This is a genomic window from Candidatus Eisenbacteria bacterium (assembly GCA_020847735.1).
Taxonomy (GTDB): domain Bacteria; phylum Eisenbacteria; class RBG-16-71-46; order RBG-16-71-46; family RBG-16-71-46; genus CAIXRL01.
The window spans coordinates 1-97612 of sequence record JADLBL010000025.1; the positions used below are offsets into that span (position 1 = coordinate 1).

The 97612-nt window shown below is 72.4% G+C and carries 85 protein-coding genes; 38 read left to right on the top strand and 47 right to left on the bottom strand.

Features of this window, described 5'->3' with window-relative positions; translation table 11 throughout:
* Positions 1-122 precede the first annotated feature (122 nt).
* The 9 genes from IT347_13815 to IT347_13855 all read right to left on the bottom strand — a co-directional run bounded on the left by IT347_13815 (position 123) and on the right by IT347_13855 (position 11920).
* The gene (locus tag IT347_13815) at positions 123-491 is read right to left on the bottom strand and encodes a cold shock domain-containing protein (protein ID MCC6350657.1); all 369 of its coding nucleotides are present in this window, start codon (positions 489-491) and stop codon (positions 123-125) included.
* 600 nt (positions 492-1091) lie between these two features.
* Positions 1092-1970: a ribonuclease H-like domain-containing protein gene (locus IT347_13820; GenBank protein ID MCC6350658.1), complete on the bottom strand. Its 879-nt coding sequence runs from the start codon at positions 1968-1970 to the stop codon at positions 1092-1094.
* Positions 1971-1972: 2 nt separating this feature from the next.
* On the bottom strand, positions 1973-2731 hold the full coding sequence (locus tag IT347_13825) for a class I SAM-dependent methyltransferase (protein MCC6350659.1): 759 nt from the start codon (positions 2729-2731) through the stop codon (positions 1973-1975).
* Between the two features lie 149 nt (positions 2732-2880).
* A complete protein-coding gene (locus IT347_13830) occupies positions 2881-3336 on the bottom strand; it encodes an SRPBCC domain-containing protein (GenBank protein MCC6350660.1) in 456 nt (151 codons plus the stop codon).
* A 19-nt stretch (positions 3337-3355) separates the two neighbouring features.
* Positions 3356-5764 carry a DEAD/DEAH box helicase gene (locus tag IT347_13835; GenBank protein ID MCC6350661.1) on the bottom strand — a complete coding sequence of 803 codons (2409 nt, stop codon included), beginning with the start codon at positions 5762-5764 and terminating at the stop codon, positions 3356-3358.
* 111 nt (positions 5765-5875) lie between these two features.
* Positions 5876-6952 carry a hypothetical protein gene (locus IT347_13840; protein MCC6350662.1) on the bottom strand — a complete coding sequence of 359 codons (1077 nt, stop codon included), beginning with the start codon at positions 6950-6952 and terminating at the stop codon, positions 5876-5878.
* Positions 6949-8178 (bottom strand): hypothetical protein, encoded by a 1230-nt coding sequence (locus tag IT347_13845; GenBank protein MCC6350663.1) that lies wholly within the window; start codon positions 8176-8178, stop codon positions 6949-6951. Before IT347_13845 ends, IT347_13840 begins: the two co-directional genes overlap by 4 nt.
* A 101-nt stretch (positions 8179-8279) precedes the next feature.
* On the bottom strand, positions 8280-9497 hold the full coding sequence (locus IT347_13850; protein MCC6350664.1) for an Ig-like domain-containing protein: 1218 nt from the start codon (positions 9495-9497) through the stop codon (positions 8280-8282).
* Positions 9494-11920, bottom strand: a complete 2427-nt coding sequence (locus tag IT347_13855; GenBank protein MCC6350665.1) for a hypothetical protein — start codon at positions 11918-11920, stop codon at positions 9494-9496. Before IT347_13855 ends, IT347_13850 begins: the two co-directional genes overlap by 4 nt.
* Before the next feature lie 318 nt (positions 11921-12238).
* Between IT347_13855 and IT347_13860 the strand changes: the two genes are divergently transcribed.
* The 4 genes from IT347_13860 to IT347_13875 all read left to right on the top strand — a co-directional run bounded on the left by IT347_13860 (position 12239) and on the right by IT347_13875 (position 15148).
* Entirely contained in the window at positions 12239-12427 is a 189-nt protein-coding gene (locus IT347_13860; GenBank protein ID MCC6350666.1) for a hypothetical protein, read from the top strand.
* 23 nt (positions 12428-12450) lie between these two features.
* Positions 12451-13149, top strand: coding sequence for an HAD-IA family hydrolase (locus tag IT347_13865; GenBank protein ID MCC6350667.1), 699 nt, complete (start codon positions 12451-12453; stop codon positions 13147-13149).
* Positions 13150-13166: 17 nt separating this feature from the next.
* Entirely contained in the window at positions 13167-13505 is a 339-nt protein-coding gene (locus IT347_13870) for a hypothetical protein (GenBank protein MCC6350668.1), read from the top strand.
* Positions 13506-13576: 71 nt separating this feature from the next.
* A complete protein-coding gene (locus IT347_13875) occupies positions 13577-15148 on the top strand; it encodes an NAD(P)H-hydrate dehydratase (GenBank protein ID MCC6350669.1) in 1572 nt (523 codons plus the stop codon).
* 175 nt (positions 15149-15323) lie between these two features.
* Here IT347_13875 and trxA read toward each other — a convergent pair whose 3' ends face one another.
* Entirely contained in the window at positions 15324-15647 is a 324-nt protein-coding gene (trxA, locus tag IT347_13880) for a thioredoxin (GenBank protein MCC6350670.1), read from the bottom strand.
* Positions 15648-15839: 192 nt separating this feature from the next.
* On the opposite strand from trxA, the gene IT347_13885 reads away from it, so the two are divergent.
* The 5 genes from IT347_13885 to IT347_13905 all read left to right on the top strand — a co-directional run bounded on the left by IT347_13885 (position 15840) and on the right by IT347_13905 (position 20400).
* The gene (locus IT347_13885; protein MCC6350671.1) at positions 15840-16544 is read left to right on the top strand and encodes a rhomboid family intramembrane serine protease; all 705 of its coding nucleotides are present in this window, start codon (positions 15840-15842) and stop codon (positions 16542-16544) included.
* Between the two features lie 185 nt (positions 16545-16729).
* Complete coding sequence (locus tag IT347_13890; protein MCC6350672.1) at positions 16730-17953, top strand: aminopeptidase P family protein; 1224 nt, start codon at positions 16730-16732, stop codon at positions 17951-17953.
* Positions 17950-19074 carry a GTPase HflX gene (gene hflX / locus IT347_13895; protein ID MCC6350673.1) on the top strand — a complete coding sequence of 375 codons (1125 nt, stop codon included), beginning with the start codon at positions 17950-17952 and terminating at the stop codon, positions 19072-19074. The genes IT347_13890 and hflX overlap by 4 nt, the downstream gene beginning before the upstream one ends.
* A gap of 31 nt (positions 19075-19105) precedes the next feature.
* On the top strand, positions 19106-19549 hold the full coding sequence (locus IT347_13900) for an SRPBCC domain-containing protein (protein MCC6350674.1): 444 nt from the start codon (positions 19106-19108) through the stop codon (positions 19547-19549).
* Complete coding sequence (locus IT347_13905) at positions 19546-20400, top strand: ABC transporter substrate-binding protein (protein ID MCC6350675.1); 855 nt, start codon at positions 19546-19548, stop codon at positions 20398-20400. Before IT347_13900 ends, IT347_13905 begins: the two co-directional genes overlap by 4 nt.
* Before the next feature lie 78 nt (positions 20401-20478).
* Here IT347_13905 and IT347_13910 read toward each other — a convergent pair whose 3' ends face one another.
* Positions 20479-23106 carry an ERAP1-like C-terminal domain-containing protein gene (locus tag IT347_13910; GenBank protein ID MCC6350676.1) on the bottom strand — a complete coding sequence of 876 codons (2628 nt, stop codon included), beginning with the start codon at positions 23104-23106 and terminating at the stop codon, positions 20479-20481.
* A gap of 234 nt (positions 23107-23340) precedes the next feature.
* Between IT347_13910 and IT347_13915 the strand changes: the two genes are divergently transcribed.
* Positions 23341-25065, top strand: coding sequence for a hypothetical protein (locus IT347_13915; protein MCC6350677.1), 1725 nt, complete (start codon positions 23341-23343; stop codon positions 25063-25065).
* A gap of 15 nt (positions 25066-25080) precedes the next feature.
* On the opposite strand, the gene IT347_13920 is transcribed toward IT347_13915, so the two are convergent.
* The 7 genes from IT347_13920 to IT347_13950 all read right to left on the bottom strand — a co-directional run bounded on the left by IT347_13920 (position 25081) and on the right by IT347_13950 (position 33399).
* Positions 25081-26721, bottom strand: a complete 1641-nt coding sequence (locus IT347_13920) for a PQQ-dependent sugar dehydrogenase (GenBank protein ID MCC6350678.1) — start codon at positions 26719-26721, stop codon at positions 25081-25083.
* A gap of 187 nt (positions 26722-26908) precedes the next feature.
* Positions 26909-28048 carry a CofH family radical SAM protein gene (locus tag IT347_13925; protein MCC6350679.1) on the bottom strand — a complete coding sequence of 380 codons (1140 nt, stop codon included), beginning with the start codon at positions 28046-28048 and terminating at the stop codon, positions 26909-26911.
* Between the two features lie 284 nt (positions 28049-28332).
* Entirely contained in the window at positions 28333-29136 is an 804-nt protein-coding gene (locus IT347_13930; GenBank protein MCC6350680.1) for a TIGR00266 family protein, read from the bottom strand.
* Between the two features lie 101 nt (positions 29137-29237).
* A complete protein-coding gene (locus IT347_13935) occupies positions 29238-30029 on the bottom strand; it encodes a menaquinone biosynthesis protein (protein ID MCC6350681.1) in 792 nt (263 codons plus the stop codon).
* A 110-nt stretch (positions 30030-30139) separates the two neighbouring features.
* Positions 30140-31807, bottom strand: coding sequence for an ATP-dependent DNA helicase RecQ (locus IT347_13940; GenBank protein ID MCC6350682.1), 1668 nt, complete (start codon positions 31805-31807; stop codon positions 30140-30142).
* Positions 31808-31840: 33 nt separating this feature from the next.
* On the bottom strand, positions 31841-32260 hold the full coding sequence (locus IT347_13945; GenBank protein ID MCC6350683.1) for a sulfurtransferase: 420 nt from the start codon (positions 32258-32260) through the stop codon (positions 31841-31843).
* A complete protein-coding gene (locus IT347_13950) occupies positions 32257-33399 on the bottom strand; it encodes a CofH family radical SAM protein (GenBank protein ID MCC6350684.1) in 1143 nt (380 codons plus the stop codon). The genes IT347_13945 and IT347_13950 overlap by 4 nt, the downstream gene beginning before the upstream one ends.
* Before the next feature lie 155 nt (positions 33400-33554).
* On the opposite strand from IT347_13950, the gene IT347_13955 reads away from it, so the two are divergent.
* The gene (locus tag IT347_13955; protein MCC6350685.1) at positions 33555-35483 is read left to right on the top strand and encodes an ABC transporter ATP-binding protein; all 1929 of its coding nucleotides are present in this window, start codon (positions 33555-33557) and stop codon (positions 35481-35483) included.
* A gap of 13 nt (positions 35484-35496) precedes the next feature.
* Here the strand turns inward: IT347_13955 and IT347_13960 are convergent, their stop codons facing one another.
* A complete protein-coding gene (locus tag IT347_13960; GenBank protein ID MCC6350686.1) occupies positions 35497-38160 on the bottom strand; it encodes a carbohydrate binding family 9 domain-containing protein in 2664 nt (887 codons plus the stop codon).
* A gap of 181 nt (positions 38161-38341) precedes the next feature.
* Between IT347_13960 and IT347_13965 the strand changes: the two genes are divergently transcribed.
* Positions 38342-38650 (top strand): transposase, encoded by a 309-nt coding sequence (locus tag IT347_13965; protein ID MCC6350687.1) that lies wholly within the window; start codon positions 38342-38344, stop codon positions 38648-38650.
* Between the two features lie 49 nt (positions 38651-38699).
* Here IT347_13965 and IT347_13970 read toward each other — a convergent pair whose 3' ends face one another.
* The 12 genes from IT347_13970 to IT347_14025 all read right to left on the bottom strand — a co-directional run bounded on the left by IT347_13970 (position 38700) and on the right by IT347_14025 (position 49235).
* Positions 38700-39401: a transcriptional regulator gene (locus tag IT347_13970; GenBank protein MCC6350688.1), complete on the bottom strand. Its 702-nt coding sequence runs from the start codon at positions 39399-39401 to the stop codon at positions 38700-38702.
* Positions 39402-39446: 45 nt separating this feature from the next.
* A complete protein-coding gene (locus IT347_13975; protein MCC6350689.1) occupies positions 39447-39704 on the bottom strand; it encodes a DUF2249 domain-containing protein in 258 nt (85 codons plus the stop codon).
* Complete coding sequence (locus IT347_13980) at positions 39676-40437, bottom strand: hypothetical protein (GenBank protein ID MCC6350690.1); 762 nt, start codon at positions 40435-40437, stop codon at positions 39676-39678. The genes IT347_13975 and IT347_13980 overlap by 29 nt, the downstream gene beginning before the upstream one ends.
* Positions 40434-41540 (bottom strand): DUF2249 domain-containing protein, encoded by a 1107-nt coding sequence (locus IT347_13985; GenBank protein ID MCC6350691.1) that lies wholly within the window; start codon positions 41538-41540, stop codon positions 40434-40436. Before IT347_13985 ends, IT347_13980 begins: the two co-directional genes overlap by 4 nt.
* A complete protein-coding gene (locus IT347_13990) occupies positions 41534-41845 on the bottom strand; it encodes a metal-sulfur cluster assembly factor (GenBank protein ID MCC6350692.1) in 312 nt (103 codons plus the stop codon). The genes IT347_13985 and IT347_13990 overlap by 7 nt, the downstream gene beginning before the upstream one ends.
* The gene (locus IT347_13995; protein MCC6350693.1) at positions 41842-43167 is read right to left on the bottom strand and encodes a hypothetical protein; all 1326 of its coding nucleotides are present in this window, start codon (positions 43165-43167) and stop codon (positions 41842-41844) included. Before IT347_13995 ends, IT347_13990 begins: the two co-directional genes overlap by 4 nt.
* The gene (locus IT347_14000) at positions 43164-44249 is read right to left on the bottom strand and encodes an Mrp/NBP35 family ATP-binding protein (protein ID MCC6350694.1); all 1086 of its coding nucleotides are present in this window, start codon (positions 44247-44249) and stop codon (positions 43164-43166) included. The genes IT347_13995 and IT347_14000 overlap by 4 nt, the downstream gene beginning before the upstream one ends.
* Positions 44249-45022 carry an iron-sulfur cluster repair di-iron protein gene (gene ric, locus IT347_14005; GenBank protein ID MCC6350695.1) on the bottom strand — a complete coding sequence of 258 codons (774 nt, stop codon included), beginning with the start codon at positions 45020-45022 and terminating at the stop codon, positions 44249-44251. Before ric ends, IT347_14000 begins: the two co-directional genes overlap by 1 nt.
* Before the next feature lie 182 nt (positions 45023-45204).
* On the bottom strand, positions 45205-46119 hold the full coding sequence (locus IT347_14010; protein MCC6350696.1) for a pseudouridine-5'-phosphate glycosidase: 915 nt from the start codon (positions 46117-46119) through the stop codon (positions 45205-45207).
* The gene (locus IT347_14015; GenBank protein MCC6350697.1) at positions 46116-47033 is read right to left on the bottom strand and encodes a hypothetical protein; all 918 of its coding nucleotides are present in this window, start codon (positions 47031-47033) and stop codon (positions 46116-46118) included. The genes IT347_14010 and IT347_14015 overlap by 4 nt, the downstream gene beginning before the upstream one ends.
* Before the next feature lie 88 nt (positions 47034-47121).
* Complete coding sequence (locus IT347_14020; protein ID MCC6350698.1) at positions 47122-47943, bottom strand: BtpA/SgcQ family protein; 822 nt, start codon at positions 47941-47943, stop codon at positions 47122-47124.
* 98 nt (positions 47944-48041) lie between these two features.
* On the bottom strand, positions 48042-49235 hold the full coding sequence (locus tag IT347_14025) for a dienelactone hydrolase family protein (protein ID MCC6350699.1): 1194 nt from the start codon (positions 49233-49235) through the stop codon (positions 48042-48044).
* A 173-nt stretch (positions 49236-49408) separates the two neighbouring features.
* On the opposite strand from IT347_14025, the gene IT347_14030 reads away from it, so the two are divergent.
* The gene (locus IT347_14030; GenBank protein ID MCC6350700.1) at positions 49409-50191 is read left to right on the top strand and encodes a dienelactone hydrolase family protein; all 783 of its coding nucleotides are present in this window, start codon (positions 49409-49411) and stop codon (positions 50189-50191) included.
* A 6-nt stretch (positions 50192-50197) separates the two neighbouring features.
* On the opposite strand, the gene IT347_14035 is transcribed toward IT347_14030, so the two are convergent.
* The 3 genes from IT347_14035 to IT347_14045 form a co-directional block, all read right to left on the bottom strand.
* Complete coding sequence (locus IT347_14035) at positions 50198-51985, bottom strand: UbiD family decarboxylase (protein MCC6350701.1); 1788 nt, start codon at positions 51983-51985, stop codon at positions 50198-50200.
* Complete coding sequence (locus IT347_14040) at positions 51982-52536, bottom strand: UbiX family flavin prenyltransferase (protein MCC6350702.1); 555 nt, start codon at positions 52534-52536, stop codon at positions 51982-51984. Before IT347_14040 ends, IT347_14035 begins: the two co-directional genes overlap by 4 nt.
* A 172-nt stretch (positions 52537-52708) precedes the next feature.
* Positions 52709-53614, bottom strand: coding sequence for a 4-hydroxybenzoate octaprenyltransferase (locus IT347_14045; protein MCC6350703.1), 906 nt, complete (start codon positions 53612-53614; stop codon positions 52709-52711).
* A gap of 204 nt (positions 53615-53818) precedes the next feature.
* Here IT347_14045 and IT347_14050 point away from each other — a divergent pair, with 204 nt between their 5' ends.
* The 4 genes from IT347_14050 (at position 53819) to tnpA (ending at position 58369) form a co-directional block, all read left to right on the top strand.
* The gene (locus IT347_14050) at positions 53819-54457 is read left to right on the top strand and encodes a hypothetical protein (GenBank protein MCC6350704.1); all 639 of its coding nucleotides are present in this window, start codon (positions 53819-53821) and stop codon (positions 54455-54457) included.
* A 90-nt stretch (positions 54458-54547) separates the two neighbouring features.
* Positions 54548-56602, top strand: a complete 2055-nt coding sequence (locus tag IT347_14055) for a TonB-dependent receptor (GenBank protein ID MCC6350705.1) — start codon at positions 54548-54550, stop codon at positions 56600-56602.
* A gap of 609 nt (positions 56603-57211) precedes the next feature.
* Entirely contained in the window at positions 57212-57811 is a 600-nt protein-coding gene (gene lexA / locus IT347_14060; protein MCC6350706.1) for a transcriptional repressor LexA, read from the top strand.
* Between the two features lie 84 nt (positions 57812-57895).
* On the top strand, positions 57896-58369 hold the full coding sequence (gene tnpA, locus IT347_14065; protein ID MCC6350707.1) for an IS200/IS605 family transposase: 474 nt from the start codon (positions 57896-57898) through the stop codon (positions 58367-58369).
* Positions 58370-58609: 240 nt separating this feature from the next.
* On the opposite strand, the gene IT347_14070 is transcribed toward tnpA, so the two are convergent.
* The 12 genes from IT347_14070 to rpmH form a co-directional block, all read right to left on the bottom strand.
* Positions 58610-59584: an EamA family transporter gene (locus IT347_14070; protein MCC6350708.1), complete on the bottom strand. Its 975-nt coding sequence runs from the start codon at positions 59582-59584 to the stop codon at positions 58610-58612.
* A gap of 101 nt (positions 59585-59685) precedes the next feature.
* A complete protein-coding gene (locus IT347_14075) occupies positions 59686-60069 on the bottom strand; it encodes a polymer-forming cytoskeletal protein (protein MCC6350709.1) in 384 nt (127 codons plus the stop codon).
* A gap of 30 nt (positions 60070-60099) precedes the next feature.
* On the bottom strand, positions 60100-60969 hold the full coding sequence (locus IT347_14080; GenBank protein MCC6350710.1) for a ParB/RepB/Spo0J family partition protein: 870 nt from the start codon (positions 60967-60969) through the stop codon (positions 60100-60102).
* Positions 60962-61723: a ParA family protein gene (locus tag IT347_14085; GenBank protein MCC6350711.1), complete on the bottom strand. Its 762-nt coding sequence runs from the start codon at positions 61721-61723 to the stop codon at positions 60962-60964. The genes IT347_14080 and IT347_14085 overlap by 8 nt, the downstream gene beginning before the upstream one ends.
* Before the next feature lie 201 nt (positions 61724-61924).
* The gene (gene rsmG, locus IT347_14090; GenBank protein ID MCC6350712.1) at positions 61925-62578 is read right to left on the bottom strand and encodes a 16S rRNA (guanine(527)-N(7))-methyltransferase RsmG; all 654 of its coding nucleotides are present in this window, start codon (positions 62576-62578) and stop codon (positions 61925-61927) included.
* 388 nt (positions 62579-62966) lie between these two features.
* Complete coding sequence (mnmG, locus tag IT347_14095) at positions 62967-64949, bottom strand: tRNA uridine-5-carboxymethylaminomethyl(34) synthesis enzyme MnmG (protein MCC6350713.1); 1983 nt, start codon at positions 64947-64949, stop codon at positions 62967-62969.
* Between the two features lie 8 nt (positions 64950-64957).
* On the bottom strand, positions 64958-66355 hold the full coding sequence (mnmE, locus tag IT347_14100) for a tRNA uridine-5-carboxymethylaminomethyl(34) synthesis GTPase MnmE (GenBank protein MCC6350714.1): 1398 nt from the start codon (positions 66353-66355) through the stop codon (positions 64958-64960).
* Between the two features lie 79 nt (positions 66356-66434).
* Complete coding sequence (locus IT347_14105; protein ID MCC6350715.1) at positions 66435-67892, bottom strand: Jag N-terminal domain-containing protein; 1458 nt, start codon at positions 67890-67892, stop codon at positions 66435-66437.
* A 240-nt stretch (positions 67893-68132) separates the two neighbouring features.
* Positions 68133-69968, bottom strand: a complete 1836-nt coding sequence (gene yidC / locus IT347_14110) for a membrane protein insertase YidC (GenBank protein ID MCC6350716.1) — start codon at positions 69966-69968, stop codon at positions 68133-68135.
* Between the two features lie 8 nt (positions 69969-69976).
* Positions 69977-70186 (bottom strand): membrane protein insertion efficiency factor YidD, encoded by a 210-nt coding sequence (yidD, locus tag IT347_14115; GenBank protein MCC6350717.1) that lies wholly within the window; start codon positions 70184-70186, stop codon positions 69977-69979.
* 2 nt (positions 70187-70188) lie between these two features.
* The gene (gene rnpA, locus IT347_14120; GenBank protein MCC6350718.1) at positions 70189-70527 is read right to left on the bottom strand and encodes a ribonuclease P protein component; all 339 of its coding nucleotides are present in this window, start codon (positions 70525-70527) and stop codon (positions 70189-70191) included.
* Positions 70528-70689: 162 nt separating this feature from the next.
* Positions 70690-70839, bottom strand: a complete 150-nt coding sequence (gene rpmH, locus IT347_14125; protein MCC6350719.1) for a 50S ribosomal protein L34 — start codon at positions 70837-70839, stop codon at positions 70690-70692.
* A 218-nt stretch (positions 70840-71057) separates the two neighbouring features.
* Between rpmH and IT347_14130 the strand changes: the two genes are divergently transcribed.
* Positions 71058-72710 carry a HEAT repeat domain-containing protein gene (locus tag IT347_14130; GenBank protein MCC6350720.1) on the top strand — a complete coding sequence of 551 codons (1653 nt, stop codon included), beginning with the start codon at positions 71058-71060 and terminating at the stop codon, positions 72708-72710.
* 11 nt (positions 72711-72721) lie between these two features.
* Positions 72722-74131, top strand: coding sequence for an HD domain-containing protein (locus IT347_14135; GenBank protein MCC6350721.1), 1410 nt, complete (start codon positions 72722-72724; stop codon positions 74129-74131).
* Between the two features lie 33 nt (positions 74132-74164).
* Here IT347_14135 and IT347_14140 read toward each other — a convergent pair whose 3' ends face one another.
* A complete protein-coding gene (locus IT347_14140; protein ID MCC6350722.1) occupies positions 74165-75751 on the bottom strand; it encodes a GAF domain-containing sensor histidine kinase in 1587 nt (528 codons plus the stop codon).
* A gap of 151 nt (positions 75752-75902) precedes the next feature.
* Between IT347_14140 and IT347_14145 the strand changes: the two genes are divergently transcribed.
* The 19 genes from IT347_14145 to IT347_14235 all read left to right on the top strand — a co-directional run bounded on the left by IT347_14145 (position 75903) and on the right by IT347_14235 (position 97525).
* Positions 75903-77930, top strand: a complete 2028-nt coding sequence (locus tag IT347_14145) for a hypothetical protein (protein ID MCC6350723.1) — start codon at positions 75903-75905, stop codon at positions 77928-77930.
* Complete coding sequence (locus tag IT347_14150) at positions 77927-78928, top strand: esterase (protein ID MCC6350724.1); 1002 nt, start codon at positions 77927-77929, stop codon at positions 78926-78928. The genes IT347_14145 and IT347_14150 overlap by 4 nt, the downstream gene beginning before the upstream one ends.
* Positions 78928-79674 (top strand): ABC transporter ATP-binding protein, encoded by a 747-nt coding sequence (locus tag IT347_14155; GenBank protein MCC6350725.1) that lies wholly within the window; start codon positions 78928-78930, stop codon positions 79672-79674. Before IT347_14150 ends, IT347_14155 begins: the two co-directional genes overlap by 1 nt.
* Positions 79671-81233 (top strand): hypothetical protein, encoded by a 1563-nt coding sequence (locus IT347_14160; GenBank protein ID MCC6350726.1) that lies wholly within the window; start codon positions 79671-79673, stop codon positions 81231-81233. Before IT347_14155 ends, IT347_14160 begins: the two co-directional genes overlap by 4 nt.
* 333 nt (positions 81234-81566) lie before the next feature.
* Complete coding sequence (locus IT347_14165) at positions 81567-82262, top strand: hypothetical protein (GenBank protein ID MCC6350727.1); 696 nt, start codon at positions 81567-81569, stop codon at positions 82260-82262.
* Between the two features lie 43 nt (positions 82263-82305).
* A complete protein-coding gene (locus IT347_14170) occupies positions 82306-83046 on the top strand; it encodes a hypothetical protein (protein MCC6350728.1) in 741 nt (246 codons plus the stop codon).
* Positions 83047-83174: 128 nt separating this feature from the next.
* The gene (locus IT347_14175) at positions 83175-83549 is read left to right on the top strand and encodes a hypothetical protein (protein ID MCC6350729.1); all 375 of its coding nucleotides are present in this window, start codon (positions 83175-83177) and stop codon (positions 83547-83549) included.
* Positions 83550-83682: 133 nt separating this feature from the next.
* Positions 83683-83850, top strand: coding sequence for a hypothetical protein (locus IT347_14180; protein MCC6350730.1), 168 nt, complete (start codon positions 83683-83685; stop codon positions 83848-83850).
* Positions 83851-83935: 85 nt separating this feature from the next.
* Complete coding sequence (locus tag IT347_14185) at positions 83936-84616, top strand: 7-carboxy-7-deazaguanine synthase QueE (GenBank protein MCC6350731.1); 681 nt, start codon at positions 83936-83938, stop codon at positions 84614-84616.
* The gene (gene queC, locus IT347_14190) at positions 84613-85311 is read left to right on the top strand and encodes a 7-cyano-7-deazaguanine synthase QueC (GenBank protein MCC6350732.1); all 699 of its coding nucleotides are present in this window, start codon (positions 84613-84615) and stop codon (positions 85309-85311) included. Before IT347_14185 ends, queC begins: the two co-directional genes overlap by 4 nt.
* Positions 85312-85314: 3 nt before the next feature.
* Positions 85315-85680 (top strand): 6-carboxytetrahydropterin synthase QueD, encoded by a 366-nt coding sequence (gene queD, locus IT347_14195; protein ID MCC6350733.1) that lies wholly within the window; start codon positions 85315-85317, stop codon positions 85678-85680.
* Between the two features lie 196 nt (positions 85681-85876).
* Entirely contained in the window at positions 85877-86797 is a 921-nt protein-coding gene (locus tag IT347_14200) for an NAD-dependent epimerase/dehydratase family protein (protein MCC6350734.1), read from the top strand.
* A 160-nt stretch (positions 86798-86957) separates the two neighbouring features.
* A complete protein-coding gene (locus tag IT347_14205) occupies positions 86958-88757 on the top strand; it encodes a transglycosylase domain-containing protein (GenBank protein ID MCC6350735.1) in 1800 nt (599 codons plus the stop codon).
* The gene (locus tag IT347_14210; protein ID MCC6350736.1) at positions 88754-90655 is read left to right on the top strand and encodes a hypothetical protein; all 1902 of its coding nucleotides are present in this window, start codon (positions 88754-88756) and stop codon (positions 90653-90655) included. Before IT347_14205 ends, IT347_14210 begins: the two co-directional genes overlap by 4 nt.
* 46 nt (positions 90656-90701) lie before the next feature.
* The gene (locus IT347_14215; GenBank protein MCC6350737.1) at positions 90702-91475 is read left to right on the top strand and encodes a class I SAM-dependent methyltransferase; all 774 of its coding nucleotides are present in this window, start codon (positions 90702-90704) and stop codon (positions 91473-91475) included.
* 142 nt (positions 91476-91617) lie between these two features.
* Positions 91618-95226: an alpha-amylase gene (locus IT347_14220; GenBank protein MCC6350738.1), complete on the top strand. Its 3609-nt coding sequence runs from the start codon at positions 91618-91620 to the stop codon at positions 95224-95226.
* Between the two features lie 92 nt (positions 95227-95318).
* Positions 95319-96092: a class I SAM-dependent methyltransferase gene (locus IT347_14225; protein ID MCC6350739.1), complete on the top strand. Its 774-nt coding sequence runs from the start codon at positions 95319-95321 to the stop codon at positions 96090-96092.
* A gap of 34 nt (positions 96093-96126) precedes the next feature.
* Complete coding sequence (locus IT347_14230) at positions 96127-96582, top strand: GNAT family N-acetyltransferase (protein ID MCC6350740.1); 456 nt, start codon at positions 96127-96129, stop codon at positions 96580-96582.
* Positions 96583-96601: 19 nt separating this feature from the next.
* Positions 96602-97525, top strand: coding sequence for a hypothetical protein (locus tag IT347_14235; protein MCC6350741.1), 924 nt, complete (start codon positions 96602-96604; stop codon positions 97523-97525).
* Positions 97526-97612: the final 87 nt, after the last annotated feature.

Sequence of the window (97612 nt, forward strand, 5' to 3'; positions counted from 1 at the left end):
CGTCGCAGGGCTGGCCAGCTTCCTCGACGTGTCACCGACACGACTGCGTCGCTGGCCAGCCCTGCTCCTTGCGCTTCACGGGCATCCGTCACTCTCGGCTCACGGTTCATGAATAGGTCGGGCTAGATGCGAATCAGGTTGGCGGCCTGCCGGCCCTTCGGTCCCGAAACGAGGTCGAACTCGACCCGGTCGCCCTCGGCCAGCGACTTGAAGCCGTCCCCCGAGATGGCCGAGAAATGCACGAACACGTCCTCGCCCGTGTCGCTGGCGATGAAGCCGAACCCCTTGGCGTCGTTGAACCACTTTACGGCGCCCTGCACGCGGCCTTCGCTCGGGCCCACCGGGGCCGACGAGCGCTGAGGCCTGCCGCCGCCCCTCGCGCCACCACCGCCGTAGCCGCCGCCACCACCACCACCGCCGCCACCCTTGGAGGCCTGGAAGCAGTCACGGCACAGCACCGGCCGTCCGCCCGTGGGCTGGAACGGCACCATCGTGTCCTGCCCGCAGTTCGAGCACACCGCGGGATACATCTGCTTCTCGCCGCCGCCGCCGCCACGGCCGTAGCCGCCCCCGCCCCCGTAGCCACCACCACCACCACCGCCGTAGCCGCCGCCGCCACCCCCGGCGGCGCCACGACTCGCCTTGCGGCGGTCGCGACAGCTCTTGCAGCGAGTCGGTTCGTTCGTCAGGCCTCGTTCGCGGTAGAAGGCCTGCTCGCTCGCGGTGAAGAGGAACTCCTCTCCACAGTCCACGCAGGTGATGCTCTTGTCTTCCCCGGTCGCCATGGTCTTCCGCTCGCCTCCTGGTGATGCTGGTGAAACGACGTGGGCCCTAACACGAATGCCTCAGCAGGCGGACCTGCTGAGGCGGACTCAGACGATGGAGCGAACGAGCGACGCGGCCAACGGCAACTCGGAGAGATTCGCAGCAACGGTCACTGGCGCACCAGACCCGGCACGGGACGGCCCACGGATGGACGAACTGCGCCGCAAGTATCCGGTGCCCTTTGAGCGCCCGTCAATGGCCGAGTTTCCGCCGTCGAGGCTGTCGGGGGGGGCGCCGGGCGGCCGTGGGGAACCCGCCCGTGGGGGTCACTCCTGGCGCGCCGGAGCGGTGGACCGCCTCGGTGGCCGCGGCCCGCGCCCGTCGCACAGGGCGAAGAGGATGTCGGCCATAGTGATGACGTCGAGCAGGTTGTGGTGAAAGACAGGCACCAGGCGCCAGGGGTCGCCGCGCTTCACGTAGTCGTGGTAGAGCCCCGGCACCTCGGAGCCCGGCACGTCGCCGGTGCGGCGGCGGCGGCAGACCCTCGATTCGAGCGTCTGCAGCCGGCAGTCGGGAAGCTCGAGCCGCCAGCGCCGGCGCGAGGCGTGCAGCAGGTCGAAGTGCGCGCGCGGCAGGGTCAGCGGAACGCCGTGCGTGAGCGCGCGCGAAGCCAGGAACGGAACGTCGAACGATTTGCCGTTGAACGTGACGAGCAGATCGAAGGCGCCCGCCTGCGCGCTCACCGCCGCCAGCAGCGCGGGCTCCTCGGCGTAGTCGCGCGCGAAGTACTGACGCAGGACGAAATCCGTTCCGTTCCAGTGCATCGTGCCGGCGAGAAAGACCGGCGCGGCGGCGAGCCCGCAGGTCTCGAGGTCCAGGAACAGGATGCGTTCGAGCCCCATCGCCGCGATCGCCGACAGTTCGGGCTCGCCCGTCGGCGGCTCGGGCAGTCGCGCCCAGTGCGGGCGCGGCTTTTCGATCTCGGAACGCAGCCGCTCGTGCACGAACACCGGCACGCCCTGCTCGTTCCGCCACTCGCCGCCGGGCAGGAAGGCCTCGACCCCCGTCGCGCGCGCCGCGGCGCTCCGTGCGCGCGCACCGCGCGCCGGCGGGACGCCCTTGCCGCCCGGCGTCCCGCCGGCGCCGCCGCGCCGGCTGCGCACCAACTCGCCGAGACGCGAGCGCAGCGCGTCGCCGGCCGCCACGCTCAGGCGCTCCGCTCCGAGACGAGCACCAGCCGGTGCGCCTCGGTGTCGTACGCGCGGCGGTCCGTGCCGCCGCAGACTTCCTTCACGAGCAGTCCGTGGCGGCGCAGCAGCGACGTCAGCTCGGCGCAGGTGTAGGCGCGCAGGAAGTACTCCTTCGTCACCTGCGACCCGCCGCGTCCGTCAATCAACCGCTGCCGCGCGACCACGCGAGAGGACGCCAGGTCAAGGATGGTCTCCTCCATGAACAGCGAGCCGTCCTCGCGCTGCGTCCAGGTCCGCTGCTCCGGGTGGGTCAGCAGCCAGTCGCGGTTCATCATGTCGAGCAGGAACCGCCCGCCGGGCCGCAGCGCCCGCGCCACCCCGGCCAGCACCTGTTCGTTCTCGTCGTCGCCGAAGTACCCGAACGAGGTGAAGAACGAATAAGCGCCGTCGAACTCGCGCTCGAACGGCAGCGCCCGCATGTCGCCCGTCCGCCAGGCGACCGTCGCGCCCGCGGCCTTCGCCTCCGCCTCGGCGATCGCGAGGTACTGCGGGTTGAAGTCCAGTCCGGTGACCCGGTAGCCGAGACCCGCCATGCCGATCGCGTGGCGGCCGTAGCCGCACGCGAGGTCCAGCAGCGCCGCGCCGCCGGGGGCGCCGAGCAGCGACTCGATGAAGGCGACCTCGGTGGCGGTGCGTTCGGCGGTGAAGGTCGGCCGGTAGATGCGCAGGTAGTCGTCGTCGAAAAACGCGACCGGCCACTCGGGGTGCTCGGACATGGGACTCCTCGGCGGGTCTTCGCAGGGGGGCCGCGCGGACTCCGTCGGCGTGCGCGGGGCGCACAGGATAGCCGTTCGCCGGACGCGGGCGAAGCGACCCGCGGCGCGGGCGTGGCCGGCGGCCCGCGCCGGGGGGAGTCGTGAACCGCTCAGGCGTCCGGCGTTTCGCAGAGCTCCTTCAGCCGGACCAGCGCCTTCGGCCACCGCTCCTGCATGTAATCCTCGAAGTCGGCGGTCACGTCCAGTTCGACCACGAGCTCGGTGGCGCCGTCCACCTCACGGAACGAGTAGTTCTCGAACACCGGCGCCCAGGCGCGCACGGCGTCGCTCGTGGTGTCCTCGATCCCGTCCTGGACGAAACCGAGGTGTTCGATGGAAAGGTACGCGGGCGGGCGGCTCGTCGCGATGCGCGCGACCATGCCCCGCCCGCCGGGCGTGAGGAAGCGGATCTTCCCGCCCTGGTCGAACGAGCCCTCGTAGTAGGAGCCCTCCTCGAACGAGGCGGTCCAGTCCCGGTAACTCCCGGGGCCCAGCATCGTGTTCCAGACCGCCTCGGGGCGCGCGCCGATGAGCGTGGTGAACTGGATCCTCTTCTTCGGGGTCATGTGCGTCCTCCGCGTCGGGTCATTTCAGCCAGCGCTCCAGCAGGGCCCTGACGGCATCCTTGCCGGGAATGTCGCGCACGTTCTTCATCGCGTCGAGATCCTGCTGCTGCGCCGGCCGGTAAATGGGGGTGCCGACGCAGGCCGGGCAGCCGTCGCCGCACGGGCAGCCGGCGAGATGCGCGAGCGCGGCCCCGGCCAGTTCGTCCAGCCGCGCGAAGCCCTGCTCCGCGAAGCCCAGTCCACCGTGGTAGCGGTCGAACACGAAGATCGTCGGCCGGCCGAGGTTCGACGAGTCGATCATGCCGCCCAGGTCCACGGGGTCACACATGGCCATCATCGGCAACAGCGTGACGAACAGGTTGCGCACGCCCGAGAGCGCCTCCCACGGGTTGTGGCCCGCGGCGGCGAGCGCCTTCCACGTCGCCTCCCCGGGCGCCAGCCAGAACCCGGCGGTCTCGAGCGTCAGGCGCGGAAGCTCGAGCGGGTGGTAGCCGATCGCGTCGAGCGAGCGGAAACGGATCTTCTTCATCGCGATGGTCTGCCACGAGTAGGTCAGCTCGCCGAACGTGACCTGCTCGCCGCCCCAGGCGCGCTTCTGCAGGTCGCCGCGCACGCGGATGTTCGTGTCGAGCACCGGCTGCGTGTAGTAGTCGGCTTCGCGCGGCTCGACGACCGCGACCTTCTGCTCGAGGTCGAGCGAGCGCACCCACCAGCTCCCGCCCTCGTGCAGGTAGATCGCGTCCGGGTACACGAGCTCGAGGCCGCTGATCGCGTCCACGTTGCCGATCGCGGCGTTGCCCCGCGTGCCGTCCACGATGGTGTAGGTGTCGTCGCTCATCGTGCGCAAGGACACCTTCGCGCCGGGGAACCCGCTGCTCGCCCAGTACGCGCGCCCGTCGATCGTCCGCGTCTCGCCCGCGTCCTCGAGCGCCGCCAGCACGTCGCGGGTCTGCGGGCCGAACGCGGCCTCGTCGCCGGGAGCGATCGGCAGTTCGTACGCCGCGCACGCCAGCTGCTGCGCGAGGATGTAGGGGTTGTGCGGATCAATGCACGCGGCCTCGGGCGAGCGGCCGAAGAAGTACTCGGGCCGCCGCATGAGGTACTGGTCCACGGTGTCGTTGTAGGCGACGAGCACGACCAGGCTGTCCGTCCCGCTGCGCCCGGCGCGGCCGGCCTGCTGCCAGATGCTGGCGAGCGTCGGCGCCGCGCCGATCAGCACCGCGGCGTCGAGTCCGCCGACGTCAATGCCGAGCTCGAGGGCGTTGGTGCTGATCACGCCCCGCAGCTCGCCCTCGAAGAGCGCCTTCTCGATCGCCCGGCGTTCCTCGGGCAGATAGCCGCCGCGATACGGCCGCAGCCGCTCGTGCAGCGGCGCCGGCCGCATCCCCGCGGGCGCGTCGCCCTCGCCGGGCAGCCGCGCGCCCGAGCGCTCGAGTTGTTCCTTCGTGTAGCGGTAGACGAGCTCGGCCGAGACCCGCGACTTGGTGAAGGCGATGACCTGCGCGCCGCGCTCGATGAGGCCGGACACGAGCCCGCACGCCTCGACGTTCGAGGAGCGGCGCTCGACGCGCGTCTCGTCGCGAAAGGGCGGGTTCCAGAACGCGAAGTGCTTCGCGCCGCGTGGCGCGCCGTCGTCGTCCACCACGACCACCTCGCGCCCGGTCAGCGCTTCCGCCAGCTCGCGCGGGTTGCGGATGGTCGCGCTGCACAGCACGTAACGGAAGTCCCCGCCGTAGTGGCGCACGAGCCGCTCGAGCCTTCGCAGCACGTTCCCGACGTGGCTGCCGAAGATGCCGCGGTAGGCGTGCGCCTCGTCCACCACGACGTAGCGCAGCGAGCGCAGGAAACGCGCCCACTTCGCGTGCTGCGGCAGGATGCCCGCGTGCAGCATGTCGGGGTTCGAGAGGATCACGTTGGCCTGCTCGCGCAGGCGGCGGCGGGTCGGCGCGGCGGTGTCGCCGTCGTGGACGCCGGCGAGCAGCGCCCCGGTCACCGCGAGGTCGCCGGCGGCGAGGCGCGTGAGGCTCCTGAGCTGGTCCTGGGCGAGCGCCTTGGTCGGAAACAGGTAGAGCGCGGTCGCCCCGGGTTCGAGCATCAGCGTTTCGAGCGCGGGCAGGTGGAAGCACAGGCTCTTGCCGCTCGCGGTGCCGGTGACCACGACCGTGTCGTGCCCGGCGCGCAGCGATTCGATCGCGCGCACCTGGTGCGTGTACAGCCGCTCGATGCCGCGCGCGCCGAGCGCCGCCGCGAGCGGCGCCGGCAGCGCGGGCAGCAGTTCGCCGAAGCGCGCCGGGCGCGCCGGCAGCGTGTGCCGGTGAACCAGCGCGCCGCGGTTGTCGCGGCGGTCCGCGTAGTCCTCCAGCCAGCGCGCGAGCGCGCCGCGCTCGCGGGATTCCTCGACGAGAAAGTGGGTCGGACGGGCCTGCATGGGACGGCGTTCCCCCGGAGCGGCGAACCGTGACTGCACGCATGGGCAGTATCCGGTCCGGACGCGCCGGAGTCCAGCGGGAAGTGCGCCGCGCCGGCGCGGCCGGGCGCGCTACTCGATCGGCGCCGTGGTGGGCTCGAAGCCGGCGACGACCCAGTCGCCGTCGCGCGGCTCGAACGCGACGCGGAAGGCCTCGCTGGCGCCGCGCAGGAACACCATCGAGGTCGTGCCGTCGGCGGTCCCGGGCGCGACGCGCCAGCGCCCGCGAGCCGACTGGTTCCACTCGTAGCGCCGCGCGAAGTCCACCAGCGACGGATCGGTCGCGAAGCGCGAGGCCAGGTCGCGGTCGTCGGCGACCAGCGCCGCGACGAACGAGGTGAACGCCACGTAGGGCGAAGGCACGATCTGGTCGTCGGTGCGCACGAATCCGGCGGGTCGCCAGGCGAATCGCCGTTCGTGGAAGACGTGAGGACAGGTCGGGCACTCGTCGAAGAACGGCGTCGGCCGGTAGGTGCGCGTGGTGAGCGCGAGGCTCGTGTCGGCGCCCGAGAACTCGCCGGTGCCGACGCCGCCGAGCGAGTCGGCGCCGAGCGTCTGGGCGAGATCCCAGCGGCCGCCCTTGGCGTGCCGCCAGACCATGAGCAGCGGCTGCTGGCCGGAACTCACCCGCCGGCCCCAGAGCACGGCGGCCCGCGCGGAGTCGCCGGCCTCGGCGCCGGAGTCGAAGCCGCGCGCGGTGACCGCCACCAGCCGCAGGTCCTGCGTTTCCAGCGGCTGCATGTGCGGGCCGCCGTCGCGCCAGAACAGGTACGGGTACGAAGCGTCGCCGCCGCTGGCGCGCGAGAACATGTTGACGACGACCAGGCGGTCGTCGCCGCTCACCTCGGCCGAGACGCCCAGCGAATCGAGCAGCGCCCGCGAGCGCTCGGGCCAGGGCGCGTTCGGCCGCAGGCGCAGCGCCTCGAGCACGACGCGCGCGCTGAGCGCGGAGCCCTGTTCGTCGTCGCCCGCGTCCCAGCGCGAGGCGGCCGCGCGCGCGAGGATCGCGAGCGTGTCGGGGTTCGCCCGGATGCTGTCGGCGCCCGCGGGGACCAGGCTCGGTGTGCGGTCGCACCCGGAGCCGGCCATCGCCAGCCCGAGCAGCGCCGCGATGGCGGCCGCGCCGCGCGCGCGGCGGGCCGCGCTCATCGGCGACCCGCCCGCGAGGTGTCCGCCGGCGCGCCGTGGCGCGGACCGGCCGGCGCGGCCGAAGGCGGCGCGCCGCGCGAGGCGCCGGGCGCCGGGTTCTCGACCACGGGCTTCCAGTCGCGGACCACCCAGCGGCCGTCCTCGATGTAGAAGCGGAAGATCCAGCGCTTCGCCCCGCCCGGCGAGGCGGTGCGGACCTCGAGCCACTCCGGCCACGCTTCGTCGGCCTCGCCGTACTCGACCGTCCAGGCGTCGCGCCCGCGCAGGCGCGTCCAGCCGTTCGCGAGAGCCTCCGGGTAGCGGTCCGGGTCACGCAGGAAGAACTTCGCCCGTTCGGGTTCGGGCGAGGCCAGGTGCATCGCGAACAGGCGCAGCGTCTCGACCGGACCCGGCACGGTGCGCGCGTCGTGCAGCACGAAACCCTCGGGTCGCTCGGTGTACAGGAACTCGTTGACGATCGGCGGCGCGCCCGAGCGGATGACGAAGAACGTGTCGTCCACCACCGGGTGGTACGACACGATCTCGGGCCGGCCGTCGAGATTGGCGTCCACGAACGAGAGCTGCGCCCGGTCGCCGAAGTCCGGGGCGTTGCCCTCGTACTGGACGAGGCTCCAGAAGCGGCCGTCCGCGCCCATGCGGAACAGCTTGAGCGACGCGCGCGGCGGCGAGCCGCGGGTGGTGAAGATCACGCACGCCTCGTACGGCGACGCCGGCCGCGAAGTGAACCAGGTCCGCAGTTGCACGTCGCGCGCGGGCGGGAAGCTGGCGCCCTGCATGCGCAGTTCGTCGCCGACGTTCCAGAAGAGGAAGCCGACGCCGTCCGAGGAGATCCTGAACGGGTTGCGCACCAGCAGCAGCACGACCCCGGGCAGCTTCGGATCCACCGACACCTCGGTGTCGAAGCCGAGCGAATCGAGGGTCGCCTCGATGGCGCGCGCCTGCAGGAAGTTCTGCCGCCCGATCGAGCGCAGGAACTTGCGGGCCAGCCGGCCGACGTCGTCGTAAGGCAGGTAGTTGTCGCCTCCCACCGAATCGCCCTGCTGGCGCATGAACCGCATGCGCGCCGTCGTGACGTCGCGCATCAGCGAGTCTCCCGGCGGCACCCATGGCTTGAGCAGCTGCGCGGAAGCCTGTCCCGCGCCGCTGACGGCGAGCAGGACGGCGGCGGCGAGGGCGAGGAGCGGGCGGGCGACGCGAAACGATCGCGGGTCTGGAGTGGCGCGCATGGTCGGGGAAGTTTTCGGTCCTCACGCGTCGCGCGGTCAAGCGCGTTTCGCGGGAAGGTCCCAGTCCTCACGTCCGCTTGTCATCTCCGGCGGCGGTCCGCTCAGTCGTAAACGGTGAGTTCGAGGACGGGCCGCGGCCAGAAGGTGGAGTTCGTGTTGATCCGCAGGGAGGTGGTGGACGAGTTGGTGAACATGAGTCCCGAGAAGTCCCCGCGCCGGAGCATGCCCTCGGCCCACGCGGCGAGCGCCACCGAACTCCAGTTCATCTCGCTCTGCGCCGACCCGAACGTCGCCGTCGCGAGCGCGCCGCTGGTGTCCTGGTACGGAGGCGCCGAGGACGAGAAGGCGCACGCGACCCAGGTGGGCGAGCACGCCCACGCGGACACGAAGGGCGTCACGCCGGCGTTGTTCTGCGCGTACATGACGAGCCGCGCGCTCTTCACCCGGTTGCCCTGGCGGGCCGGATCGAGGTCGAAGCGGACCGCGTTGCGGTAGATGGAGCCGGCGGGAATGTAGCTCTGCGTGCAGAACTGCGTGGCGCTTCCCAGCTGACTTCCGCCCCATTCGAGCGCCGGGACGTTCACGACGTGCGTCGGCAGGTCGTCCGGCACGACGTCGAAGCCGGCGACCGGCGAGTCGTACCGCTCGCCCGTGACGGAGTTGGTGGTCGTCAACGCCCAGAAGACGCGCCGGCCCGCCGGCCACTCGGTCCTCGGCAGCCAGAAGGCGTTGGGGCCGCGATACAGGAGCGGCGCCGTGCGGGCGAGCACGGCGAGCGAGTCGTCGCCCGCATGGACGTCGAAGACGAGCGTTCCGGGCACGGCGCTCTCGCTCGACCAGCTCAGCATCGCGACGCGGGTCGCGATCTCGCCCGGCACCGGATTCAGGTACACCGGGCGACGGATGCTCGAGGTCGAGAACTGCCAGAAGTAGTCCGCCGCCAGGGCCGCGCCGTCCTTGCCGACGATGCGCGTGGACAGGACGACCGTGTAGGTGGTGCCGAGCGCGAGCGGCGTGCGGGGCGCGATCACGATGCGCCGGCTGCCCGGCTCGTAGGCGACCGTGCACGGGATCCGTTTCGTGTCCTGCTTGAGGAAGACGGTCGTGGTGTCCACGGTTCCGGCGTCGAGGGCGCGATCGAAGCGCGCCCAGATCTGCCCGTCGTAGGCGTAGCCCGCCGATCGGGCGGGCGGCTGCACGGTGACGACCGCGGGCGCCACCGGCGGCGGCGGCGCGACGGCGTGCTTTCGGCTGCAGGCCGCGAGGGTCGCCACGAGGGCGATCGCGCCGAGCGCCAGGAATCCCCGCAGGCGTCTCATCGGATGACGACGAAGCGTCCGACCTGATGGCCGAGCGGCGAGTCCACGCTGAAGACGTAGATGCCCGATTCGACGTCCTGCCCGTTGCGCGAGATCAGATTCCACCGCACCTCGCCCGCGCCGGAACGTCCGTCGTGATCGGTCTCCCACACCAGGTCGCCCGAGACGGTGAAGACCTTGAGCCGGCTCGGCGCGCGCGGCATTCCCATGAAGTCGAGGTGCCGGCCGAAGGGGTCGCCCGCGATCGCCGGACGATCCCACGCGACGCCCGCGCGGTACGGGTTCGGGACGACCCACACGCCGCCGCCCGCCTGCGCCTCCGCGCGCGGAGAGACGAGCGAGTCCAGCGCGCTCACGATCGGGCTCTCGAAGCGCTGCGTCACCCGGAGCGTCGGTGTCAGCTGCACCGAGCGCTCGCCCACCGTGGTCACGACGTAGAGGTAGTCGAATCCGTTCAGCGCCCGGGTGTCGGTGAAGTGGTAGCGCCCGATCGGGTACTGCTTCGCCCCGAACGTGATCCGGCTCCAGTCCACGGTCGAATCCGTCGCCTGCGCGAGCGCCTGCTCGCCGTTGAGCGTGTCGAGCCCGAACGAGGCGATCAGCTGGAAGCTCTCGGGCCCGGGCAGCAGCTGCTTTCGGCGCCAGTCCGACAGCCGGTAGAGGTTGTAGCCCTTGAACGTCACCGGCGAGGACGTCACCCCGGGCGCCACCGGCGCCCGGACGAGCACCTCCGGCGAGTTGTCCCACTGCACGGTCACCGCGTGGTCGGCCGCCACCGCGCGGTAGGCGGGCGCCGGCGGCACCGAGGCCGGATCCGCCCAGTGGGCCTGCGTCTCGTTGCCGCCGAACCCGGTGCACTCGTCGCAGTCCGCGTCCACCCACAGGCAGCTGCCGTGCGGCATCACCGTTTCGAGAGCGTCGGTGATTTCGGCCGGCGGCTCCATGTACTGGCCGTGCTGCGGAAACTTCTGCCAGCAGTTGGGATCGAAGACGACCCGCACGCCCGGCGGCGCCTCGAAGCAGGTCTCGTGGCCCGTGAAGCCGCTCCGGCCCACCGCCATCTGGCCGACGAGCGACTGCGAGGTGTCCGGCTGGAGGTTCACCCAGTTGCCGCGCTCGAGCCTCACGGCGCGGGCGAAACCGCTCGCGACCGAATCGCGGTCGGGGCCGCAGACGAACGCCACGTCGAACGAGTACGACTGCCCCGGCGGCATCTTCGGGAACGGCCCGCACGAGATCATCACGCCCCAGTCGTGGGCGGCGTTCAGGTCGCGCGGGCCCGGCCAGCGGCCGGCCAGCAGCTCGTAGCGGTCGGGATCGAAGATCGGCGGCCCGCCTTCGCCCGGCGGCAGCTCCATCGCCACCAGCGAGTAGCGGAACGACAACGACCCGAGCCCGTTCACGTACGGGTCGTAGGTGAAATCGAGCAGGCCGGACTTTCGCAGCACACCCATCGGATCGAGGCTGTGCCGCAGCGGCAGCACGCCGAAGGCGGGCAGCGTCGGGTCCACGCCGTCGAACACCACCGGCCACTCGCCCGAGAGCGAGCCGATGCACGGCTTCGACCAGGGGATGTAGTCGCCGCCGTAGTAGCCGGCGTTGAAGCTGGGCACGGAGGAGACGCCGTCGTTGTAGAGCACCTCGTAGCGTTCGGTGCCGACGCGGTCGTTCAGGTGGCCGCCCGCCTGCCCCGGGCCGCGCGAGTCGAGATCGGCCAGCAGCCCGAGCCGCACCTCCTCCAGCGTCTCGACGCCGTGGTTCGTGACCGTGAACCGCACCCCGGCGATGCGGTCGTAGCCCGGGATGGACCAGGTGAACGCCTCCTGCTTCACGTCCAGGTGCATGGGCACGTGCGACTCGCCGCCCGGGTAGCCGTACGCCACCGCCTCCGGACGGTCGTCCACGTACTCGGCGTACAGATCCTGCGCCGCCGAAATGCCCAGGTCCTCGTCGCGCTCGCCGTCCCCGTCGTCGTCGCGACCGTTGAGAACCTCCTCGTCCACGCGGCCGTCGCCGTCGTCGTCCACGAACGGCTGCGCCCCGAACTGCCCGCCGAAGGCGGTGCGCACGCGGTCCTGCGGATCCAGCGTCGGCCGCCACTCCAGCAGCGGACCGCCCGAGACGCGGTAGGTCCCGAGCGACGGCACGCGCGCGCCGACCCACAGGTCGGCGTGCTTGAGGCCTTCGTTGCCGCTGCCGCGCGGGTACTCGAAGGACGGGTCGAACGACCGGCCCTGCTCGAAGAACGGATTGCCGAGGCTGCCGATGTTCGTCACCCGCATCGCGAAGGCGCCGGCCGACAGCGTCGGCCCGCGGTTCTCCACGTCCAGCACCGCGTGCGCCGGGGCGGCCCACGACAGGGCCGGCGCCGCGAGCACGAGGAACAGTCGAAATCGGAGGAACAGGACGCGCGCCTTCGCCAACGGGATGGACCTCGGAGCTCGGACCACGGGGGAAGTCGAGACAGGCGGCGACGAGTTTATCCCGCCACGCCACGGGCCGGCGAGCCCAAAGCGCCGCGTCGTGCCGCGTTCGTCGCAACGCAGGCCGTCTTCATCGCGGCGGGGCCTTTCCGCCGCGCTCGGGAGCCGGTGTCCGGAGCGAGCGGCGTTCGCCGATGCGAGCCGTCCTGCCGCATGCGGCGCCGCGTGCCGACAAAGCGCTGGACTCGATCCGGGGGGCGGCCGAAAATGCCGATGCGCGATCGCGCCCTGCGGTCGGCACGGGGAGGGGGGCATGGGATGAACGAGTTTCCGGCCTGCAGCAAGTGCGGCAAGGGCGTGCTGCTTCCGCTGTCGGACTACGGGCGTGACGGCGCGCCCATCACCTACAAGGCGTGGGTTTGCAGCAACCCGGGGTGCGGGTTCAACGTGCGCATCGACAATGGCGAGATCAGCCTGGGCCGGACGGTGGGCCAGTCCACCAAGTGAGCGGGGAGCGGGGCGCGAAACGCGTGATCCGGGCGATCGTCTTCGATCTCGACAACACCCTCACGGACTTCATGCGCATGAAGGAGGCGGCGATCACCGCGGCCATTGACGGCATGATCGACGCCGGTTTCCGCATTTCTCCGGCCGCCCTGCGCGAACGGGTCGCGTCCGTGTACGACGAGAAGGGCCTCGAGTTCCAGCGCGTCTTCGACGAGCTGCTCGAGCGCGAGTTCGGCGAGGTGGACCCCAAGATCCTCGCCTCCGGCATCGTCGCCTACCGCCGCGCGCGCGAGTCCGCGCTGGTGCCCTACCCGCACGCGCAGATGACGCTGCTCGAACTGGTGCGGCGCGGCATCAAGCTGGGCGTCGTGTCGGACGCGCCGCGGCTGCAGGTCTGGCTGCGGCTCTGCGGCCTCGGGCTGCAGCACGTCTTCGACGCGGTCGTCACGTTCGACGACACCGGCGAGCGCAAGCCCGCGCCCGCGCCGTTCCGCGAGGTGCTGCAGCGGCTCGGGATCGAGCCGCGCGAGGCGATGATGATCGGCGACTGGGCCGAGCGCGACGTGGTGGGCGCCAAGGGCCTCGGAATGAAGACCGTGTTCGCGCGCTACGGGGACACCTTCGACACGCAGGTTTCGGGCGCGGACTACGACATCAACGACCTGCTCGAGCTGGTGCGGATCGTGGATACGCTCAACGGGACCGCCTCCCCGGCGGCCTGAACGGGAAAGGAGAACGGATGTCGTCAGCGAAGGTGCGCGCGGCCCGCGTGAAGGTGTATCCGCCCCCGGACGGCGCGAAGGCGGACGAGAAGATCCACGTCTACGTCTACGACGTCTTCAACGAGCGCTTCCTGCCCGGCAAGTCGTTCGACAATCTCGAGCGCGCGAGCCAGTTCCAGCGGCACGAGCAGGAGCACATCTACACCATCCAGGAAGCCGAACCGGAGCTGTTCGACCTGCCGTTCCTGTCCTCCGACCCCGACCTGCTCGCGCGGGTCGAGCGCGACGCGGAGTACGCGCGGGTGCTGAAGCGCGACCTCGCGGGCGACGCCCGGGCGCGTGGCCGGCGGCACTGACGGCCGCCGGCGAAGGCGTCGCCGGGCGCTTCTCCGCCCGGGCCCGCCGAACCGGTCCCACGCGTGACCCCATGCTGCTGCTGACCGCCGCCGAGATGCGGGCGCTGGACGCCGCGACCATCGCCGGCGGCGTGCCCGGCGGGACGCTCATGGAGCGCGCCGGCCGCGGCGTCGCCGAGGCGCTGCGGCGCCGCTTCGGTTCGCCGCTCGCGCTGCGCGTGCTGGTGCTGTGCGGGCCGGGCAACAACGGCGGCGACGGCCTCGTGGCGGCGCGCCACCTGGCGGGCATGGGCGCGCGCGTCGGCGTCGGCGTGCTCGCGGCGCGCGAGGCGGTGCGCGGCGACGCGGCCGCGCATCTGGCAAAGCTCGAATCCGCCGGGCTGCGGCCGTGGTTCGTGGGCGACGACGCGGGGGTCGCGGACCTCGTGAGCGGCGCCGACCGCTGGGATTTCGCGCTCGATGCGCTGCTCGGAACGGGCGCCACCGGCGAGCCGCGCGGCGCCATCGCGACCGCGTGCGGGGCGCTGAACCTGCTGCGCCGAACCCGCACGCGCATCGTCGCCGTGGACCTGCCGACGGGCGTCTCGGCCGACACCGGAGCGGCGGCCGGAGCGGCGGTGCAGGCCGACCTGACGGTGACGTTCGGGCACGCCAAACGCGGACATTTCCTGTTCCCGGGCCGCTCGCACCGCGGCGAGCTCGAGGTCGTGGACATCGGCCTCCTCGCGCCCCGGGAAGCCGGCGTGCAGGGCGTCGAGCTGGCCGAAGCGGCGACCCTCGCGGGCCTCGGCCCGCACCGCGACCCGCGCGCGCACAAGGGCGCCGCCGGCCGCGTCCTGGTCGTGGGCGGCGCGCAGGGCATGATCGGCGCGCCGGTGCTGGCCGCTCGCGCCGCGAGCCGCGCGGGAGCCGGCTACGTGCGTGTCGCAGCGCCCGCGAGCCTGTGCGACGTGCTCGCCTCGCACCTCGTCGAGCAGATGCCCGTCGCGTGCGGCGAAGGCGTGCATCGCTCGCTCACCGCCACGGCGCTGCCGCGCATTCTCGCCGAAGCCTCGCGCTGCGACGCGGTCGCGGTCGGCCCGGGGCTCTCGCGCCACGGCGACGCGGTCCGGCTCGCGCACCTGCTGCTGCCGAAGCTCGAGCTGCCGGTCGTGCTCGACGCCGACGGACTCAACGCGTTCGCACCCCCCGACGGCGATCTCGCGGCGATGCTGCGCGGCTCGCGCGCGCCGCGCGTCCTGACGCCCCACCTCGGGGAGATGTCACGCCTCACCGGCGAATCCCCCGCGGCTCTCGAAGCGCGGCGCATCGACGCCGCCCGCGAGTGGGCGCGGCGCTGGGGGTGCGTGCTGGTGCTCAAGGGCGCTCCGACCGTGGTCGCCGACGCCGAAGGCGGAGCGTGCGTGAACCCGACGGGCAATCCGGGCATGGCGACCGCCGGCATGGGAGACGTGCTCACCGGCGCGATCGCGGCGCTGCTCGCGCAGAAGCTGCCGCCCTGGGACGCGGCGCGCCTCGCGGTCTTCGCGCACGGGCTTGCCGGCGATCTCGCCGCCGCCGACGTCGGCCCCGTCGGCCTTTCCGCCGGCGACGTGGCCGAACGGCTGCCGCGCGCCCTCGCCCTGGTCGCCGCGGCGGGCTGACCCGGGCCTTCCGCCCGGGAGAGCCGCGGTTCGCCGCCCGCACGGTCACTCCGGAAAACGACGGCCCGCGGGCTTCCCCGCGGGCCGGGTTCCCTTCGTGCGAGCGAAGGATCGCGTCCTGGAGACGTCCGGCGGCCCGGCGTCGCATTGCGATCGCCGGACCGCCGGGGACAGTCTACAGGTGGCGCGACACCATGGAGACGAGGTCCGCCTTCGAGCGGTTGCCGAGCACGCGCTCGACCATCTCGCCTCCCTTGAAGACCATGAGGGTCGGGATGGACGTGACCGAGTACTTCATCGCCACTTCTCCCGACTCGTCGGTGTTGAGCTTGACCACCTTCAGCTTGCCCGCGAACTCCTTCGAGATCGCGTCCACCGTCGGCGCGACGGCGCGGCACGGGGCGCACCACGGGGCCCAGAAATCCACCAGGACAGGCGTGCTCGACTTGAGCACTTCGGCGTCGAAATTCGTGTCGTTGACCGCAGGCGCGCTGGACATGGCAACTCCCGACAGGAAGGAAGGGGTTCGAAACCTCTCGTCGCCGGCAATTGATGCGGCGCGGCGCGCGGCGATTCAGAGGCGACCGTCAGCAGTGCCGCGAAGGATAGGAGCCTGTCCGGGGAGCGTCAACCGTGCGTGCGAAGCGCACGGTCGCGCGATGCGTCCGGTTCGCGGTACCTTGCCTCACCCATGATTCCGCTGCGCGACGACAATCCTTCGCAAAGCGTCCCGGTCGTGACGCGCACGCTGATCGCCGTCAACGTCGTCGCGTTCGTCTTCGAGCTTTCGCTCGGCGGAGCGCTCGGCGCGTTCGTGCAGTGGTGGGGCCTCGTGCCGCTGCGCTTCTCGTACGCGTTCGCGGGCGCGGAACCGCTCGCCCCGACCCTGGCGACGGCGTTCACCTCCATGTTCCTGCACGGCGGCTGGATTCACCTGCTCGGGAACCTCTGGTACCTGTGGATCTTCGGCGACAACGTCGAGGACAGCCTCGGCCACTGGAAGTTCCTGCTGTTCTACCTGGCGGGTGGCTTCACCGCGGCCGCGGTGCACCTGGTCTTCAACCTCGGCTCGCCCGTTCCCACCGTCGGCGCCAGCGGCGCGATCGCCGCGGTCCTCGGCGCCTACGGCGTGCTGTTTCCGCGCGCGCGAGTGGTGACGCTGGTGCCGATCTTCGTGTTCTTCCAGATCGTCGCGCTGCCCGCGCTGCTGGTGCTGGGACTGTGGTTCGTGATCCAGATCTTCACCGGCACGCTGTCCATCGGCGCCTCGGGCGGCGGCGTGGCCTGGTGGGCGCACATCGGCGGCTTCGTCTTCGGCATGGCCGTGGTCCTGATCGGCCGCCGCGTGGGCGGCGGCCGCAGGGGTGAGCGCTCGGAGGCGTGGGTACAGGAGTAGCGGGGGCGAAAGCGCGACTCCCCGCGGGCGCGAGAGGCGAGCCTTGCATCCGGACCGGCCCGGGCGTTCCTTGCCTTTCCCGCCCCCCGGCTCGTGGCCTACCATGTCCGGCCCGTCCCGTGCGCCGCGCCCCCCGGTCCGACCTGCTCCGGTCCCGCGACGCGCCCTGATTCGGAGGACTCCTCTTGCGCACCGATCTCGACCGCCTCATGCGCGAGCGCGGCCTCGCCGGCCTCGTCGTGCTGGCGCACGATCACCACAGCCCGGCGATGTACTGGTGCTCGGGTCAGAAGATCCATCACGGCCTCTACCTGCGCGCGGCCGATGGCCGCTCGCACCTGGTCGTGGACCCGATGGAGCGCGACCAGGCCGCGCTGTCGGGCGGCGACTGGTCCACTTATTCGCAGCACGGCTTCCTCGCCATGCTGAAGAGCGCCGACTCGCAGGCCGAGGCGTCCGCGAACATGATCGCCAAGCTCGCGGGTGAGATGCGGATCGAGGGCAGCGTCGCGTTCACCGGCGAGGCGCCGCTCGGCTTCGCGTGGTCCATGCTCTCGCACCTGCGCGGGCTCGCCCCGGCCATCGTCGTGGACGGCCGCCAGCCGGACGTGCTCGCCGAGGCGATGGCGACCAAGGACGACGGCGAACTCGAAACGATCCGCAGGTGTTCGCGCGGCGTGGTGGATGCCATGCAGCGGGTCGCGAAGTACCTGGGTTCGCTCAGGCCGAAGAACGGTCATCTGACCGACGGCGTCAACGACGTGGCCCGACTCGGACACGTGCGCGCGCTCATCCACCGGACGTTCGCCGAGCACCGGTTGGCCGAGGACGGCGAAAGCATCGTGGCGATGGGCCGCGACGCGGGCGTGCCGCACAATCGCGGCAACGACGGCGAGGCGATCCGGCGCGGGGAGACGATCATCGTGGACATCTTCCCGGGCGAGGCCGGCGGCGGCTACCACACCGACATGACCCGCACGTTCGTCGTCGGCAGGGCCCCCGACGCGGTGAAGAAGATGTACGCCGACTGCCGCGAGAACTTCGACAAGGTCATGGCCGCGATGAAGGCCGGCGAGCCGTGCCGCTCCTACCAGGAAATGACCTGCGACATCTTCGAGCGGCAGGGCCACGCCACCCTCCGCAAGGACGCGAGCACGACGGAAGGCTACGTGCACGGCCTCGGGCACGGCGTCGGGCTCGCGGTGCACGAAGGACCGCGCCTCGGCGGGCCGCCGAGCAACACGACGACGCTCCAGCCCGGCCACGTGGTGTCGGTCGAGCCGGGGCTTTACTACCCTTCGCGCGGCATGGGCTGCCGGATCGAGGACCTGGTCGCGGTGCGCGCAGACGGCACGCTCGAGAACCTGACGCCCTGCTCGTACGAGCTCGAGGTGGGGCCCCTCGATTGAAGGCGACTCCCTACGAGGTCCCGCGCCCGCCGCGCTGGGAGAAGGCGGTGCTGGTCGGGCACGCCGGACGCGACCGCGAGCACCTCGAGCGCTCGATGGAGGAGCTGGCGCTGCTCGCCGACACGGCGGGCGCGCGCGTGCTCGGCTCGCTCGTGCAGCGGCGCGGCGACCTGCATCCGGCCACGTTCATCGGCAAGGGCAAGCTCGAGGAGCTCAAGCAGCTCGTCGGCACGACCGGCGCCGAGATGGCGATCTTCGACGACGATCTGTCGCCGGCGCAGGTCCGCAATCTCGAGAAGGCGTCGCAGTGCAAGGTCATTGATCGCTCCGAGCTGATCCTCGACATCTTCGCGCGCCGCGCGCGCACGCGGGAATCGCGCCTGCAGGTCGAACTCGCTCAATTGGAGTACACGCTGCCGCGCCTCATGGGCATGTGGAAGCACCTCGAGCGGCAGGCCGGCGGAATCGGCACGCGCGGACCCGGCGAGACGCAGCTCGAGACCGACCGCCGGCTGGTGCGCGACCGCATCGCGAAGCTCAAGGAAGCGCTGCGCGCGGTCGAGAAGGAGCGCGAGACGCAGCGCCACCGCCGCCGCCGCGAGTTCCGCGTCGCGCTCGTCGGCTACACGAACGCCGGCAAGAGCACGCTGTTCAACGCCCTCACGCGCAGCGACGTGTTCGTCGAGAACCGGCTGTTCGCCACGCTCGACTCGACCACCCGCCAGATGGTGAGCCCCGAGCGGCAGGTGGTTCTGGTGACCGACACGGTCGGCTTCATCCGCAAGCTGCCGCATCATCTCGTCGCGTCGTTCCACAGCACGCTCGTCGAGGCGATCGAGGCCGACGTGCTGCTGCACGTGACCGACGCCGCCGACCCGGACTTCCGCCGCCACCTGACGGCGGTGGACGTGGTGCTCGACAAGATCCTCGACGAGCCACGCCCGCCGCGGATCATGGTGTTCAACAAGTGCGACCGGTTCGCTCCCGACGACGCGGCGGTGCTGCGGGTCGAGTTCCCCGACTGCCACGTCGTCTCGGCGGCGACCGGCGAAGGGCTCGGGGAGCTGCGGGCCGAACTCTTCCGCCGCGCCGGCGAGCGGCGGGCGGCGAGGGCCGGATGAACCGGTCCGCGGCCGCGCGCGCGGGGGTCCGATGAGCGCCAACATCGTGCTGGAGTTCGAAGCCGAGCTGGCCGCGCCGCCCGAACGCGTGTTCGCCGCCCTCACCGAAGGCCGTCACCTCGAGCGCTGGTTCTGCGACGCGTGCGAGAGCGAGCCGCACGAGGAAGGCCGCCTCACCATGCGCTGGCGGCGCGCGTACTCCTCGCCCTGGCCGTACGAGGCGACGTGGATCGCGATCGAGCCGCCGCACCGGGCCGCGTGCCGCGGGGGCCATCAGGGCTATCCCAACCGCGACGCCGGCACGATCACCTTCACGCTCGCCGCGGCCGCCGGCGTCACGAAACTGCGCGTGACCCACGAGATGGGCCACCCCGCGCTGTACGCGAACTTCGCGAAAGGCTACAGCGACGCCTGGCCGCGCGCGCTGCGCCGCCTCGGCGAGTACCTGTCCCCGAAGCCCCTGGAGAAGACATGACCGCACCCGCCCCGTCCGCCACGCGCACGATCCGCTTCGGCCACAGCCCCGACGCCGACGACGCGTACATGTTCTACGGCTTCCACACCGGCGAAGCCGTGATCGAGGGTTGCGCCGTCGAGCACGTGCTGCAGGACATCCAGTCGCTCAACGTGCGCGCGATCGAGCAGGCCGATCTGGAGATCACCGCCTGCTCGGCGCACGCCTACGCGCACCTCGCGGACCGCTACGCCGTCATGGCCTGCGGCGCGAGCTTCGGCTGGGGCTACGGACCGGTGCTGGTCGCGAAGACGAAACGCACGCCGGAATCGCTGCGCGGCCGCCGCGTCGCGATCCCGGGTCCGCTCACGACCGCGGCGCTGCTGCTGCGCACCGAGGTCCCCGGGGTCGAGACCGTCGAGGTCCTGTTCGACCGCATCCCCGAGGCCGTGCTGAGCGGCGAGGTCGAGGCCGGCGTGATCATCCACGAATCGCAGCTCACCTACGAGGCCGAGGGACTCGCCAAGGTCCTCGACTTCGGCGAGCTGTGGAAGGAACGTGACGGCCTGCCCGTGCCGCTCGGACTCGACGTCGTGCGCCGCGATCTCGGCCCGGCGCTGATGAAGGCGTGCAGCGACGGCTTCCGCCGCAGCATCGAGGTGGCGTTCGCGCACGAGGACGAGGCGATCCGCTACGCGCTCCAGTTCGGCCGCGGACTCGACGTGCCGCAGGGCAGGAAGTTCGTGCACATGTACGTCAACGACCTGACGCTCGACATGGGCGAACGCGGGCGCGCCGGGCTCGCGCTGCTCTACGAGCGCGCCGTGAAGGCGGGCGCGATCGCGAAGGCCCCGCAGTTCGCGGTGGTGTAGCCGGGCCGGTTCAAGACGAAGCCGCCGGACCCGGGTCCGGCGGCTTCGCGACTCGCGCACCCGACTTGGGTCGGCGCGCTACTTCGCTCCCAGGCTGCGCAGGTATCCGCCGACCGCCGCGCCTTCGCGATCGCGCAGCGAGATGCAGCCGTGGACCATGTCGGCGACGCGCTCGAGCGTCTTTTCGACTCCGGGGACCGCGTGCGCCGGCTCCCGGAAGAAGGCCTGAGTGGCCGCCAGCCGCTCCTGCGAACAGCCGCTGCCCATCATCGGCAGGAACCGCAGCGCCGGCGGGGGCAGACGCGAGGCGAGGCGGTCGTAGTTCGCCGTCATCCACTGGAACAGCCGCGCCCCCGCGGCCTCGTCCTTTCCACCGAAGCCGCGCATGATCATCATGCCTTCGGTCACCGGCACGGCGTCGCTGAGGATGTAGTCGAGCGCCCTGGCTTCGAGCGCCGGGTCCTCGAAGGCTCCGAGCGTGGCGAGGTACCTCCGCCTCAGCAGCGGCACGGTGGAGCTCTCATAGCGGTGCTGCAGCTCGGTGAACATCGCCGCGTCGCCCCGGCCGGCGGCCAGATCGAGCACCGCGTCCACGATGCCCGGATCCACGCTGCTCGAGTCGGCGAGATAGCGCTTCGCGGCGTCGAGGGCGAAGGCCTCGACCTTCCCGTCCTCGCCGGCGCGCGCGAGCATCGTGAGCAATTGCCCGCGCATCGTGCTGATCGCCTCGTCCTCCCCGGGCCGGCGCTCGGTGCCGAAGCGCGCGAGGGCGGGCTGCAGCACCTGTCGCACGTACGGCGCGAACGACGCTTTCAGCGAGTCGGGAATGAACGCGCGACGCACGCCGGCGAGCGAGGAAACGACGTTCGAGACGACCTCCGGCTCCGGATCGCCGCCGAACCGCGCCAGCGCGGCCAGATACGAGTCGCCGTGCACCTCGCCGGCTTCGAGCAGCAGGTCCAGATTGCCGAGGAACGAGACCCGTTCGGGCGCCGAAAGGTCGCGCGGCGCGTGGCTCGCGAGCTTTTCGATCATCGCGCCCGGCGCGCTCCAGGCGAAGTAGCCGTGCCCGCCGCCGTTCGGCATCACCCACTCGGGCTTCGCCGGCAGCTTCACGAGCTGCGACGTTTCGGCGAGCAGCACGCGGGTCGTGCGGATCTGCCGCCCGTCCGACCAGCGCAGGACCATCGGGATGCGCCAGGTGAGATCCGGCTGTTCGACGCCCCACGGAGTACAGCGGCTCTGCGTCAGGCGCACGCCTCCTTCGGCGGGCGTCACGCGCACGAGCGGAACGCCCGGCTGATCGGTGAAGGTCGCCATCGCCGCCGAGACGTTCTGGCCGCTCGCGCGGTCGAGCGCCGCCCACAGGTCGGCGGCCGTCGCGTTGCCCCAGGCGTGCTCCTTCAGGTACGCGCGCACGCCCTTCTGGAAGACCTCGGGACCCAGGTAGCCCTCGAACGTCGAGAGCACCGCGTTGCCCTTGTTGTAGACGAGCCCGACGTTCTGCAGGCCCGCGGCCGAGGAGGACGCCTTCGCGCGGATCGCGGTGGTCGAGGGCAGGGCGTCGCCGCTCATCGTCCGCTGGATGCCGGCCAGGTCGTCGAGGCCGTACTTGAACTCGGGGTACACCTCGTCGGTGATCTTGGCGGACATCCAGTCGGCGAACGACTCGTTCAGCCACAGGTCGTCCCACCACTGCATCGTGACGAGGTCGCCGAACCACATGTGCGCCAGCTCGTGGCAGTGGGTGCTGACGCTGCTGCGGCGCTGGTTGACGGTGGCGCTCGCCGGGTCGAGCAGCAGGACCGCGTCGCGGTAGGTGATGAGGCCGGGATTCTCCATCGCGCCGTAGGCGAACTCGGGCACCGCGACCAGGTCGAGCTTGGCGAACGGGTACGGCGTGCCGAACCAGCGTTCGAGCCCGGCGAGCAGCTTCGGCGTCGTCTCGACCGTGTAGCCGGTGAGACCCTTCTGCCCCTGCACGGTCACGACCCGCGCCGGGAAACGCAGCCCGGGGATCGGCGTGAACTCGAGCGGCCCGGTCGCGAGCGCGAGCAGGTAGCTGGGCAGCGGCGGCGTCTTCACGAAGCGAACCGTCTTCCAGCCGTCCTTCTCGGACTGCGACTCGACCGGGGTGTTGGTGATGGCCTCGTGCGCCGCCGGCACCTCGAGCGTGAACTGGTACGGGAACTTGAATCCCGGCTCGTCCCAGCAGGGGAACGCCTCGCGGGCGTCGTCGGCTTCGAACTGCGTGAACAGGTAGCCGTGTCCGCCCGTGTACACGCGGTACAGGCCGACGGCGCGCGTGCCGTAGGCGCGCGTGAAGTCGATCTCGAGCGACGCCGCGCCGGTCGCGAGCGGCCGGTCGGCGGTCAGGGTCACGAGACCGTGGTCTCCGCGCCCGACCGAAACGTGGATCGTATCGGCGCCCTGCCGCAGCGAGACGCGCTGGAAGTCCTGATCCTCGGCGTGCAGCCGGATGATGTTCGTCGCCTTCGCGACCCTGAGGTCCGTGTGGATCGCGCCGGAGTAGTTGCGCTGGTCCGCGTCGAGCTTCAGGCGGATGGACTGGAACGTCGGCACGACGTCGGTGCCGAGCCGCACGTCGGCCTGCTCCTCGGCACCGGCCGCAGCGGCGGGGACGAGCGCGGCGAACGCGAGCAGCACGAGTGCGGCGAACCTGGCGCGCGGGGCGGCGCGGAACATGGGGCCTCCGGGGAAGTCGTGGGCCACGCGGACAACGGGGGCAATTCGCGAGCGCCGGACTGTGCGCCCGGCCCGCGCCGCGGCGCAACCGCGACGGCTGCGAGCGCGGCAAATCCGGCGACGAAGAACGCGGCGCGGCGAAGGGCGCGCGCGGAAGCGGCGGCGCCCGGCCGCGCCGGACCGCCCCCGCGGCCGGTTTGAGGGGCGGGCGGCGGCCGCGTAACCTGCGCGCCCATGACGCGGACACGGATGTCCCCGGCCGAGCTGCTGCTGCTGACGCTGCTGCTCGTGGCGGGCACCGCGCTGTGGTTGCTGCACGCCCGCGCGTGGGATCTGGGCGGCCGATCGCCCGTCCTGAACTACGACACGGCGCAGTACGCGCTGGCCGCGCGCGAGCTCGCCTGGCACGGACGCCTCGCCACGCCCTACGCGCTGCCCATCGAGCTGGTGACGCAGGCGCATCCGCCCTGGCCGCTCGCCGTGCTTCAGCCCGGGCTGGTGCTGGTCGAAGCCCTCGTCTTCAAGCTGGTGCCCGCGCGCGGCGCCGTCGCCGGCTCCGATCCGCGCGCCTGGCTCACGCTCCTGCTGCCGTTCTGCAGCTTCCTGTTCCTTGGCGCGGCGCTGGCGCTGGCGTCGCGTTACCTGTTCGCCCGCTGGTGGCCCGACGCTCCGGCCGAGGTGCGGATCGGCGCCGCCTTCGTGCTCGGCCTTTCGTTCCTGCTCGACCCGGAGGCCCAGCATTTCGCGATCGGCGGCTTCACCGAGCTGCCGTTCACGGTCGGGCTGCTGTTCGCGCTGCTCGGGCTGGCGCTCGAGGTGCCCGGACGGCGGCCGTTCGCGTTCGGCCTCGTCCTCGGCGTGGCCGGGCTCTTCCGCGCGAACATGCTGTGGCTCGCGCCGCTGATCGCGCTCGCCGGCGCCTGGTCGGCGCCGGGGCGGCGCCGCGCGCGCACGCTGGTCCTGGTGCTCGCCGGCTTCGCCGCGCCGCTCGCGCCCTGGTGGTTCTACAAGTGGCGCACGTTCGGCTCGCCGGCCTGGGACCTGACCCGGTTCGTCGTCTGGGACGGCGTCGGCGGCCGAAGCTGGTTCTCGCTCTACCACCTGCCCGAGCTGCCGGAGCTTCCCTCGGGCGGCGAAGCGCGTGCGCTGATCGCGGCCAAGGTGATGAAGAACCTGCCCGACCTGGTCAACGCCATGCTGCTCGGCCCGCGCGGGCTGTGGCTCGGTGGGCTGGTCGGCTGGCTGGCGATCGTGCGTCCGCCCCGGCCGCTCGCCGCCGCCGGACTGGCGGCGCTGGCCGCGGGCGCGCTCGGCGTGCTGAGCGCCGCGGCGAGCATCCCGTGGCTGCGCTACCTGTTCCCGACCCGCATCCTGCTCGAGCCCGCCGGCGTGCTCGCGCTCGGCGCGCTGATCGTGCACCTTGCGCGCGGCTCGCTCGCGCCCCGCGCGCGCAACCTGGTGTTCGCCGCGATCGCGGCGCTCGCCATCGGCTGGGGCACCTGGTCTTCGCTGCGCGGCAACGCCGAAGCGCGCTCCGTCTCGCAGGAGCGAGGCGTGCCGTCCACGCCGTCCATCACCCGGCTGTCCATCCTGCTCAACTCGCGGCTCGCCACCGGCGAGCCGGTGATGAGCAACCTCGGCCCGGCGCTCGCGTGGGGCTCGCTGCACCCGGTGCTGCACCTCGCGCTCACGCCGGCCGACGTCGCGGCCTGCCGGCGGCGGCTCGAGTTCCGGCACGTCCTGCTGGTCTTTCGCACGGGACGGCGCGCGTGGCCCGGCTGGGACGAGCTGCTCGAGCAACCCGGTTTCGCCGCGACCGTGCCGGGCCTGGGCGTCGTGCGCGAGGACCGCTACCGCACGCGGGACGGCTTCACGGTCGTGTGGCTCGAGCTGGGGCCGCTCGCGCCGCAGGTGGCGGGACGCGGCGGACCGCCGCCCCCGGCGCTCGCCGCCCGCTGAGATGCGGCGCGGACGTCAGCGCAGCGCGATCACGCGCCGCGTCAGCGTTTCGCCGGCCGCGGTGACGCGCGCGAAGTAGAGCCCGGGCGGGACGCGCGCACCCCGCGAGTCGAGTCCATCCCACGACAGGCGCAGGCTTCCGGCCTCGCAGGTCGTCTCGGGTGCGTGCCGGATGCGCCGGCCCGAAGCGTCGAGCACGTCGAAGGCGACGCGCGAGACGCCGGGCAGCGTGAGCGTGAACGCCGTCCCGCCGTGCATCGGATTCGGCGAAGGCGGCGAAAGCGCGAGGCGTGGCGCGGCCGGCTCGATGCCGGCGACCGGCGCCCAGCGGATGCGGCGCACGTGGTCGTCAATGATGCACGCGACGTAGAGCCAGCCCGTCGCCGGCTCGATCGCGAAGTCCACCGGGCCGTTCATGCCGCTGGCGAGTAGCTCGCTGCCGACGAACTGGTCGCTCGCGTCGAACCGGGCCATCTCGATCCAGCCGCGGTAGAAGTCGCCGTAAACGAACCGGTCGCGCCACGCGGCCGGGAACTGCGTGTGCGTGTAGAAGGGGCCGCTCGCGATCGCGTTGCCCTTGAGCGGCACCGGCGCGCTCGAGTCGGCCCAGATGTGACTGAACGCCAGCACCGGATCGAGGGTCGGCCCGGCGGTCTCGCAGCCGCCGAACGACGGCGCGCAGGCGGGATACTCCGGCGTCTCCCGCGGGCCCTCGCGGCATGGCCAGCCGAGGTTCGCGCCGCCGCCCGTGACGACGCTCACTTCCTCCCAGCGCTGCCAGCCGACGTCGCCGACGTAGAGCGTGCCCGGGTTGCCGGCGGCGGGATCGGCCGAGCCCGTGCCGGGGCGCAGGCGGAAGCGGAATGGATTGCGCATGCCGTAGGTCCAGACTTTCGATCTCACCGAGTTCGGGTCGCCGTCCCAGAACGGATTGCTCGGCAGGCCGTGGCCGGTCGCGGGATCGAGGCGCAGGATCTTGCCGCCCGGACACTCGAGCATCTGCGCGCGGAACGCGCCGCGGTCCCACGCCGTCGGCGCGAAGCCGGGCGCGAACAGACCCGCCGACAGTCCGCCCGGGTCGCACAGGTCGTAGCGCGCGCCCTCGCCCGCCGACACCAGCAGCGTGCCGTCCTCCCCGAACTGCAGCGCGCCGATGCTGTGGGTGCCCGAGTAGTTGGGAACGCCGTCCGCCCAGCCGGTGCCGAGCAGGACCGTGCGCGTGGATTCGTCGATCCGGTTCGGGTCGGTCGCGCTCACCTGATAGCGCACGAGCCGTCCGAAGTGGACGCTGTCGTTGTCCACGCCGTTGCTGTCCGGGTCCACGGCGTAGAGCAGGTAGATGAGCCGGTTCGTGGCGAAGGCGGGGTCGAGGGCCATGCCGAGCAGGCCGCAGTCGCCGTTGATCTCGACTTCGTTCTCGTGCGCCCACATCGGCGTCGGCAGCTGCACGCCGTTCTCGATCACCCACACGCGCCCCGGCACGTCGGCGACGAGCAGGCGGCCGTCGGGCGTGAAGGCGAGCGCCACGGGCGCCTCGATGTGCGAGCCGGGGATCGCGTCCTCGACGACGAAGCCGGGCGCGACCGCGGGAGCCGCGAACGCGCGCGGCGCGGCGAGCGCGAGGAGCAGTGCGAACGCGAAGAAGTGTCGGTTCACGAGGGCCGTCCGGGTGACGGGCGGCGGCGGCGCGCCTCGCGGAGATGCGTGTGCGCCCGCCTTGAAGGGGAATGAAATTCTAGCGGCGCCCGCGGGCCGCCAACAAGGTCCGAGTGCCCGCGGGACGCGGGCGATTGCGCCCACGTGCGCGCCACTTTCGGGTCAATCCACCCGTCCGGCGCGGCGGTCAGCTCGGGTTGACAAGCGTCTCCGGCTCCTCGCCTTCGATCACCTCGGGGTACTCGGCCGGCAGCTCGCGCAGGTTTTCGACGAACAGCGGCACGTCCGCCGACAGGTTCGCCAGCGCCTCGGGTCCTTCGCCGGTGCGCAGGACGCGGTACTCGGTGTCGCGCTGCGCGGGCGTGAAGCCGGACTCGCGGATGAGCGTCTCGATCTCGGCGATGGTCGTCTTCGCCACGTGGCCGGTCGCGAGATGGACGTTTTCCTCGAACAGCGTTCCGCCGAAGTCGTCGGCCCCGAAGTGCAGCGCGATCTGCCCGGTCTTCTTGCCCTCGCTGAACCAGGTCGCCTGCACGTGGTCGAAGTTGTCCAGGTAGATCCGCGAGGCGGCCAGCACCCGGAAGTACATGGACGCCCCGGCGAGGTGCGGAACCTTCGCCTCCATCGGCGTGTTGCCGCGCTTGTAGGACCAGGGCACGAACGCGGTGAAGCCGTGCGTCTCGTCCTGCAGCGCGCGGACATGGTCGAAATGCTCGACGATCTCGGCCGGCGTCTCGATGTGGCCGTACATCATCGTCGCCGTCGAACGCATGCCGGCGCGGTGCGCCTCGCGGTGCACGTCGAGCCACGCCTCGGGACCGCCCTTCCTGATCGAGATGCGCCTGCGCACGCGGGCGGCGAGGATCTCGGCGCCGCCGCCGGGCAGCGTCCGCTGGCCCGCCTCGTACAGCGCGTCGAGGACGCCGCGGATCGGGAGCCCGGAGACCTCGACCATCTGGTGAATCTCGGGCGCCGAGAAGAAGTGCGGCGTGATGTCCGGGTAGCGCCGGCGCGCCTCGCGCACGATGGTCGTGTAGAAGGACCACGGGATCTCGGGGTTGAGGCCGCCCTGCAGCAGCACCGTGGTGGCGCCCAGCCGCTTCGCGTCCTCCATCATCTTCATCACGCCCTCGACGTCGTGCGTGTAGCCGTCGGCGGCTGGCCTGCCCGGCTTGCGGTAGAACGCGCAGAAGTGGCAGTCCACCGTGCACCAGTTCGTGTAGTTCGGATTGGTGTCAATGACGTAGGTGACGACCTTCGGGTCGGTCTTGCCCGCGCGCACCTCGTTCGCCAGCGCGCCCAGCTCGAGCAGCGGCGCCTCGGTCATCAGGTACACGCCCTCGGCCGTCGTCAGCCGCTCATTCCGCGAAACCTTCTGCTCGATCTCGGACCACACGGTGCATGCTCCTCGGACTGCCCGCGGCCGGAGCGGTCGCGAGCCCAGTTTCGTGAACGGACGGCGAGAATACAGGCCGCCGGCGCGGGGCGTCGAGCGGACCCGTGCGGCGGGCGGCGAAGTCGGCCGTGCCGCAGGCCAGGCGCACGGGTGCGGAACGGAAGCGGGGCCCGGCGCTCGCCGGACCCCGCTCGTGATCCGCCTTCAAGACGCGCCTACTGCCCGTCGCCGTCCAGCAGGTTGCCGAGTCCGCCGAGGATCGAACCCTGCTCGCGCCCGCCGCCGCCCGTCTGCGGTGCCGCGGCGTAGATGCGGCTCGCCAGGCGCGAGAACGGCAGCGACTGCAGCCACACCTTGCCCGGTCCGCGCAGCGTCGCGAGGAACAGTCCCTCGCCGCCGAACAGCATCGTCTTGATGCCGCCCGCGAGCTGGATGTCGTAGTCCACGCTCGGCTGCATCGCGACGATGCAGCCCGTGTCCACGCGCAGCGTCTGGCCCGGCGCCAGCGTGATCTCCTCGAGCGTTCCGCCGGCGTGGACGAAGCACCAGCCGTCGCCCTGCAGGCGCTGCAGGATGAAGCCTTCGCCGCCGAACAGGCCCGCGCCGAAGCGCCGCGTGAAGGCGATGCCGATCGAGACACCCTTGGCGGCGCACAGGAACGAGTCCTTCTGCGCGACCAGGTCGCCGCCGAGCTCCTTGAGGTGCAGCGGGACGATCTTGCCCGGGTAGGGCGCGGCGAACGCCGCCTTGCGCTTCTGCTGGCCCTGGTTCTGGAAAACGGTCATGAACAGCGACGCGCCGGTCAGCAACCGCTTGCCGGCGCCGAGCAGCGCGCCCATGAAGCCGCCGCCGCCCTGCTGCGAGCCGTCCCCGAAGATCGTCTGCATCTGGATGCCGTCCTCGAGGTACATCATCGCGCCGGCCTCGCCGACCACGGCCTCACCCGGATCCAGCTCGATCTTCACGAACTGCATTTCGCTGCCGAGAATCTCGTAGTCCACTTCGTGCATGGTCGGCATGTTCGCGTTCCCCCTGGGTTGGCGACCGTCCGCCGCACTCGGCGCGGTCCGGCGCGGCCTCGATTACGTCCATTCGCCGGCGGGTGTTGCGGCGCGGCGGCTCAGTCCAGATGCATCAGGCCGTGCTCGACGAGCAGCGACTCGAAACGTTCGAGCGCGCGCAGCTCCTCGGGCCCGAAGCGGTAGTTGAACCGGCGCAGGTAGCCCTCGACCTCGTCGGCGCTCCAGCCGGGGCCGGTCTCGCGCCGCGCGACGTCGGGCAGCGACGCCAGCCCGGCGGCGAGCGAGGCTTCGACGAACGAGCGCAGGTCGGCCTTGGTCGCGGGATCGAGCGCGGCGCGCACCGCCCAGACGGCGTACACGAACGGCAGCCCGGTCCACTCGAGCCAGTCCTCGCCCAGGTCGAGCACGTGCACGTAGCCCTCGGGCGGCCGCCTGCGGGTGCGCATCGCCTGATCGCCGATCAGGAGCAGGCCGTCGGCCTGTGACGGCTCGAGCCCGCGCAGCAGGCGCAGGTTCGTAAAGCCCCTGCGCACGCCGAGCAGCAGCCGCAGCAGCCGGATCGAGGTGGACGTCTCGGGCGTCACCGAGATGAGCGCGCCATCGAGCGCCGCGACGGGGCGGCGCGAGAACAGGAACACCGAGCCGACCGCGCCGCGCGCCGAAACGCCCAGCGGCGCCAGCAGCTCGAACCGCGGCCGCAGCCTCAGGTAGTCGCCCGCGGCCATGATGCCGAGGTCCACGCCGCCGCTCTCGGCCTCGCGGCCGAGTTCGCGCGGGACCAGGTTGCGGACCGCGAACGGCGCATCGCCCCACAGCGCGTAGAAGGGCGCGGCGTTCGCGTACGGGATCCGGGCGGCGACGGTGGTGGTGACGGGGCGCGAGGCGGTCATGGCGGCGGGTACGTTACACGCGTGTCGGGGGAGCGTCGAGCGGGGGCGGCGGCACGCGGCGCACGCCGGCGGGACGGACATCCGCCGCCCGGAACCTTCGCCTGCCCGGGCTAGCTTTCGCGTTTCAGCTCGTCGAGGAACGCCTGGCCGTAGCGGTCCCGCTTGGCGGGGCCGATGCCGGGGACCTCGAGGAGCTGCTCGAGCGTGGCCGGGCGGCGCGCCGCCATGGCGCGCAGGACGGCGTCGTTGAAGACGATGTAGGCGGGCACGCCCTCGGCGTCTGCGAGCCGCTTGCGCAGCGCGCGCAGGCGCTGGAAGAGCGTTTCCTCCTCGAGCCCGGCGTGGCCGAGCGCGGCGAGCCGGTCCGAGAGCGACTCGCGCGCCGCCGACTTCGCGCCGCGCGCGGGCGCGGGCGCGACCAGGTCGGCGACCGTGATGCCGCGGCAGACGTCGCACGAGCCGCCGCAGGGCGGCAGCGTTTCGTCGAAGTAGGCGCAGGCGGCCGAATGGCGGCAGCCGCCGCGGTCGAGCAGGCGGAACAGCTCGACCGTCCTGGCGCGGGTCTCGGTGCGCAGGCCCGCGTCGGCGAGGCCGTCGAGGAAACGGTCGTAGGCGATCACGTCCGCCCACGAGTAGAAGACGACGACGTCGCTCGGCAGCCCGTCGCGGCCGGCGCGGCCGATCTCCTGGTACCAGGCCTCGATGCTCTTCGGCATGTCGCGGTGGACGACGAGCCGCACGTCGCTCTTGTCAATGCCCATTCCGAACGCGACCGTGGCGACGATCACCCCGGCCTCGTCGCGCGCGAACGCCTCCTGGTGGCGGTGGCGCACCTCGTCGTCCAGCCCGGCGTGGTACGGCAGCGCGCCGACGCCGTGGCCGCGCAGGAACTCGCTCGTCTGCTCGACCGCGCGCCGGCTAATGCAGTAGACGATCGCGCTCTCGCCCGCGTGGCGGCGCAGCAGGCCGAGCAGGTCGCGGCGAAAGTCGCGCTTGCGGCCGTCGGCCTGCTCGCCCTTGCGGACGGCGGTGATGTGCAGGTTGGGCCGGAAGAACGAGCCCTTGAAGCCGTCGGGCTTGCGCATCCCGAGCTGCTGCAGGATGTCGCCGACGACCCGCCGCGTCGCCGTCGCGGTCAGCGCCAGGACGGGAATGTCGCCCAGCTCCTCCTTCAGGCCGCGCAGCTTGCGGTACGCGGGACGAAAATCGTGACCCCACTGGCTGATGCAGTGCGCCTCGTCCACGACCACGAGGCTCACGGGGCAGCCGGCGATGAGTCCGCGCAGCGAACCCTCCAGCGCCTCGGGCGCCAGGTAGAGCAGCTCCACCTCGCCGCGCCGCAGGGCCGCGAGCCGTTCGCGGCGCTCCTCGAACGTGATCGTCGAGTTGACCATGGTCGCGCGGAAGCCGAGCCGAACGAGCGCGTCCACCTGATCCTTCATCAGCGAAATGAGCGGCGAGAGCACCAGAACCGTGCCGGGCAGGATCCGCGCCGGTACCTGGAAGGTGAGCGACTTGCCCGCGCCGGTCGGCATCACGCCGATGCAGTCGCGGCCGGCGAGCACCGCGTCGATGATCCGGCGCTGCCCGGGGCGGAACTCGCGGAAGCCGAAGACGGACTCCAGCACGTGCTGCGGGTCGGTGAACTTCGCCGCGTGAAAGAGCGGGGCGCTGGACTCGAGCAAGTTCACTCCTTGGACGGGCGCGAGTGCGGGGTGCGGTGGGCGCCGGCGCGGCGCGCAGGCGCGTACTCTAAAGGAGTCCCGGCGGGACGGCATCCGCGGCCCGGCGGCGTCGCCCGCCGCGGCGCCTCAGCGCGCGTCGCCCTCGGGCACGACCGTGGGCAGGCCGCGCGAGATCCAGTCGCGCCAGCCGCCGTCGAGCGAGTAGACGTCGGTGTAGCCCATGCGCTGCAGGTTGTCGCAGGCCAGCACGCTGCGGTAGCCGCCGCCGCAGTAGCAGACGATCGGCGTGTCCTTGTCGGGAACCGCCGCTTCGATCTCGCGCTCGAGGACGCCCTTGCTCAGGTGATGCGCGCCGGGCAGGTGGCCGAGCCGCCACTCGTGGTCCTCGCGGTTGTCGAGCAGCACGAACTGGTCCCCGCGGTGCAGCCGCTCGAGGAACGCGTCGAGCGAGAACGTCCGCACGCGCGTGCGCGACTCGGCGACGAGCGCGAGGAAGCCGGCCCCGTGCCGGTGCCGCGCTTCGGCCTGCGGTTCCGTGGCGCTCACGCGAGCGCCCCCGCGGCCTGCGGGGCGGCGGACGCGGCTTCGCCGCGGCGCGGGTATTCGCGCACGACCCGGTAGAGCGCGTCGCGCTGCACCGGCTGCTTTCCCGCCTCCTGGATCATGCGCACCATGCCGTCCTCGGCCATGCCGACCGGGCTGCGGGCGAGCGCGGCGTGCGCGATCTTCTCCTGCCCGATCGTGCCGTCGAGATCCGACGCCCCGAAGTTGAGCGCCGCCGCGGCCGTGTCCTGGCCGAGCATGATCCAGTAGCCCTTGACGTGCGGCACGTTGTCGAACACGAGGCGCGAGATCGCGATGGTCTTGAGGTCCTCGATCGCCGAAGCCTGCCGGCGCACGAGGCCGGTCGTGCCCGGCTGGAACGCGAGCGGGATGAAGGCGAGGAAGCCGGGGGCGCGCCGCTCGAGCTCGCGCAGGTCAATCAGGTGCTGGACGCGCTCGGCCCGCGTCTCGATGTGCCCGTACAGCAGCGTCGCGTTGCTCGGGATGCCGAGCCCGTGCGCGATCTCGTGGATCTCGATCCAGCGCCGCGCGCCGATCTTCTGGTGGAAGAGTTCGCGGCGCACGCGCTCGCTGAACACTTCGGCGCCGCCGCCGGGCAGCGCGTCGAGGCCCGCGGACTTGAGCTCGCCGAGCACCCAGTCGGCGGGCTTCTTGGTGAGCCGGCAGAAGAAGTCGATCTCGACCGCCGTGTAGGCCTTCACGCTCAGGTCGGGCTTCTTCTCCTTCACCCAGCGGACGATCTGCACGTAGTCGTCGAAGCGCCACTTGTTGTGCAGGCCGCCGACGACGTGGATCTCGCGGATCTCGGGGTCCACGTGCGCGAGGATCTGCTCGCGGGTCATCGTGTACGCGCCGGGGGCGCCGGGCTTTTTCGCGTAGTCGCAGAACTTGCAGGCGAGCACGCAGACGTTGGTGGGGTTGAGCTGGCGGTTGACCGAGAAGTAGACGCGGTCGCCGTGGCGGTCGAGCGCGAGGGCGTTCGCGAGCCGGCCCAGCTCCACGACCGGGGCGTCGAACAGCCGGACGCCCTCTTCCTGATCCAGGGACTCGCCGGCCAGCAGCCGCTGCCGGGCGGCTTCGACGAGGGCGTTTCGCGGGCGCAGTTCGGAGACGAAGCTCAAGGGTGGTCCTTCCGGGGCGGCACGTGGGTCGAGAGGCCCGGCAGTATAGCGGGCGGCGCGCCGGGCAGAAAAACCGCTTCGCGGCCGCGGCTGGACGCATCGGGAGAGCGACCCTATCGTGCCCGGCTTCACCCTCACCCGGAGAAACCCCCTTGATGCGCGACTCACCGGTCGCATTCCGGCAGGCGGAACGCGCCCCGCGCGCGGGCCGCGCCTCGGAGTCCGCGAAGAAGCCCGTTTCGCTGCGCGCCGTGTGGCCGGAGGTTTCGGCGCTGGTCCGGCCGCGGCGCGGCAAGCTTTCGCTCGGTCTCGCGCTCGTGCTGGTGCGCAGCGTGACCGGCCTCGTCCTGCCCCTCTCGCCGATGTTCCTGATTGACCGCATCATCACGCCGAAGCGCCCCGACCTGCTGCCGCTGCTGGTGTTCGGCCTGCTCGGCGCGACCGCGCTGCAGGCGGTGACCTCGTACGTGCTGACGCAGCTGCTCTCCAAGGAGGGCCAGCGCGCGATCGCCGAGCTGCGCGCCAAGGTGCAGGCGCACGTCGGCCGGCTGTCGGTCTCGTTCTACGACGCCAACAAGACCGGCACGCTGGTCTCGCGGATCATGAGCGACGTCGAGGGCGTGCGGAACCTGGTCGGCACCGGGTTCGTCGAGTTCATCGGCGGGCTGGTCACCGCCGCCGTCTCGCTGGTCCTGCTGCTGCGCATCAACGCGACGATGACCGGCGTGACGGCCGCGGTGCTGGTCGGCTTCACGCTGATCCTGGGGCGCGCGTTCGGCGTGATGCGGCCCGTGTTCCGCGAGCGCGGGAAGATCCAGGCCGAGGTGACCGGCCGGCTCACCGAATCGCTCGGCGCGGTCCGCACCGTGAAGGGCTATCACGCCGAGGAACGCGAGCGCGGAGTGTTCGCGGCCGGGGTCCAGCGGCTGCTCGACAACGTCCTGCGCACGCTGACGGCGCAGTCCGTCATGCAGCTCTCGATGGCGCTGCTCATGGGCATCGTCGGCGCCGCCATCTCGTGGTACGGCGCGCGCCACATTCTGTCGGGCGGCATGACGCTCGGCCAGTACATGTCGTACAACATGCTGCTCGGCTTCCTCATCGCCCCCATCTTCCAGATCGTCAACATCGGCACGCAGCTCACCGAGGCTCTGGCCGGCCTCGAGCGGACGCGCGAGGTGCTCGCCGAGTCGCCCGAGGACCAGGATCCGCGGCGTTCGGTGGCGATGCCGGCGATTCGCGGCGACGTCGCGTTCGAGCACGTGGACTTCGCCTACGAAACGGGCAAGCCGGTCCTGCGCGACGTCTCGTTCGCCTCGCCCGCCGGCACGGTGACCGCGCTGGTCGGCTCCTCGGGTTCGGGCAAGAGCACGATCATCGGCCTGCTGTCGGCGTTCCACACGCCGCAGGCCGGCCGCATCACCGTGGACGGCGTGGACCTTTCGACCGTCCGGCTCTCGACCTTCCGCACGCAGCTCGGCGTCGTGCTGCAGGACACCTTCCTGTTCGCCGGCACGATTCGCGAGAACGTCGCCTTCTCGCGCCCCGGCGCGGGCGAGGAACAGGTTCGCGAGTCCTGCCGCATCGCGCGCGTGGACGAGTTCGCCGACCGCTTCCCCGAAGGGCTCGACACGGTGGTCGGCGAGCGCGGCGTCAAGCTCTCGGGCGGGCAGCGCCAGCGCGTGAGCATCGCGCGCGCGATCCTCGCCGATCCGCGCATCCTGATCCTCGACGAGGCCACCTCGAGCCTCGATTCCGAGAGCGAGGCGCTCATCCAGGAAGGCCTGTCGTACCTGATGAAGGGGCGCACGACGTTCGTGATCGCGCACCGGCTCTCGACCATCCGGCGCGCCGACCAGATCCTCGTGGTCGAGGACGGCCGGATCGTCGAGCGCGGCACCCACGCCGAACTGCACGCGGCGCAGGGCCGCTACCGCGAGCTCTACGACCGCCAGCACGGGCTGGAGCAGAACCTGTTCCTCGCGCCCGGCGAGGGCGACGACGCGCCCGACGGCGAGGACGGTCGCGCGCGGGGCGCGGCCGAACCCGGCGTGTTCGACCTGATCCAGGGGCGCACGCGATAGCGCGGACGGTTGATCAGAGCTCGAAGTGGTGCGAGAGCTTCACCATGAAGACGTTGTTCGCGGGGGTTCGCCCGAGGTCGCTCAGGCTGGGGCTCAGCCGGAACTCGCCGTCGCCCGTGAAGCCGGTGCGATCCTGCGTCCACACCAGGTAGGCGGTCGAGCCGGGCAGATACTCCCAACGGACGACCATGTTTCCGCGCACGGTGCGGAACGTGAAGTCGGGCCGGCCGAGGTTCACCGCCGGAGCCGGACCCGGTCCGTCCGGATCGGCGGTCCCGCCGGCGGGATCCATCGTCGAGCCGCCGTCGCGCCCGTAACGGAGGAACTCGTACGACCCCGGGCGCGCCAGCTCGCGATACTCCGAGTAGCGGCCCGACGAGATCAGCGGCTGCGCGTAGAGCTGGATGCTGAGCCCCGGCGAGAGCGACCAGTCCATGCGCACCTCGGCCCCGGCCGTCTTCTGATCGAGCCTGGCGAACACGTAGCGGCCGCCGTAGGTGGCGGTGGCGAGCGGGTCCGCCACCTGCGTCACGTACTGGGCGTCCTGCACGTTGGATTCGTAGGTGGGTCCGACGCTGAGCGACAGGCTCGCGCGGGGCTTCCAGGTCACGCCCGCGTCGTAGGTGAGCGTGAGGGAGTTCTCGACGTCGAAGTTCGGGCTGAAATCGGCCCAGAAGAAGAGCTTCGAGCGGCTGTTCGAGTCGAAGTGGAACCTCGTCCAGCCTCCCTGCGGGTTCAGCATCGCGGGACCGCCGCGCGTCGCCCGGTCACTCAGCGTCCGGCCGACGTAGCCGCCGTTGACGTTCCACGAGAGCCCGTTGTTCTGCTCGAGGTCCGACTCGAGGAAGAGCTGGCTCAGGGTGTGCTGCCCGCCGTAGTTCCAGCCCTGGACCAGCGCCCCCAGCACGAACCAGTGCTGCTTCCACGAGCTCTTCTTGTTCCAGTTGTATCCGCCGCCGACGTGCATGTTCACGACGTCGGAGCGCGAGCCGAACCCGAGATCGTTGTTCTCGAATCCCGGCGAGATGACTCCGACCGCCGAGTTGCTGAACCACGGGCCCCGCTCGCGGTTCAGCCACAGTCGCGCCACGTAGCCCGACAGGGAGGTCGCGTTCGGGTTCACGCCCAGGTCGTCCCGGTCGGGCCGCTGGTAGTAGCGGCGCGAGCTGCGCTGCAGCGACGTGACGCGCGCCGACGTACCGTCCACACGGCTGCCCGCGACGTAGCCGGAGACGACCCAGTCCTTCTTCGCGTCCAGCGCCGTCCAGCCGTCCACGGCGGTGACGAAGCCGTTGCGGTCGAACTGGTCTTCGAGCCCGGTGCCATCGAACGCGCGGGCGGTCTCGAGCGTCATGACGCCGAGTCCCTGCCGCTCCCGGTGGAACGACTTGAGGCCCCGCAGGACCCCGTAGTAGCTGAGCGGCTCGACCGACGCGCTGCCGCGCGTGCCGTCGCCGCGCTCGAAGGTGGCCATGGTCTTCTGGGTCACGGCGTGCAGGGTGCCGAAGTCGAATCCAGGCCGCGGCTGTCCGGTGACTTTGGCCGCGCCGAGGATGCGCGTCGCGACCGGAACGTCGGCGAACGCGGCGTCGTCGGGCAGCGCGCCTCCGGGCGCGCGCCCGATGCGGCGCGAGTAGAAGAACGTCGGCTCCGGCCAGTTGAAGTTCCAGTAGTCGCTCGCGCCGTTGTTGCCGCAGCGGAACGCGGAGCTTCCTTCGGTGAAGAACGGCCGCTTCTCGTCGAAGTAGGACTCGACGTCGGACAGGTTCACGACCGCCGGATCGATCTCGACCTGCCCGAAGTCCGGGTTCACGGACGCGTTGAGCGTCAGGTTCGAGCCCAGGCTCGTGCGCAGGTCGAGGCCGGCGGCGGGGCTGAAGTCGGAGCCGTCGTGGAACGGGTCGTTCGGCGCGTGCACGAGGTGTTCGGACTTGGCGGTCGTGTAGGGCAGCAGCTCGATCTTGCGCGCCGGACGAATGCCGTCGAGGCCGACGAGTTCGGGAAAGCGCGACACGAACCCGCTCTCGCCGCGCGGGGTGTAAACCAGCTTGTCCGACTCGAGCCGTCGCGAGATGTCTCGGTTGAAGTTGACGCCCCAGGGTTTGCCCGCTCCGCTCACGAACCGCATCTGCGAAAGCGGTATCCGCAACTCGGCCGTCCAGCCCTGCGCGTCGCGCCTGGCGCGGCCGCTCCAGACACCGTCCCAAGAGTCGTCGTCCCAGCCGTCGTTCATGAGCACGCCGTCGAGCAGCGTGCCGGCCGCCGTGATACCGAAGTAGTAGCCCGTGCGCCGGTCGCGGAACGTGTCCAGGAAGACCATGAACGCATCCGAGCCGCTGCCGGAATCCCTGCGCGCCAGGCGGGCGACGATCGAATCCGCCTGCGAGTCCCACAGCCGGGCGCCCACGTAGATCGCGTCGTCGTCGTAGGCGACGCGCACCTCGGTGCGCTGCGAAGGCGGATCGCCCTGATGCGGCGACTGCTGGGTGAAGGCCTCATAGGCGCCTTCGCCCTTCCAGACCGCCTCGTCGAGGACACCATCCACGACGAGGGGCGAAGTCGCGCGAACCGCCCGCACGGGCGGAAGCTCAGGGCGCGCCGGCGGCGGCGCCTGCGGCGCGGCCAGCGCGAGCGAGGCCGCGAGGCAGGCGGGAATACAGAGGAGGGCAAGGCGCATGCGGTGCTCCGGGGTGGGCGGGATCGGATGCCGTGGTCTTGGACGGTCCTGCACCGCCCCGAGGTTGAAACCCCTCCCGGCCGGGCGTCGTGTCGGACAGCCCGGCTACGCCGGGATCGGGAGGCGGGTTGCGCTTGCGCGGGGAACATGCCCGCCACGATGCCCGGCGCGACAGCGCCGCGTGACGAGCGCGGCCCGGTGCCGGATGGAGCCGCCCGAGGAGCGGACGGACGCGGAGTGCGATGACCGGCTGGTGTTGAACGGGATCCTCTGGATCCTGCGCACGGGGGCACACTGGCGCGATGTGCCCGAGTGGTACCCGTCCCCTGCGACCTGCCTCCGACGGCATCAAGGGTGGTCGCGCACTGGCGTCTTCAACCGCATCCTCACGGCGTCGGCGGAAGACCTGTGTCGCCGGACAGCGGTCCTCAACTACCTCGGGTTCGTGCCGCTCGGCTGCATCGTCATCCTGCTACGCCGGTGTTCGTGAGACCACTTCTGGAAACGGCCCGCGCCACCACCCCCCGGGGGACGACCCTTCAGTCGTTTCGCGCGGCGGGCTGATTCTTACGCGGGCGGGAAGTGCGCCAGGCGGCCCGCGGCATCATCAGCTCCTCTCGCACGGCGTACGAGCACGAGTGGGCTCCGGAGGGGATGTACGAGACGCGATCGAGCTCCTTTCCCAGGATCTCCCGGATGAATCGGAGCTCGGCCCGGCACGGGGCCTGCGTGGCGTCCACGATGGTACGCATCGGGCAATGGCAGAGGCGGAGCAGAGGGCGGCCCGAGTCATCCGTGGCCACTTCGGCCATGAACCCGTCCTCGGAGAGAATGCGGGCCACTTCCTCGATGCGCCGCGCACCGCTCAGGCCCTGCAGGCGCTCCCGGACCTCCGCGCGACGGCGCGCGAGGCGCTCGTCGAAGAACTTCCGGAGCAGGATCTCGTGGCCCTCGGTCTCGAGGAATGCCGCCAGGTCTCGCAGGAGCTGGCCTTCACCGCTCGGAAACAGCGTTCCCGCCGACTCCGTCAGACCGTAGAGGACTTCCGGGCGGCCGGGTCCACGCCGGTGGTGCCCCACACGCGCCACCAGTCCGGCGCCCTCGAGTGACCGCAGATGGCTCCGGATGGTTTCGACACTGAGGCCGAGCGCCTTCCCCATCGCCGGGATCGTGCCGGACGGGCGACGCTTGAGGAACTCCAGGATTCGGCCCTGGCTTTCACCCACTCGCATGGAGGTCATCGCCTCGCTCCCGCCCGATCTGGTCATTCCGCGGAACACGTCTCTTCACCCGCGAGGATCGGCCACTCGCGCTTCGATCTTCAGCACGTGCACCCGCCATATCTCTGGCCCTGACGAAAGATATTCGAAGCGGAACGCATCGTCACCGCGTGTCGCCTTGAGGGTGTAGTACATGCACTGCGGGTCATGGTCGACGGTCAGTTCGAGCGTGTCGCCCTCGGCCATTCGATCATACGAGCCCATGATCAGTTCGAACCGATGCCTGGGCTCGACCTCACGGACGTCGAGTTGAACAATGCCCATCGTTCCCTCCGGTTCGAGTCGCGAGGCGGCTCATGTCCACCAGGCGCGGTTCGGCGGTCCTGCTTCCACATCCCCAGCCACCTCCGCGGCCGAGCCAGGCCTGCCAGGCGGCCCGGTGGCGCTCGGAAGTCGGCGTCAACACGAACGTGCCTTCGTAGCCGGCCAGCGCGAGATATCCGGTCATCTCGCCGATGCCGAGGCCTTCCTGAAGCTGGGCCTCCGGCCCTCCACCATGAAGGCGCACGTGCGTCAGCCGGATGCCGAACTCGGCGACCAGCACTCGGGCGATGGTGCCCGGAGGCGCCGTCGCCGGTTCCGCGTCCCAGGCCAGGTCCAGTCCCGCCTCCACGGCGCGTCGCGCCTCAACCATCGGTTCGGGTCCGCGAACGACGAAGGCCACGGCGGCCCCCTCGGCCGCGGCCCAGGCGCCCCAGCGGAGCCGGACCTGCGACTCCCACGAGGCGTCGAGAAGCAGCGGTGCTTCGAGGAGCTTCGCCAGGGTCACGAGGCGATCGTCCTTCGGCGGCGAAGTCACGCGATAGCCGCCGATTTCCACTCCCTCGCGCCGGGCGCGCCCGGCCGCCGTCGCGGCGCCGGCGAGATCCTCCGGCGCCACGCCGTGGGCGTCACCCGCGCGCAGCTCGAGCCCCGAGAGTCCGCGGCGGCGCACCGCCATCAGCAGCTCTTCGAGGCCGGCCCCGGGTGCGACGGCCGAGCACAGTCCCAGCCTCATGAGCTCGCCGGCTTCCCGATCTCGACCCGCCACACCTGCGGACCTTCCTCCAGGTAGGTCCAGCGGAACTGGTCCTTGTGCTCGTACTCGAACTGATAGCGAAGCGGAAGCGGATCGTGGTCGTTCAGCAGGATGAACGCTTCCCCGGGTCCGAGGGCGGCGAAGGTCTGGAAGATCGTCGGATGCTTCTCGCGGGGCGGAATGATGCGCACGTCGAGCGTCTTGGTCGCGGACATGTTCGACTCCGTGATGGGTGGGGTGGGGTTGCCGGGGGCCTGGGCCGCGGCCCGCCGGATGAACACGCGCACGAGGTCGCGCGACTGCTCCCGGACCTCGTACGTGAAGCCGCGCTCGTCGAGCTGCGGCAGGAGGAAGCGCGGGATGCGCGAGTTGATCTGGACCAGCGTGCGGCCGTCCGGGAGCGTCTCGAGCGCCTCGAGCGTGCGCACCATGGGCTCGGGCGGCTCGAGTCCGCGAACGTCGAGGAAAACCACGTCCGCCGCCGGCTCCGTTTCGGCCCCGCCCGGGACGCGATCCGCCGGAGGGGCCGACGTCGCCGGCGCGGCCCGTTGCCCGGCGTCCGCTGGGTAGAACCACACCCGCCAGTCGTCCTCGGCGAGCCGCTCGGAGTGATGAGCGAAGCCCTGGCTCGCCATGACCGCGTAGAGCGGGACCGGTTCGAAGATGGCCCGGAGGCACAGCGCGCCCCCTTCGGGCACTTCGCGCCGCGCCGCCATGATCAGGCTGAAGGGCTCGCGGCCCGCCCGCAGTTCGTCACGCACGTCGAGCTGCCTGACCTTCGCTTCGGGGATCGCGGCCAGTGCGGAGGGCTGAGCGCTCCCCTCCGGCGTCGCCGCGGCGGCGGCCCCGTGGCCATCGCGCGTCTGGTGACCGGCATCGCCGTTCAGGCGCGCCAGCAGCGCGTCCGGTTCGAGCCCGGCCATCTGCGCGACCTGCTCCACCGTGAGCAGGCCGGCCATCACCTTTCGCATGCTCGGATTGCGCAGCTTCTCGAGGGTCGGCGAGAGGGGCGCCAGCACTTCGATCAGGCCCTCGTCGCGGCGGAGCAACTCGCGCACCGTATCGGTTCCTCGGATCACCATGCGCCCTCCTGGATCATTCCCGGATGCCAGCGGGGATCCCAGACCAGCTGGGGTTCGACCCGCTCGACGCCCGGCACCGCCGACACCGCGTTGAGGATGCCGTTCCGGATGTGCTCCTCCATCGGGCAGCCGGGCGTCGTCAGGGTATGGATTACGGTCACTTCACCGCCGCGCACCTGAAGGTCGTAGACCAATCCCATGGTCACGATGTCGAGCCCGACCTCGGGATCGATCACCGTGCGTAGCGCGTCCCAGACCACCGGGTCGAGGGTCCCGGCCGCGGGCGATTCGAGTTCTTCACTCATGCGGGTCTCCTGCGGGCGAGTCGGTACATCTGAGCCGTCTCGATCAGCACCCCGGCTCCGAACACCAGCGCCGCCGAGCGAACCACCAGGGCGGCGCCGAGAAGGATGCCCGCCGCGAGGCCCAGGACGCCGAACGCGAGCATGGCTCCGGCAGCGCTGGCGGTCGGCGCATGGAAGAGGTCGGCGACTTTCGGCACCGGTCGCCGGCCGGCGAGCGGGCCGAAGCGGTGGAACCAGACGAGAAAGGGAACGATCTTGTAGAAGAGCGCGGCCACGAACACGCTGATGCCGCCGACGAGCACGAGCACGTAGGCCGTCGCGAGCTGCGGGCCGGCCCACCCCGCGACCACCGGAACCGCGAGCACGAGCCCGAGCGCCAGGATCCCCAGCGCGATCGCCGCGAGCCGCATGCCCGGGTCGAGCGAGGGCCGGATCCGCTTTCGGTACTGGCGCGCGGCCTGGACGAGGAAGCAGGCCAGTCCTCCGCCCATCAGGAGCGCGGGCAGCCATCGCCCGAGAACGAGCGGGCCGTGATGGAACGCCACGAGGGCCGCCGCGCCGGCGGCGAGGAGCGCGGCGGCGGCGCCCGGCAGGACCTCGCCCGCGCCATGGCTCAGGAGGAACATCGGCAGGAGGTGGTCCGCGACGCCCACGATCACGAGCAGCACCCACCCGCCCAGCGCGACGTGGAGGTGCATGCCCACCGTGTCGAAGCGGGCCGCTCCCAGGTAGCCCCACCGCAGATCGCCCGCGAGCGTCACCCCGAGCACGAGCGTGACGGCGAGGAAGAACGCGGCGCCGCTCAGCGCCCACCAGGTCATTCCCCGCCGGCTCGCCGCGGCGAGCGAGGCGGCCAGGTTCCCGATGAAGATGAGGAGCGCCGCGGCCAGGCCGACGGCGCCGCTCATCAGCGCGCCCGTATGGCCCAGGAGCAGGCCGGCCACGAACAGCGGCAGGCCGATCACGTGGATCAGCAGGCTCGCGTAGGCGAGACGGACCGAGCGGATCGGCTGGCCGAGAGCGACGGGCAGGAACTGGTAGAGCGCGCCCATGATGGACGTCGTGATCCAGCCGAGCGTGAACAGGTGCGCCACCGCGATGACCCGGGGCGACGGAAACCCTCCGACCGCGAACTGGTCGGCGAAGCCCACGAGCCCTGCCGCGCCCAGCACGAGGAAGCCCAGCGCGGCGGTGAAGTGCGCGCCGGGAAGCAGGAACGGCGGCGCGGCGACGCCCGTCATTCCCATCGCCCCCGGCGTGGCGGCCCTGAAGGCCGCGCTCGCGGTGCCGCCGCCCAGGGCGCGCGCGGTTCCGCGCGTCACTGGACCGCCGCCGGCCTGGGCGCCGGCTCCTCATCGGTTCGAGTCAGCGCCTCCGCCACCCGGGCCGCGATGCCCCGAAAGGCTTCGGCCGTCGGCGTCGCTCGCGACGGCCGCACCGCGGGCTCGCCGCAGTCGCCATCGGTCACCGTCGCTTCCTCGAACGGCACCTCGCCGAGCAGCGGAACGCCGGCCTCGCGCGCCAGCTTCGCGCCGCCTCCCGCGCCGAACGGATGCGAACGCCGCCCGCACGAGCACGACGCGTACGCCATGTTCTCCACGACGCCGAGCAGCGGCACCCCGAGCTTACGGAACATCTCGATCGCCTTGGCGGCCTCGAGCACCGCCAGCCGCTGCGGCGTGGTCACCACGACCGCCCCGTCCACGACGATGGACTGGGCGAGCGAGAGCGGGACATCACCCGTGCCCGGCGGCAGGTCCACCACGAGCACGTCGAGCTCCGGCCACAGGACCCCGCGCGAGAGCTGCTTCATCGTCTTGGCGACGACCGGGCCGCGCCAGATCACCGGCGACTCGGCGCCCAGGAAGAAGCCGAACGAGACGACCCGGAGCCCGAGCGCCTCGAGCGGGATGATCAGCTTCTGTTCGCTGAGGCGGACCTGACGCGCCCCGTCCTCGAGTCCAACCAGGACGGGAACGGAGGGGCCATAGATGTCCGCATCGAGGATGCCGACGCGGAGGCCTTCCGACTGGAGGGCCATCGCCAGGTTCACGGCCACGGTGCTCTTGCCGACGCCACCCTTGCCGGCCCCCACCGCGACGACGCGCCGCACGTTGGGCAGGCGTCCGCGGTCGGCCCACGGGTCTCCGGCCAGCTTGCTCTGGCCGGGGGTGAGAATCTGCACTTCCGTCCCCAGGGAGCCCGCCTGCCGGAGCCGCTCGCGGATCGCCGTTCGCAGGAGCTCGGGCACGTCCGCGCGTGCCGTGGACAGGGCCAGCGAAACGTGGACCCGGTCGTTGTTCACCATGACCGCGCGGACGATCCCGAGCGCGACGATGTCGCGCCCGAGCCCCGGGTACGAAACCTCGGAGAGCGCGGCGCGAACCGCCGCCTCGGTCAGCATCAACCGCTCCGGGCACCCGTCCGGTCGTGCGCGGGCGCGCTCGACACGGCCGCCGCACCGCGGGCCCATCGGGCACGGGCCCTGGGAAAGAGAATGTTGTTCTCGAGGTGCACGTGCCGGTGCAGGTCTTCTTCGAACTCCTTGAGGAGCGCGAAGGTGGCCGTGTACGTGCTGCACGCATCCGAAGGAGGCACGTAGTGATCCGTGACCTCCCGGAGGCGCCGCGCCAGGGCGCCCGCGTGTGCGTGGTCGTCCTCCAGCGTCTCGATCAGCGCGCCGGGCCGGGCCCGCTGCGCGGCATCGCCGCCCGCCGGTTCGTCCAGCCGGGAGATCAGCGGGAAGAGGCGACTCTCTTCGTCGAGCATGTGCTTTTCCAGATCGTCCGCGAGATCCGACGCCAGTCGCTCGACCTCGTGCAACTCGGGGTGCCTCTGGCCGTGCACCCTGGAGATCGTCGCCGTCCACTGGCGAAGGTGCGGAATCATGCGGCGGACGTTGGCGTGATGCGTGGTCACGATGTGGTCGGTGAGCCGCCCGAGGCTCCACCCACGGGGATCGGGGCGCTGCGGATCCGACCTCCCCAGTGCGGCCAGCGCCTGGCCCACGGCCTCAGGCTGGACGCCGGCCTCCGCGCACGCGCGCGCGACCGAGCGGTCACCGCCGCAGCAGAAGTCGATTCCGAACTCCGCGAAGACCGCTGCCCGAGCGTAGTCCTCGGCGACCAGTTCGCCGACCGTGCGGTCGAAGGACACCGTTGTCCGTTCGCTTCCCATGTGTGTGCACTCCCGTCCGGCGGACGCCCGGGCGCTCGAACTCGTCGCGCGCGGGACCGCCCGCAACCACGGGGAAGATGGCGGCTTTAATCATTATTGTCAAGACAAAAACCATGATAATAGCCGAAGCGCCATCCCGCCGCTCGCGAGGGGTCGGAGCGCCCCGCCGGATGGGCGGGCTTCTACCGCGCGCGGCGCAGCGCCGCCGCGAGCCTCGCGGCGACGCGGGCGTTGTTGCGCAGCAGCGCGAGGTTCGCGCGCACGCTCTCGCCGCCAGTGATCGCGCGCATGCGATCGAGCAGGAACGGCGTCACGGCGCGGCCGCGGACGCCTTCGCGGGCCGCGGCGTCGAGGGCCTCGTGCAGGGCGCGCGTGTAGAGCTCGGCGGGCATCTGCTCGGCCTCGGGGATCGGGTTGGCGACCAGCACCCCGCCCGGCAGGCCGAGCGAGAAGTGTGTCCGCACGGCCTCGGCCAGCGCCTCGACCGACTCGAAGCTTTCGTCCACGGGCAGTCCGCTGTCGCGCCGGTAGAAGGCCGGGAACTCCCGCGTGCCCAGGCCCAGCACCGGCACGCCCAGCGTCTCGAGCATCTCCACCGTGCGGGGCAGATCGAGGATCGCCTTGGCGCCGGCGCACACGACCGCGACGGGCAGGCGCGAGAGCGCGGTCAGGTCGGCGCTCACGTCGCCGGTCTCGGCGGCATCGCGATGCACGCCGCCGATGCCGCCGGTGGCGAACACGGCGATGCCGGCGCGGTGCGCGGCGAACATCGTCGCCGCCACCGTGGTCGAACCGGGCCCGCCGGCGACGAGCACCGCGGCCAGGTTCGAGAGGTTGAGCTTGGCGACGCCGGGCGCGGCCGCGAGCCGCTCCAGCTCGGCGCGTGTGAGTCCGATGCGCACGCGGCCGTCGAGCACGCCGATCGTGGCGGGCACCGCACCGGCCCCGCGCACGTCGGCTTCCAGTTGCAACGCGGCCCTCATGCCGTCGGGGTGCGGCAGGCCGTGCGTCACCACGGTCGTCTCGAGCGCGACGACGGGTCGGTTGCCGGCGAGCGCCCGGGCCACCTGGTCCGAGAACGCGAGCCACTCGTTCATGCGTGCGCCTCCTGCCCGAACCACTCGCGCAACCGCGCGGCCGCGGCCGGCGGCGTGGCGGCGAGCAGGCCGTCGGGACCCCAGTCCTCGATCGCGAAGCTCGCGGTCACGACGCCGCGGCGCAGGCAATCCGCGAGCGGCAGGCCGCGCAGGTGGGCGAGCAGGAAACCGGCGGCGAACGCGTCGCCCGCCCCGGTCGGATCCACGACGCCGTGCGTGCGGGCGCCCCAGTCGTGAAGCCGGTCCTCGCGCACGTCGTAGAGCAGCCCGCCCTTCAGGCCGCGCTTGAACGCGACGAACCGCAGCCGCCCGAGGCCGCCGGCCAGCCGCCGCAGCGCGCGGTGCGGGTCGGTCTGCGCGTCCTCGAGCCGCAGCTCGTCCTCGCTCGGGAAGAACGCGTCCGCGTGCGCGAGCGTTTCGCGCCAGCGCGGCAGCGTGGACTCGGTCACGATCTCGTGCGGGTCCACCGAGACGAACGCGCCCCCGGCGCCCAGCCGCTCGGCGAGGTCCGACTGCCGGGCGATCGGCATGGGCGCGAGGTGGAACGCCTTCGCCGTCCGCCACGCTTGAGGCACGTCGTCGTACTCGGGCGAGACTTCCTCGTGCGAGGGCACGCCGAGGCGGTGAACGATCCGGCGCACGCGGCCTTCATAAAGGAGCCACGTCCGAACGCCTCCGCGGCCGAGGCGGCGGATCCCGTCGGTCGCGACGCCGCGCGCGCGTAGCCGTTCGAGCGCCTGCTCGGGGTAGTCGTCGCCCTGCAGGCTCACGCAGCCGGCGCGAGCGCCCCACAGCGATGCGCCGAGCGAAGCGTAGAGCATCGCGCCGCCCGCCTGTCCCATGCGCGTGCGGCCGTCGGGAAAGACGACGTCGTCCACCAGCAGGTTGCCGAGCAGGACCAGGTCCGGCGTCATGCGCGCGCGCTCCCGTGGGGTGCCGCGCGCCCCCGGCAATCGTTCACATCCGCGCGCCTCGGTGCGCGGCGGCCGATCCCGCCCCGCATCACGCGCCGGGCCCGAGCGCCACGAACGCGGCCGCCACCGCGCGAACCGCGTCGCGGTCGAGCGGGTTCGACCACACGCCACGCTGCTTCACCGACGAGCCGACGATGAAACCGTGCGCGGGCGTGTAGAGCGCGAGGTTCGCGGCGGTGAGCCCCGAGCCGACGAGCACGGGCGTGGTCACCGCGGCCGCGACGGCCGCGACGTCGCCCGGCTCCGCGGGTTCTCCGGTCGCCCCGCCCGTCACCACGACGCCGTCGGCGAGGAAGAACTCCGCGGCTTTCGCGGTCTCGGCGAGCGAGACGTCCGCGGTGAGCGCGTGCGAGGAGTGCTTCTTCTTGACGTCGGCGAAGACATTCACGCGCTCGGCGCCGATCGCGCGGCGGAAGCGCAGCAGCTCGCCCGCGTCGGCGGCGATCACGCCCTCGTCGGCGACGTGGGCGAACACGAAGCCTTCGACGCGTACGAACTCGGCGCCGCACGCGTGCGCGACCGCGATCGCCTGGCGGTTCGCGCCGGCCAGCACCTGAAACCCGAGCGGCAGCGGCACCTCGCGCTTCACCTCGCGGCCGATCGCGGTCAGCGCCGCGACGATCTCGGGGCCCGCGTCGCGCCTGAGGTACGGCCGGTCGTGCATGTTCTCGATCATGAGCGCCGTGAAGCCCGCTTCGCGATAGACGCGCGCCTCGGCGACCGCATCCTGCACGAGCTTGTCCACGCCGTGGTGCGCCGCGGGCGTGCCCGGCAGCGCGCCGACGTGAATCATCCCGATCAGCGCGCGCGGCGCGCCAAACGTCTGGCGGAAGGCGTCGAGGGTATTCATCGGCGGGAAGCTATCGCGGACCCTTCCTGAACCGCCAGCCGGTGGCGGCGGGCGGGCGCGCGCATTCGGCCGGGCATGTGGAAACGTCGGGGCGCTCGTCAGCGCGCGGACGGCACCAGGCGCGGCGGCGCGGGCGGCAGGCCGCTCTCGCGGCGCGCCCACGCGAACAGCGTGTCGAGCGCCGCGGGCGAAACGCGGGGGAAATCGAAGGGCTCGCCGCGCCGGGGCTTCAGCCGCAGGGCGTCGTCCGCGCGCGGAACGACTTCGATCCGCGCCGGCCGGCCGCCGCGGGCCAGCGCCTCGCGCACCCGGGCGGCGCCCTCGCGGGCCAGCACGTCGCCCCGCTCGCCGAAGAAGACCAGCGCGGGCGAGGCGATCGCCGCCCACGGCGCGGCAGGGTCGGCGTGCGCTTCCCGCTTCGCCCACTCCGGCACGCCGCGCCGGCCGTGGGCTTGCTCGAGGGGCACGCCCGGCGGCGAGACCGCGACCACGAACGCCGTTCGGACGCGCGCGGCGACGCGCGGCGCGAGCAGCGCCCCGCGCCCGATCCCGACGAGCCCGACGCGCTTCGCGTCCACACCAGGGCGGCGACGCAGGAACTCCATCGCCTCGACGGCGTCCAGTTCGAGGTCGGCGAGCGCGACGTTCGCGTCGCCCGCCGACGCGCCCTGCCCGCGCGAATCGAAGACGAGCGCGACGAAGCCGGCGCGCGCGAAGCGGTCCGCCAGTTCGAGACCATCGCCGCGCGTGCCGTGCTCGCCGCCGAGCACGAGGACCGCCGGGCTCACGAGCGAATCGCGCGGCGCGATCAGCGTGCCCGCGAGCGACACCGACCCACCGGCGAAACGCACCGTGTCCACCGCGAGGGTGTCCGGCCTCCTCGCGACGCGGCGCAGTCCGAGGCGCGGAAGCGTGTTGCGGTTGAGCGTGAAGGGCAGCGGACCTCCCGAGAGCACGCCCGAGAGGACGTCGCGGCGGAACCAGCCGTCGAAGAGCATGGTCCCACCGCCGACCGGCAGTCGGAAGCGTACCTTGGGCGAGCGGAACTCGAACGCCTCGACCGGTTGGTCGCGAACCAGCATCGCCGGCAGGCTGACGCGCGCGGCGGGCCGGCCGTCGCGCAGCTCGATGTCGAGGTCCACCGGCATCGTCTCGTCGCGGTAGGCGACGCTTCCCTCGTAGTGACCGGCCAGCGCCTCGGGCGTCTGCACGTCACGCGGTCCGCAGCCGGCGAGGAAGGCGAGAGCCGCCGCGAGCGGCAGCAGCTGGGCCAAGCGAAGACGCGCGGTCATGCCCGGCACTCTGCGGCGGGGCCGCACGGCCGCGCAAGCGGGCCAGGCGGGATCGTGACGCATCCGGGCGACCTCGACGCGGCTCCGCGCCGGCCGCGAAGGTGGCGCACCGGACATGCGGCGCGATAACTTCCGCACGAAGGCCGACCGCTCTCCACGAGGAGGAGTACGCCATGAGGAAGCTGCTGCCGCTGCTGCTCACGCTGACGATGGTGCCTGCTGTCGGAAGCGCGGCCGTGAAGACCGAACCCGTCGAATACCGCCAGGGCGACACCGTCCTGCAGGGCTGGCTCGCGTACGACGACGCGGTGAAGGAGAAGCGTCCCGGCGTGCTGCTCATTCACGACTGGATGGGCGTCACGGACCACCAGAAGTCCCAGGTCGAAAAGCTCGCGGCCCTCGGCTACGTGGCGCTCGCCGCCGACGTGTACGGCAAGGGCGTCCGGCCCGCGAATGCCACCGAGGCGGCCGCGGAGTCGGGCAGGCTCTACAAGAACCCCGTGCTGCTGCGCGCCCGCGCGCGCGCGGGGCTCGACTTCCTCGCCGGCCGTCCGCAGGTGGATGCGACGCGCCTGGCGGCGACCGGCTACTGCTTCGGCGGCTCCGGCGCGCTCGAACTGGCGCGCAGCGGAGCGCCGCTGCGCGCCGTCGTCACCTTCCATGGCACCCTCGACGCCCTGATGCCCGGCACGCCCGACGACCTCAAGGCCTCCGTGCTTACGCTGCACGGCGCCGACGATCCGTACGTGAAGCAGGAGGACGTCACGGCGTTCATGAACGAGATGCGCGCCGCGAAGGCGGACTGGGAGCTGATCCAGTACAGCGGCGCGGTGCACAGCTTCACCGACCCGCGCGCCGGCACCGACAACAGTAAAGGAGCGGCTTACAACGCGACCGCCGACCGCCGCTCGTGGGAGGCGATGAAGGATTTCCTCGCCGAGCGGCTCGCGAAGTAGGCGGCGCTACTCGCTGCTCCACCAGCCGTCCACGAGCGCGATCGTCTCGGGCGGGCTCGCGACCGGTTCCGGGTAGCCGTCCTTCCAGGTCGCGTCAATGCCGAGCGGCCCGCGGCAGGTGAGCCAGGCGCCGCGCGCCTCGACCGCCGCCGGCACGATGTCCCGCGCGCAGTCGAATCGGGTGAAGACGCCCCACAGCAGCATCTCGTCGTCGCCGAGCGGTACGTCGTCGCTGACCGCGACGACCAGCTTGCAGGCGGCGTACTCGGGGCGCCCCACCAGCGCCTCGACCACCGCGCGGCCTTCGCTTGCCACCTGCACGACGAGCAGCCCGCGGCTCACGAGCCGGTGGGCCTTCACGCGCGAATCGAACGCGCGCGGGTCGGGCACGCCGGCGAGCGGCGGTGACGGCGCGACGCCGGTGCCGGGAGAGTTGCCGGCCGAGCCGACCGGCCGCGCGTGGCTCTGCGCGTCGAACACCATCTTGCTCCCCAGGTTCATCACCCCGCTCGTGAAGTCGAGCGTGTCGAGCGGAACGCCGGGCACGAGCAGGAAATCCTCGGCCGGATCGAAGTTGCGCGCGAGCGCGTCGAACACCGCGCGGCGGTTGCGCGGGTTCACGTCGCCGTCCACGAGCACGACGACCTTGGTGAGCGACAGCTGTCCGGTGCCCAGCAGGCCGAGCGCGGTCTTCTTCGCCTCCTTCGCGAAGCGGTTCTCGACCGCGACGACGAGCAGGTTGTGGAAGCCGGCCTCGTAGTAGGCCCACAGGTCGGTGATCTCGGGATGGATCACCTTGAGCACGCCGGTGAACATCTCCTGCACGGCCTCGCCCATGTACCTGTCTTCCTGCGGCGGCTTGCCGACGACGCTCGCCTGGAAGATCGGCAGCGCGCGATGCGTGACGTCCCGGACGTGGAAGACGGGGAACGGCGCGGCGTGCGAGTAGTGGCCGAAGTGGTCGCCGAAGGGACCCTCGGTGCGCCGCTCGCCGGCGTGGACGACGCCCTCGATGACGAACTCGGCGTCGGCGGGCACGAGCATGTCGAGCGAACGGGCGCGGGCGAGGCGCGTGGGCGATCCGCGAAGGAACCCGGCGAAGGCCAGCTCGTCAATGCCCTCGGGCAGCGGCGCCACGGCCGCGAGCAGCGTGGCCGGGTCGGCGCCGACCGCGACCGCGACTTCGAGCCCGTTGCCCGCGGTCTCGGCGCGATGGAAGTGGAAGCCGCCGCCCTTGCCGATCTGCCAGTGCATGCCGGTCGTCCGCTCGTCGAAGACCTGCATGCGGTAGATGCCGAGGTTGCGTTTGCGCGTCTTCGGGTCCTCGGTGAAGACCAGCGGGAAGGTCACGAACCGGCCGCCGTCCCTGGGCCACAGTTGCAGGATCGGCAGCGCGGACAGGTTCGCACCGAGCGAGCGCTCCTGCGCGGGCCCGCGCTCGATGCGCGCGGGCCGGCTCGCGAGCACGCGCCCGGCGCTGCCGCGCAGCGCCCACAGGTCGCCCAGCGCCTTCGGGGGCAGCGCGTGGAAGATCTCCTCGATCTCGGCGCCGACGGCGCGCGCCTTGCGGCCGAGCGCCCACTCGATGCGGCGCTCGGCGGCGAGGACGTTGACCGCGAGCGGGAAGCGCGCGCCGCGCACGTTCTCGAACAGCAGCGCGGGGCCCTGCGCCTTCGCCTCGCGGCAGGCGATCTCGGTAACCTCGTAGCGCCAGTCCACCTCGCGCGTCACGCGCTTCAGGTCGCCCTTCGCCTCGCAGTGGTCGAGAAACTGGCGCAGCGTGCGGAAGCTCATTCCAGCTCGTCCTCGCGCCAGCCTTCGCCGGCAGGCTCGCCCAGCAGCGCCAGCAGCTTGTTCGTGAAGCCGGCGACGAGCTGATCGAGGTCGTGGGTCGCGCGGTAGTAGGGCAGCGAGATTGGCATGACGACGACGCCCTCGCGCGAGAGCTTCGCCATGTTCTCGAGCGCGATGGTGGACAGCGGGGTCTCGCGCACGCACAGCACGAGCCGCATTCGTTCCTTGAGCGCCACGGCCGCGGCGCGCGTGATGAGCGTGTCGGCGATTCCCACGGCGATCTTGGCGAGGGTGCTGACGCTGCACGGCACGACGACGAACGCGTCGTGGCGATTGGTGCCGCTTGAGAACGGCGCGGCGAGGTCGGAGTCGCGGAAGACCTTCGCCACATGGGATTCGAGGTCGGAGGGCGCGAGCGACATCTCGGCGTGCAGGACGTGGCGGGCCCAGTCGCTCATCACGAGGTATTTCTCGCCGGGGCAGCGGCGAACGAAGTCCACGCCATGAATGGCGCCGGAGGCGCCGGTCATGCCGATGAGGTAGCGGGCCACTAGGAGGATGCTCCGTCCGGTGCGTCGGGGTGAGCCCGACGGCGGCCCGCTCGGCTCGGCATCCTGCCTCGCTCTCGCTGCATCCACTCGCCGCTCCCGCCCTCCATGGCTCCGCGGCTCGTCGGACGCACCGCCGTCGGGCTCACCCCGACGCACCGGACGGAGCGCTTCATCACATTCCACCCCCCGCCATGCGGGCGGCGAGGGTCATCGCGAGGACGACCGCGCCGACCCAGACGTTGATCTTGAAGAAGGCGAGGTCCACGTGCTCGGCGAGGCGCTGCTCGAACGTGAGGAGCACGCAGGCGGCGGCGAAGCAGGCGACCGTGACGAGGCCCCACGGGGTCGCGAACGCGGCGGCGCGGCCGGCGATCGCGACGACGGCGCCGGCGAGCGCGGCCAGCGCGGCGAGGTGCAGGCTCCACGAGACGCGCAGGGCCTGCGCGCGGCCGAGCCATGCGACCATCGAGTGCAGGCCTTCCTCGCGGTCGAAGTCCTCGTCGAGCGTGGCGTAGATGATGTCGAAGCCGCTCACCCACGCGAACGCGAACGCGGCCAGCCACAGCGCCGGCTGCCAGCGCAGGAGGTCCGGATGGGCGGCCGCGTAGCCGGCGAGCGGCGAGAGCGCGAGCGCGGCGCCGACGCCCATGTGGCAGAGCGGCGTGAAGCGCTTGAGGTAGGGGTAGAGCGCGAACACCGCGAGCGGCACGACCGCGACCTTCAGGTACCACGCGCCGAGCGCCCAGCACGCCGCGAGATAGACGGTGACGCTGCCGGCGAGCAGCGCGATGCCCTCGGCGAGCTTCATTCGCCGGGCGGGCAGCTCGCGCACCTTCGTGCGCGGGTTGCGCGCGTCAATGTGCCGGTCAATGAGGCGGTTCAGGCTCATGCCCGCGGTGCGCGCGCCGACCGCCGCGAGCGCGATCAGCAGCCAGCGCGCGAGGCTCATGCGAGGGCCCGGCGCGCTGAAGACGCCCGCGAGGATGAGCGGCAGGGAAAAGAGCGTGTGCTCGAAGCGCACGAACGAGGCGTACGTGCGCAGTCGGCTGTCGGAGGTGGTGGTGGCGCTGGAGGTCATGGTCGGGGCCGGCCGCGGGAGCCGGCCGGACGGGTGAAGCTAAACGAGAAGGCCGTTCGGGGGAATGCGCTCCGCCCGGCCGGTCGTCGCCGCGGCGCACCCGAACCGTGCGCGGCATGCACACCCGGCGCCGGCCCGGCGTTTTCCCGCGCCCGGAAAATGCGCCAGCGGACCGGCCCGCGCGTTCGGCTATCCTCCGGCCCCATGCGTCCCCGCTCGCCCGCACTCACGCTGCTCGCCCTGCTGCTGGCCGGCGCGGCCTGGTCCGCCCCGCGGATTCCGGCCGTCGCGCCGCCGCCGTCGGCACGAGCGGGCGGCGAGTACGTGACCGCGCTGCCCGAGCTTCCCGCCGGCGTGGACGAGTGCGAGCTGCTGCTGCTGCCCGACGACGGCTCGGGGCGCGCGATTCGGCTGACGCCGGAGCGCGAGGCCGACGATGGCCCGCTCCGCTGGCGCATGCCGCGCGTTCACGCGAGTCGCGCGCGGCTGGTGCTGCGCGCGGGCGGGCGCTTCGGCGAGACCGAATCGGCGCCCTCGGAGTACTTCGCCATCGAGGCGGGCGCGCCGCAGGAGCCTGCCGAAGTCCTGCGGGGCGAAGCGGAGATCGCGTGGCATTTCGGCGAGGAAGGCGGCGGACGGGCTGAGGCGCTGCGGTCCTCGGGCGCCGCGTTCTTCGCCGGCGCCGCGCGCATGCACGCGAGCGCTCCGCGCCCTCGCGGGCCCCTCGCCGGCCTGCCCGAAGCCGGGCAGCAGGCGGGAGCGTTGCTCGAGGTCCCGAAGGAGTCCCCACCGCCCGCGCCGCCGACTTCGCGGCGGCCGGCGTTCGTCCCGCTCAGGAACTGAAGTCCGCACGAAACCCGCACCCTTCGAACCCGCCCGCCGCGCACCGCGTGGCCGGGCCGATTTCGTCTGGCGTTTCGTGAAAGGACTCCCGTGTTCCCTTCCTGCTTCTTCACCCGGGCCGCGCGCGCGCTCGGGGCGGCGGTCTGCGGCCTGGCCGCGACCGCGCTGGCGGTGTCGGCCGGCGCGGCGCAGACCGCGCCCGCCGACACCGCGATCGTCGAGATCGAAGGCACCAGCGTGCTCGGCAGCCGCACGGGCACGACCCGCGGCGGCAGCAGCGTGGTCCACTCGGACATTGATTCGCTCCCGCTGCCGGCGGCGGCCAGCCTGCGCGAGGTGATCGAGGAGCTGCCCTCGGTCCACGTGCGCACCAACAGCCGCGGCGAAACCGAGCTGTCCATCCGTGGCTCGGAATCGAGACAGGTCTCGGTGCTCTACGACGGGCTGCCGCTCACGCTGAGCTGGGACGGCCGCACCGACGTGTCGGTGATCCCGGTCGGCGCCATGCGGCAGGTCACGCTCGTGCCCGGGCTCTCGACCATCCTGACCGGACCCAACGTGCTCGGCGGCATGATTGACTTCCGCAGCCACGCGGGAGCGGCGCCGGACCACTCCTCGCTCGAGGCGGGCGCGGGCGTTGACGCGAGCGGCGGGTTCGGCGCCACGGCTTCGATCAGCGTGCCGCGGCGCCTGCGCGCGGGCGTCCTCACGGCGCGCGCCGGCGCGGGGCACCGCGATTCGCCGGGCGCGACGAAACCCGCGGGGATCGTGCAGCCGATCCTCGGCGAGCGCCTGCGCATCAACACCGACGCCGCGGCCAGCGACGCGTTCGCCTCGCTGCGCTTCGATCACGAGGGCGGAGCGTGGACGTCGCTCGCCAGCTCGGCGTATCGCGAGGAGCGCGGCATCGCGGCCGAGCTGGGCGTGAGCGAGCCTCGATACTGGCGCTACCCTTTCGTCGCCCGCTCGCTGTCGGTGCTCTCCGCGGGCAGCGGCGCCCGCCGGGCGCCCTGGGGCGGCGCGGCGAGCCTGCAGGCCAGCTTCGGACTCGACGCCGGCCGGACCGAGATCGACGCCTACGATTCGATCCTCTACGACAGCATCACGAGCGAGGAGGACGGCGAACAGGTCACGCTGTCCATGCGCGCGACCGCCAGCCAGACGCTCGGCCGCAACGCCGACCTGCGGCTCGGCGTGACGAGCAGCCAGCTCACCTACGACGAGTTCCTCACCCCAGGAGCCACCAGCCGCTATCGCCACCGGCTCTGGAGCGTGGCCGGAGAGACGATCGTGCGGCGCCCCTTCGAGGGCGGCGGGCCGCTCGAGGAGCTGGACCTGTCGCTGGGGCTGGCGCTCGACCGCTCGACGAATCCGCTCGCCGGCGGCAAACCGGGCGTCGGGGCGCTCGATGAGCCCGGCGCGCGCGCCGGCCTGAGCGCCGTGTTCTCCGGCGGAGCCGTGACGGTGCACGCGAGCGCCAACCGAAGGGCGCGCTTTCCCTCGCTGCGCGAGCTCTACTCGGGCGCGCTCAACCGCTTCACGCCGAATCCGGACCTCAAACCGGAGCGGCTGGTCGCGGGCGAAGTCGGCGTCATGCTCCGGGACCGGCTCGGGCAGTTGCAGGTCGTCGCCTTCACGCAACGGCTCTCGGATGCCGTGGTCCGCATTCGCGAAAGCGGTCGCTTCAAGCGCGTCAACCAGGAGGGGCTGAAGAGCCGGGGCGTCGAGCTCATCGGCTCGCGGCGCTTCGGCGGGCTTTCCCTGGGCGCGGACTTCACCGCGCAAACCGCCGACCTGCTCGATCCGAGCGCGCAGCTCGAGCACCCCGAGAACCTTCCGGAGACGAGCGGCAGCCTGCGCGCCGAGCTGAGTCTGCCGCGCCGGTTCCGCCTCGGCGCCTCGGCGCGCTGGATCGGCGAGCAGTTCGCGCTCCACCCCGATTCGGGCGAACTCGAGACGCTCGCCTCGGCGACGACCCTGGGCGTGAACGTCGCGCGCGACTGGCGACTGGGCGGCGCGGACGGGTGGGCGAGCACGCTGCGCACGACGATTGCCGTGGACAACCTGACCGACAAGGCGGTCTTCGACGCCTACGGTCTGCCGGGGCCCGGTCAGCTCCTTCGCTTCGAGATGCGCGTGAACTGACCCCTGAGAGCGGCCCGCGCACCCGCGGCCCGGCCCACGCAGGCCGGGCCGCGCGCGCTTCATGCCGCGGACCGGACGGCGCCCCGCGCACACCACACCACCTCAACGCCCGGAGTCCGATCCGGGCCGCCGTCAGTCGCCCGAGGCGTGATTCATTTCGGGCACCGGGGCCCCGGCCGGGACGAACCCCGAGCCGGGGCCTTCGGGTCACGGACTTGCTCCTTCATCGCACCGGGCGGTGGCGGCGGCCGCCGCGCCTCGGCAAGTCGGCCCCCGATTGCGACCCACCTCGGCGCCATCGGCCATCCACCCCGGCCCCGATGCGACGGAGACCTTGCGGCCCCGCCGTAGGCATCGAGCACGATCGCTGCCACCGACACCTGCGTTCCCGGGCCGGCCGAAAGTCGTGCGCCACAACGGCGCCCACCCGAGGGTCCGGCGCAACCGCGACGCGCGTGCGTCGAAGTTGGCAGCGGAGCGTCGGGCCGCCAAACCAGCCGGCGGCGAGGCCCGAAGATTCGGCCCTTGACGGACTGCACGCGTGTGCACTAGTGTCCGCGCGTGCCAGGTTCCTGCCTCGAACCCAACCGAACAGGGACGGAGAACCACATGCTCAACGACAGAGCCCGCGAGATTCTCGCGTTCATCCAGCGCTTCCGCCGCGAGAACGGCTCCGCGCCGACCATTCGCGAGATCGGCGAACACTTTCGAATCACTTCGACGAATGGGGTGCGGTACTACCTGAACCTGCTCGAGAAGGCGGGGCACATCCGCCGCAACCGGAAGATCTCGCGCGGCATCGGTCCCGTCTCGGCACCCCGCGCCATCGGGATTCCCGTGCTCGGGCGCGTCGCGGCCGGCCAGCCGATCCTCGCCGAGGAGAACTTCACCGGCGCCCTCGAGATGGCGGACATGTTCGGTGAGACCGCCAACCTCTTCGCGCTCCAGGTGCGCGGCGACAGCATGATTGACGCCGGCATCCTCGAGGGCGACTACGTCATCGTTCGCAAGCAGGACGAAGCGCGCAGCGGCGAGATCGTGGTCGCACTGCTCGAGGACGAGGCCACGGTGAAGTACTACCAGCCGCGCCGTGGCCACATCGAACTGGTCGCGGCCAACGTGAAGTACGAGCCGATCGTCGTCGGCAAGGGGGACCCGCTCCGCATCCTCGGCATCGTCCGAGGCGTCGTTCGCACCGTTCATCGCTGAGGGCAGCACCACGGGAGCCGCGGCTCCCGTTTTTCACCCCCGCGTAGTGCACATCCGTTCAACGTCCCCGCAGGAGGAAGTCCCGTGGAACTCGACCTGGCCCCCACTGTGAAGCAGGCACTCGGCAGGAGTTGGGAGCCCGTGTATCGCAGCCAGCTCCACTACCTCGTCACCTGGAGCACGCGGGGGCGGCGGCCGGTGCTCAAGGACCGGCACATCGAAGCGCTCCGCGGCCTGATCCGGGCGACCTGCGAGGAGCGGCACTTCGAGCTCGTGGAAGTCGTCGCCGGCCAGGACCACGTGCACGTGCTTTTTGGACTGCGTCCGGCGCAGAGCGTGGCGAGCGCCGTCCGCGAGCTCAAGGGCAGGACGGGCATGGCGCTCCTGGCCCAGTTCCCCGAACTTCGCGTGTGGTTGCGCGGCAATCTCGTCTGGGACGAGCGCTACTCGGTCGAGACGGTAAGCCCGTTGCGCCTCGACACGCTGCGGGAACGGCTGTCGAGCCGGCACCGCAACGCGCTCGAGGAGTTCGCGGCGGGCTGGGCGGAAGCAAGCTGATCGCGGACTGCTGACGATTCACCGCGCCGGCGGCGGCGGGCTCATCTTCGCCTGATCCTCTCGCGCCTCGCCGCGGCCGGTCGCGGATGCCGTCGGGTCGGCGGTGCGCGGCATGTTCGTGCCGGGTGCTGCGGGCGCTCCGCGTGAGCCGCCCGCGCGTGGCAAGCGCATCGCGCGGGCGGGCTCGCCGTGCGGCCGCGGGCCGCGGCGGCGACGCCGCCCGGCGCCGCGAGTGCCGGCTCACGCCCGTTCGACGGCGGCCTGCGGCACCTCGGGCCGTTCACGCGAGGCCAGCAGAGCCGCGGCGAGCACCAACGCGGCTCCGACGATCTGCATGGGCCCGAGCCGTTCGCCAAGGAAGACGGCCGCGGCCACGATGACGACGAGCGGCTCGGCCGTCGCGATCACGCCGGCCTCGGCGGCCGGCAGGGAGCGGAGCCCGGCGTAGAAGAGCGAGAACGGAACCAGCGTCGAGAAGATGCCGAGGGCGATGAACATCCACCACAGGTCCTGCCCATAGCCGGCCGCGGCGATGGCCCACGGCGGCGAGTGGAACGACCAGAAGAGCGCCGCCACGAGGAACGTATAGAAGAGCACCGTGGCCGGGTGATATCGCTCGAGGCCCCGCTTGGAGTACTGGATGTAGAACGCGAACGCCGCCGCCGAGGCGAACCCCACACCCCACTCGATCGGTCCGGCATCCATCGTGCGCGGATCCACCCCGCCGACGAGCAGCGCCGTCCCGCCGAGCGCCAGAGCCACCGCCGTGAGCATGCTCCAGCCGACCCAGCGCCCGCGGATCAGCTCGATGGCGACGAGCAGGGAGGGTGCGAGGTACTGGATGAGAATCCCGACGTTCACGCCGAGATGGGCGATGGAGTAGTAGTAGGTGGACTGGACGGCCGCGACGCCGAAGAGGCCCAGCACGACGAAGTAGGTCAGGTCCGAGCGGCGGATGCGGAGCAGGTCACGCCGGGTGGTGACCAGGATCGCGAACAGGACGATCACCGCGATGGCGAGTCTCAGCTCGACGACGACGAGGCTGTCCACGTGGCGGTCGCGAAACACGAAGCGCGCGAGGGTCGCCGACAGCGCCCAGAAGACCGTCGCCGAGAAGACGAAGGCCCGGCCGCGGGCGGCGTGGAAACCGGGATCGGATGGGGGCGCAGTCCGGGAGCCGGGAGGGACCTGCTCCACGGTGGAAGCGGGCGTCATCTGCCTGACTTCCTGGGCGTTCGTGCGCTCGAAGTTGTGATTATGGATTCTTTGTGGCACATGAAGTTATGCGGATGTGTATTCAATCTGGCAGGCGTGGGTCAGCTCGTCAGCTCGACTCCCTCGGTGCCTGCCTCCAGCATCGTGCATCGGCCCGTGAAGTGAACGCCGGGCTCCATCACCACGCTGAACGCGGCGACGTCGCCGTCCATGTGGGCGCCCGTCTTGAGCTCGACGACGCCCAGGGCACGGATGCTGCCGATGACGCGCCCCTTGATCATGGCCTCCTTGATCTCGATGTCCGAGCGCATCACGCCGTGCTCGCCGATCTCGAGACGTTCGCAGCTCAGGACGTCGCCCTCGAACTCGCCGTCAATGCGCAGCGTCCCGCTGATCATCAGGGTGCCGCGCACGCTCGAGCCGACGCCGATCACGGTGTTCGCGCGGGGAGCTTCCTCCGGCTGCTGTTTGGTGCCGAATCGCATCACATGGCCCTCCTGGCCGCGGGTATCCGGCTAAAGAACGCCCCAGGCCTCGAGCAGGCGCTCGAGGTCGTCCTGGCTGTAGAACTCGAACTCGACCCGGCCGCCCTTGCGGCCCGGCATGATGGCGACGTTCGTGCTGAAGCGCTGCTTGAGCTTCTCCTCCCACTCTGGAAGCCCTTCCAGTCGCGCGACCCGGGGACGGGTGTGCGCCTTGCGCTCTCGGCGCCGGACGAACGCCTCCGTCCGGCGCACCGAAAACCCCTTGCCAACGACATAGCGCGCCGCGGCCAACTGGTCGCCGGCGCCATCAATGCCAAGAATCGCGCGAGCATGCCCGGCGGTTAGCGTTCCACGTGAAACCATCTCGCGGACCTCAGGCGGCAGGGCCAGCAGACGAAGCGAGTTCGTAATCGAGCTGCGCTGCTTGCCCACGCGCTCGGAGAGTTGGTCGTGCGTGAGCCCGACCTTCTCGACCAGGGCCTGGTAGGCCCTTGCCTCGTCGATCGGGTTCAGGTCCTCCCGCTGGATGTTCTCGATCAGCGCCAGCTCCATCATGCCGCGGTCGTCGAAGTCGCGGACGATGGCCGGGATCTGCTCAAGGCCGGCAAGCTGTGCGGCGCGCAGCCGGCGCTCGCCGGCGACGAGCTGGTACTCGCCAATGCCCCTGGGACGAACCAGCACCGGCTGGATGACCCCGCTGGTGCGGATCGAGTCCGCCAGCTCCTTGAGCCCGGCGTCGTCGAAGCGCGTGCGAGGCTGGAATGGATTGGGTCCGATGGACTGGATCGGGAGCGACGTCGCTCCGCCGGTCGCCTGGATCTGCCTGCCCTCGACGGCTTCGGTGGCGGTCGAGGACGAGATGAGCGCCTCGAGCCCGCGTCCAAGCACCTTCCTACTCATGTTCGAGCACCTCCCGCGCGAGCTCGCGATAGCTCTCGGCGCCGCTGCTGTGTGGGTCGTAAAGGACGATGGGCTTGCCGAACGAAGGCGCCTCGCTGAGGCGCACATTGCGTGGAATTACAGTCTTGTAGACGCGTTCGCCAAAGAACTTTCTTGCTTCCTCAGCAACCTGCTGGGAAAGGTTGAGCCGGGCGTCGAACATCGTGAGCAGGACTCCTTCGATCCTAAGCGCCGGGTTCAAGTGGTCCTGAACGAGCCGGATCGCGCCGATCAACTGGGTCAGCCCCTCGAGCGCGAGGTACTCGCACTGGAGCGGGATCAGAACGGAGTCCGAGGCGGTGAGGGAGTTGATCGTCAGGAGCCCGAGCGATGGCGGCGTGTCAATGAAGACGTAGTCGTAGTCGTCGCGGACCTTCACGAGACAGCTCTTGAGCCGCGTCTCACGCGCCATCATGCCGACGAGTTCGACCTCGGCACCCGACAACCTCTGCCCGGTTGGCATCAGGTCCAGGGTCGCAAGGGCCGTCGGCATGATGGCGTCCTGGACCTCGGCCTGCCCGATCAGCACCTCGTAGGTCGAAAGTCGCTGGTCGTTGCCGTTGATGCCGAACCCGCTCGTGGCGTTGCCCTGCGGGTCAATGTCCACGACGAGCACGCGCTTGTTCTCCTGCGCGAGGCAGGCAGCCAGGTTGATCGCGGTCGTGGTCTTGCCGACGCCACCCTTTTGGCTGGCGATCGAGATGACGCGTCCCATGCCTCGACTCGATCGGGCCGGTGGCCCGGTTCAGGAGCGGTGGCTCGCTGGTGCGCCACTCAGCGCGAAGGTCAGCACCCCGCAGGAAAGCCGCGCGATCCACGCGGCACGAACGAGGCGGCAAGATATCAGGGTCGCTTTGATCCGCTCAAGCCCTATCGTTCCACGTGCAACATGCCACGACGAACTTAAGGAAGCCGGTTACTTCCTTACGAATGTCGCGACCACGTTAGGGCCGTCAGCGAGCGTCGTCACCCGCTCGAGTCGCCAGGCCTGCTCCCATTCGCTGCGCGCGGCGTCCATCTCCTGTTCGTAGCTGCTGCCCTTCCACAGGAACGCCGAGCCGCCCGGTTCGACGATACGGGCCGCCATCGCGAGCGTCGGCCCGATCGCCGCGGTTGCGCGCGAGGTGAAGGCGTCGCATGCAAGCGCGGGCGCGCCATCCTCGACCAGTACTTCGAGACGTCCTGTCATGACAACGAAGTCGCGCAGTTTGTTGTCCTGCTGAATCTTCTTGAGGAAAAGCGTCTTGTTCCGGCGCGACTCCACCAGCGTCCAGTGCTCGCCGATCCCGCACAGTGCCAGCGGCACGGCCGGCAACCCGGCGCCCGAGCCGAAATCCACGAGGCGCTTCGCGCCGCTGGATGCGATCAGTCTGGCCGGAAGCAGCGATTCCAGCAGGTGGCGTTCGACGAGGCGCGGCTCGTCGTGACGGGAGATCAGGTTCGAGACCCCTCGATTCCACTCGAGCAGTTGCCTGGCGTACTCGCGAAGCGCGGCAAGACGCGACTCGACCTCCTGCTCATCGCCGGGTATGAGAGGGCGCAGCGATTGCCACGGCTGCCGCGCCAGCAATCGCTCCGGATCCGCTGGCCGCGTCGCCGGGCGCCGGGCCAGGGGACGCGCCGCAGGTCCCGAGCCGGGCCGCGAGGTCGCCGGGCGCTGGCCGAGCCTGCGGCCGACGCCCTCGACGGGTCTGCCCCCGGACCGCGCCTCGCCCGTGCGCGCCGGGCGTTCGCCGCGCCCGCGCTGCGTGGGCCGCGAGTCCCACCGGCCTGCGCGGCGCGGTCCTTCGCCTCGCGGCTTTCCAGAGTTCGAGGAGCGGGTCATGAGCCGCGCACTCTAGAGGACTTCCGGCGATTCGGCACCCGCGGCCTGGCGAAGGTGTGCGCCGAACGCTCCCGGCGCACCGCCAGCGCCGCCCGCCCGTCCGCTGCGGCGTGATCCAAAGGACGAGGGCCGTTCAGCCCCGCGCGGCCATCCGCTTCGCGTGCACGAGCAGGACCGCGACGTCGGACGGGCTCACGCCGGCGATTCGCGAAGCCTGACCGACCGTGGCCGGACGCCAGCGGCGAAGCTTCTCGCCGGCCTCGTGCGAAAGTCCGCCGAGCGCCTCGTCCCAGAACGTCTCCGGCAGTTGCAGCTTCTCGAGCGAGCGCGCCGCATCGGCGGTGCGCTGCTGGCGCTCGATGTAGCCGCGGTACTTGAGGCGTACCTCGAGCGCCTCGCGCCACCCGGCCCGCAGTCCACCGGCCACGCCCGCCCGATCGAGCATCTCCCAGTTGCCGTCGGGCCGCGCGAGCAGTTCGCTGGCCCGCACGCTCGCCGGCGGCCGGCACCGTTCGGCCCCGGCGGCATTCGCGACGACCGCGTCCTGCGCGACGCGCGCATCGCCGGCGACCTCCTCACCGGCGTCGGCCGCACCCGGGCGCCGGCCGTCGCGCCGGGCGTGGACGGCCTCATCGGTCACCGGTGCGGGCATCGCGACCATGACGCGCTCGAGCCGGCGCTGTTCGGCCTCGATCGCCGCGTACTTGGCGCGCACCGACTCGAGCTGATCCTCGGTGAGCAGGCCCAGCTCGCGGCCCGTCGCGGCGAGACGTTCGTCGGCGTTGTCGGCGCGCAGCAGCAGGCGGTGCTCGGCCGCCGAGGTGAACATGCGGTAGGGCTCGCGGTGCTCGCGCGTCACCAGGTCGTCCACCAGCACGCCGATGTAGGCCTGGTCGCGGCGCAGGACGAACGCCGGTTCGCGCCGCAGGGTCCTGGCCGCGTTCACGCCGGCCACGAATCCCTGCGCGGCCGCCTCCTCGTATCCCGACGTGCCGCAGATCTGGCCCGCCAGCCACAGCCCCGGCACGCTCTTCACCTCGAGCGTCTCGCGCAGCTGGTGCGGCAGCACGAAGTCGTACTCGACGGCGTAGCCCGGGCGCAGCATGCGCGCCGACTCGAGCCCGGGGATCGTGTGCAGGAACGCGAGCTGGACGTCCTCGGGCATGCTCGTCGAGACGCCGTTCACGTAGATCTCCTCCACGTCGCGCCCCTCGGGCTCGAGGAACAGGTGGTGCGAATCGCGCTCGGGGAACTTGACCACCTTGTCTTCGAGCGAGGGGCAGTAGCGCGGCCCGGTGCCGCGAATCGCCCCCGAATACAGCGGCGAGCGCGCGAGGTTCTCGCGGATGACCGCGTGCGTGCGCGCGGTCGTGTGCGTGACCCAGCAGGCCGCCTGTTCGAGTTCGAGCTTCTCCGTCCAGTGCGAGAAGGGGCGCGGCGGATCGTCTCCGGGCGCGACCTCGAGCGCCTCGAAGCGGATCGAATCGCGGTGCAGTCGCGGCGGCGTGCCGGTCTTGAGCCGCCCGCGCTCGAGCCCCAGGCCGCCGAGGCACTCGCTGAGCGCGCGCGCCGCATGCTCGCCGATGCGCCCGCCTTCGATCCGCCGCTCGCCGACGTGGATGAGTCCGTTCAGGAACGTGCCGGGCGTGATGACGAGCGCGCGGCAGCCGAGCACGCGGCCATCCGCCAGCTCGAGGCCCGCCACGCGGCCCCCTTCGAGCCGCACGTGGTTGGCGACGCCTTCGACCAGATCGAGCCCGGGCACGGCTTCGATCACCTTCAGCATCTCGGCCGAGTAGCGCGGTTTGTCGCACTGCGCCCGCGGCGACCAGACGGCCGGGCCGCGTCCGCGGTTGAGAGTCTTGAACTGGATGCCCGCGCGATCGGTGACGAGCCCCATGAGCCCGCCGAGCGCGTCGAGTTCGCGCACCATGTGCCCCTTGGCGATGCCGCCGATCGCCGGGTTGCAGGACATCTTGGCCAGGTCGCCGCGCACGACCGTCAGCAGCGCGGTCGAGGCGCCCATGCGCGCGGCCGCGTGCGCGGCCTCGCAGCCGGCGTGTCCGCCGCCCACCACGATCACGTCCCAGCGTCCGTCGAAGCGTTCCGCGTGCATGTCCCGCCTCACTTGCCGATGCAGAAGCGAGCGAAGATGCGATCCAGCAACTCGTCGCTCACCCGCTGGCCGGTCACTTCCTCGACGGCGGCGAGCGCTTCACGCAGCTCGAGCGCCACGAACTCGCCCGGTTCGCCCCGGCCGCCGGCCGACGCCGCGCGTTCGAGCGCCGCGCAGGCGCGCGCGAGCGCTTCGGCGTGCCGGGCGTTCGCCACCGCGCCGGCGAGCGGCCCGCGCGCGCGCGCGCCGAGCTGCGATTCGAGCGCCGCGCGCAGGTCGCCGACGCCTTCGCCGGTGCGCGCCGACAGGGCGACCGCGGGCGGGGCGTCGCCGAGCGGGCCGCGCAGCGTGGCCGCGACCTCCCGCGCGACCCCGGGGCCGGCGAGGTCGGACTTGTTGAGCGCCAGCAGCACGCGGCGGCCCCGCAGGCCGGCGGCGATCGCGCCGTCCTCGGCGTCGGGCTCGCGCGTCGCGTCGTGCACCCACAGCACCAGCGCGGCCGAATCCATCGCGCCGCGCGAGCGCGCGACGCCCTCCGCCTCGACCGCGTCCCCGGACTCGCGCAGTCCGGCCGTGTCCGAGAGCGTCACGCGCACGCCGCCCAGCTCCAGCGACTCGCTCACGCGGTCGCGTGTCGTGCCGGGCGTGTCGGCGACGATCGCCCGCTCCTCGCCGAGCAGGCGGTTGAAGAGCGTGCTCTTGCCGGCGTTGGGCCGGCCGACGATCGGCACGTGCACGCCCTCGCGCACGGCGCGCGCCCAGGCGCCTTCGCCCACGAACCCGGTCAGCTCGCGCGCGAGCTGGCTCGCGGCGGCGACGATGTGCGCGGGCACCTCGACGCCGCCGACGTCCTCGGCGAAGTCCACGCGCGCCTCGACCTCCGCGGCGCAGTCGGCGATCCGCGAGGCGAAGCTTCGCAGCCGCTCCGACAGCGCCCCGCGCAGCTGCGCGATCGCCAGCTCCGAGGCGGCGCGCGTCTCGGCGTGGATCAGGTCGGCGACCGCCTCGGCCTGGGCCAGGTCGAGCCGTCCGCCAAGGAACGCCCGCAGCGTGAACTCGCCCGGCCGCGCGAGGCGCGCGCCGGCGGCGAGCAGCGCCTCGAGCACCTGCCGCGCCGGCAGCGAACCGCCGTGGCACGACAGCTCGACCACGTCCTCGCGCGTGAACGAGCGCGGCGCGCGGAAGACGCCGGCCACCACCTCGTCGAGCAACGCCCCGCCCGCGGGCGCCACCGCCCAGCCGTGGTGCAGCGTGTGGCTCGGCGCCCCGGCGAGCGTCACCGCGCCGCGAAAGACGCGGTCGGCCACCGCCAGCGCGCCGCGCCCCGAGACGCGCACGACCGCCAGCCCCGACTCGCCGGGGGCGGTCGCGATGGCGGCGATGTCGTCGTCGAGTGGCAGGCTCATGGTCCATCCGGGCTAAAGAACGAAGCGCCGGGTCCGCCCGCAGGCGAACCCGGCGCGTGTGCTGCGGAGCGAACCGGGCTCAGCCCGCGTCTTCCTCCCCGGTTCTCTCCGGGAAGTCGGCGGGGGCGATCGCCACGCGTTTGATCATGCCGGTTCCGAGGGCGAACGTCTTGACGCGCGCGTCCTCCTTCAGCGTGACGTGCACGATGCGGCGCTCCTGCGAGTTCAGGTAGTCGGTGACGACCTCGGTGCGCTGGCCGGCCGCCTGATCGGCGAGCGTGCGGGCCAGATCCTCGAGCTCGCGCTCGCGGCGGCGCCAGAAGTCGTTGATCTCGAGCTGCAGGTGGTAGCGCGAGCCCTCGCCGCGGTTGAGGAACCGGTTGAGCAGGTGCTGGAGCGCCTGCCGGACCTCGCCCTTCTGGCCGGTGAGTAGATCGTCGTCCTTGGCGATCTCGGCGGTGACGTCGGCGCGGTTGCCCTCCGCCGCGACCGAAACCGTCGCCTCGAAGCCCATCGCGCGAAGCAGCTCCTCGGTCAGGCGGCGGCTCTGCTCGGACAGCTCGCTCGTGTTCATCAGGGGCTCCTCGGAGGTCTCGATGGCGACGGCGAGCGGTGCGCGCCGCACGGGTTCGGCGCGCGGGACCGCCGGCTCGGACACCGGTTCGGCGAGCGCGTCATCGGCTCGAGGCTCGTGGTCGGCCTCGAACGCGGGCGGCGATGCGAACGAGTCGCCGGCCTCGACCTCCGCGGGTTCGGCCGCGAAACCGTTGGCCGATTCGCTCAGCGGCTCGACCGCTGCGCCCGGGGCGCCTTCGCGGCGGCGGCCCCTTCCGCCCCTGCGGCCGCGGCGGCGGCGGCGGCGCTCGCCACCCTCGTCACCCTCGCCGGCCGCATGGCCCGGCGCGGCAGCGGCCTCGGCCGGCGGTTCCACGGCGGGCGGGCGACGCTCCTCGCGCCGCTCGGGCCGGCGCTCATCGCCGCGTCCGTTGCGCCGTTCGTCGCCGCGGGCCTCGCGATGCTCTTCGCCACGGGGTTCGCGGCGCTCCTCGCTCCGGCCTTCCCGGCGACCCTCGCGACGCGAATCGCGGCGGGCGTCGTCGCGCCCTTCAGCGCCCCGCTCGCGGCGCGCCTCGTCGCGGCGTTCCTCGCCGCGGCCGCCTTCGGCGCGGGCAGGCTGTGCGCCGCGGCGTCCGTCCTCGCGGCGCCCGTCGCGCCGGCCGCCGCCCTGGGCTTCGCGGTCCTTGTCACGATCGCGATCCCGTCCGCGGTCGCGGTCGCGACCGCCGCGACCGCCGCGGCGGTCGTCGCGACGGCTCGAGACACGACGCTCGCGCTGCTCCTCGGGCTCGCGCACCGCCCCGCCGGGGCGGCGCATGATGCTGACGCGAAACGGCCGTGCGCCGAATCCCAGGAACCCGCCCTTGCCCTCCTCGATCACCGTGATGGTGGCTTCCGCCCGCGAGAGGCGGAGGTCGTCCAGCCCGACGCGCACTGCTTCCTCGAAGGTCTTCCCTTCGTACACCGAACCCTTTGCCATTGGCTCTCCGTTGCCCTGAGGCGCGCGTCCATGATCTGGCGCTGCCGGGGGGCGCGCCTGTGCGGCGCCCGCAGGGCGGATGGAATCGTGATCTCTCGGCGCGGCGGATTCGCGCGGCGCTCCCCCGCGGGGCGAGCGGCCGGCGCGCGCCTCGGCGCTGCCGGAAAGACCGTGGAAACGACGGGTCAGCTTACTTCGGCGCGAACCCCGTCCGCCACGCCGAACGCTCGAACCGGGACGCTACGGCCTGCGTCCCTTGCCTGCCGCCGCGGGCACCACGACGGCCCCGCTGTCGCCGCGCATCGCGAGCCACTGCTGCGCCGCGGTGAGCACGTTCATGACCGTCCAGTAGAAGACGAGTCCGGACGGCAGGTTGTAGAAGATGAACAGCATGAAGATGTTCATCAGGTACATGGTGGGCGCCTGCTTGGGGTCCGTCGGCGTCAGGACCTGCGACAGGAGACCTGTTCCCGCCATGAGCAGGGGCAGGAAGCGCACCGGGAGATGCCCGATGACCGGCAGCGGCCCGAGGGTGGCCACCAGGTCGGGCGACGAGAGGTCGTGGATCCAGCCGAAGAACGGCGCCTGCCGCAGGTCAATGGCGTTGTTGATGACCGCGTAGAGCGCGAAGAACAGGGGCATCTGCAGCAACATGGGCAGGCAGCCGCCCATCGGATTGACCTTGTTCTCGCTGTACAGCGCCATCGTCGCCGCGTTCAGGCCCTTCGGATCGTTCTCGAACTTCTTGCGGATCCGCTCGATCTCGGGTTGCAGCTTCTGCATGGCGCGCATGCTGCGCATGCCCGCCATGTTCATCGGGTGGAGCAGCAGCCGCACGAGTGTCGCGATCAGCAGGATCGTGATCCCGTAGTTGTGGACCACACCGTCAACCGCACGCATGAGCTGGAGCAGCAGCTTGCTGAACGGCACGATCCACCGCCAGCCGAGGTCCACCGAACGCTCCATCTCGAGCGGGCCGCTTTCCTTCGCGAGCGCGAAGTGATCCGCCGGCCCCACGTAGGCGACGAACTGCTGCACGCCGGCGCCCGAGGCGGGCAGCGGCATGACCAGCGAGCCGATGGCCACCGGCGCCAGCGGCTTGGTGCCCGCCGGCATCAGCGCCAACCGGTCGGCCGGCAACTCGGCCGACGCGGCCGCGCTCACGGCCGCCTTGCCGCCCGGTCCGGTCGTGCCCACGAGCGCCATGAAGTAGCGGCTCTGGACGCCGGCCCAGCGTGCGACGCCCTCGAACACCTTCGGATTCCGGCCCACCAGCCCGGCGGCCGCGTCGCGGTGCAGGTCCTTGCCGACGAGGCTCGTCGCGCGCAGTCCGTGCAGGTCCGTCTGCGGGTCCGACTCGGTGAGCGGGAGCCACGAGCGCATGGTGAGCGAGTAATCGCGCACGTCCGAATTGGCGGGAATGCCCGAGGTCTCGACCTCGAGGTCGAGCATGTAGCTGTCGGGCCGCACGCGCCAGGTCTGGCGGATCTGCATGCCGCCCGCGTCGCGGCCGGTGAAGGTCAGCGTGCGGATCGCACCCGTCGCGTCGGTGCTCTCGCTCGCCGCGAACATCGTCTTCGCCAGCGAGCGGGCCGATTCGCCCGAGCCCAGGTCGAGCGCGAAGGTCGGCGCGCCGTCCAGGCGCACCTGATCGCCCGCGGGAACGTCCATGCCGGGCCGGGGGCGTTTCGCGGGCTTCGCCTGGAAGTCGCTCGCACCATAGGCGGCCGCGAACTTCCTGAGCTGAAAGCCGGTCAGGCGCGCGCCCCGGTTCGAGAACTCCGCCCGATAGAGCGGCGTTTCGATCACGTAGCGCTGCTCGGGAATCTCGGGGGCCGCCGGTTTCGCCGGCGTCGCCGCGAGGCCGGGAGCCCCCGGGGCGGCCGTCGCACCCGCCGATCCGTTCGGGATCGCGGCCGCGGCGGTGGTATCCGCGAGCGCGCTGTCGCGCGCGACCAGGGTGGAGTCGGCGGCGGGCTTGCGCACCGGCTTGGGCCCGTAGCGGGCCTGCAGCGCGGTGAAGGCGGCGAAGACGACCAGCGCGAGGGCGACGGCAAGAAGGGTTCGGCGATCCATGGGCGGGGTCAGGGCACCGGGTCGTAGCCGGCCGATCCCAGGGGATGACAGCGCCCGAGCCGCGACAGCGCGAGCCAGCCTCCACGCCACACGCCGTGGCGCGCGATGGCCTCGCGCGCGTACTCCGAGCAGGTGGGGTGGTGGCGGCAGGCGCCGCGCACGGCGGCCGGAGCGAGGACCTGGTAGAGCCGAATGAGCAGCAGGACGATCGCGCGCACGGTCAGGCCTGGGCCACGGGAGCGAGGGCGCCCGCGTGCGCGAGCAGCGTCTCGACCTCGGTGGCCAGTTCCTGGTGCGGCGCGGTCAGGGCCGCGCGGGAAGCGATGAACACGAGCAGGTATCCGTGGTGTGGGACCCGCGGCCAGCGGCGGCGCACGATTTCGCGCAGCCGGCGACGGGCCCGGTTTCGCTGCACTGCCCCGCCGACACCCCGCTTGCTGGCGATCCAGCCCAGCCGCGTGACTTCGCCCGGCGCGGGCAGCGCCAGGAGGAGGCAGGAACGGCCCCGAAATGCCGTTCCGAGCTGGCGCACCGCCGCGAAATCCTTGCTGCTGCGCATGCGGTGTCGGCGGTGAAATCGTTCGGAGGGTGCCGGGCTCATCGTGAGGCGGTGGCCGACCCGGCCCGGCCCGCAGGCCCGCTTCGGCGCCGCACCATGGTCAGATCTCCGGTGCGGCCCCCGGCGCCGATTTCGCGGGTCGGGGTGAAGGTGGAATCGCGGTCAGCGGGGATCGGAGGAGACCGTGAGGCGCTTGCGCCCGCGCGTGCGCCGGGCCGACAGCACCTTGCGGCCGCCCTTGCTCTTCATGCGGGAGCGGAAGCCGTGCGTCTTCTTCTTGTGGCGGTTGTTGGGACGGTACGTGCGCTTCATCGAAAACCCCTGAGCCAGCGTCGAAGGTTGAAAAAAGACGGCGAAGCCTATGCGAGCGGCCGCTCCGCCGTCAAGGTTCGGGGGGAACGCACCGCTCCACCTTATGGAAGGCTGCCTCAGGCACGGGATCGGCCCTCAACCCTTCCCGCCGCAGCGCCGATAACGGGTGGGTCCCGAAGTCCGCGCCTGCCCGGAAAGTCACGCGCCCCGACCCATCCATGTCCCAGGACTCCTCCAGCCCCGCTTCGCGAGGCACCGGTGACGGCTCTCCGGCCGCCCGCAACCTCGCCGAGTGGTTCCGCCAGCTCGACCGCTACGTGCGCATGACCTGCACGTTCGGTCCGGCCGCGCCGAACTGCACGGCGACCCGGGAGCGCGTGCTCGAGGACTTCATGGAGATCCTCGGTTATCACGCGCCGTTCGCGGTCCACTGCACGCCACTCGAGCTCTGGCTGCGCGACGAGGCGATCGTTCGCCCGCCCGCCGCCGCCACGTCGGAAACCGTGGTGCAGCTGGAGCGGAGGATTCCGTTCCTGCTCTATCGCGACGGCATTCGCGCCCTGACCTTCACCCCGAAGACGACCCGCGAGGACGTCGGCGCGCTGCTCGACGCGCTCGCGAAGGTGACGACCGCGCAGGTGACGAACGAAGACCTCGTCACGCTGCTCTGGGAGGTCAACCTGACCGGTTTGCGCGTGGACATCTCCCCGCTGGAGGCGCCGGCGGAACCCGGCGGCGGCCTCGCCGCGGCGTTCGACGACTGGGCCGTGCCGCAGGCGGGCACGGACGTCCTCGAAGCCTGGCGGGCGCTGACCGCCGCCGAGGCGCACGACCGCGAGGCGTTCACCGACGCCTGGCGGCGCGAAGCCGCCGAGCCCTGGACGATGCGGGTGGACGGACTCGTGCGCGGGGTGATGGCGCTCGATCCGAGCCCGAACACCGTGGACGCCTTCGGGCACGCGCTCGTCACCTGGCTGGGCGGCGCCGTCCAGCGCTGCGAGTGGGACGAAGCGGGCCGCGCGCTGGCGGCGCTGCAGGCGGTGGATCCGGCCGGCGAGCGAACCGCCGGCGCGCTCTCGCAGGTGTTCGCGACGCTGGACGCCGAGGCGGTGGCCGAACGCCTGGACGAAGCCGAGCCGGGTCCGCAGGCGCGGTTCTTCGCGCTGGCGGTGCGCCTCGGCCGGCCGGCGCTCGACCTGCTGGTCGGCGTGCTGGCGATCGCGACCCGCGTGAGGCTGCGCGCGGCGGCGACCACCGCCCTCTCGTACCTGTGCGCGGAGGAGCCGGAGCTGCTCGGCCGCCACCTCGCGGACCCGCGCTGGTACGTCGTGCGCAACATCGTCTTCGTGCTCGGTCAGATCGGCGGACCCGGCATCGTGGAGCTGCTCGCCCGGATCGTGCAGCACCCCGACGCGCGCGTCCGGCGCTCGGTCGTGCACGCGCTCGGACAGGCGCCCTCCGAGATGCGGCTGCCGCTGCTCGTCGAGCTGCTCGACTCGGCGGACCCGCAGACCGTCTCGGCGGCGCTCGTGATGCTCGGCCGCGAGAGCGACCCGCGGGTCGGCTCGGCGCTGCTCGAGCGGGTCACGGCGGACGACTTCGCCGAACGGCCCGACGAGGCCAAGGTCGCGCTCGTGACCGCGCTCGGCGAGACCACGGGCGAGAGCGCGCTCCCCGTGCTCGAGGAGCTGCTCCATCGCGGCGGATGGTTCGCGCGGCGCGCGGCCGAGCGCTCCGCCGCGGCGCAGGCGCTGGTGCGCATCGGCACGCCGGCGGCGCTCACGTTGGTCGAAACGGGCCTCTCGGCGCGGGCCGAGGCGATTCGCGTCAGCTGCCAGGACGCGCTCGCGCGCAAGGGGCGTGCGGCGTGACGAGCCCCGGCATGCCCGCGCCCCGCGGCGAGGCCCTGCTGCGTGAGCAGGGCCTGCAGGTCGCGATGCGCATCGTCGCGACCCTGCGCACCGGCCGCTCGTACGCGATCGGCAACGTCGCGTTCACGCGCCAGCTCGAGCAGTTGCTGACGTCGCTCGCGCCCATCCTGGCCGACGCCGGCGAGGTGGTGGTGCTCGCCGACGACGGCGACGTGCAGGTCAACGGCGTGCGCCTTCCGCTGCGCCCGGCGAGCCTGCGCACGCTCGAACAGCTCGCGCAGGAGTTCCAGGTCCGCGAGATCGCCGGCGTCGCCTTCCGCGCCGGGCTCGCGCTCGCCGAGCTCGAGGACTTCATGCGCTACTTCCTGCCCTCGGAGCTCTACAAGGGCGGCGAACTCGCGCAGGCCTGCGCCACGCACGGCCTGCGGCAGGTCGGGCCGCTCGAGGTCGTGGACGCCGGCCAGGCGCACGGCGGTGCGAACGGCGCGCCCGCCGCGCCAGCGGAGGCGGCGACGGAGTCGCTTTCGCCCGGACTCGCGCGCGCGCGACACAACGCCCGGTTGCTGCTGGGCGGCGATCCGGGGCCGCGCGCGATCGAGCTGCGGCACCTCAAGCGCGTCACGCAGCCGCTGGTGGATGCGGTGACCGGCGAAGCGGCGGGCACGCCCGCGTTCCGACCCGATGCGGCCCCCGACGGCTGCGAACACGCGCTGAGCGTGGCGCTGCTCGCCATCGCGATCGGCCTGCGGCTCGGGCTCACCCGCTCCGAACTCTCCGAGCTCGGCGTCGCGGCGCTGCTGCACGACGCCGGCAAGGACGCCGTCGCCGGCCAGGTCCGCCACCCGTCCGCGGGCCGCTCCCCCGCCGAACGCGCGGGCGCCGAAAGCCACCCGCTCGAGGGCCTGCGGCGCATCGCGCTCTCGACCACGCTCAACGCCACCTCGCTGCTCGCCATGCGCGTGGCGCTCGAGCATCACGCCGGCGGACCGCACGGGTACCCGTCGCTGCCCGCACACTGGCGGCAGGCCCCGGCGTCGCAGGTCGTGGCGATCGCCGACGCGTACGTGTCGCTGACCGAACCGCGCACGGGCGGCGGGCCGGCGCTCGATCCCTCCGCGGCCCTCGGCTGCGTGCTCGGACCGCTCGCGGATCGCTTCCACCCGGCGCTGCGTGCGGCGCTGGTGCGCGTGCTCGGCGTTCATCCGCGCGGGCAGGTGCTCGAGCTCGATGACGGCTCGCTCGTCCGTTCACTCGGCGGGCGGCCCGAGGATCCTTCGCAGCCGCTCATCGAGTGGCTCGCGGGCGCCGACGGCGAGCCGGCCCGGACCGCTCTGCCCGCGGGCGAGCCGCTGCCGGCCGGGCGATCGGTGCGTCGCGCGCTGCCGCTGAGCGAGTGGCCATCCGCGGGGCGAGCCGCCTAGCACGGACAACCGCCCGCGCGTGACGACCGGCCGTCAGGCGGCCTGGGCCGTCTCCTCCGCTTCGGCGACGGGCATCGGCAGCTTGATCCAGAACGTGCTGCCCTCGCCCGGGCGGCTCTGGACGCCGACGTGTCCGCCGTGCAGCTCGGTCAGGCGCTTGACCAGATGCAGCCCGAGACCGAGGCCGTTGCGGCCCTCGCCGTCGGCGCCGGCGCCCTGACCGAACAGCTCGAAGATGTGCAGCGCCGTCGTCGGCGCGATGCCCGGTCCGACGTCGTTCACGTCCACGCGCAGGAAGCGGCCGTCGGTGCGCGTGCGCACCGTCACGGTCGAGCCGCGGGGGCTGAACTTGACGCCGTTGACGAGCAGGTTGACGACCACCTGCCGGACCTTGACCTCGTCCACCGGCACGATCGGCAGGTTCGGGTCCAGCTCCGTCGCGACCTCGATGCCGTACTTGCGGGCCAGCACGCGCGTCGTCTCGATGGCGTTCGTGACGATCGCGTTCACCGGCACCGCGCCGAGCTTGAGCACCATGGTGCCGCTCTCGAGGCGCGACAGGTCGAGAATGTCGTCCACCAGGCCCAGCAGCCGCTGCGCTTCGCCGCGCAGGCGGCCCACGAACTCGCGCGCCTGCTCGCGCGTCAGGCGATCCTCCTGGTCGCCGAGCAGCTCGGCGTAGGCGATCACCGAGCTGAGCGGCGTCTTGAGCTCGTGGCTCGCGGTCGAGAGGAACACGTCCTTCATGCGGTTCAGTTCGGAGAGCTCCTCGACGTCCTCCTCGAGCTCGCGCGCCCGGGATCCGAGCCGCTCCAGCATCTCGGCGCGATCGATCACCGCCGCGATGTGCGCGCCGAAGACGCGCAGCACCTCGAGGTGGTCGTCGCGGAACGGATCGGGGTTGTGGATGCGGTTGACGTTGAGCACGCCGACGACGCGGTCCCCGAGCGACAGCGGCAGCGACAGGGCCGAGGTGATCGTGCGTTCGGTCTTGTAGTAGCGGCCCAGCTCCGTGTTGGGCGGCTTCTCGCCGAGCAGCAACGCCTGGTTGCGCATCGCGACCCAGCCGGCGATGCCCTCGCCGACGCGGGCCCGCGCGCCGCGGGCGAATTCCGACTCGAGGCCGTGCGAGGCGCGCGTCACCAGCATGCCGGTCTCGGGGTCGAGGATCATGATCGAGGCCTGCTGCGCCTTGAGCGTCGAGACCACGCGCCGGACGATGATCTCGAGGATCAGGTCGAGCCGCAGCTGCATCTGCAGCGTGGTCGAGGCCTGGAACAGCGACGACAGTTCGGACAGGCGCGACTGCACGTCCTCGCGCTCGTGGGTCTGGCGGTCCATCGCGTCGCGCATGAGGTTGATCTCTCGCTGCTTCGTGACCGTGTAGAGGATGAACAGCAGCACCAGTCCGACGAGCGCCACCAGCGTGGTGATCGGTTCGCGCACGAGCGGGATGTCGGCGAACGCGGGCGAGGCGCCGATGATGTCGGCGAGCGGCAGGTAGAGCGCCGGGATCGTGACCGCGAGCGTCAGCAGCAGCAGGAACGTGACGCCCCACAGCAGCCAGCCCGCGCGATCGAGCTGCTTCCAGTTCGGTGATTTCGGCGATTCGGCGGGCATGTCGGCTCCTGAAGGCGCTGCCGGAAGGGGATGTCCCTCGCGTTTTCGGCCGATCGGTCGGCCGGGTTGAGAGCGGATCGCGCGCCCGCGACCGGGCGGCCGGAAGCTGGCGGGCCCGCGCGACCCCCGGCTACAGTGCGCGGCCGTGCCCGTGAACCCCGCCAGAAGCCGCTGGCCGGCCGCGCTCCTGCTGGCCGCCGGCGTGATCGCCCTTTACGCGGGCGCGCTGCGTTCGGGGCTGCTGAATGACGACTACCTGTTCCTCGAGGCCGCCGCGGGGGGGCCCTGGGCGCCGGCGGGCGGGGCGCTGGCCAACTACTTCCGGCCGCTTTCGCGGCAGTTGTGGTTCGGGGTGCTCGGGCCGCTGGCCGGCGGAAATCCGCTGGCGCTCCATCTCGCGAACCTCGCGCTCTTCCTTGCCGCGCTCGCGCTCCTGGCGGACCTGCTGCGCGCCTTCGCGCCGCGGGCCGGCGTACTGGCCGGCCTGCTCTACTTCGCCGTGCTGCCGCTTCAGCGCGTCAACCTGACCTGGATCTCGTGCTGCCAGGACCTGCTCGCGCTGGTCGGCGCGCTCGGCGCGCTCGCGCTCTTCCGCCGCGGCCGTGACCGGCTGGCGCTGCTCGCCTTCCTCGCGGCGGTGCTCGCGAAGGAATCGGCGACGCCGCTGCCGGCGCTGCTGTTCGTGTGGGCATGGCGACTCGAGGGCTCCCGGCCCGGCGCGGCGCTGCGCCGCGTCGCGCCCTTCGCGGCGCCGCTGCTCGTCTGGGCGCTCGGCGAGCTGGCGCTGCGCGCGCGCGCCGCCGCGCCCGCCGCGCTGCACTTTGGCCTCGCCGAGTTCGCCGCCGCGTGGGCGCACCTCGCGCAGTCGCTCGCCGGGCTCGAGGCGCCCGCCGGCACGCTGCGCGCGCTCGGCGGGACGCTGCCTTCGTTCGCGGCGCTCGCGGCCTTCAGCGCGCTGGCGCTGTGGGCGCCCTCGGACGCGCCCGCGCAGGGACCGCGACCGGCCATGCACGCGGGCCACGCGAATCTCTTCGGGCTGGCCTGGCTCGTCGCGTTCGCGATCCCGGTCGCGCCGGTCGTGCGCGCCTGGAGCGCCTACTTCTACACGCTGGCCGCAGTGGGCGGCGCGGTGCTGGTGGCCGCGCATGCCGCGCGGCTGTCGCGATGGGCGCTCGCCGTCGCGGTGGCGGTCGCCCTGTGGTGGCACGCGGCGGCGAGCGCCGCGCCGTCGTTCGCGGTGAGCGAGAACGCCTGGGGCTGGACCTCGCACCTGACGGCGCACTACTTCGCGCGCGGCGCCGCGCTGTCGGCGCGGCTGCGCGCGGCGCTGCTGCGCGTCGCACCCTCGCCGGCCCACGGCACGCGGTTCTTCCTCGCGACGCTGCCGCCCTTCGCCGGCTTCCAGATGGGCAACGGCGCCGCGATCCGCGCGGCCTACCGCGACCCGTCGCTGGAGTCGCACTTCTACTCGGAGTTCTCCGCCGCCACCGCCGGCGAGGCGCCGTGCGTTTTCCTCTACTGGAACGGCCTCGACTTCGAGCGCCTGTACGCGAATGCGCGCGATCCGTTCTTCCAGGTCGGCGCCGACCTGCTGCTGCTCGATCGCCCGCGCGGGGCGCTCGACGCGTTCCGCCGCGGCAGCGAGGCGGGGGAGCTGCGCGAGGACCTGCTCTACTGGTCCGGCTGGGCGCAACTCTGGAGCGGGCGGCGCGCGGCGGCCGAGGCGGCCTGGTCGGAGTTCGGCGCCGCCGACGACACGACGATGTACCGGGCGTGGATGCGCGGCGCCGTGACGGCGCTCGCCGAGGGCGACACGACCGGCGTGCGGCGCTGCCTGTTCGGCGCGCTCCGATCGGGCGTCGGCCGGCCCGAGGTGCACGCGGCGCTCGCCGAGCTGCTGCGCGGGCGCAGCCCCAAGTTCGCGCTGCTCGAGTCGAAGGTGACCGCGTTCCTGCTGCCGGGCGACCTGTCGGCGCGCGCCGCGCTGGTTTCCGGGCTGCTCGCGGCGCGGCTCGACGACCCGGCACGCCAGGAACTGGCGGCGATCGCAGCGACCCGCTCCGAATGGAAGTCCGACACGACGATCACGCGCCTCGAAGCACAGCTCGCGGCGCGCACACCCGGCGTACGCGGCGTGGCCACGCTGCCCCTTCCGCCGGCACCCCGGGAGGACCGATGAGACGAGGACGCGTGATGCTGGTCGAGTTCGACAGCGACATCCTGCGCGGCAATCCAGCCGGAGATCCGCACGTGCGGCGCATTCCGGTGTGGATTCCGCCCTCGTACGACGTGGAGCCCGCCCGCCGCTATCCGGTCGTCTACGTGCTCAGCGGCTTCACCGGGCGCGGCCGGATGCTGCTCAACGACAACGCCTGGTCCCCGTCGCTCGACGACCGGCTCGACGCCCTCGTCGGCTCGGGCCGCTGCGGCGAGATGATCGTCGTCATGCCCGACGCCCTGACGCGCTACGGAGGCTCCCAGTACCTCGACTCGGCGGCGACCGGCCCGTACGCCCGTCACCTCGTCGCCGAACTCGTGCCGTGGGTGGACGCGAACTTCCGCACGCGCGGCACGCGCGAGGCCCGCGGCGTCGCCGGCAAGTCGTCTGGCGGCTTCGGCGCGATCACGCTCGGGATGAAGCACGCCGACGTCTTCGCCGCGGTCGCCTGCCACAGCGGCGACATGTACTTCGAGTTCTGCTACGGACCCGACCTGCCCCGGGCCTGCTCGGTGCTCCAGGAGGCGGGAGGCCCGCGGGCGTTCCTCGAGGCCTTCGAGCGGCGGCCCCAGAAGGGCAAGGACGACTTCCTCGCCCTCAACATCCTGGCGATGGCGGCCTGCTATTCGCCCGACCCTGCCGCCGAGCTGGGCATCGCGCTGCCGTTCGACCTCGCGACCTCGGCGCTGCGCGACGACGTGTGGGCCCGCTGGCTCGAGCACGACCCGCTGCGCATCGCCGCCCGCCACGCGGAGGCCCTGCGCTCGCTCGCGCTGCTCTACCTCGACTGCGGGACGAAGGACGAGTTCCACCTGCACCACGGCGCGCGGCGCATGACGCGCGAGCTGACGAGGCTCGGCGTCACGCACACTTACGAGGAGTTCGACGACGGGCACATGAACGTGCCCTACCGCTACGACACGAGCCTGCCGATGCTCGCGCGCGCGCTCGGGGCCTGATGTCGTCCGCGCCGGTCCGGCTCTCGATCCACGGCCTGCAGCGCCGCTTCGGCGCGCACGTCGCGGTCGCCGACGTCTCGCTCGAAGTGCGCGCGGGAGAAATCGTCGGCTTCCTCGGCGCCAACGGCGCGGGCAAGACGACGACGCTGCGCTGCGCTTCGGGGCTGCTGCGCCCGCACGCCGGCCGGATCGAGGTGGACGGGCACGATCTGTGGCGCGCGCCCCGCGAGGCGAAGGCGGCGCTCGGCTTCGTGCCCGACCGGCCGTACCTCTACGAACGCCTCTCGCCGCCCGAGTTCCTCGGCTTCATCGCCGCGCTCTACGGCGTGCCCCCGGCCCTCGCCGAAGCGCGCATCCACGCGCTGCTCGGCCGGCTCGCGCTCGGCGACGCCGCCGACGCGCTCATCGAAGGCGCCTCGCTCGGCACGCGGCAGAAGATCGCGGTCGCGGCCGCGCTGCTGCACGAACCGCCGGCGCTGCTGCTCGACGAGCCGCTCGCCGGGCTCGATCCGCCTTCGGCCTTCGTCCTGAAGCAGCTCCTGCGCGAGCGCACCGCCGCCGGCGCCGGCGTGCTGGTCTCGACGCACCAGCTCGAGGTGGCCGAGCGATTCTGCGACCGGGTCGTGATGCTGCGGCGCGGGCGCGTGGTCGCCTCCGGCACGCTCGCCGAGCTGCGCGGTGCGCGCGGCGACGCCACGCTCGAGACGCTGTTCCTCGAGCTGGCGGCCGAGCGGACGGAGCCGTGAACGTCGCGGGCGTCGTCCGCAGCCGCCTCGCGCTGGTGCGCGCCTGGCTGTGGACGCGCTCTCGCGGGCGCCTGCGGCCGCGGGCGGGCGTGGCGACGGCGGCGCTCGCGCTGCTGCTCGCCGCCGCGCTCGGCGCCGCGCTCGCGATGGCGTTCGGCGGCCTGCGCTCCGCCGGGCTGCCCGAGGCCGGGGCGCGGGTTCTGCTCGCCTGGCTGTTCACCGCGACGCTGACCGGCGTGCTCGTCTTCGACCTGCACGAAGCGCTGGCCGCGCTCGTCACCGCCCCCGACCTGGACCTGCTGCGCGCCGCGCCGCTCTCGCCGCGCGCGCTCACCGCGCTCCGCCTGCTGGACGCGCTCCCGCGCTCGCTGCCCATCGTGCTCACCCTCGCGCTGCCCGCGACGGCGGCATTCGCGAGCGCCTACGGCCTGCGCGCGCCGGATCTGGCGGGCGCCGTGCCGGCGCTGCTCGCGCTGTGGCTCGCGCCCCTCGGCGCCGGGCTCGCGCTCGCGCTGCCGCTCGCGCGCGCGCTGCCGCCCGCGAGGGCGCGCGACCTGCTCGGCATGCTCGCGACCTTCGCGCTCGTCGCGGCCTGGCTCGCGAACGCGCTGCTCGTGCCGCGCGCCGGGTTCGACGAAGTCGCGGCCGGCGCGATCGGAGCACTGCCCGCGCCGCCGCGCTGGCTGCCCTCCACCCTCGCCGCGCAGGCGCTCGCGACGGATGGACCCCGCGCCGGGGCGATGGGCTGGCTCGCGCTGTCGGCCATCGCCGGGCTCGCGCTCGCCTGGTGGAGCACGCGGCGGCATCTCGAGGCGGCGCTCGACCGTTCCCAGGAGGCGCCGCGCCGGCTCGTCGTCGCGCGCGGCCGGCTCGTGCGGGCCACGCTCGCCGGGGCCTTCCTTTTCCGCGACGCACGGCTCTTCGCGCGCCAGTGGACCGTCGCGGCCGACGTCGTCGCGGCCTCGCTGCTGTGGATGCTGCTGCCGCTGCTCTCGGCCCCGCTGCTGCCGGCGCCCGAGCGGGAGCTCGCGCGCTCGATGCTCGTGCTGCTCGCGGTCGGCATCGGCTACGAGGTCGGGGCGCGGGCGTTCGCGCTCGAGCGGGGCGGCGTCGCGTGGGCGCGCATCGCGCCGACCGGCGCGATGCGCTGGGTGCTGGGCAGGCTCGCGGGGGTCGGCGCGCTGGCGGCGGCGATGCTCGTGCCGGCCGGCGCGGCGGTGATGGTCGGCTTCCACCTGCCCGTCGGCGCGCTGGCGCCGCTGGCGGAGTGGACGCTGTCGGCGGCGGCCGTCTCGATCTCGCTCGGGCTGCTGACCGGGGCCGCCTTCGCCGACCCGGACTGGAACCACCCCAGGGCCATGCTGAGTCCGGCCGGGCGACTGGCGGGAACGGCGCTCCTGCTTGTGCAGGCCGCTGGCTGGCTTGGGCTTGCCTTCTCGGGACTGGGCCCGCCCGCAGGGCTGCTGCTGGGCTCGAGCCTGGCAGTCGCCGGCATCGCCACGGCGGGCGCCGGACTGATCCTCTCGCGGCGCGACATGGGGACCGGCCAGAGTGTTTAGCGGGGCTGAAAGACCTTCGCTCCTGCGATTTGCGCAAACATATGCGGTGAAGGCAACTATGACGTTGCGGCAGGGCAGTCTCTCGGCGATACTGGCGCCCGAACAGCCGCCACCCGCAAGCGGCGAAGCGCGCTGACACCAGATTCCTGATGTGACGTTGCCGGAACAACGCTCTGACCCCAGCGGAGCGTCTTCCTGTTCGTAGATCGTTGTCCGAGGACGTGGCCCCCGCTCCCACGCCTGCGCATCCGCGAGTGCGCGGCCTCCTCGGGTTCGACGAACGGAAAGGCTCGACCGACTTCGCTGTTGGGTGAAACCACCGGGAGGTGCTCGATGAAGAGACTGCCACGATTGGTGTTCCTTGCCGCACTCGTCCTCTTCGCCGCGCCGGCACAGTCGGCCACGCGGGAGTTCCTGTGCGGCTTCACCGGTTACGACTACGTCGTGCCCGCGATCCCCGGCGGCGGAGCGATTCCGACGCCCTTCCTCGCGCTGAACGACGAGTATTGCGCGGTCGGCTTCGTGACCTCGATGAGCCCGCTGCTCGCGGGCGTCACGAACGCGGCGGACGAGCACACGTTCCACCTCGCCGAGGCGATGGCGTCGTCGGTTTACTGGGACGGCCAGGTGCTCGAGGTGGTGTTCGCGCCGCACGCGCGATTCCGACTGTACGAGGACACGAACCACAACGCCGTCTACGGCGTGAACCCGGTGAACGCGACCTCGCCGTCCACGTTCATTGACGGCACGCTGATCCTCGGCGCCGACATCACGAACCTCGTGCTCGTGTACGACTACACGATCAACTCGGGCAACTTCGATTGCCAGGCGTCGCTCGACGAAGGCTCGCAGCTCGGGGCCGTGCCGGCCGCGCAGCGCGCGGGCTGGGTCATGAGCGGCACCGCCGGGCGTCCGAACTCGACGATCCCCGAGGGCTACGTGAACCAGCTGAGCGGCGAAGTCCAGATTCCCTCCGTGACCCCCGCGGCGCATCGCTCGTGGGGCTCGATCAAGCGCCTTTACCGCTGACCAGACCTGACATCCGGGCGTCTCGCCCCATGGGAGGTAGGACATGAAGAGGTACATCGGGTTGGCGGCTCTGATCGCGGTGCTCGCGCCGGCGGTCATGGCTCCCCTCGCCAATGCCCAGTGCGTTTCGGGGACCGGCACGAACATCCTGCTGAAGTGGGATGCCAACGGCTTCTCGTCGGAAGGCCCGGCCGCATACACGGGTTACGTCTCGCCCGCGGGCAACGTGCTGACCAACGTGCTCGCCGTGTCGCTGTTCTGCTCGCCGCTGGCCGCGCTGGACCCCAACAATCCGGCGCTCGAGTACACGATGGTGTGGAACGGCCTGGTCTCGAGCGGCACGACCACGGCGCCCTTCGGAGCGAGCGGCACGCGCTACACGACCGTGTACACCGGCGGCACCTTCGCGCTCTACGAGGGTCCCGTGAACGCGCGGCCGTACACCTCCGGGACCGTTCCGCTTCCCGGGGTGGCGCTGCCGCAGTACGCCGAAGGCACCGTGATCCTGAGCGGGCCGATCGACTCGCTGGTCACGCAGGTCACGGTCAGCAGCCTCGGCAGCGTGAGCGGCTCGTTCCGTGGCAAGTACCGCGTCACGGGCGGCCCCTACCTGAACCAGTTCTGCGCCGGAGTGCAGGTCGCCGCGCTCATGGACGGCCTGTGGTACGCGCAGAATCCGCCCGCCGGCTACACCGGACACAACAACGGCAAGTTCGACGCTCCCGACTGCTCGACGCCCACGAGCAACAGCAGCTGGGGACGCATCAAGACGCTGTATCGCTGACGGCCCCCTTGCCGTCCTCGCGCCCGGCGCCCATGGGGTGCCGGGCGCGATGCTTTGCGGAGCCCGCCCGGGCGCCGGTCGCACCGCACGCTTGACGGATCGCGGCCCCGGCTCCAGAACTCCCCGGCATGGCCGATCCCGTTCCGCCCCGCCGCGTGCTCGCCGTCGTGCCCGACCTCTTCTTCGCGAGCCGGATCGCGGCGACCGCCAAACTCGCGGACGTGGGCGTCGCGTTCGTCCCCCTCGCCGGCACGCACGCGGCGTGCGCGGCCGCGCCGCCCGACCTGCTGATCGTGGACCTGCACGCGGGCCCCGAGGTGCCGGTTCTCCTGCGCGCGCTCAAGGCCGACGCCGCCACGGCGGCGGTGCCGCTCGTCGGCTTTCACTCGCACGTGGACATCGAGACCCGCAAGGCGGCGCTCGCCGCCGGGCTCGATCGGGCGCTGCCGCGCTCGGCGTTCGTCGCCCGCCTGGCGGACCTGCTCGCCGGACGCGAAGCCTGAACCGCGGGAGCGGCCGGGCGCGGGAGCCACGGGCTTCGCGCGACCGGCGGACCGCGAGCCGTTTTCGCGCCCCGCGACGGGTGGCTATACTCCCGCGGCCGTCCCACCACCCCCGCGAGGATCGAGAGTCGCCATGACGAACCCCACGACCAGCCGGAACGACGCCGAGCGCGCCTACATCTCGTGTCCGGGCTGCGGCCGGCACGACTGGGTGCTGTGGCCGGCCGGCCAGGACGCGTATCACTGGAAGTGCTTCAACTGTCACAAGCAGTTCGATCTTCACCGGGGCGCGGCGCACTGAACCGCGCCCGACCGCGGACCCGGCAGCCGGGTCCGCGGCGTGCCGGGATGCTCCATCCGCGGCGCCCCGCGCGCCCGGAGCGGCCATGAAACCCACCGCTTCCGCCACGACCCTGCGCATCGCCGAATCGTTCCTCTCGCTGCAGGGCGAGGGCCCGACCGCCGGCACGCCCGCCCACTTCCTGCGCCTGCAGGGTTGCGACGTCGGCTGCCGCTGGTGCGACAGCCGCTACACCTGGGACGCGGCCCGCGGCGGGGAAGTACCGCTCGAGCAGGCGCTCGGCGCATTGCGCGCGCTCGGCGAGGCGCCGCTGCTGGTCGTCACCGGCGGCGAGCCGCTCGAGCACCCGGGCGTGCGCGAGTTGCTCACGGCCGCGCTCGGTCTGTGGCCGCGCGTCGAGGTCGAAACCAGCGGCCTGCGACCGCCGCTGCTCACGCACGCGCGACTGGCCTACAACTGTTCCCCCAAGCTGCCCTCGGCGACCGACCGCTGGGAGGAGACGTGGGGGCACGCCGCGGCGTTCGCCTGCGATCCGAACACGACCTTCAAGCTCGTGGTCGGCGAGGACCCCGACACGGCGGACGCGCTGCGCCTGGTCGCGGCGTGCGCGCTGCCCCGCGCGCGGGTCGTGCTCATGCCCGAGGGCCTGACCGACGCGGCGGTTCACGCCCGCGCGCTCGCGCTGGCCGAAGTGTGCAAGCGGGAGGGCCTGCGTTTCGGGCCGCGCCTGCACGTCTGGCTGTGGGGCGCGCGGAGGGGCGTGTGAGCGCGCGCGCGGTCGTGCTGCTCTCGGGCGGGCTCGATTCGGCGACGTGCCTGGCGTGGGCACGCTCGCGCGGCTTCGAGTGCCGGTCGCTGGCGTTCGACTACGGCCAGCGCCACCGCGTCGAGCTCGAGGCGGCGGCCCGCGTGGCGGCGGCGCTGGGCGCGGTGGACCACCGCGTCGTGCGCGTGGACCTCGGCGCGATCGGCGGCTCCGCGCTCACCGCCGACCTGCCGGTGCCGCGGGGCCGCGACGAGGCGGCGATGGCCGCCGAGATCCCGGTCACCTACGTGCCGGCGCGCAACACCGTCTTTCTCGCGATCGCGCTCGGCCTCGCCGAGACCCTCGGCAGCGCCGACCTCGTCGCGGGCATGAACGCGATTGACTACTCGGGTTACCCGGACTGCCGGCCCGAGTTCGTGCGCGCCTTCGAAGCGCTGGCACGCCTCGCGACGCGCGCCGGCGCCCACGGAGCCCGCTTCACGGTGCACACGCCGTTGATGCAGCTCGACAAGGCGGGCATCATCCGGCTCGGCGTCTCGCTCGGCGTGGACTACTCGCTCACGCACTCGTGCTACGATCCCGCGCTCGACGGCCGCGCCTGCGGCGCCTGCGATTCCTGCCGGCTCCGCGCGAGGGGTTTTCGCGCCGCGGGAGTCCCCGATCCCACCCGCTACGTTTCATCACCCGAGGACTGACGTTTGCGCGTCGAACTGACCCGGCGATTCCGCTTCGAGTCGGCCCACCGCCTGCCGATGGTGCCGCCGGAGCACAAGTGTTTCCGCGTGCACGGGCATTCGTTCCGCGTGGACGTTTCGCTTTCGGGCGAAGTGGACCCGCAGAAGGGCTGGCTCGTGGACTTCGGCGAGATCAGCGCCATCGTCGAGCCGGTGCTGAAGCAGGAGCTGGATCACCGGCTGCTCAACGACGTGCCCGGCCTTGGGAACCCGACCTCCGAGGTGCTGTGCGGGTGGCTGTGGAAGCGCCTGCAGCCGCTCGTCCCGCACCTGTCCGCCATCACCGTCCACGAAACCTGCACCGCCCGCTGCACCTACCGCGGCGAATAGCCGCGCCGCCGCCGCTGCCGCGCGGTCGGAAGCGGGACCCTCACACGATTGTCCGCAACCTGACGCGCCGGCGGGAATGGAACCCGCATCGGGAGCGTTGAAACCCGCGAACGACACACGCACCCCGAGAATTTCGCTTCGGGATGGCCCGCCGGCGGCCGAGACCTCCGGCGAACCCGATCCCCGGGAGCCCGAAATGAGCAAGCACCGCGTATTCGTCACTGGAGCCACCGGCTACCTCGGCAGCGCGATCGCCGCGCGACTCGCGCGCGCCGGCCACGAGGTGACCGGCCTCACCCGCGACCTCGCGAGCACCTCCACGCTCGAAGCCATGGGCGTCCACCCCGTGGTCGGCGACCTCGCCGACGCCGAAAGCTGGATCGGCGTTCTTCAGAACTGCGACAGCGCCGTGCACGCGGCGTTCGACGCCAGCACCGGAGCTTCGGAAACCGACCACCACGCCCTCGAGGCGTTCCGGGTCGCGGCGCTCGACGGACGGCTGCGCCGCGTGCTCTACACGAGCGGCGTATGGGTGAACGGGCCGACCGACGGCCAGGTGCTCGACGAGTCCGCACCGATCCGGCCGCTCGAGATCTCGCAGTGGCGCGCCGCGCACGAGGAGGTCGCGCTCGACCTGTCCGCGCACGAGGTCGCGACCATCGTCCTGCGCCCCGGCATGGTGTATGGCGGCGGCCGCGGCATCCTCGGCGCCTGGTTCGCCGAAGCGCAGCACGCCCGGACCGTCACCTATCCGGGTGACGGCTCGCAGCACTGGGCCATGGTCCACCGCGACGACGTCGCCGAGGCCTACGCGCTGGCGCTCGAGGACGGCGAAAGCGGGCAGCGCTACCTGCTGTGCGACGACTCCCGGCACACGGTGAAACAGCTCGCCGAGGCGGCCGCGGCCGCCGCCGGCGCGACCGCGAAGCCGCTGCCGGCCGACGAGGTCGTGCGGACCCTGGGCGTCTTCGGCAAGGCGCTGCTGAGCGACGCGATGTTCACCTCGGCCAGGGCCCGGCGCGAACTGGGCTGGGTGCCGCGCCACGCGTCGTTCGTGAGCGAGGCGCCCAGGCTCTGGCGCGAGTGGACCGAGGCACGAGCGGCCGCGGTTTCCTGATCGCCGGGCGCCGCACGCCCGACGACTCCGCGCGCGGAACGCGGTCGCCGGATCCGCCGGGCGGCCGCCGAACTCCGACCTTCCGGCCCGGCAGGCCATTCCGCCGGGCCGCTCCCGCCCGTGGCGCGTCCGCGGCCCGCGCGGTTAACCTGCCGGGCGCATGAAGATCCTCCGCATCGCCCGCCCCGTCGCGATCGTCCTCGCGGCGCTCATCGCCCTCGGCGTCGCCGCCTTCGCGCTCCTGCGGCCGCTCGCCGCCTCGCGCATCCGCGCGCTGGCGCGTGCGCGCGGGCTGGAGCTCACCTGGCGCCGCTTCGACCTCGGCTGGCCGGCGCGCGCCGATCTGCGTGGCGTCGTCGCCCGGCGCGAAGGCGGCGACACGCTGTTCACCGCCGCGGTCGCCGGAGCCCGGCTGCGGCTGCTGCCGCTGATCACGCTGCACGTGCGGCCCGATGCCGTCTCGCTCGACGGCGTGCGGCTGCACCTGCCGACCACGCAGGCGGCCGACCTCGACACGCTCGCGCCGGCGCCCGAGAGCGGCGGTCCGCCGGTCGCCCCGGCCGTACGCCAGCGGGCCGAGGCGCTGGCGCGCGCGCTGCTCGCGCCGGCCCGCGAACTGCCCGCGCTGCGCGTCAGCGACGTCGCCGTCACGCGCGGCGACGACAGCCTGCTCACCCTGGAGGCGCTGGCGCTCGACCGCGAGCCGGCGGCGACCCATCTGGCGTTGACCGGCGCGTGGTTCGGCGAGGACCGCGTGCCGTTCGACCTGCTCGTGCGCTGGCAGGACGACGACCGGCTCACCGGTCGCGCGCAGTTCGACGTTCCCGAACCGGGCAACCCGAACGCCAGGCCGCTGGTCGTCAGCTTCGACGGTCGCGTTTCGCAGGACGAACGGGGGCGCGAGCTGCGCATCGCCGACGGCTCCGCGCTGCGGATCGGCGACGAAGGCGACCGCATCGAGGGGGTCGTGGACGGCGTCGTCGCGCTCGCCGGTCCGCGCTTCCGGCTGGACCTCGCGCTCACGAGCCTGAGCGAGAAGCGCATCCTCGCCAGCGTGCCGCGCGCGCTGCTCGGCCCGCTCGCGGGACTGGAGCTGCTCGGCACCTTCGACTGGCGCGCCGGCTTCGATCTCGACTTCGCACGGCCCGACAGCGTGAGCTTTCACGCCGACGTGATCCCGCACGGGCTGGCGCTCGATCACGCGCTCTCGCGCCCCTCTCCGGCGGCGCTCGCGCGGCCGTTCACCGCGCGCATCCTGCTGCCGCGCGGCCGGGTCGTGACGCGCGAGATGTCGGCGGTCAATCCGCATTTCCGCACGCTCTCCCGCATCAGCCCCTACCTGCGCGACGCGGTGCTGACGAACGAGGACGGCGCGTTCTGGAACCACCACGGCTTCAACACCGGCGCGATCGCCATGGCGATCGCCGCGAACCTGCGCGCCGGCGCCTACAAGCGCGGCGCGGGGACGATCACCATGCAGGTCGCGCGCAACCTGTGGCTCGGCCACCGCCGCACGCTCGCGCGCAAGGGGCAGGAGGCGGCGATGGCGTGGGTCGTCGAGCATCTCTCCGGCCTCACGAAGGAGCGCCTGCTCGAGATCTACCTCAACATCATCGAGTGGGGCCCCGACGTGCAGGGCGCCGACGAGGCGGCGCGGTACTTCTTCGCGACCGACGCCGCCGGGCTGTCGCTCGACGAGAGCCTGTTCCTCGCGATCGTCGTGCCCAGCCCGGCAAAGTGGCGCTGGCGCTTCTCGTCCGACGGCACGTTGCGGCCGTTCGCGCGCGCGCAGATGCATTTCATCGCCGGCAAGATGGCGGCCAAGGGCTGGCTCGATCCGGAACAGGTCCCGCCCGCCGACTCGATCCGCGTGACGCTGCGCGGACCCGCGCGCGCGCTGTTCGCGGCGCCGGCGTTGACCGCGGCGCCATCCGACGCCCCGCCCGGGCCTGCTTCGTGAGCCGAAGGGGCCGGCGGACGGCGAAGGCTCCGCCGCCCGGCGCGGGCGCGGCCTCCGCGACCCGCGCCGCGCCCGTGGACCGCCCGGGCGCGCGCCCCCCGCCGGCCGCCGCCGGCGGCTGGCTCGCGCGCGCCTGCCTCCTTTCGCCGCTCGCGGCGCTGGCGGCGCTCGCCTGGTCGCTGCGCGGCGCGCCGCTCGGAACGCCGGTCGCCGACGACTTCGAGTTCCTCCGCCGACTGCAGCTTCCGGGCCCGCCGGGCCTGCTCGACTCGATGGGCGCGACCTACTACTGGCGGCCGCTCTCTCGACAGGTGTGGTTCACGCTCATGGCTCCGCTGCTCTCGGCCGCGCCGTGGGCCGTCGCGGTGATCCACGTGGCGATCCTCGCGCTCACGGCCGGGCTGCTCGCGCGCATCGCCCGCCGCGTCGTGCCCTGGCCCGCGGCGGCGCTGGTCGCCGCGGCGGTGATCGCGAGCGAGCCGGCGCGCGTGCTGGTGGCCTGGCCGAGCGGCAGCCAGCACCTGCTCGCGGCGCTGGGCATCGTGCTGACCACGCACGAAGTCCTCTCGGGGCGGCGCTGGACGGCGGCGCTCGCGGCGTGCGGCGCGGCGCTCTCGCACGATCTCGGCGCGCTCGCCTTCGTCGTGCTCGGCGCCGGCGGACTGCTGCGCCGCGAGGGCCGGCGGGCGTGGATGGACGCCGCGCTCGCGGCCGTGCTCGCCGCGCTGTGGCTGGCGGGTTACCGCGCCGCCCTCGCGCACGGCGTCCAGCTGCCCGCCGGCGGACTGGCGAAGCTCGCGGGCGCCTGGCCCGCCGCGCTCCGGCTCGGGCTCAAGGCGGGGGTCAACGTCGAGACGCTGCCCGCCCTGTACGCAGGACCGCTGCGGGCGGTGACGGCGATCCTCTTCGTGCTGGCGATCGCGCTGCTGGTCCGCTCCGCGCTCGCGAATCGCGAGCGCGCCGCCACGGCCATGGTCGCCGCTTCGCTGCTGATCGCGCTGCTCGGCTTCGCGGCGCTGGCCCCGCTGCTGCCCGACTGGAACGCCTGGCGCGCGTGGGTGCCGGTCGTGGCGCTGGCCTTCGCGATGAGTCTCGCCGCCGCGCGCGCGCACCTGGCGCTCGGTCTGGCGCTGGTCGCGCTGCGCGTCGCCGCGCTCGCGGGCGCGGAACCGGCCCGGCGCGTGACCGGCGATCCGCCGCCGGCGGTTTCGGATCTTTCGTTCGCGCGGCTCGCGCGCATGCAGAAGGTGGTGGCCGCGACCGGGCCGCTCGTGCGGGCCGCGCCGCACGGCCGGAACTGGAAGGTCGTCTACCTCGGCCTGCCCGAAATGGCCACCAACGGATTCCGGCGTGACGCGGCCGTGCAGGTCTGGTCGCGCGACACCTCCACCCGTTTCATCGCCTACGAGAACGACGGCGTCGCCTTCGACAGCACCGACCTCGCCATCTCCTACGACACGCGACCCGGCCGCCGGCTCGCCTTTCCGCTGTCCGTCGAAGCCCGGCGCGACTGGCGCCTCGGCATCGCGGCCATGAGCCGCAACGACGAATCGGGGGCCCGCGACCTGTTCGCGCGCGCACTGGCCGCGCAACAGCCCGAGTCGCCGTCCATGGTCGCGAACGTGCTCCTCAACCTGGCGATCCGCGACGTCGCGCGCGGCGAGCTTCGCACCGCGGACTCGCTCAGCCGCCGCATGTACGAGGTCCGCGGAACGACGCCCGAGCAGCTCGCGCTCGACGCGCTCATCGCGATCTCGCGCGGCCGGCTCGACCAGGGCCGGCAGCTCGTGGGCATGAGCCTGCGCATGAACCCCAACGGCACGCTCGGCCGCAGCGCGCTCTCGTTCCTCGAGCAGGCCGAGACCGGGAAGGGCGCCGGCGCCGCGGCGCCGCGCTGAACGACGCGCCGATCGCCTTCGGCGCACGATGAACGGGAGGCTGGCGATGGATGTCCGGGAGTTCAATCAGCGCGCGTGGGACCGTCAGGTGGAGCGGGGCAACCGCTGGACGGTGCCCGTCGGTCCGGACGTGATCGCCGACGCGCGCGCGGGGCGCTGGCAGGTCCTGCTGACGCCGACGCGCGCGGTGCCGCGCGAATGGTTCGGCCCGCTCGCCGGGCGCGACCTGCTCGCGCTGGCCTCCGGCGGCGGCCAGCAGGCGCCCGTGTTCGCCGCCGCCGGAGCGAACGTGACGCTGCTCGACAACTCGCCGGCGCAGCTCGCGCGCGACCGCGAGGTGGCCGCGCGCGACGGCCTCGCGATCCGCCTCGAGCAGGGCGACATGCGCGACCTGTCGCGGTTCGCCGACGGCTCGTTCGATGTCGTCTTTCACCCGGCCTCGAACGCGTTCGTGCCCGACGTGGGCCCGGTCTGGCGCGAGTGCTTCCGCGTGCTGCGGCCGGGAGGGCGGCTGCTCGCGGGCTGGGTGCAGCCGGCGCTCTATCTGTTCGACGACGCCGAGGTGGACCGCGGCGAGTTCGTCGCGCGTTACCCGCTGCCCTACTCGGACCTCGAGGCATACACCGCCGAGCGGCTCGCACGCATGGAGGCCGAGGGCGAACCGCTGTCGTTCGGGCACACGCTCGAGCAACAGGTGGGCGGACAGCTCGAGGCGGGCTTCGTGCTCGCGGCGCTCTACGAGGACCGCTGGCCCGAGCATCCGCTCGACCGGCTGCTCGCGCCGCTCGTCGCGACCCTGGCGATCCGCCCGCCCGCCTGAGTCGGCGCCCCGCCCGCCCGGGCGCGGCCGCGCCCCCGCCTCCCGCGTTCCCCGGCCCGGCGCGCGGACGCGCGCGGCGCGGGCCCGACGGCCGCGCAAACCGGCTGTTATGCTGCCCGCCAACTTCCGCCCCGGGGAACCCATGTCGCGCGATCTGCCCTTCGAGTTCCACGTCTCGCGCGCGGCGCGCGAGCGCTGCGCGTTCGACGGCATGCTGCTCGCCACCGACGGCCGGGTCGTGCTCGGCCGTCCCGAGGAGGCACGGCGATTCGCGCTCGCCCTGACGCGCGCGCGCGGCGGCGCGCCCGTCGCATCGGCCGCCGACCTCTACGCGATGGGCCTGCTCGACGAGGCGATGCACCTCGCGGTCGCCCGCTTTCGCGCCGAGCGCGACCCGCGGGCGATCCTCGACGCGCTCGACTGGTTCGCCGCCCGGCTCGGCCGCGAGGCGCTCGACCGCACGCTCCTCGCGTTCACGGACGAGTTCCCGCCGCTCGCGGTGTTCCGCGGGGCGCGGCCCGCCGCCGAGTGGCTCGCGGGCACGACCGCCGGCGTACCGCACCGCGCGCTCGCGCTCGAGGAGCTGATGATGCTGTGGCTCACGGCCGCGAACCCGGCGTGCGGCGGCTACCTCGAGCTGTTCGACGACCGGCCGCTGGCCGCGGCGACCGCCTACCCGCGGCTCACCGCGGCGCTCCGCGAGTACTTCGAGACGCGGCCGCACTTCGGCCCGGGCGGCGCGAACCTGCTGGACTTCCTGCGCGCGCCCGCGCTCGCGCGGCCCGACTCGCTGTTCGCGCAGCTCGAGTTCGTGCGCGAACACTGGGCGTGGCTGCTCGGCGACCTGCTGTCGCGCGTGCTGGTCGGCCTCGACGTGCTGCGCGAGGAGGCGCGCTGGTTCGAAGCGCGCGAACACGCCCGGCGGCTCGCCGCTCGCGGCCAGTTCGGCGGCGACTCCGGCCCCGGAGCCGTGCCCCGCTACGGCGCCGGCGACGTCGAGTACGAACGCTTCAGCGACGACGAGGAGTGGATGCCGCGCGTCGTGCTGCTCGCCAAGAGCGCCAACGTCTGGCTCGACCAGCTCGCGCGCCAGTACGGCCGCGAGGTCCGGCGGCTCGACCAGATTCCCGACGAGGAGCTCGACCGGCTCGCGGCCTTCGGCGTCACCAGCCTGTGGCTCATCGGCCTGTGGGAGCGCAGCCCCGCTTCCATGCGCATCAAGCAGCTGTGCGGCAATCCCGACGCGGCCGCCTCGGCGTATTCGCTGCGCGATTACGCGATCGCCGCCGAGCTCGGCGGCGAGGACGCCTGCCGGTCGCTGCGCGATCGCGCGGCGGCTCGCGGCATCCGGCTCGCGAGCGACATGGTGCCGAACCACATGGGCCTCGATTCGCGCTGGGTGATCGAGCACCCCGAGTGGTTCCTGCAGCTTCCGCACAGCCCCTACCCGGCCTACACGTTCAACGGCCCGGACCTGTCCGACGATCCGCGCGTCGAGCTCAGGATCGAGGATCACTATTACGACCGCAGCGACGCCGCCGTCGTCTTCCGGCGCGTGGACCGCGGCAGCGGCGAGCAGCGCTTCGTGTACCACGGCAACGACGGCACCAGCTTTCCGTGGAACGACACCGCGCAGCTCGACTACCTGAACCCGGCCGCGCGCGAGCAGGTGATCCGCACGATCCTCGACGTCGCCCGCCGCTTCCCGGTCATCCGCTTCGACGCCGCGATGACGCTCGCGCGCCGGCACGTGCAGCGCCTCTGGTATCCCGAGCCCGGCGGGGGCGGCGCGATCCCCTCGCGCGCCGAGCACGGCATGACCTCCGAGCAGTTCGCGCGGGCCATGCCGCACGAGTTCTGGCGCGAGGTCGTGGACCGCGTCGCCGCCGAGGCGCCCGGCACGCTGCTGCTCGCCGAGGCCTTCTGGCTCATGGAGGGCTACTTCGTCCGCACGCTCGGCATGCACCGTGTCTACAACAGCGCGTTCATGAACATGCTGCGCGACGAGCAGAACGCGAATTACCGCGGCGTCATCAAGAACACCATCGAGTTCGACGCCGACATCCTGCAGCGCTACGTCAACTTCATGAACAACCCCGACGAGCGCACCGCCGTGGACCAGTTCGGGCGCGGCGAGAAGTACTTCGGCACCTGCACGCTGCTCGCGACACTGCCGGGCCTGCCGATGTTCGGCCACGGCCAGATCGAGGGCTTCGAGGAAAAGTACGGAATGGAGTTCCGGCGCGCGCAGCGGATCGAGCAGCCCGACGAAGGACTGGTCGCCGAGCACTGGCGGCGCATCGTGCCGCTGCTCCACCGCCGCGCGCTGTTCTCGGGCGCGCGCGAGTTCCGGCTCTACGATTGCTTCACCGACGGCGGGACGGTGAACGAGGACGTGTTCGCCTACTCGAACCGTCGCGGCGACGAACGCGCGCTGGTCCTGTACCACAACCGCTGGGCGCAGGCGCGCGGCTGGATCCGGCTGTCGGCGGCGTTCGCCGTGAAGCACGAAGGCGGGACGCGCTCCAGCCGGCGCGTCTCGCTCGCCGAAGCGTTCGGCCTCGAGCCTCAGCGCGCGCCCTGGATGCGCTGCCGCGACCTGGTGAGCGGGCTCGAGTTCCTGCACCGCACGCACGACCTGGCGCAGCACGGCTACCCGGTCGAGCTGGAAGGCTACGGCTCCCGCGTGCTGCTCGACTGGCGTGAAGTCCACGACGACGGGCGCCCGTGGGGCGAGGTCTGCCACTCGCTGCAGGGCCGCGGGGTGCGGAACCTCGACGAGCACCTGATCGAACACGAGCTCGCGCCCGTGCAGCATGCGCTCGCCACGGTGCCCGAGTCGCTGGCCTTCGCGGCCGCGCGCGCCGAGCTCGCCGCGGACGGGAGCGCGGACGCCGGCGCGCATCGCGCGGCGCAGCGGCGCGAGGACTTCGAGCGGCACGTGCACGAGTTGATCGCGCGCGCCCGCGCGTTCACGCACGGACCCGGCGGGCGCATGGCCGGCCTGGGCGATCCATGGACCGGCAACGAGCACGCCGCCGTGCGCGAAGCCGGCGAGGCGTTCGCCGCGCTGTTGCGCGTGCCCGCGCTGGTGGCGGAGCACTCCTGGCGTGCCGGTTCCGAGGCAGCCGCGGCGCTGCCGCTCGCCCCGCTCGGCGAAGCGGCCGGGAATCCGCGCGCGGCCGCGCCGTGGGTGGTCGCGTGTGCGTGGCTCGCCGCGCGCGCGCTCGGCCGGGCCGCCGACGCCGTGAACCCGCAGGAAGCCGCGACGCGCCTGTTCGACGCGCTGCGCCTGCGCCGCGGCGTGTTCGACGCCTTCGCGTGGCGGAAGCTCGGCGAGAGCGACGAGGACCGCTGGCGTGCGGCCGCGCTCGTGCACGCCGCGCTGGCGCACCCCCGCTGGCGCGCTGGCGGCGATGCGGACGCCACCCCGCCCTGGCGCGACGACGACGATGTGCGCTGGCTGATCGGCGCGAACGAACACGAAGGCGTCCGCTGGTTCGCCCGCGAGGCGCACGCGCGCTTCTGCGGGTGGCGTGCGCTCCCGGCCCTGCTCGCGCTCGCCGCGAAGAGCGCGTCTGTGCCTGCCGATCTCGCCGTCATCGAGAACTGGATCGGGCGTGAGCTGGCCCGCGCCGAGGCGAGCGCCTGGAAGCTCGACGCGCTGCTGGCCGGGGAGCCGGCTGCCGTCGCGCCGGCGGAACGTTCCGCCCGCCGCGATTCGAAGACGGGATCGAGGCCGCCCTCGTGAGCCGCGGTTCGGACGAGCCCCGTCCGCAAGTGCCGGCGGCCGCCGCAAGCCCCGGACCGGACGACCGCTGGGTCGCGGGCGAAGCCTACGAGATGTACATGGGCCGCTGGAGCCGGCTCATGGCGGCCGCGTTCCTGGACTGGCTGCGCCCCGAGCCGCGCGGCCGCTGGCTCGAGTTCGGCTGCGGCACCGGCGCCCTCACGGCCGCGATCCGCCACTCGTGCGCACCCGAAACGCTCGTCGCCTGCGATCCGTCGGAAGCCTTCGTCGGACACGCGAGAGCCCGCTTGCCCGATCAGCGCGTGTCGTTCCTCGTCGCGGACGCGGGCGCGCTCCCGCGGCTCGAGGGAGGATTCGACGCCGTCGTCTCCGGCCTGGTGCTCAACTTCGTGTCCGACCCCGGCGCCGCCCTGGCCGCCGTGCGCGCGCGCCTACGGCCGGGCGGCGTCGCCGCCGCGTACGTCTGGGATTACGCCGAAGGCATGGAGTTCCTCAGGATTTTCTGGGACGAAGCCGCCGCGCTGGACGAACGCGCCGCGGCGCTCGACGAGGGCGTCCGCTTCCCGCTCTGCCGCGGGCCGGCGCTCGCGGAACTCTTCCGCGAAGCGGGCCTCGGCGCGGTGCGCTGCGAGGCGATCGAGGTCGTCACCGAGTTCGCCTCGTTCGAGGACTACTGGAGTCCGTTCCTGCACGGCACCGGTCCGGCACCCGCCTTCGTCGCGACGCTCGCCCCGCGGGAGCAGCATGCGCTTCGGGACCGGCTCGCCGCCCGGCTCACGGCCGAACGCGACGGTCGCATCCGGCTGCGCGCGCGCGCGTGGGCGGTCCGCGGGACGGCGCCCGGCCCGGCACCGGCGGGCGGGTGATGCGCCCCACGAGGCTCCGCTGAACCACGGCCGCATGGAGATCCGGCTCGACGACCTGCGCGGCCCCGAGATTCGCGCGCTGCTCGAGGAGCACCTCGCGAACATGCGCCGCATCTCGCCGCCCGAAAGCGTGCACGCGCTCGACCTGGACGGCCTGCGCCAGCCCGGAATCGCCTTCTGGACCGTGTGGGAGAGCGGCGCGCTGCTGGGCTGCGGCGCTCTGAAGGAGCTGGACGCCCGTCACGGCGAGATCAAGTCCATGCGCACCGCCGGGTCCGCGCGCCGCCGAGGCGTCGCGCGGGCGCTGCTCGCGCACATCCTCGCCGAGGCGAACCGCCGGGGCTACGCGCGGCTCAGTCTCGAGACCGGCTCGCAGCCCGAGTTCGAGCCCGCGCGGCGGCTCTACGAGAGCTTCGGCTTCGCTCGGTGCGGGCCATTCGCCGGCTACACCGACGACCCAAACAGCGTGTTCATGACGCGCGCGCTGTAGGACGACCCACGGAGGCCCCATGCGCGTCGCGATCCTCAGGTGCGCGAGGCTGCCCAGGTTCGTCACCTGGGAGGTGCCGAACCTCGACGAGTATTTCGCCGACGAACGGCTGCTCGCCGCGGCGTTCACGGGCCTGGGCGCCGAGTCGGACATCGTCGCGTGGAGCGACCCGGCGATCGACTGGGGCCGGTACGACCTCGCCCTCGTCCGCAGCACGTGGGACTACATTGACGACCTCGCCGGCTTCCTCGCGGCGCTGGCGCGCATCGAGGCGTCGCGCTGCCGGGTGCTGAACCCGATCGAGTCCATTCGCTGGAACGTGGACAAGGCCTACCTGGTCGAGTTGGCCGAACGCGGCGTGCCGGTGGTGCCCACGCGCCTGGCGTCGTCGGCGAGCCCCGAGGAACTGCAGGCGTGGGTGCTCGCCGGAGGCAACGCCGGCTCGGTGATCAAACCGCGCGTCGGAGGCGGCGCCTGCGGCGTCCGCAGGGTCGCGGCGACCGAAGTGGCCCGCGAGCTGCGACGCGACATGGCCGCGGCTCCGGGCGGGGACTTCCTCGTCCAGCCGCTCATCGAGGGCGTGCTGGACGAAGGCGAGTACATGTACGTCTTCGTCGGCGACGCCTTCACGCACGCCCTGCTCAAGAAGCCGGCCCCCGGCGACTTCCGCGCGCACGGCATCTATGGCGGCAGCACCGACCCCGCCACACCCGCCGGCGACGACCTGCGCCAGGCCGCCGCGATCCTCGCGGCCCTGCCGTTCGAACCGCTTTACGCCCGGCTCGACCTCGTGCGCGTGGACGGGCGGCTGTCGGTCATGGAAGCCGAGCTGGTGGACCCCATCCTGTACTTCCAGAACGCCCGGGAGGGCGCGAAGCGGCTCGCGGCGGCGGCGCTCGACCGGCTGGCCGCCGACAACCTTCGCCGGTCCGGCCCGCGCTGAGCGTCGTTCGGACGCGCGGCGCGCGCGGCGGGCAGGAAGTGCTGGCGTCGCGCGGCGCGAGCAGGCAGGGTTCCCGCAGGCAACCGC

Bases quoted from the DNA above. Each gene is read 5' to 3' on its own strand.
- IT347_13815 (MCC6350657.1), bottom strand. From the start codon at position 491: ATGGTGCCGTTCCAGCCCACGGGCGGACGGCCGGTGCTGTGCCGTGAC.
- IT347_13825 (MCC6350659.1), bottom strand. From the start codon at position 2,731: ATGTCCGAGCACCCCGAGTGGCCGGTCGCGTTTTTCGACGACGACTAC.
- IT347_13830 (MCC6350660.1), bottom strand. From the start codon at position 3,336: ATGACCCCGAAGAAGAGGATCCAGTTCACCACGCTCATCGGCGCGCGC.
- IT347_13835 (MCC6350661.1), bottom strand. From the start codon at position 5,764: ATGCAGGCCCGTCCGACCCACTTTCTCGTCGAGGAATCCCGCGAGCGC.
- IT347_13840 (MCC6350662.1), bottom strand. From the start codon at position 6,952: ATGAGCGCGGCCCGCCGCGCGCGCGGCGCGGCCGCCATCGCGGCGCTG.
- IT347_13845 (MCC6350663.1), bottom strand. From the start codon at position 8,178: ATGCGCGCCACTCCAGACCCGCGATCGTTTCGCGTCGCCCGCCCGCTC.
- IT347_13850 (MCC6350664.1), bottom strand. From the start codon at position 9,497: ATGAGACGCCTGCGGGGATTCCTGGCGCTCGGCGCGATCGCCCTCGTG.
- IT347_13860 (MCC6350666.1), top strand. From the start codon at position 12,239: ATGAACGAGTTTCCGGCCTGCAGCAAGTGCGGCAAGGGCGTGCTGCTT.
- IT347_13870 (MCC6350668.1), top strand. From the start codon at position 13,167: ATGTCGTCAGCGAAGGTGCGCGCGGCCCGCGTGAAGGTGTATCCGCCC.
- IT347_13875 (MCC6350669.1), top strand. From the start codon at position 13,577: ATGCTGCTGCTGACCGCCGCCGAGATGCGGGCGCTGGACGCCGCGACC.
- trxA (MCC6350670.1), bottom strand. From the start codon at position 15,647: ATGTCCAGCGCGCCTGCGGTCAACGACACGAATTTCGACGCCGAAGTG.
- IT347_13885 (MCC6350671.1), top strand. From the start codon at position 15,840: ATGATTCCGCTGCGCGACGACAATCCTTCGCAAAGCGTCCCGGTCGTG.
- IT347_13900 (MCC6350674.1), top strand. From the start codon at position 19,106: ATGAGCGCCAACATCGTGCTGGAGTTCGAAGCCGAGCTGGCCGCGCCG.
- IT347_13905 (MCC6350675.1), top strand. From the start codon at position 19,546: ATGACCGCACCCGCCCCGTCCGCCACGCGCACGATCCGCTTCGGCCAC.
- IT347_13910 (MCC6350676.1), bottom strand. From the start codon at position 23,106: ATGTTCCGCGCCGCCCCGCGCGCCAGGTTCGCCGCACTCGTGCTGCTC.
- IT347_13915 (MCC6350677.1), top strand. From the start codon at position 23,341: ATGACGCGGACACGGATGTCCCCGGCCGAGCTGCTGCTGCTGACGCTG.
- IT347_13925 (MCC6350679.1), bottom strand. From the start codon at position 28,048: ATGACCGAGGCGCCGCTGCTCGAGCTGGGCGCGCTGGCGAACGAGGTG.
- IT347_13930 (MCC6350680.1), bottom strand. From the start codon at position 29,136: ATGCCGACCATGCACGAAGTGGACTACGAGATTCTCGGCAGCGAAATG.
- IT347_13935 (MCC6350681.1), bottom strand. From the start codon at position 30,029: ATGACCGCCTCGCGCCCCGTCACCACCACCGTCGCCGCCCGGATCCCG.
- IT347_13940 (MCC6350682.1), bottom strand. From the start codon at position 31,807: ATGCCGTCCCGCCGGGACTCCTTTAGAGTACGCGCCTGCGCGCCGCGC.
- IT347_13955 (MCC6350685.1), top strand. From the start codon at position 33,555: ATGCGCGACTCACCGGTCGCATTCCGGCAGGCGGAACGCGCCCCGCGC.
- IT347_13960 (MCC6350686.1), bottom strand. From the start codon at position 38,160: ATGCGCCTTGCCCTCCTCTGTATTCCCGCCTGCCTCGCGGCCTCGCTC.
- IT347_13970 (MCC6350688.1), bottom strand. From the start codon at position 39,401: ATGACCTCCATGCGAGTGGGTGAAAGCCAGGGCCGAATCCTGGAGTTC.
- IT347_13975 (MCC6350689.1), bottom strand. From the start codon at position 39,704: ATGGGCATTGTTCAACTCGACGTCCGTGAGGTCGAGCCCAGGCATCGG.
- IT347_13980 (MCC6350690.1), bottom strand. From the start codon at position 40,437: ATGAGGCTGGGACTGTGCTCGGCCGTCGCACCCGGGGCCGGCCTCGAA.
- IT347_13985 (MCC6350691.1), bottom strand. From the start codon at position 41,540: ATGGTGATCCGAGGAACCGATACGGTGCGCGAGTTGCTCCGCCGCGAC.
- IT347_13990 (MCC6350692.1), bottom strand. From the start codon at position 41,845: ATGAGTGAAGAACTCGAATCGCCCGCGGCCGGGACCCTCGACCCGGTG.
- IT347_14000 (MCC6350694.1), bottom strand. From the start codon at position 44,249: ATGCTGACCGAGGCGGCGGTTCGCGCCGCGCTCTCCGAGGTTTCGTAC.
- ric (MCC6350695.1), bottom strand. From the start codon at position 45,022: ATGGGAAGCGAACGGACAACGGTGTCCTTCGACCGCACGGTCGGCGAA.
- IT347_14010 (MCC6350696.1), bottom strand. From the start codon at position 46,119: ATGAACGAGTGGCTCGCGTTCTCGGACCAGGTGGCCCGGGCGCTCGCC.
- IT347_14015 (MCC6350697.1), bottom strand. From the start codon at position 47,033: ATGACGCCGGACCTGGTCCTGCTCGGCAACCTGCTGGTGGACGACGTC.
- IT347_14020 (MCC6350698.1), bottom strand. From the start codon at position 47,943: ATGAATACCCTCGACGCCTTCCGCCAGACGTTTGGCGCGCCGCGCGCG.
- IT347_14025 (MCC6350699.1), bottom strand. From the start codon at position 49,235: ATGACCGCGCGTCTTCGCTTGGCCCAGCTGCTGCCGCTCGCGGCGGCT.
- IT347_14030 (MCC6350700.1), top strand. From the start codon at position 49,409: ATGAGGAAGCTGCTGCCGCTGCTGCTCACGCTGACGATGGTGCCTGCT.
- IT347_14035 (MCC6350701.1), bottom strand. From the start codon at position 51,985: ATGAGCTTCCGCACGCTGCGCCAGTTTCTCGACCACTGCGAGGCGAAG.
- IT347_14045 (MCC6350703.1), bottom strand. From the start codon at position 53,614: ATGACCTCCAGCGCCACCACCACCTCCGACAGCCGACTGCGCACGTAC.
- IT347_14050 (MCC6350704.1), top strand. From the start codon at position 53,819: ATGCGTCCCCGCTCGCCCGCACTCACGCTGCTCGCCCTGCTGCTGGCC.
- lexA (MCC6350706.1), top strand. From the start codon at position 57,212: ATGCTCAACGACAGAGCCCGCGAGATTCTCGCGTTCATCCAGCGCTTC.
- IT347_14070 (MCC6350708.1), bottom strand. From the start codon at position 59,584: ATGACGCCCGCTTCCACCGTGGAGCAGGTCCCTCCCGGCTCCCGGACT.
- IT347_14075 (MCC6350709.1), bottom strand. From the start codon at position 60,069: ATGCGATTCGGCACCAAACAGCAGCCGGAGGAAGCTCCCCGCGCGAAC.
- IT347_14080 (MCC6350710.1), bottom strand. From the start codon at position 60,969: ATGAGTAGGAAGGTGCTTGGACGCGGGCTCGAGGCGCTCATCTCGTCC.
- IT347_14085 (MCC6350711.1), bottom strand. From the start codon at position 61,723: ATGGGACGCGTCATCTCGATCGCCAGCCAAAAGGGTGGCGTCGGCAAG.
- mnmG (MCC6350713.1), bottom strand. From the start codon at position 64,949: ATGCACGCGGAACGCTTCGACGGACGCTGGGACGTGATCGTGGTGGGC.
- mnmE (MCC6350714.1), bottom strand. From the start codon at position 66,355: ATGAGCCTGCCACTCGACGACGACATCGCCGCCATCGCGACCGCCCCC.
- IT347_14105 (MCC6350715.1), bottom strand. From the start codon at position 67,892: ATGGCAAAGGGTTCGGTGTACGAAGGGAAGACCTTCGAGGAAGCAGTG.
- yidC (MCC6350716.1), bottom strand. From the start codon at position 69,968: ATGGATCGCCGAACCCTTCTTGCCGTCGCCCTCGCGCTGGTCGTCTTC.
- rnpA (MCC6350718.1), bottom strand. From the start codon at position 70,527: ATGCGCAGCAGCAAGGATTTCGCGGCGGTGCGCCAGCTCGGAACGGCA.
- rpmH (MCC6350719.1), bottom strand. From the start codon at position 70,839: ATGAAGCGCACGTACCGTCCCAACAACCGCCACAAGAAGAAGACGCAC.
- IT347_14130 (MCC6350720.1), top strand. From the start codon at position 71,058: ATGTCCCAGGACTCCTCCAGCCCCGCTTCGCGAGGCACCGGTGACGGC.
- IT347_14135 (MCC6350721.1), top strand. From the start codon at position 72,722: ATGCCCGCGCCCCGCGGCGAGGCCCTGCTGCGTGAGCAGGGCCTGCAG.
- IT347_14140 (MCC6350722.1), bottom strand. From the start codon at position 75,751: ATGCCCGCCGAATCGCCGAAATCACCGAACTGGAAGCAGCTCGATCGC.
- IT347_14150 (MCC6350724.1), top strand. From the start codon at position 77,927: ATGAGACGAGGACGCGTGATGCTGGTCGAGTTCGACAGCGACATCCTG.
- IT347_14155 (MCC6350725.1), top strand. From the start codon at position 78,928: ATGTCGTCCGCGCCGGTCCGGCTCTCGATCCACGGCCTGCAGCGCCGC.
- IT347_14165 (MCC6350727.1), top strand. From the start codon at position 81,567: ATGAAGAGACTGCCACGATTGGTGTTCCTTGCCGCACTCGTCCTCTTC.
- IT347_14170 (MCC6350728.1), top strand. From the start codon at position 82,306: ATGAAGAGGTACATCGGGTTGGCGGCTCTGATCGCGGTGCTCGCGCCG.
- IT347_14175 (MCC6350729.1), top strand. From the start codon at position 83,175: ATGGCCGATCCCGTTCCGCCCCGCCGCGTGCTCGCCGTCGTGCCCGAC.
- IT347_14180 (MCC6350730.1), top strand. From the start codon at position 83,683: ATGACGAACCCCACGACCAGCCGGAACGACGCCGAGCGCGCCTACATC.
- IT347_14185 (MCC6350731.1), top strand. From the start codon at position 83,936: ATGAAACCCACCGCTTCCGCCACGACCCTGCGCATCGCCGAATCGTTC.
- IT347_14200 (MCC6350734.1), top strand. From the start codon at position 85,877: ATGAGCAAGCACCGCGTATTCGTCACTGGAGCCACCGGCTACCTCGGC.
- IT347_14205 (MCC6350735.1), top strand. From the start codon at position 86,958: ATGAAGATCCTCCGCATCGCCCGCCCCGTCGCGATCGTCCTCGCGGCG.
- IT347_14215 (MCC6350737.1), top strand. From the start codon at position 90,702: ATGGATGTCCGGGAGTTCAATCAGCGCGCGTGGGACCGTCAGGTGGAG.
- IT347_14220 (MCC6350738.1), top strand. From the start codon at position 91,618: ATGTCGCGCGATCTGCCCTTCGAGTTCCACGTCTCGCGCGCGGCGCGC.
- IT347_14225 (MCC6350739.1), top strand. From the start codon at position 95,319: ATGTACATGGGCCGCTGGAGCCGGCTCATGGCGGCCGCGTTCCTGGAC.
- IT347_14230 (MCC6350740.1), top strand. From the start codon at position 96,127: ATGGAGATCCGGCTCGACGACCTGCGCGGCCCCGAGATTCGCGCGCTG.
- IT347_14235 (MCC6350741.1), top strand. From the start codon at position 96,602: ATGCGCGTCGCGATCCTCAGGTGCGCGAGGCTGCCCAGGTTCGTCACC.